104 protein-coding genes, 3 tRNA genes and 1 riboswitch (1 of these 108 running past the window's edge) are annotated in these 115,343 nt (G+C 43.3%); of the genes, 51 read left to right on the forward strand and 56 right to left on the reverse strand.

Features of this window, described 5'->3' with window-relative positions; genetic code table 11:
• Positions 1-45: 45 nt before the first annotated feature.
• Positions 46-2,145: a GNAT family N-acetyltransferase gene (locus ACGHAV_RS06065; RefSeq protein ID WP_390377835.1), complete on the reverse strand. Its 2,100-nt coding sequence runs from the start codon at positions 2,143-2,145 to the stop codon at positions 46-48.
• A 58-nt stretch (positions 2,146-2,203) separates the two neighbouring features.
• On the opposite strand from ACGHAV_RS06065, the gene ACGHAV_RS06070 reads away from it, so the two are divergent.
• The 9 genes from ACGHAV_RS06070 (at position 2,204) to ACGHAV_RS06110 (ending at position 9,268) form a co-directional block, all read left to right on the forward strand.
• Positions 2,204-2,629: a hotdog domain-containing protein gene (locus tag ACGHAV_RS06070; protein WP_334012886.1), complete on the forward strand. Its 426-nt coding sequence runs from the start codon at positions 2,204-2,206 to the stop codon at positions 2,627-2,629.
• Between the two features lie 112 nt (positions 2,630-2,741).
• Positions 2,742-2,844: riboswitch (TPP riboswitch) on the forward strand.
• Positions 2,845-2,898: 54 nt separating this feature from the next.
• On the forward strand, positions 2,899-4,992 hold the full coding sequence (locus ACGHAV_RS06075; RefSeq protein ID WP_390377839.1) for a TonB-dependent receptor: 2,094 nt from the start codon (positions 2,899-2,901) through the stop codon (positions 4,990-4,992).
• 8 nt (positions 4,993-5,000) lie between these two features.
• Positions 5,001-5,261: a hypothetical protein gene (locus ACGHAV_RS06080; protein ID WP_334012888.1), complete on the forward strand. Its 261-nt coding sequence runs from the start codon at positions 5,001-5,003 to the stop codon at positions 5,259-5,261.
• Positions 5,261-5,905 carry a nicotinamide riboside transporter PnuC gene (gene pnuC, locus ACGHAV_RS06085; protein ID WP_390377842.1) on the forward strand — a complete coding sequence of 215 codons (645 nt, stop codon included), beginning with the start codon at positions 5,261-5,263 and terminating at the stop codon, positions 5,903-5,905. Before ACGHAV_RS06080 ends, pnuC begins: the two co-directional genes overlap by 1 nt.
• Positions 5,868-6,668 carry a phosphotransferase gene (locus ACGHAV_RS06090; RefSeq protein ID WP_390377845.1) on the forward strand — a complete coding sequence of 267 codons (801 nt, stop codon included), beginning with the start codon at positions 5,868-5,870 and terminating at the stop codon, positions 6,666-6,668. The genes pnuC and ACGHAV_RS06090 overlap by 38 nt, the downstream gene beginning before the upstream one ends.
• A 102-nt stretch (positions 6,669-6,770) precedes the next feature.
• Positions 6,771-6,847 (forward strand) — tRNA-Trp (locus ACGHAV_RS06095).
• Between the two features lie 206 nt (positions 6,848-7,053).
• The gene (locus ACGHAV_RS06100; protein WP_390377848.1) at positions 7,054-7,641 is read left to right on the forward strand and encodes an alanine acetyltransferase; all 588 of its coding nucleotides are present in this window, start codon (positions 7,054-7,056) and stop codon (positions 7,639-7,641) included.
• A gap of 6 nt (positions 7,642-7,647) precedes the next feature.
• Positions 7,648-8,103 carry a ribosomal protein S18-alanine N-acetyltransferase gene (gene rimI, locus ACGHAV_RS06105; RefSeq protein WP_390377851.1) on the forward strand — a complete coding sequence of 152 codons (456 nt, stop codon included), beginning with the start codon at positions 7,648-7,650 and terminating at the stop codon, positions 8,101-8,103.
• A gap of 241 nt (positions 8,104-8,344) precedes the next feature.
• A complete protein-coding gene (locus ACGHAV_RS06110) occupies positions 8,345-9,268 on the forward strand; it encodes a DMT family transporter (RefSeq protein ID WP_390377854.1) in 924 nt (307 codons plus the stop codon).
• Positions 9,269-9,275: 7 nt separating this feature from the next.
• On the opposite strand, the gene ACGHAV_RS06115 is transcribed toward ACGHAV_RS06110, so the two are convergent.
• Positions 9,276-10,163: a LysR substrate-binding domain-containing protein gene (locus ACGHAV_RS06115; protein WP_390377857.1), complete on the reverse strand. Its 888-nt coding sequence runs from the start codon at positions 10,161-10,163 to the stop codon at positions 9,276-9,278.
• A gap of 159 nt (positions 10,164-10,322) precedes the next feature.
• Here ACGHAV_RS06115 and ACGHAV_RS06120 point away from each other — a divergent pair, with 159 nt between their 5' ends.
• The 10 genes from ACGHAV_RS06120 (at position 10,323) to ACGHAV_RS06165 (ending at position 20,186) form a co-directional block, all read left to right on the forward strand.
• The gene (locus tag ACGHAV_RS06120) at positions 10,323-11,501 is read left to right on the forward strand and encodes an MFS transporter (RefSeq protein ID WP_390377860.1); all 1,179 of its coding nucleotides are present in this window, start codon (positions 10,323-10,325) and stop codon (positions 11,499-11,501) included.
• A gap of 148 nt (positions 11,502-11,649) precedes the next feature.
• The gene (gene dkgB / locus ACGHAV_RS06125) at positions 11,650-12,474 is read left to right on the forward strand and encodes a 2,5-didehydrogluconate reductase DkgB (RefSeq protein WP_390377863.1); all 825 of its coding nucleotides are present in this window, start codon (positions 11,650-11,652) and stop codon (positions 12,472-12,474) included.
• 474 nt (positions 12,475-12,948) lie between these two features.
• On the forward strand, positions 12,949-14,538 hold the full coding sequence (gene prfC, locus ACGHAV_RS06130; protein ID WP_390377866.1) for a peptide chain release factor 3: 1,590 nt from the start codon (positions 12,949-12,951) through the stop codon (positions 14,536-14,538).
• A gap of 77 nt (positions 14,539-14,615) precedes the next feature.
• Positions 14,616-16,346 (forward strand): arginine--tRNA ligase, encoded by a 1,731-nt coding sequence (argS, locus tag ACGHAV_RS06135; protein ID WP_390377869.1) that lies wholly within the window; start codon positions 14,616-14,618, stop codon positions 16,344-16,346.
• 178 nt (positions 16,347-16,524) lie between these two features.
• Complete coding sequence (locus ACGHAV_RS06140) at positions 16,525-17,097, forward strand: NADPH-dependent FMN reductase (RefSeq protein WP_390377872.1); 573 nt, start codon at positions 16,525-16,527, stop codon at positions 17,095-17,097.
• A 232-nt stretch (positions 17,098-17,329) separates the two neighbouring features.
• Positions 17,330-17,500, forward strand: coding sequence for a hypothetical protein (locus ACGHAV_RS06145; protein ID WP_390377875.1), 171 nt, complete (start codon positions 17,330-17,332; stop codon positions 17,498-17,500).
• Positions 17,501-17,508: 8 nt separating this feature from the next.
• Positions 17,509-17,664 (forward strand): hypothetical protein, encoded by a 156-nt coding sequence (locus tag ACGHAV_RS06150; RefSeq protein WP_390377878.1) that lies wholly within the window; start codon positions 17,509-17,511, stop codon positions 17,662-17,664.
• 61 nt (positions 17,665-17,725) lie between these two features.
• A complete protein-coding gene (locus ACGHAV_RS06155; RefSeq protein WP_390377881.1) occupies positions 17,726-17,935 on the forward strand; it encodes a hypothetical protein in 210 nt (69 codons plus the stop codon).
• A gap of 125 nt (positions 17,936-18,060) precedes the next feature.
• Positions 18,061-18,999: a hypothetical protein gene (locus ACGHAV_RS06160; RefSeq protein ID WP_390377884.1), complete on the forward strand. Its 939-nt coding sequence runs from the start codon at positions 18,061-18,063 to the stop codon at positions 18,997-18,999.
• 149 nt (positions 19,000-19,148) lie between these two features.
• Positions 19,149-20,186 (forward strand): DUF2167 domain-containing protein, encoded by a 1,038-nt coding sequence (locus ACGHAV_RS06165; RefSeq protein WP_390377887.1) that lies wholly within the window; start codon positions 19,149-19,151, stop codon positions 20,184-20,186.
• A gap of 113 nt (positions 20,187-20,299) precedes the next feature.
• On the opposite strand, the gene ACGHAV_RS06170 is transcribed toward ACGHAV_RS06165, so the two are convergent.
• On the reverse strand, positions 20,300-21,346 hold the full coding sequence (locus ACGHAV_RS06170; RefSeq protein ID WP_390377890.1) for a PLP-dependent cysteine synthase family protein: 1,047 nt from the start codon (positions 21,344-21,346) through the stop codon (positions 20,300-20,302).
• Positions 21,347-21,751: 405 nt separating this feature from the next.
• On the opposite strand from ACGHAV_RS06170, the gene ACGHAV_RS06175 reads away from it, so the two are divergent.
• Complete coding sequence (locus ACGHAV_RS06175) at positions 21,752-22,933, forward strand: endonuclease/exonuclease/phosphatase family protein (RefSeq protein ID WP_390377893.1); 1,182 nt, start codon at positions 21,752-21,754, stop codon at positions 22,931-22,933.
• Positions 22,934-22,971: 38 nt separating this feature from the next.
• Here ACGHAV_RS06175 and ACGHAV_RS06180 read toward each other — a convergent pair whose 3' ends face one another.
• Positions 22,972-23,826, reverse strand: a complete 855-nt coding sequence (locus tag ACGHAV_RS06180; RefSeq protein ID WP_390377896.1) for a DUF417 family protein — start codon at positions 23,824-23,826, stop codon at positions 22,972-22,974.
• 188 nt (positions 23,827-24,014) lie between these two features.
• Between ACGHAV_RS06180 and ACGHAV_RS06185 the strand changes: the two genes are divergently transcribed.
• Positions 24,015-24,455: a hypothetical protein gene (locus ACGHAV_RS06185; RefSeq protein WP_390377899.1), complete on the forward strand. Its 441-nt coding sequence runs from the start codon at positions 24,015-24,017 to the stop codon at positions 24,453-24,455.
• A 121-nt stretch (positions 24,456-24,576) separates the two neighbouring features.
• The gene (locus ACGHAV_RS06190; RefSeq protein WP_390377902.1) at positions 24,577-25,008 is read left to right on the forward strand and encodes a DUF2177 family protein; all 432 of its coding nucleotides are present in this window, start codon (positions 24,577-24,579) and stop codon (positions 25,006-25,008) included.
• Between the two features lie 88 nt (positions 25,009-25,096).
• Here ACGHAV_RS06190 and ACGHAV_RS06195 read toward each other — a convergent pair whose 3' ends face one another.
• Both ACGHAV_RS06195 and ACGHAV_RS06200 read right to left on the reverse strand, forming a co-directional pair.
• The gene (locus ACGHAV_RS06195; RefSeq protein ID WP_390377905.1) at positions 25,097-26,188 is read right to left on the reverse strand and encodes a fatty acid desaturase family protein; all 1,092 of its coding nucleotides are present in this window, start codon (positions 26,186-26,188) and stop codon (positions 25,097-25,099) included.
• Positions 26,188-27,291: a flavin reductase family protein gene (locus ACGHAV_RS06200; protein ID WP_390377908.1), complete on the reverse strand. Its 1,104-nt coding sequence runs from the start codon at positions 27,289-27,291 to the stop codon at positions 26,188-26,190. Before ACGHAV_RS06200 ends, ACGHAV_RS06195 begins: the two co-directional genes overlap by 1 nt.
• Before the next feature lie 211 nt (positions 27,292-27,502).
• Here ACGHAV_RS06200 and cdd point away from each other — a divergent pair, with 211 nt between their 5' ends.
• The gene (gene cdd, locus ACGHAV_RS06205; RefSeq protein ID WP_390377911.1) at positions 27,503-27,919 is read left to right on the forward strand and encodes a cytidine deaminase; all 417 of its coding nucleotides are present in this window, start codon (positions 27,503-27,505) and stop codon (positions 27,917-27,919) included.
• A gap of 129 nt (positions 27,920-28,048) precedes the next feature.
• Here cdd and ACGHAV_RS06210 read toward each other — a convergent pair whose 3' ends face one another.
• A complete protein-coding gene (locus ACGHAV_RS06210) occupies positions 28,049-28,267 on the reverse strand; it encodes a hypothetical protein (protein WP_390377914.1) in 219 nt (72 codons plus the stop codon).
• Between the two features lie 259 nt (positions 28,268-28,526).
• On the opposite strand from ACGHAV_RS06210, the gene prfB reads away from it, so the two are divergent.
• Both prfB and lysS read left to right on the forward strand, forming a co-directional pair.
• A protein-coding gene (gene prfB, locus ACGHAV_RS06215) for a peptide chain release factor 2 (RefSeq protein ID WP_334012923.1) occupies positions 28,527-29,625 on the forward strand; the annotation gives its coding sequence in 2 pieces (ribosomal slippage) (positions 28,527-28,601 and positions 28,603-29,625; 1,098 coding nt in all).
• A 23-nt stretch (positions 29,626-29,648) separates the two neighbouring features.
• On the forward strand, positions 29,649-31,211 hold the full coding sequence (gene lysS / locus ACGHAV_RS06220; protein WP_390377918.1) for a lysine--tRNA ligase: 1,563 nt from the start codon (positions 29,649-29,651) through the stop codon (positions 31,209-31,211).
• Positions 31,212-31,346: 135 nt separating this feature from the next.
• Here the strand turns inward: lysS and ACGHAV_RS06225 are convergent, their stop codons facing one another.
• From ACGHAV_RS06225 to ACGHAV_RS06235, 3 genes are read right to left on the reverse strand one after another with little or no spacing between them, the layout of a single operon-like run.
• Positions 31,347-32,327: a ketopantoate reductase family protein gene (locus ACGHAV_RS06225; protein WP_390378621.1), complete on the reverse strand. Its 981-nt coding sequence runs from the start codon at positions 32,325-32,327 to the stop codon at positions 31,347-31,349.
• Positions 32,328-32,332: 5 nt separating this feature from the next.
• On the reverse strand, positions 32,333-33,190 hold the full coding sequence (locus tag ACGHAV_RS06230; RefSeq protein WP_390377921.1) for a pseudouridine synthase: 858 nt from the start codon (positions 33,188-33,190) through the stop codon (positions 32,333-32,335).
• 44 nt (positions 33,191-33,234) lie between these two features.
• Positions 33,235-33,801 (reverse strand): Hpt domain-containing protein, encoded by a 567-nt coding sequence (locus tag ACGHAV_RS06235; protein ID WP_390377923.1) that lies wholly within the window; start codon positions 33,799-33,801, stop codon positions 33,235-33,237.
• Between the two features lie 264 nt (positions 33,802-34,065).
• Here ACGHAV_RS06235 and ACGHAV_RS06240 point away from each other — a divergent pair, with 264 nt between their 5' ends.
• From ACGHAV_RS06240 to zapE, 4 genes are all read left to right on the forward strand, one after another.
• Positions 34,066-36,933, forward strand: coding sequence for a M16 family metallopeptidase (locus tag ACGHAV_RS06240; RefSeq protein ID WP_390377926.1), 2,868 nt, complete (start codon positions 34,066-34,068; stop codon positions 36,931-36,933).
• Positions 36,934-37,007: 74 nt separating this feature from the next.
• Positions 37,008-38,621 (forward strand): glutamate--cysteine ligase, encoded by a 1,614-nt coding sequence (gene gshA, locus ACGHAV_RS06245; RefSeq protein WP_390377929.1) that lies wholly within the window; start codon positions 37,008-37,010, stop codon positions 38,619-38,621.
• Between the two features lie 51 nt (positions 38,622-38,672).
• The gene (locus ACGHAV_RS06250) at positions 38,673-39,311 is read left to right on the forward strand and encodes a hypothetical protein (protein WP_334012931.1); all 639 of its coding nucleotides are present in this window, start codon (positions 38,673-38,675) and stop codon (positions 39,309-39,311) included.
• A 368-nt stretch (positions 39,312-39,679) separates the two neighbouring features.
• Positions 39,680-41,110, forward strand: coding sequence for a cell division protein ZapE (gene zapE, locus ACGHAV_RS06255; protein WP_390377932.1), 1,431 nt, complete (start codon positions 39,680-39,682; stop codon positions 41,108-41,110).
• Between the two features lie 100 nt (positions 41,111-41,210).
• On the opposite strand, the gene ACGHAV_RS06260 is transcribed toward zapE, so the two are convergent.
• From ACGHAV_RS06260 to ACGHAV_RS06280, 5 genes are all read right to left on the reverse strand, one after another.
• Positions 41,211-41,825 carry a hypothetical protein gene (locus ACGHAV_RS06260; RefSeq protein ID WP_390377935.1) on the reverse strand — a complete coding sequence of 205 codons (615 nt, stop codon included), beginning with the start codon at positions 41,823-41,825 and terminating at the stop codon, positions 41,211-41,213.
• 63 nt (positions 41,826-41,888) lie between these two features.
• On the reverse strand, positions 41,889-42,218 hold the full coding sequence (locus tag ACGHAV_RS06265) for a hypothetical protein (RefSeq protein WP_390377938.1): 330 nt from the start codon (positions 42,216-42,218) through the stop codon (positions 41,889-41,891).
• A 106-nt stretch (positions 42,219-42,324) separates the two neighbouring features.
• Entirely contained in the window at positions 42,325-42,738 is a 414-nt protein-coding gene (locus ACGHAV_RS06270) for a helix-turn-helix domain-containing protein (protein ID WP_390377940.1), read from the reverse strand.
• Positions 42,739-42,968: 230 nt separating this feature from the next.
• Complete coding sequence (locus ACGHAV_RS06275) at positions 42,969-43,232, reverse strand: Txe/YoeB family addiction module toxin (RefSeq protein WP_390377943.1); 264 nt, start codon at positions 43,230-43,232, stop codon at positions 42,969-42,971.
• The gene (locus ACGHAV_RS06280; protein WP_390377946.1) at positions 43,225-43,479 is read right to left on the reverse strand and encodes a type II toxin-antitoxin system Phd/YefM family antitoxin; all 255 of its coding nucleotides are present in this window, start codon (positions 43,477-43,479) and stop codon (positions 43,225-43,227) included. The genes ACGHAV_RS06275 and ACGHAV_RS06280 overlap by 8 nt, the downstream gene beginning before the upstream one ends.
• A 352-nt stretch (positions 43,480-43,831) precedes the next feature.
• On the opposite strand from ACGHAV_RS06280, the gene ACGHAV_RS06285 reads away from it, so the two are divergent.
• Both ACGHAV_RS06285 and ACGHAV_RS06290 read left to right on the forward strand, forming a co-directional pair.
• Positions 43,832-44,476 carry a chalcone isomerase family protein gene (locus ACGHAV_RS06285; protein WP_390377949.1) on the forward strand — a complete coding sequence of 215 codons (645 nt, stop codon included), beginning with the start codon at positions 43,832-43,834 and terminating at the stop codon, positions 44,474-44,476.
• Between the two features lie 151 nt (positions 44,477-44,627).
• Entirely contained in the window at positions 44,628-45,437 is an 810-nt protein-coding gene (locus ACGHAV_RS06290) for a DUF4198 domain-containing protein (protein ID WP_390377952.1), read from the forward strand.
• Positions 45,438-45,517: 80 nt separating this feature from the next.
• On the opposite strand, the gene ACGHAV_RS06295 is transcribed toward ACGHAV_RS06290, so the two are convergent.
• Together ACGHAV_RS06295 and ACGHAV_RS06300 are read right to left on the reverse strand one after the other, a co-directional pair.
• Positions 45,518-47,200, reverse strand: a complete 1,683-nt coding sequence (locus tag ACGHAV_RS06295) for an alpha-glucosidase (protein WP_390377955.1) — start codon at positions 47,198-47,200, stop codon at positions 45,518-45,520.
• Entirely contained in the window at positions 47,197-48,528 is a 1,332-nt protein-coding gene (locus tag ACGHAV_RS06300; protein WP_390377958.1) for an MFS transporter, read from the reverse strand. The genes ACGHAV_RS06295 and ACGHAV_RS06300 overlap by 4 nt, the downstream gene beginning before the upstream one ends.
• A gap of 314 nt (positions 48,529-48,842) precedes the next feature.
• Here ACGHAV_RS06300 and ACGHAV_RS06305 point away from each other — a divergent pair, with 314 nt between their 5' ends.
• A complete protein-coding gene (locus ACGHAV_RS06305) occupies positions 48,843-48,968 on the forward strand; it encodes a DUF3149 domain-containing protein (RefSeq protein WP_390377961.1) in 126 nt (41 codons plus the stop codon).
• A gap of 104 nt (positions 48,969-49,072) precedes the next feature.
• Here ACGHAV_RS06305 and smrB read toward each other — a convergent pair whose 3' ends face one another.
• Positions 49,073-49,708 carry an endonuclease SmrB gene (gene smrB, locus ACGHAV_RS06310; protein ID WP_390377964.1) on the reverse strand — a complete coding sequence of 212 codons (636 nt, stop codon included), beginning with the start codon at positions 49,706-49,708 and terminating at the stop codon, positions 49,073-49,075.
• A gap of 87 nt (positions 49,709-49,795) precedes the next feature.
• On the opposite strand from smrB, the gene prmB reads away from it, so the two are divergent.
• From prmB to ACGHAV_RS06325, 3 genes are all read left to right on the forward strand, one after another.
• Positions 49,796-50,725, forward strand: a complete 930-nt coding sequence (gene prmB, locus ACGHAV_RS06315; protein WP_390377967.1) for a 50S ribosomal protein L3 N(5)-glutamine methyltransferase — start codon at positions 49,796-49,798, stop codon at positions 50,723-50,725.
• Positions 50,726-50,741: 16 nt separating this feature from the next.
• Positions 50,742-51,839, forward strand: coding sequence for a chorismate synthase (gene aroC, locus ACGHAV_RS06320; protein WP_390377970.1), 1,098 nt, complete (start codon positions 50,742-50,744; stop codon positions 51,837-51,839).
• A gap of 184 nt (positions 51,840-52,023) precedes the next feature.
• The gene (locus ACGHAV_RS06325) at positions 52,024-53,199 is read left to right on the forward strand and encodes an MFS transporter (protein ID WP_390377973.1); all 1,176 of its coding nucleotides are present in this window, start codon (positions 52,024-52,026) and stop codon (positions 53,197-53,199) included.
• A 72-nt stretch (positions 53,200-53,271) separates the two neighbouring features.
• Here ACGHAV_RS06325 and ACGHAV_RS06330 read toward each other — a convergent pair whose 3' ends face one another.
• From ACGHAV_RS06330 to sodB, 4 genes are all read right to left on the reverse strand, one after another.
• A complete protein-coding gene (locus tag ACGHAV_RS06330; RefSeq protein ID WP_390377976.1) occupies positions 53,272-54,810 on the reverse strand; it encodes a SpoVR family protein in 1,539 nt (512 codons plus the stop codon).
• A gap of 3 nt (positions 54,811-54,813) precedes the next feature.
• Entirely contained in the window at positions 54,814-56,100 is a 1,287-nt protein-coding gene (locus ACGHAV_RS06335) for a YeaH/YhbH family protein (protein ID WP_390377979.1), read from the reverse strand.
• 112 nt (positions 56,101-56,212) lie between these two features.
• Positions 56,213-58,135 (reverse strand): PrkA family serine protein kinase, encoded by a 1,923-nt coding sequence (locus ACGHAV_RS06340; protein ID WP_390377982.1) that lies wholly within the window; start codon positions 58,133-58,135, stop codon positions 56,213-56,215.
• A gap of 207 nt (positions 58,136-58,342) precedes the next feature.
• Entirely contained in the window at positions 58,343-58,924 is a 582-nt protein-coding gene (gene sodB, locus ACGHAV_RS06345; protein WP_390377985.1) for a superoxide dismutase [Fe], read from the reverse strand.
• 395 nt (positions 58,925-59,319) lie between these two features.
• Between sodB and ACGHAV_RS06350 the strand changes: the two genes are divergently transcribed.
• The 5 genes from ACGHAV_RS06350 (at position 59,320) to ACGHAV_RS06370 (ending at position 67,554) form a co-directional block, all read left to right on the forward strand.
• Complete coding sequence (locus ACGHAV_RS06350; protein ID WP_390377988.1) at positions 59,320-59,670, forward strand: Grx4 family monothiol glutaredoxin; 351 nt, start codon at positions 59,320-59,322, stop codon at positions 59,668-59,670.
• A 343-nt stretch (positions 59,671-60,013) separates the two neighbouring features.
• Entirely contained in the window at positions 60,014-62,602 is a 2,589-nt protein-coding gene (locus ACGHAV_RS06355; protein WP_390377991.1) for a TonB-dependent receptor plug domain-containing protein, read from the forward strand.
• Between the two features lie 206 nt (positions 62,603-62,808).
• Positions 62,809-63,369 (forward strand): RNA polymerase sigma factor, encoded by a 561-nt coding sequence (locus ACGHAV_RS06360; RefSeq protein WP_390377994.1) that lies wholly within the window; start codon positions 62,809-62,811, stop codon positions 63,367-63,369.
• 1 nt (position 63,370) lies between these two features.
• Positions 63,371-64,426, forward strand: coding sequence for a FecR family protein (locus ACGHAV_RS06365; protein WP_390377997.1), 1,056 nt, complete (start codon positions 63,371-63,373; stop codon positions 64,424-64,426).
• A gap of 239 nt (positions 64,427-64,665) precedes the next feature.
• Positions 64,666-67,554 (forward strand): TonB-dependent receptor domain-containing protein, encoded by a 2,889-nt coding sequence (locus ACGHAV_RS06370; RefSeq protein ID WP_390378624.1) that lies wholly within the window; start codon positions 64,666-64,668, stop codon positions 67,552-67,554.
• Between the two features lie 92 nt (positions 67,555-67,646).
• Here the strand turns inward: ACGHAV_RS06370 and ACGHAV_RS06375 are convergent, their stop codons facing one another.
• Positions 67,647-67,841: a bacterioferritin-associated ferredoxin gene (locus ACGHAV_RS06375; protein WP_334012962.1), complete on the reverse strand. Its 195-nt coding sequence runs from the start codon at positions 67,839-67,841 to the stop codon at positions 67,647-67,649.
• A gap of 337 nt (positions 67,842-68,178) precedes the next feature.
• On the opposite strand from ACGHAV_RS06375, the gene ACGHAV_RS06380 reads away from it, so the two are divergent.
• Positions 68,179-68,784 carry a peroxiredoxin C gene (locus ACGHAV_RS06380; protein ID WP_334012963.1) on the forward strand — a complete coding sequence of 202 codons (606 nt, stop codon included), beginning with the start codon at positions 68,179-68,181 and terminating at the stop codon, positions 68,782-68,784.
• A 128-nt stretch (positions 68,785-68,912) separates the two neighbouring features.
• Here the strand turns inward: ACGHAV_RS06380 and rnt are convergent, their stop codons facing one another.
• Positions 68,913-69,551: a ribonuclease T gene (rnt, locus tag ACGHAV_RS06385; RefSeq protein WP_390378001.1), complete on the reverse strand. Its 639-nt coding sequence runs from the start codon at positions 69,549-69,551 to the stop codon at positions 68,913-68,915.
• 347 nt (positions 69,552-69,898) lie between these two features.
• Here rnt and ACGHAV_RS06390 point away from each other — a divergent pair, with 347 nt between their 5' ends.
• Positions 69,899-70,771 carry an OmpA family protein gene (locus ACGHAV_RS06390; RefSeq protein WP_390378004.1) on the forward strand — a complete coding sequence of 291 codons (873 nt, stop codon included), beginning with the start codon at positions 69,899-69,901 and terminating at the stop codon, positions 70,769-70,771.
• A 15-nt stretch (positions 70,772-70,786) separates the two neighbouring features.
• On the opposite strand, the gene glpQ is transcribed toward ACGHAV_RS06390, so the two are convergent.
• From glpQ to ACGHAV_RS06455, 13 genes are all read right to left on the reverse strand, one after another.
• Entirely contained in the window at positions 70,787-71,920 is a 1,134-nt protein-coding gene (glpQ, locus tag ACGHAV_RS06395) for a glycerophosphodiester phosphodiesterase (RefSeq protein ID WP_390378007.1), read from the reverse strand.
• A gap of 45 nt (positions 71,921-71,965) precedes the next feature.
• Positions 71,966-72,355, reverse strand: coding sequence for a lactoylglutathione lyase (gene gloA / locus ACGHAV_RS06400; protein WP_334012967.1), 390 nt, complete (start codon positions 72,353-72,355; stop codon positions 71,966-71,968).
• A gap of 113 nt (positions 72,356-72,468) precedes the next feature.
• Positions 72,469-73,245 (reverse strand): hypothetical protein, encoded by a 777-nt coding sequence (locus ACGHAV_RS06405; protein ID WP_390378011.1) that lies wholly within the window; start codon positions 73,243-73,245, stop codon positions 72,469-72,471.
• Positions 73,246-73,391: 146 nt separating this feature from the next.
• The gene (locus tag ACGHAV_RS06410; RefSeq protein ID WP_390378014.1) at positions 73,392-74,810 is read right to left on the reverse strand and encodes a M20/M25/M40 family metallo-hydrolase; all 1,419 of its coding nucleotides are present in this window, start codon (positions 74,808-74,810) and stop codon (positions 73,392-73,394) included.
• A gap of 218 nt (positions 74,811-75,028) precedes the next feature.
• Positions 75,029-75,742, reverse strand: a complete 714-nt coding sequence (gene nth, locus ACGHAV_RS06415; RefSeq protein ID WP_390378017.1) for an endonuclease III domain-containing protein — start codon at positions 75,740-75,742, stop codon at positions 75,029-75,031.
• 103 nt (positions 75,743-75,845) lie between these two features.
• Entirely contained in the window at positions 75,846-76,538 is a 693-nt protein-coding gene (locus ACGHAV_RS06420; RefSeq protein WP_334012971.1) for an electron transport complex subunit E, read from the reverse strand.
• Positions 76,531-77,253 carry an electron transport complex subunit RsxG gene (rsxG, locus tag ACGHAV_RS06425; RefSeq protein ID WP_390378020.1) on the reverse strand — a complete coding sequence of 241 codons (723 nt, stop codon included), beginning with the start codon at positions 77,251-77,253 and terminating at the stop codon, positions 76,531-76,533. Before rsxG ends, ACGHAV_RS06420 begins: the two co-directional genes overlap by 8 nt.
• Positions 77,253-78,341: an electron transport complex subunit RsxD gene (gene rsxD / locus ACGHAV_RS06430; RefSeq protein ID WP_390378023.1), complete on the reverse strand. Its 1,089-nt coding sequence runs from the start codon at positions 78,339-78,341 to the stop codon at positions 77,253-77,255. Before rsxD ends, rsxG begins: the two co-directional genes overlap by 1 nt.
• Positions 78,338-80,575: an electron transport complex subunit RsxC gene (rsxC, locus tag ACGHAV_RS06435; protein WP_390378627.1), complete on the reverse strand. Its 2,238-nt coding sequence runs from the start codon at positions 80,573-80,575 to the stop codon at positions 78,338-78,340. The genes rsxD and rsxC overlap by 4 nt, the downstream gene beginning before the upstream one ends.
• 5 nt (positions 80,576-80,580) lie before the next feature.
• Entirely contained in the window at positions 80,581-81,162 is a 582-nt protein-coding gene (rsxB, locus tag ACGHAV_RS06440) for an electron transport complex subunit RsxB (RefSeq protein WP_334012976.1), read from the reverse strand.
• Positions 81,162-81,743, reverse strand: coding sequence for an electron transport complex subunit RsxA (gene rsxA / locus ACGHAV_RS06445; RefSeq protein ID WP_334012977.1), 582 nt, complete (start codon positions 81,741-81,743; stop codon positions 81,162-81,164). The genes rsxB and rsxA overlap by 1 nt, the downstream gene beginning before the upstream one ends.
• Positions 81,744-81,935: 192 nt before the next feature.
• Positions 81,936-82,012, reverse strand: a tRNA-Asn gene (locus ACGHAV_RS06450).
• A 27-nt stretch (positions 82,013-82,039) separates the two neighbouring features.
• A tRNA-Asn gene (locus ACGHAV_RS06455) sits at positions 82,040-82,116 on the reverse strand.
• 1,040 nt (positions 82,117-83,156) lie between these two features.
• Between ACGHAV_RS06455 and ACGHAV_RS06460 the strand changes: the two genes are divergently transcribed.
• The 5 genes from ACGHAV_RS06460 to ACGHAV_RS06480 all read left to right on the forward strand — a co-directional run bounded on the left by ACGHAV_RS06460 (position 83,157) and on the right by ACGHAV_RS06480 (position 88,629).
• Positions 83,157-84,533: an MATE family efflux transporter gene (locus tag ACGHAV_RS06460; protein WP_390378027.1), complete on the forward strand. Its 1,377-nt coding sequence runs from the start codon at positions 83,157-83,159 to the stop codon at positions 84,531-84,533.
• 10 nt (positions 84,534-84,543) lie between these two features.
• Positions 84,544-86,559, forward strand: a complete 2,016-nt coding sequence (gene uvrB, locus ACGHAV_RS06465) for an excinuclease ABC subunit UvrB (protein WP_390378030.1) — start codon at positions 84,544-84,546, stop codon at positions 86,557-86,559.
• Positions 86,560-86,812: 253 nt separating this feature from the next.
• Positions 86,813-87,739: a LysR family transcriptional regulator gene (locus tag ACGHAV_RS06470; RefSeq protein WP_334012979.1), complete on the forward strand. Its 927-nt coding sequence runs from the start codon at positions 86,813-86,815 to the stop codon at positions 87,737-87,739.
• Between the two features lie 131 nt (positions 87,740-87,870).
• Positions 87,871-88,248 carry a hypothetical protein gene (locus ACGHAV_RS06475; RefSeq protein ID WP_390378033.1) on the forward strand — a complete coding sequence of 126 codons (378 nt, stop codon included), beginning with the start codon at positions 87,871-87,873 and terminating at the stop codon, positions 88,246-88,248.
• Positions 88,249-88,629 carry a hypothetical protein gene (locus ACGHAV_RS06480; protein ID WP_390378036.1) on the forward strand — a complete coding sequence of 127 codons (381 nt, stop codon included), beginning with the start codon at positions 88,249-88,251 and terminating at the stop codon, positions 88,627-88,629.
• A gap of 186 nt (positions 88,630-88,815) precedes the next feature.
• On the opposite strand, the gene queC is transcribed toward ACGHAV_RS06480, so the two are convergent.
• Entirely contained in the window at positions 88,816-89,472 is a 657-nt protein-coding gene (gene queC / locus ACGHAV_RS06485; protein WP_390378039.1) for a 7-cyano-7-deazaguanine synthase QueC, read from the reverse strand.
• A 119-nt stretch (positions 89,473-89,591) separates the two neighbouring features.
• On the opposite strand from queC, the gene queE reads away from it, so the two are divergent.
• Together queE and ACGHAV_RS06495 are read left to right on the forward strand one after the other, a co-directional pair.
• Complete coding sequence (gene queE, locus ACGHAV_RS06490; protein WP_334013260.1) at positions 89,592-90,242, forward strand: 7-carboxy-7-deazaguanine synthase QueE; 651 nt, start codon at positions 89,592-89,594, stop codon at positions 90,240-90,242.
• A gap of 49 nt (positions 90,243-90,291) precedes the next feature.
• Positions 90,292-91,167: an amino acid ABC transporter substrate-binding protein gene (locus tag ACGHAV_RS06495; RefSeq protein WP_390378042.1), complete on the forward strand. Its 876-nt coding sequence runs from the start codon at positions 90,292-90,294 to the stop codon at positions 91,165-91,167.
• Positions 91,168-91,232: 65 nt separating this feature from the next.
• Here the strand turns inward: ACGHAV_RS06495 and asnB are convergent, their stop codons facing one another.
• Positions 91,233-92,903 carry an asparagine synthase B gene (gene asnB / locus ACGHAV_RS06500; RefSeq protein WP_390378045.1) on the reverse strand — a complete coding sequence of 557 codons (1,671 nt, stop codon included), beginning with the start codon at positions 92,901-92,903 and terminating at the stop codon, positions 91,233-91,235.
• 330 nt (positions 92,904-93,233) lie between these two features.
• Here asnB and ACGHAV_RS06505 point away from each other — a divergent pair, with 330 nt between their 5' ends.
• Positions 93,234-94,016 (forward strand): RMD1 family protein, encoded by a 783-nt coding sequence (locus ACGHAV_RS06505; RefSeq protein ID WP_390378048.1) that lies wholly within the window; start codon positions 93,234-93,236, stop codon positions 94,014-94,016.
• Between the two features lie 70 nt (positions 94,017-94,086).
• On the opposite strand, the gene ACGHAV_RS06510 is transcribed toward ACGHAV_RS06505, so the two are convergent.
• A complete protein-coding gene (locus ACGHAV_RS06510) occupies positions 94,087-95,754 on the reverse strand; it encodes a M28 family metallopeptidase (RefSeq protein ID WP_390378051.1) in 1,668 nt (555 codons plus the stop codon).
• A 70-nt stretch (positions 95,755-95,824) separates the two neighbouring features.
• On the opposite strand from ACGHAV_RS06510, the gene ACGHAV_RS06515 reads away from it, so the two are divergent.
• The gene (locus tag ACGHAV_RS06515) at positions 95,825-96,745 is read left to right on the forward strand and encodes a DUF3025 domain-containing protein (RefSeq protein WP_390378054.1); all 921 of its coding nucleotides are present in this window, start codon (positions 95,825-95,827) and stop codon (positions 96,743-96,745) included.
• 132 nt (positions 96,746-96,877) lie between these two features.
• Here ACGHAV_RS06515 and ACGHAV_RS06520 read toward each other — a convergent pair whose 3' ends face one another.
• The 16 genes from ACGHAV_RS06520 to ACGHAV_RS06595 all read right to left on the reverse strand — a co-directional run.
• Positions 96,878-97,582: a YIP1 family protein gene (locus ACGHAV_RS06520; RefSeq protein WP_390378057.1), complete on the reverse strand. Its 705-nt coding sequence runs from the start codon at positions 97,580-97,582 to the stop codon at positions 96,878-96,880.
• A gap of 182 nt (positions 97,583-97,764) precedes the next feature.
• Positions 97,765-99,489, reverse strand: a complete 1,725-nt coding sequence (locus ACGHAV_RS06525) for an SLC13 family permease (RefSeq protein WP_390378060.1) — start codon at positions 99,487-99,489, stop codon at positions 97,765-97,767.
• A 16-nt stretch (positions 99,490-99,505) separates the two neighbouring features.
• A complete protein-coding gene (cysN, locus tag ACGHAV_RS06530; RefSeq protein ID WP_390378063.1) occupies positions 99,506-100,921 on the reverse strand; it encodes a sulfate adenylyltransferase subunit CysN in 1,416 nt (471 codons plus the stop codon).
• Between the two features lies 1 nt (position 100,922).
• A complete protein-coding gene (cysQ, locus tag ACGHAV_RS06535) occupies positions 100,923-101,714 on the reverse strand; it encodes a 3'(2'),5'-bisphosphate nucleotidase CysQ (protein ID WP_390378066.1) in 792 nt (263 codons plus the stop codon).
• Positions 101,714-102,310: an adenylyl-sulfate kinase gene (cysC, locus tag ACGHAV_RS06540; RefSeq protein WP_334012995.1), complete on the reverse strand. Its 597-nt coding sequence runs from the start codon at positions 102,308-102,310 to the stop codon at positions 101,714-101,716. The genes cysQ and cysC overlap by 1 nt, the downstream gene beginning before the upstream one ends.
• A complete protein-coding gene (cysD, locus tag ACGHAV_RS06545) occupies positions 102,310-103,224 on the reverse strand; it encodes a sulfate adenylyltransferase subunit CysD (protein ID WP_390378069.1) in 915 nt (304 codons plus the stop codon). The genes cysC and cysD overlap by 1 nt, the downstream gene beginning before the upstream one ends.
• A 242-nt stretch (positions 103,225-103,466) precedes the next feature.
• A complete protein-coding gene (putP, locus tag ACGHAV_RS06550; protein WP_390378072.1) occupies positions 103,467-104,972 on the reverse strand; it encodes a sodium/proline symporter PutP in 1,506 nt (501 codons plus the stop codon).
• 191 nt (positions 104,973-105,163) lie between these two features.
• Complete coding sequence (locus ACGHAV_RS06555) at positions 105,164-106,636, reverse strand: GGDEF domain-containing protein (RefSeq protein ID WP_390378075.1); 1,473 nt, start codon at positions 106,634-106,636, stop codon at positions 105,164-105,166.
• Between the two features lie 344 nt (positions 106,637-106,980).
• Positions 106,981-107,136: a hypothetical protein gene (locus tag ACGHAV_RS06560; RefSeq protein ID WP_390378077.1), complete on the reverse strand. Its 156-nt coding sequence runs from the start codon at positions 107,134-107,136 to the stop codon at positions 106,981-106,983.
• Between the two features lie 91 nt (positions 107,137-107,227).
• Positions 107,228-107,461 (reverse strand): hypothetical protein, encoded by a 234-nt coding sequence (locus ACGHAV_RS06565; protein ID WP_390378080.1) that lies wholly within the window; start codon positions 107,459-107,461, stop codon positions 107,228-107,230.
• Positions 107,462-107,830: 369 nt separating this feature from the next.
• A complete protein-coding gene (locus ACGHAV_RS06570) occupies positions 107,831-108,124 on the reverse strand; it encodes a hypothetical protein (RefSeq protein WP_390378083.1) in 294 nt (97 codons plus the stop codon).
• 287 nt (positions 108,125-108,411) lie between these two features.
• Positions 108,412-109,116, reverse strand: a complete 705-nt coding sequence (locus ACGHAV_RS06575; protein ID WP_390378086.1) for a DUF3379 family protein — start codon at positions 109,114-109,116, stop codon at positions 108,412-108,414.
• Entirely contained in the window at positions 109,109-109,666 is a 558-nt protein-coding gene (locus ACGHAV_RS06580) for a sigma-70 family RNA polymerase sigma factor (protein WP_390378089.1), read from the reverse strand. The genes ACGHAV_RS06575 and ACGHAV_RS06580 overlap by 8 nt, the downstream gene beginning before the upstream one ends.
• 127 nt (positions 109,667-109,793) lie before the next feature.
• Positions 109,794-111,686, reverse strand: coding sequence for a DUF885 domain-containing protein (locus ACGHAV_RS06585; protein ID WP_390378092.1), 1,893 nt, complete (start codon positions 111,684-111,686; stop codon positions 109,794-109,796).
• A gap of 150 nt (positions 111,687-111,836) precedes the next feature.
• The gene (locus ACGHAV_RS06590; RefSeq protein ID WP_390378094.1) at positions 111,837-113,654 is read right to left on the reverse strand and encodes a BatD family protein; all 1,818 of its coding nucleotides are present in this window, start codon (positions 113,652-113,654) and stop codon (positions 111,837-111,839) included.
• Positions 113,655-115,343, reverse strand: partial view of a VWA domain-containing protein gene (locus tag ACGHAV_RS06595; RefSeq protein ID WP_390378097.1) — the 3' portion only. 309 nt of this gene lie beyond the right edge of the window; 1,689 of the gene's 1,998 nt are visible here — the last part of the coding sequence; the start codon falls outside the window, past its right edge; it ends in the stop codon at positions 113,655-113,657.

Genomic DNA, 115,343 nt, shown 5'->3' on the forward strand with positions numbered 1-115,343 from the left:
GCTAATAGAAAGTGCTTTTGACTAAAAAGAGGCTAATTACAGTTCTTACTTTGTCATTAACGAAGCAAGCTTTTCAGAATCTATACTTTTTCTAATTATAGCTTGTAATTCTTTAATGCCGCTTGCACCTAATTGTGCTTGCAGCGCGTGCACAGACTCCATGCCACTAGTTAAAGCGCTTAGAACGTCTTGTGTTATTAGTTTTTCACTAAGACCTGCATTTGCACGTTGATAATGCGCAATAGCAATAAGGTAGGGCTGCGCATCACCAAGCTGTCGATACCCTGAAGCAAAATGAAGCACCTTTTTAACGTATAGCGTTTGCAAACTTTCTGACAAGGAAGAAAATGTCGCACTGGCGTTTATTGCTGTTTGGAGGTTCTGTAACGTTACCGTGAGGGCACGAGCGTTGTGAGTTAAGGGCAAAAGTGCCATTGCGCTTGTTTCGCCACTGGCTTTGTTGGGTTTTCTGCCTGTATCAACAATAGAGAATTTATTAGCCTCCCAGAATGCATGTAACTCCTGTGTTGCACCGTACGACGTAGATACGGCATCCACACCTTCGCTTTGAGCCTCTTTAATAATTTGTTTAAGCATATTACTGCCCAGTCCTAGGCTTTGAAGGTGAGGTATAACTGCAATGCGATTTATTCTCCAGTAATTAAGTAAAGCCGTATCTTTATTAGCGCTCAAAAGTGCTAATCTTTGGGCGCCTAAATGGCCTTTAGGACGACGCTTACCGTCAGCAATATCAGAAGCCAGTGGTGCTAGTTTTTCTCCGCCTTCTTTGTTTACGATACAAGCCGCAACAATTTGATGTTCTATTCTAAGTACTGCTAGCAATGTCTCTGGGCTATCATAAATTCGCATGAAATCGTCAGGAGTCGTCTGATAGTGCGCTGAAGCAAGTAGCTGCATTATGCTACTCACATCCTCTAAAGACAGTCGGTTAATTTCTTCAATTGAAAACACAGCATGTTGTATCTCTAAATCGTCGTCTCTTTTAGGGCTAAGAGATAGTGAGCTGTTGAACAAACAGTGCGACGTAAGGAAACGCTCGAGTAAATCGTTGTCATACCAGCGTATTGGGCTGGTTAGCGTTATATGGGATACCGTATTACTATTACTTTCCAAAGTCGGCATAAGCTTAAGCATAAAGCCGCTACCGCTTCCCTCGTACCCTTGAAGCGTAGTACTTAATAACCAATGATGATGATGGGAAATAAATGACTGCAACGAAGGTAAAGGTATAGAGGCCGCTTCATCAACAATTAAAATATCCCATTGTTCGTCATGGTCGTTAACCAATCTAGGATCGTCCGGCGCTACCCATTGCAAGGTGCCAGAATCTAGCTCTAATCGTGTTTTTCTTGAAGAAATAGTTAAACGTTGGTCATCGTCGTTAAAAGGAAGACGTTGTAGTATATTCGCAATGTTTTCTATGTTGCTGCTGGTAAGCAGAATGTTTTGCCCTTGTTTTAACAAGTGAACAGTAAATAAGCCTAAAAGAGAAGACTTACCTCGCCCTCTAGGCGCGGTAATAGTGGCATTAAGTGCTTTCTTATTGTAAAGGGTAAGTAATTTGGCAAATGCTTTTTGTTGATCGGCCGATTTGAACGGCAACGCAATATTTTGCTTGTCTGTGCTTGCTGCCAGTTCGTTGTTGTCTGGAATAATGGTTTCATTCTCGTTATGAAAACATACCCATGGTTGCAGCTTAAGGTGTGTTACAAAATAGCGCAGATATCGACTGTACTTTTGCTCGTAGCCAAACGATATAAAGTCTAAATTTACATTATTAGGCCACTTTTCTAGGTCAGGACACAATAAGACCAAACAGCCACTTTTCTTCACGGTTCCAGCGACAGCCATCAAAATACTGGGCCTAAATACACTGCGGCAATCTAAAATAGCAATGTCCCATTCGTTTCCCAGTAAATTCTGTCGATTCTTACCCTTTAACTTAGCACTGTCGAAGGTGTTTACAGTTAACTCTGCGGGTAATTGTGCTAATAACGCAGTGGCCTGTTCATCAACAAATGTTTCGTTACCGTTAACAACAAGTAATCGCCTATGCACATGGGCGTTTGACTGTGCGTTTTCATAAGGAAAATGAAGCCAATTACGTAATTCGTTTAGCGCCATAGATCTGATTTTTCGTTATACTTAGCCATATAGTAGCGATTTATAAAGAGGAATTCGAATGCGCTTTCTTTCTCGGCGTTTAGTGATGCCAAACGACCTTAACTATGCCAATTCACTTTTTGGTGGGCGCGCGTTGGAATGGATAGACGAAGAAGCTGCCATTTGGGCAATTTGTCAATTGGAAACCAATTGCCTGGTAACAAAGCACATTGGTGAAATTAGCTTCGAGTCTCCGGCATTACAAGGCGATATTGTAGAATTTGGATTAGAGACAAAAGCAGTAGGTCGTACTTCTATAACGGTAAGTTGCTTGGTAAGAAACAAGGCAACAAAAAAGACAATTTGTTTTGCCGACGATATTGTGTTCGTAAAAGTAGATCCTGAAACTCGCCTTCCAACGTCTCACGGAAAAACTTTAGAAGTTCTTAAGGCACAAACCGACGATGAAGTTCGTAGGCTTAATATGAATATCGAAGAAAGCTAAGCGTATATGTTATTTCTAATATGAAGTTAGCTTAACGCTAACTTCTCTTGACGATGTTTATCTAACTGGTAGACTCCGTCGCAGTTTTTGAGTGCGGCAGCTTAGCCGTACTCACGTTACCAAGGGGTGTCCGTTTTCGGTCTGAGATCCACATTGTGGGAACCCTTACACCTGATCCGGATAATACCGGCGTAGGGATGGTGCACAATTTAGCCTAATCACCTGCCGTTAAAGCCGGGTCTTTTTTCTTAAGAAGAATAAGAGATCCCATGTACAAATCACTTTTCACACTTTCATTAATTGCCAGCTCGGTTTCTAGTTACGCTCAAAACATTAACGAAAATGCTCAAGCAAATAGCGCACTGCCAAAAAACATTGAGCGCGTTGTTGTAACAGGCGATTTTCGCCAAACTACGTTAGACCAGCTGAGTGCTAGTGCTTCAATTGTTGACCAAGAGCGCCTTCGCAGCAGACAGCCTTCTCATATCGACAGTGTGTTAAACAGTATTCCAAATGTTAATTTTGCTGCTGGTGCTTCGCGAGGACGTTTTATTCAAATTCGCGGTATTGGTGAACGCAGTCAATTTGCTGAACCTATTAACCCTTCTGTTAGCTTTATCGTTGATGAATTCGACTTCTCTGGGTTAGCCGCTGCTGGCATTATTTTCGATACTAAACAGCTAGAAGTATACCGAGGCCCTCAAGCCACACTTTATGGAACGGGGGCATTAGCCGGAGCAGTAAAGCTTACAAGTAATGAAGTGGGTGATGCTGCGCCAGATTATGTGGAAGCTCGAATTGGCAATAAAGATAGCTACCGTGTAGAAGCGGCCACGGGCAATGATATAAACAGCGATTGGGGATATCGCGTTGCATTAGTGCATAACCGCAGTGATGGTTTTGTTGAAAATACGTTTTTAGGTAGAGACGACACCAATAATATTGACGAATCGGCACTGCGTTTTGCTTTAGAAGGTAACGTTAGCGAACGCACTAAGCTAGCTTTAACCTATCGTTGGTTCGATATAGATAACGGCTACGACGCATTCTCATTAGATAACGATAACAAAACGCGCTCGGACGAGCCGGGTTTCGACGAGCATCAAACCCATGCAGTGAGCGTACGCTCTACAACGTCTTCAAAAGCGGGCGACTTAATTCTTATCGCAACACATGCGTCTCATAATATTGCGTATGGCTACGATGAAGATTGGACGTTCACCGGCTTCCACCCATTTGGCTATACCTCTTTTGACGCTTATTTCAGAGATGTAGAAACACAAACCGGTGAAATCCGATTTGTTTCATCTGAGAGTGCTGCTTTGTTTGATGGCATGACCGATTGGACACTGGGCGCATTTTATAAAACCACTGAAGAGAATTTGATTCGCCAATACACCTTCGCAGACGGCGACTATGCAAGTACCTACGAGCCAACCACTACGGCGCTTTATTTACAGACAGAAACCGCGCTTCAAGAAAACCTGACATTGGTGGCCGGCCTTCGTTTAGAGAATTATGACTTCGACTTTATCGATAATAACGGTTTAGGCCGTGCATTCGACACCAATATGGTGGGCGGTAAAGTGGCACTGCAATATACAGCCGGTGACCATTTCTACTATGCAAGTATTTCGCGCGGCTTCAAAGGCGCTGGCTTTAACCCAGACAATCGTCTTCAAGACAATCAACGTTTCTTTGATGAAGAGTACAACTGGAATTATGAATTAGGTGTGAAAGGACCGCTGTTTACACCGTCACTAACAGCACGTGCCGCTATTTTCTTCATGGATAGAAAAGACACACAAATAAGTGACTTTGAAGTCATTGAACGTGAGGATGGTAGCTCGGGTTTTGCAGACGTTATTGCCAATGCTGATGTGGGCGAAAACAAGGGAGCTGAACTAGAGCTTTCTTGGATTGCGAGCGATGCGTTTCGTATAGATGCCTCGGTAGGTTACCTAAGCGCGACATTTGAAGGTTACACGCTTGCTGACGGTACTGTTATTGATGAACAACGCCAGGCGCAAGCACCTAAGTGGACCGCTAACGTATTTAGTGAATATGCGTTTACCGACAATCTACTGTGGCGCGTCGATGTAGACTTTAAAAGTGAGTACCGTTTCTCAGATGGCCATGACGTAACGTCACCAAGTTTTGCTTTGGTGAATTCAGAACTGGTGCTATTTAGCGGCGATTGGCAAACTTCATTATGGGTACAAAACGCGTTCGATAGAGAGTATTTCACACGTGGATTCGGCGGCTTTAGTAACGACCCTCGCGATGAGTATGCATTCGATGAGCCGTACTTTCAAATTGGCAACGGTCGTCAGTACGGTGTTACGGTTAAGTACGAGTTCTAGGAGGCGTTATGCACGTTATGGTTGAGTTGTCGCTTTATCCATTGGTGAACGAATACATTCCACCTATCCAAAACTTCATTGATAGGTTAAACGGTTATGACACCATCACTGTCTCGACTAGCTCTACGAGCACGCAAGTGACAGGTGAATACGGTGAGGTAATGGGTATTTTGGGTAAAGAAATGCAGCGTACGCACGAAGAGGTGGGGCAGGCAATATTTGTGGCTAAGTTCCTCAACTTTGACGCGATGCAGGCAAGAAAGTCGTAATGGCCGATTTCCTAACAAGCTTTTCAGAGCAAATTGCTGCCACTTCACTACTAGAGTGGGTGGCAGTAGTGCTTGCCATTGGTTATGTATTATTAGCCGCTTTGCAAAATAGTTGGTGCTGGCTGTGTGCTTTCGTGAGCACGGCTATCTATACCTACTTGTTTTGGCAAGTAACTTTGCCTTTTCAGTCAGCATTAAACTTCTTTTACATGGTAATGGCGGGTTATGGCTATTATCAGTGGTCAAAGGGGGGGAGCGGTTCAGAGAAAAGCGCGATTATCCACTGGCCATGGTGGGTACATAGTTTGTTAGTGCCTACCTTATTGTTGCTTGCTTGGGGCTTGTCGATAATGGCTAGCTCTCAGTTCAATAGTGACTTTTTACTGCTCGATGCAAGTATCAACTTGCTAAGCGTCATAACTACCTTTATGGTAGCCCATAAGATATTGGAGAACTGGGTGTACTGGTTCTTCATCAATATTGCTTCCGCCTTTTTATATTTTCAAGTGGGTTACGCACTGTCTGCCTGCTTGTTTGCAGGCTATGTCGTTTTCTCAATATTTGGTTACTATCAATGGATGATGCAGTACAACAAGCAGAGCAGAAATGTTGAATATCCTCCCGCTTCTGCAGAAGGCGCTTAGGCTTTCCGACAATGCAAAAATCACCAAGCATCCCTCAGGCGCGGTAAATGATGTTTATCGCGTTCAGGATGAAGGAAATGACGATACATCTTCAAGCGCAGACTACGCAGTAAAATGGCTGGGTAACGACACTTTCAGCGGTGTGAATCGTACTCACCAGTTTGTACTTCAACAACAGTTGCATTCGCTTGATATTGCTCCCCGTGCCATTTGGCTAAGTGATGATGAAACACTATGGGTAGAGCAATGGCAACCAAATATAAAAGTTGCGCAGGCAAAACCTGAAACCCTTGCTAATGTACTCGCTCGAATCCACCAACTGCCAATTACTGCAAGGCCATTGAATCTTATTGAACGCTGGCAACACTATATCCATGTCGCTAATTTGGCTCCAGATGATTCGCTGTACCTGCACGCTGTATCGCTTCGTAGTAAAGTGATTAAAAGTGAGCAAGACGACGATGATTTAGTGCTTTGCCATAATGATTTATTAGCCAGTCATGTATTATGCAGAGCAAACGATATTCCCGTTGTTATTGACTGGGAGTATTCAGCAATGGGGAATCGTTACTTCGACTTGGCAAGCTGCTGTTTGATAAATAAGTTATCTATTGAACAGAGCAAAGCGCTTTTACAATGCTATACCACCATACTTGGTATTTCTTTTGACGAAGCTATAGCTAAATTCGAGCTTCATAAAGAAATTGTATCGGTTACAAACGACTTATGGTTTAAGGCCTTAGGTCAAAGTGAAGCAGAATAGGCCGAAAAAACATCGTATTGCATGTTAAATGAGCATGCAGTTGCCGCTGACACGAAAAACGCTTTACCTTTGTTAACGCATCCGTATAATGCACAGCGCGCTAGGGGTGTAGTTCGAATTGGTAGAACAGCGGTCTCCAAAACCGATGGTTGGGGGTTCGAGTCCCTCCACCCCTGCCACTTTCTTCTCCTGTACTTCCTGTACAGAACGATATTCTTACTGATAAATAGAAAAGCAAATTACTTACACAAGTAATGCATAAAAGTACCTGTTTTCCGTGTCTTGTATTTCATATGAAATGTTACGTGTATGGCGTACTGGCAAGGTTTAATATTGTATGAACATCGCGTAAACTACGCGAAGTCAAAGTTATTCTGTGAGCACCATGTCGCTAACCTCATACCAACAAGCTGTTCTTCAAGAAATGGGGATTACCGTTTGGGTAACCAGGAAAGCTTATGAGGAGCAAAAAAGCGATAGCACGGTAGAGCAAGAAGGTAACGGGGCAGCCTTGTCGCAGCCAGCGCAAACGCAAGTTACAGAACGCTCACAAGCCAAGCCGATTACCCAAGAAGAAAAGCAATCTAAGCTTGCGCAGTTACGCGCACAAATGGGGGGCGGAGCCAAATCAGAAACCAAGCCTGATAAATCTGCAGTAAAAACGTCAGTTTCCGCACCTTCAAATGAATCAGTACATAGCAGACCTGCAACGCCGAAAAACGTTCCTTTAACCCCTGAGGGCGTTCCTTTAAGTGCTCAGCAACGCGAGCAAGCGGCATTATGGCTAAGTGATTTACAGCTTGCTTGTGTGCAGCTTGGATTGCCGTCTACACTGGTCGGTAGCGTGATGATAAGCACTGCGTTAAAGGTAGACGAACACGCCATTATTCTCCCTACAGCTCCCCTTTCTTTAGATAAAAAACAAAAGCGAGCGCTTTGGCAGGCATTAATTAGCTTTGCGCAAACTCGATAGTTACTAATGGACCTGCATCTTGTCACTTCTGACACATCGACTGAATGGATAGCGCAGGCCTACGATATTCATGCTAATGCACAGTTTTCACCTTGGAAACTCACCACCTTCGAAGATTGTTTAACGCCACCTTATTACTGTGTTTTTGCAGTAGAAGATGAGATGGTTGTGGGTTATGCCATTATGCTGGAAGTACTAGATGAAGCCACCCTTATGGACATTGCGGTTAAACGTGAATGCCGTGGCCGTGGAATAGGGGATATGTTGCTTAAGCACGTGCTGGCATTATCATTACACAACAGTATGGTAGAAGTGTGGTTAGAGGTGAGAGAGAGCAATGAAAGTGCTATTGCACTGTATGAGAAACACGGCTTTGATCATATCGAAATTCGCAAAAACTATTACCCGCTAGCAAACGGTAAGGAAAATGCTGTCATCATGAAGTGGGAAAAACCACAATAAACACTACCTTGCTTGTGCATTTTTTTATCTGTAATTAATTCTTTCCATACACTGTTTATTTATGTTGACCATGTGGTCAGTTTTCTCTGCTGTTTAACCTCGCAATGGTTTCAATCCTCATTGAATTAACTTATATTTGCGCCCGCAAAAAACCGTACCCTGTTCTAGTATTCACAATACGGTTTTAGATTCTTCTTAATCGCGACAAAGTAACCTCGCTTTATCTTGGACAAGAAAATAAATGTCTACAGCACCGATAATGGAAAAACAGCAGTCTAAAGGCATAAAGATGCTTTTGGTTGCCGTATTGTGTTTAGGGTTAAACTGGCCTGGTATGAAAGTAGGGTTAGAAATAGTTGACCCAGTGTGGATGGTGTGCTTGCGCTTTTTATTAAGCTTACCCGTCCTTGCTATTTTCGTGCTGATCACAAAGAAAAGGCTGCCTATTTTAAACCGCAAAGATCGCGCAGTTGTGCTGGTGGTAGCTTTTTTTCAATTTATTTTATCAATGGGGTTAATTACGCTATCGCTGCAATACATTCCAGCCGGTACTGCAAGCATATTGATCTATACCACACCGCTTTGGATGTTACTTATCGACACGCTGTGGTACAGGCAAAAGCCGCCTTCAAAAAGACTGATATTAACGGGTATTTCTACCATTGGTTGTGCCATGATTTTGTTCGCTAGTGGTGAGCCTGGCGCTTGGTTACCCCTCTTTGGAATGTTACTTGCTTCTGCATTATGGGCGCTTGCAATTAGAAGGGTGTCGTTTCACAAGTGGCAGGGCACGGTGATTGAGGCCGTATTTTGGCAGTTCACTGTTGCAGGCGCGGCGATGCTTGCCCTAGCGCTTGTATTTGAGCCCACACCAGATTTTGTAAACTATGCATGGCAAGACTGGCTGCTTTTAATGTACATCGGCCCTGTAGCTACAGGCTTAGGGTTTGGCTTAATGGTTGCTGCTGGCCCGAAACTTCCCCCTGATAAAATTGTACTTATAAGCACGCTTACGCCTATTGTGGGTTATGTAAGTTCAGTGATCATATTAAACGAAACACTACTGCCTATGGTGGTTGCTGGTGCAGTACTTATGATTGCTGCGTTGATTGTGAATGGCTTGCCGCCGAGCGCCTTGAAAAAGCTACTAGGCAAAGGGCAATAACCTGCGTTTAAAGTGTCAGCCTTGGTTGAATAAAATCAAGAAAAGCAGTGATACGTGAAGAGACAGCACTATTTTTGTAGTAAACCGCTTGCACGGCTTCTCGTCGGTTTGGAGAGACAATATCGTCTTTGAAAATAGGGACCAGCTTACCGTTTTCGATATCGTGATGAATCATAAAATAAGACAACAAAGCGATTCCTTGGCCCGCTAAACACAAGTGCCTAATGGTTTCGCCACTTGATGCCTGCAAATGAAATGAAAGTTTAGGTTCTTGCTTTAACGGCCATTTATTAAGGCTTGCTGAATCGCTAAACCCAATGAGTTTATGTTGGGGTAATGAACTCGCGTCGCCATCGATAGGGTTATCTTTTAAGTATTCAGGGCTTGCAACAAGATAAAGCTTACTTCTACCTAAGTGGCGAGCGTGCAGGTTTGAGTCACCTAAATCACCTATGCGGATAGCAATGTCAGTTTTGTGCTCCAGTAAATCGATAATACTGTCGTGGCTAGTGATATCTAACGAGATATCTGGATACAGCTTATTGAAAGGTTTGACCAAAGGCGCAAGTTGATGAAGTACAAAAGGGCTTGCGGCATCTACACGAAGCTTTCCTGATGGAGCGTGTTTAAGCAGCTTTAGCGCTTCTTCACCTTTTTCTAGCGTGTTTAAGCTGTCTCGGGCGTAGCGTAAAAATAGAGCGCCTTCCTCGGTCAACTCTAGCCTTCGCGTTGTTCTGTTTAACAGCGTGACGTCTAATTGCGTTTCAAGTCGTGTTACAGCTCGGCTAACTTTGGCTACTTGCTGATTTAACAAGCTTGCAGCGCCCGAGAAGCTTCCTGTATCTACCACAGTAAGAAATGCCTCAAGATCTTCGGTTTTAGATTTCACTGCCATAATGCACACTCTTTTACGAAAACAACAAAAGTATTTTGTCATTAGTGCTATTTTTTGCAAATAAAAAACACCTCACACTGTACACACTTTTAAATAACAAAGAACAGAGCGCTTTTTATTACTGCTGCGCTTTGCCTTTTAACAATGTGAGGATTAACAATGCCTATTGCATTATTTGCACTAACGTTAAGTGCGTTTGCTATTGGTACTACAGAATTTGTAATTGTAGGGCTAGTGCCAACAATTGCCGCTGATTTAGGCGTTTCACTACCCAGTGCGGGTTTGTTAGTTAGCTTGTACGCCGTTGGCGTTGCCGTTGGCGCACCAGTATTAACCGCCCTTACCGGAAAATGGAACAGAAAGCATGTTCTATTGAGTTTAATGGCGCTTTTTGTGGGGGGGAACTTACTGGCTTGGCAAGCTCCTAGTTACGAGAGTTTGATAGTGGCTAGAGTGTTAACAGGTCTTGCCCACGGCGTATTTTTCTCTATAGGCTCTACTATTGCTACCGGTTTGGTAGCAAAAGAAAAAGAAGCGAGTGCTATTGCCATTATGTTTACAGGCTTAACGGTAGCGCTTGTTACTGGTGTACCGCTAGGCACTTGGATAGGGCAAAACTTTGGATGGAGAGCTACATTTCTAGTGGTTTCCGCGCTAGGTACTATGGCGCTGATTGGCAGCACATTACTGGTGCCAAATAAATTAAAGCAAAGTAGGCCCGCTACGTTGAGTGAGCAAATGAAAGTACTTGTTCAGCCTAGACTTATTCTGGTCTATCTTATGACCATATTAGGTTATGGCGGTACGTTTACAGCCTTTACCTACTTAGCGCCCATTTTGCAGGAGGAGGCCGGTTTTGCTCCCTCAGCCATAAGCCTAATTATGCTAATTTACGGCGTATCGGTTGCAATAGGGAACATATACGGTGGGAAACTAGCGGATAAAAAAGGCCCAGTTCGCGCACTTACCGTTATCTTTTCTGCACTTGCCATTATTCTTTTTGCATTAACGTTTACAGTGGGAAGCAAAATAGCTGCTGTGATCACGGTACTGTTATGGGGAGCCTTTGCATTTGGTAACGTGCCCGGCCTTCAAGTATACGTAGTGCAATTGGCCGAGAAGTTTACGCCAAATGCCGTAGACGTAGCTTCCGGTCTTAACATTGCCGCGTTTAACATTGGCATTGCAGTGGGCTCTATATTAGGAGGCGTAATTGTAGATGGTATGCAATTGTCTGATACGGCATGGATAGGTGCGCTTATCTCGGTCGCAGCACTTTTACTCACTCGTTTTAGTGGTTACCTAGACAAAACCTCTCTGCAAACGCATAAGTCTTAAATTCTACGAGATTAATCAATCTAGAAATCAATGCCCATTTATTCAAGTTCAATAGCCTGTAGTTAGTGAAGATAAACGATTTGGGGTTGAAACTGGTCTAAATGGGCTTATCAAACACTATAAAGTATTCAACTTAAAAGGAGACGTTATGCAAGTAGCACAGCAATCACCATGGAACATTCCTTCATTAGGCGTAGGTACATTTCGTCTAAAAAATGACGAAGCATACGACAGCGTAACAATGGCGCTAGACGTTGGCTTTAGGCACATTGATACAGCACAAATTTATGGTAACGAAGAGTCTGTAGGTCGTGCTATTAAAGACAGTAGCGTTGAGCGAGAGGATATTTTTGTTACTACTAAAGTGTGGAATGACAAGCTAAACAAGTCACAGTTTGTTGATAGCGTAAAAGAGAGCTTAAACAAGCTGCAGCTATCTTATGTCGACCTTTTGCTTATTCATTGGCCTTCACCTGAAAACGGCGAAAGCATGGAAGAGTATTTGGGTGAACTTCTGCGCGTGAAAGAAATGGGCCTTACCAAAGCAATTGGCGTTTCTAATTTCACCGTTGCGCAAATTGAACAGGCAGTAAGCATCTTGGGTGAAGGCCAAATTGCCACAAATCAGGTTGAGGTTCATCCTTATTTGATAAACGAGAAGGTACGTGAGGCCTGTGCAAAGCATGGTATTACGGTGACTGGCTATATGCCTTTTGCAGTAGGTAAAGTACTGAAAGACGATACCATTATCGCCATAGCAGAAAAGCACAATGTGACAGCCGCTGAAGTGGTAGTTGCATGGGAGTTAGCACACGGCCTAATAACTATACCGTCTTCAACAAAGCGCAAGAATTTGGAAACGAACTTCAAGTCGTTATCACTTAAGCTAGACGCTGAAGACATTGCAAAAATTGACGCTCTTGACTGTGGAGACCGTCAAGCGACGCCCGACTTTGCACCTGAATGGGACTAGTTATACTGCGTAGTAGATGTTTTGTGCAGGTAGTACGTTAATTGTTAACTACCTAGTATTATATTTCGCCCTTTATCCTTCGCGGCATAAAGGGCTTTATCTGCTCGCCTAAACGCATTAACGATATCATCAGAAGCTGTGCAGTTCGACCAACCTATGCTCACACCTACTTTTTAAAGTAACACAATAGTTAAATTTGATTGTTACTGTCTAGTTTTTGATACCCAGATGTAGCAGTAGCATTCTTTGGCATTATTCGTTTCATCAACGACAAAAAACACCCCAAAGTTTCTTGCCAATTCACTCTACTGTTACGTGCCGTAAAATGCTAAAATTCGCGCCAATAAATTCCATGATGTATCAAGCGTTTTATCGCAACGTTAAGTTTGCGCGGAAAAGCAGTGCTTATCCGCTTTGAAACGCATTAGCAAACACGTTGTTTGCAAAGATGATAGTTAACGAAGATAAGTATTAATGTCAGATAAGAAGCTGTTAGAAGAGATTAAAAAGCGACGCACGTTCGCCATCATATCGCACCCCGATGCTGGTAAAACTACCATTACTGAAAAAGTGCTACTGTTCGGACGCGCGTTACAAACTGCCGGTACCGTAAAAGGTAAAAAGTCAGGGCAGCATGCCAAATCTGACTGGATGGAAATGGAAAAAGAGCGTGGTATCTCGGTGACAACGTCTGTCATGCAGTTTCCGTATAGCGACCACTTGGTGAATCTTCTAGATACCCCAGGGCACGAAGACTTTTCTGAAGATACTTATCGTACGCTTACCGCTGTTGATTCATGCCTGATGGTAATTGATGCAGCAAAAGGGGTAGAGGACAGAACACGTAAACTGATGGAAGTTACGCGTCTTCGCGATACACCTATCGTAACCTTTATGAACAAGCTTGACCGCGATATTCGCGATCCTATGGAACTGCTGGATGAAGTAGAAACGGAGCTTGATATTTTGTGCGCGCCAATAACCTGGCCAATTGGTTGCGGTAAAAGCTTCAAAGGCGTGTATCACCTGCATCGCGACGAAACTATTTTGTATCAAACCGGTCAAGGTCACACAATTCAAGACGTGCGTATTATCAAAGGGCTAGATAACCCAGAGCTTGATACTGCGGTAGGTAGCGACCTTGCTGAAACACTGCGTGATGAATTAGAACTTGTGCGCGGTGCGTCTAATGAATTTGAACAAGAGCTTTTCTTAGAAGGTCAATTAACGCCGGTATTTTTCGGTACAGCATTAGGTAACTTTGGTGTAGACCATATGCTTGATGGCCTTGTTGAGTGGGCGCCTGCACCACTTGGCCGTGAAACTGAAGAAGGCACTATCGAGAGTACTGACGGTAAGTTCAGCGGTTTTGTATTTAAGATTCAAGCGAATATGGACCCTAAACACCGCGACCGCATTGCATTTTGTCGAATTGTGTCGGGTAAGTATGAAAAGGGCATGAAAATGCGCAACAGCCGCTTGGGCAAAGACGTGCGTATTTCAGATGCACTAACTTTCCTCGCTGGCGATCGTGCCCTCCTTGAAGAAGCTTATGCTGGTGACATTATAGGTTTGCATAACCACGGCACCATCCGCATTGGTGATACGTTCACATCGGGTGACAATTACCGTTTTACCGGCATTCCTAACTTCGCGCCTGAGCTATTTAAGCGAATTCGATTAAAAGATCCGCTAAAGCAAAAGCAGCTGCTTAAAGGGCTTATTCAGCTTTCAGAAGAAGGTGCGGTTCAGGTTTTCCGTCCTCTTGCAAACAACGACCTTATTGTGGGCGCGGTAGGTGTTCTGCAGTTTGATGTGGTTGTTGCGCGTCTTAAAGCGGAATACAACGTAGATGCCTTATACGAGCACGTTAACGTAGCAACGGCGCGTTGGGTTTACAGTGGTGACGAGAAAAAGCTGGACGAATTCCGACGTAAGGGCGAGCAAAACCTAGCCTTAGATGGTGGTGATAACCTTACGTACATCGCACCGACTATGGTGAATTTACAGCTTGCTCAAGAGCGCTACCCTGATATTCAGTTTACCAACACGCGCGAAAACTAAGCTGATTTGGATAAGCTTATTTAAACGCAAGCTAGCAAAAGCACAGTCAGTAAAAATTTAAAAAGACAAAACACATTATGAATATACATGCACTATTAGTTAACCGTTTCACTGACGCTCTTAAAGAGATGGGCGTAGATAATGCGCCAGTGCCGGTTGCGCGCAGCGCTCGACCTGAATTTGGCGAGTATCAGTTTAACGGTGCTATGGCATTAGCAAAGCAGCTAAAGCAAAAGCCACGTGATATTGCAGAAAAAATTGTTGAAACCGTAAAGCTTGATGACGTTGCAAGCAAACTTGAAGTCGCTGGCCCTGGTTTTATTAACGTGCACTTAAATAACGATTGGTTAGCTAACCAATGCGAAGCGTCGCTTGCCGACTCACGTCTAGGCATCACAAAGTCAGAGCAGCAAAACATTGTTGTAGACTACTCATCGCCAAACTTAGCGAAAGAAATGCACGTAGGCCACCTTCGAACCACCATTATTGGTGACGCCGTTGTTAAGGTACTTGAGTTTTTAGGTCACAATGTAATTCGTCAAAACCATATGGGCGACTGGGGAACGCAGTTCGGTATGCTTTTGGCACACCTTTCTGACAAGCTGCAAGACGAAGTAGCGGAAACAGCGCTTTCTGATCTTGAAGACTTCTATCGTGAAGCAAAAGTGCGTTTTGATGAAGAAGAAGGCTTTGCTGATCGTGCACGTGAATACGTAGTGAAGCTTCAAGGTGGCGATGCCCAGTGCCTAGCGCTGTGGGAAAAGTTCATCGATGTGTCTATTGCACACTCTGAAGAAGTATACGACAAGCTAAATGTAAGCCTAACTCGCAAAGACATTATGGGTGAGTCGGCTTATAACGACGATTTAGCCAATGTAATTAGTGACCTGAAAGCACAAGGTATCGCGGTAGAAGACCAAGGTGCTCAGGTAGTGTTTATTCCTGAGCTTGCTGATAAAGAAGGCAACCCTGCGGTATACATTGTGCAAAAGTCAGGCGGCGGTTATCTTTACGCCACCACCGACCTTGCGGCAATGCGCTATCGCAGTGGTAAACTAAACGCAGATCGTACCCTTATTCTTACCGATGCTCGCCAAGCACTTCATTTCAAGCAAACTGAAATTGTGGGTCGTAAAGCGGGCTTTATGAAAGCGTCGCAAAGCTATGAACACTGCCCATTTGGTATGATGCTTGGTAATGACGGTAAGCCATTCAAAACACGTACGGGTGGCACGGTAAAACTTGTTGAATTGCTTGATGAAGCCGTTGAGCGCGCAGGTAAGCTTATTGCTGAGCGAGACAGCGACTTAACGGAAGCTGAACTTGAAGAAGTAGCGCGTAAAGTAGGTATTGGCGCGGTGAAATATGCCGATTTATCTAAAAACCGCACTACCGACTACATGTTTAACTGGGACTCGATGCTAAGCTTTGAAGGCAACACAGCACCGTACCTTCAATATGCCTATACTCGCGTGAAAAGCTTATTTAGAAAAGCAGGTGTTGATATGGCAGCATTGGCAGCAAGTATCAACATTGCTGAAAAACAAGAGCACGCATTGGCAGTATTGCTTCTTCAATTTGAAGAGGTCATTGGTCTAGTTTCTCGTGAAGCAACGCCTCATGTACTGTGTACTTACCTATACGATGTCGCGTCTGCGTTTATGACATTCTACGAAGCATGCCCAATGCTGAAAGAAGGCATTGAGCCACAGGTTCGCGACAGTCGCTTAGCATTGTCAGCGTTAGTTGCCAAAACCCTTGAACAGGGATTAACCCTTCTGGGTATTGAAACACTGGAAAAAATGTAGCGTTCGAGGTACAACAGGTTTAATAATTTTTAAAAGGCTGGCAATTATTGTCAGCCTTTTTTTATGTTCTCACGTTAGAAGTATTGAAGATAAGTAGTCTGAAGTTTGAATTGCCGCGGAACAGGTAGTTAAACTTAACTTATCGGTTATTAAAAAATATCAACGACAGGAAACTCAAATGACTAAGATCCTTGCTTTTGCAGGCAGTACTCGAAAAGGTTCGTTCAACCAAGCCATCATGAAAGTTGCCGCCGAAGGTGCCCGTGAAGCTGGCGCTGAAGTTACAGTCATCGATTTGGCAGACTATCAAATGCCAATATTTAACGAAGATGAAGAGGCGCAATATGGCACACCTGAAAAAGCGCAAGCGTTTAAAGAGTTACTAATGCGCCACGATGGTTTTCTCATTGCGTCTCCAGAGTACAATTCAAGCTATCCAGCACTGCTTAAAAATGCCATTGATTGGGCGTCGCGCATGGGGGAAGGTGAAAAACCACTGCAGGCCTACCGCGGAAAAGTGGCGGGTATAATGGCGGCTTCTGCTGGTGGTTTAGGTGGAATGCGCGTGCTAGTCGTGCTTCGTATGCTGCTTGAGAACTTAGGCACTATGGTGGTACCAAATCAAAAAGCGATAGCGAAAGTCGACTCGTTAATGAATGATAGTGGTGAAATTTCAGATGAAAAAACCATTAAACAGCTTAAAAACTTAGGCAAGGAAACCGCAGAACTTGCCAGCAAAGTGGCGGGATAAGCCTTTAGGTCAAACGCTTTACACGTTTTTCTATAGTATTAGATATGGTAAGGGTATTGACAACCTACCATATCTACACCTCTTTTATTCTCCATAAAAACTTCAGTTTCTCTTTTTTATTCAATTAGTAATTGTGTGAAACAGGGAATAGGTACAGTCGAAAATTACTCCATCTCTGATTAAATTACTTTCGTGCATGTGCACACAACGCAATGTAAAAGGAATTTAAATAATGCAACTATTGAACAAAGATGAGCTCGCCATTGCATCTGGTGCTGGTTTAGTAGCGGACGCTGTTTATGAAGTCGGCTATGGAGTTGGTTACGCAGGAGGCTACTTTTATAAAAACGTAATGACATCTAATCGCTGGTTAGATGACGTCGCCGATCTTTTATTGCCGTAGGAGGGACTATGACTTACTTGTCTGATGATGAAATTGAAATGTGTAGTGGTGGTTGGCTGAATTACACACTCACTTATCTAACCTTTCTAGATATGGCTCATGAGTTTGGGCGTGGACTAGGTGACGGTTTTTTTGATGGTGTTCAAGAACCTGAAACTCCATAAGCGAACAAAGCAGTAGTCGTTTGTCTACTGCTTTATATTCTACCAAACTGAGATTATCTAAATGAATTTAAAAAAACATGAAATGCTAACTTTTTGGTTTTTAATTGGATTAAACCTGCTCTCGCTTGCAGAGAAAACGATAGTTGAAGCTGGTTTTTCAATATTCGAAAAACCAGAGTTTCAAAACATTTTATTGCTTGCCATTATTTGTCAGCTTAGAAAAAGCGCTACTATTAATGATGATGAGTCAAAAACAGCGAAGCTAAATTAGAGGGTAAGCAGAAGTTTAATCATTGGTTTAATGTATTTTAAAAATGTAAAGTTTGGGGTGTAAAAGTTATTGGGCTACAGTTTTTAAAAGAGAAAACAATCTAGCGGGCTTCTTAAAGCGATGCCATGAAGTCGTCTATTAGGCTAAACCTATATTTCAGTTTTTTAATTTCGCTTTCGTTATCCGTAAGTGTTAAGGGCAATGCTGCTTCATCAGGCATGGATTTTGAAGCGTTTAACTCGCACATCGAACATGTTAGAACCCTGCCAGATAGCGAATACGACTACGACTCTCACGACTATTACACCTCACTGCTAAGGCTTGCACTCTCAAAGACTGAAAGTGAATACGGTAAAGCCAAATTAACTTTCACTAAAGAACGCCTTGTACAAAGTCGTATTGTGAAAGAATTAGCGGGCAAAGGCGGTATTGATGTTTTTTGGACCGTAACATCAAAGGAACGAGAAGCCACCGCTATTCCCGTTAGAGTGCCTCTGTTAAACGGTATCATGGGTTTACGGGTTTCCCTTGTACTTGAAGAAAACCTGAGTAATTTCACAGTCCCCACCCAAGGTAAGTCGCTCACTGAAATGGTGGCAGGGCAGGGGCATGACTGGCCCGATTACGAAATTCTTCACTCAAATGGTTTTTTAGTATTAGGCACAAGTACTTACGACCTGCTTGTTGAGTTGCTTAAAAAAGAGCGCATAGATTACTTTCCCAGAGCATTAAATGAAGCCATTGTTGAGCAAAAAGCGCTTAAAAATAAAGGTATTGTAATAGAGCCTAATCATGTACTCTATTATCCCTCCTACATTTTCTTCTTCGTGTCTAAGGCGAAGCCTGAACTTGCTAGTCGCATAGAGAAAGGTTTAAAAATTGCCGTTGAAGATGGAAGTTTTTCGAAACTCTTTAAGAGTTACGTTGATACAGAGCATCTTAATAACGAACTGGATTTGGCCAACAGAACCATGCTTAGATTGCAGAATCCATTACTCTCGGAAGAAACTAAAGCGCTTTCTACATCTTTTGATGCAATGCGCTATTTGTTGAGTGCCTATTAGAAGCGGTACTACTTTAGTGTCGTTCTTTATCTTTCAAATTGACATTACATCACTACACACTCAATGTAGTGCTCTAGTGCCTGCCTAATTCCCTCTTGGCTAAAGAGCGCACTACGAAAAAACACTTATTATAATTACAAAGGAATAATATGGACGTTAGTAAGAACGCACTACTTATTGCAAGTGCACTATTTATTTCTGCGCCAATTCATGCGCTAACTATTGAAGACGAAAACACGGTTACAGAAGACGCCGTCGCCACCGCTGAAGCGCCGTTAGCCGCAAATAACGAACAATCACCACAGAATGAAGGTGAGGCGCTGTTATCAGAAGAACCCGGCGCGGGTGTAGAGTCTGAGCTTTCTGAAGAAGAACAACAGCAACTGGCTTATTTAAAGTGGGCAGAAGAGTTCGAGGCATCTTTAAACTACCAAACCGGCGCCATTGAATTACCGGGTGGTAAAGCCAGCCTAAATGTACCGGAAAGCTATTATTACCTGTCGCCTCAAGATGCTAAACGCGTATTAGAAGAAGGCTGGGGCAACCCTGAAAGCGAGCTTACGTTAGGTATGTTGTTTCCCCAAAAGTATCGCGTGCTTGATGCCGAGTCGTGGGGCGTAACCATTGAATACGCTAGCGATGGTTATGTATCTGATGAAGACGCCGCAGACATAGACTACGATGATTTGTTGAGCGAAATGAAGGCTGATACTAAAGAGGAATCTTCATGGCGCGAGGAGCAAGGTTATCCTTCAATTGAGCTGATAGGTTGGGCGGAGCAGCCTTACTACGATGAAGCAACACATAAACTCTATTGGGCAAAAGAGCTGAGTTTTGGTGGAAGTGAAGCCAACACCCTTAACTACAACGTAAGGGCGCTAGGACGCCAGGGTTATATAGTGATGAACTTTATTGCCAATATGGAGCAGCTTGAAGAAGTTAGCGCTGCACGAGATGAAGTACTTACTATGGCAAGCTTCAACGATGGTCATAAGTACAGTGAGTTTAATCCTGATATCGACGAGGTAGCGGCATATGGCATTGGTGGGCTAATTGCTGGTAAAGTGCTTGCAAAAACAGGCTTTCTAGCGCTTGCTCTGGTTTTCTTAAAGAAATTCTGGTTTGTATTATTGTTGCCTCTTTATTGGCTTAAAAATAAAATATTCAGTAAAAAAGCCGAGCAGTAAGCACCGTTTTCTAGCGCTAGTGTTTACGTGCATTTTTACGCAAACAGTTACAGGTTAACTACGTAACTATCTGCGAAAATCATTGTTTAAATAACAGTTAAAATAAAGGTGGCCTATGCCACCTTTATTCTGTCTAGAGTGGTATCGAACTCACAGGTTTCCCCAATGTTACTCTCCACCCAGCTGGTATTGTAGTAAGTGTCTTTATACCGTTCTCCGCTGTCACACATAAGAGTAACAATTGACCCGCTTAACCCTTCTTTCCCCATGGCTTGTGCTTCATTTAACGCGCCCCACAAATTAGTACCGGTGGAGGGGCCAGCCTTAATGCCCATTTTTTCATTTAGCCATCGCATTGTGGCAATACTTGCAGCATCGGGAACACGCAACATAGTATCGATAACATCATGCTGAAATGAGGCCTCTACCTGAGGGCGGCCAATACCCTCAATACGACTTCCGCGTTGTGATGTAAGCGTATGGTCTTTTTGATAAAAGCTATCAAAGAAAACGCTGTGCTGTGGATCAACTACCATTAATTTTGTGGTTAATCCTTTATAACGAATATAGCGACCGATAGTAGCTGAAGTGCCGCCGGTGCCTGCACTCATGACAATTGTATGAGGTATGGGATGTGGCTCAGCGCTCATTTGCTCGAAGATACTTTCAGCAATGTTGTTGTTGCCTCTCCAGTCAGTAGCGCGCTCTGCGTATAAAAACTGGTCCATAAAGTAGCCATTTAGTTCATTGGCAACCCGTTTGGCTTCGCTATGCATTTGAGTAGGGCAGTCAACAAAGTGGCATTCACCACCATAGCGTTCAATTAACGCTATTTTACTCTGTGCCGTTGAACGCGGCATTACTGCAACAAATGGAATGCCTATCATTTTGGCAAAGTAGGCTTCAGACACAGCGGTACTGCCCGATGACGCCTCTATCACCGTTGTGTTCTGATTAATTTTGCCATTACAAAGCGCGTATAAAAACAAAGAGCGCGCTAAGCGGTGTTTCAAACTCCCAGTAGGATGTGTGCTTTCGTCCTTTAAGTAGATATCTACTCCTTGAATGGCAAGTTGATCTAGCTTTATAAGATGAGTATCTGCTGAACGTTGAAAGTCAGCATTTATAGTTTGAATTGCTTTTGAGACCCAATGAGACAAGGCACACCTATATGTTGAAACACCACTTTATTTACAGTAGCAGGGCAAACCTAGAATAAATGTTTAAATTTGTGCGCTAGTATTGGCTTCCTTAAAACTATTTTTTAATTTCAGGTCTTATTTTAATATTTTATTTTTATGATTTGCTTTTGCTTGGCTTATTTTGCTTCTAAATGTGCTGAAAGGTATGCGCGCTTAATAAATCATAACGTGTTGGTTATGCTGACGTGTTAGTTATGTGGGGGATGTTAGTTACATGGAGGTAATAGTTACGTAGAGGTGTAAGCTACGTGGAGGTGTATGCTGTGTGGTAAGAACAGCGCGTAACAAGAACTTGCAGCCGCGGTATTGCTTAGCTCTCACGTTCTGGTATGTTTGTGTGATAATGTAACAAAAGCTGCCCTCATGAAACCCATAACTTTTTTCGCGCTGCTAGCGCTTTTACCTTTTTCTATCTTTTCACAGCCCCTTAAGGTTGCCACATTCAATGTAAGTATGGAGGCAACTAATTATCGCCACCTCAACATGCCGCCAAGTGACAAGGTTCTGCAACACGTGCTTAGCACAGGTGACAACGATCAAGTAAAAAACATTGCTGAAATTATACAGCGTGTTAACCCAGACATTATTCTGCTTAACGAATTCGATTACATTCAAAATAAAGAGAGTGGTGTAAACGCTTTTTTAACTCGGTATTTGAACGTTTCTCAACAAGGGCAAGCGCCGCTTGATTATCCTTATACTTATATTGCAACAGTAAATACCGGCCAACCAACTCCATTCGACTTAGACAATAACGGTGAAGCTACGCAATACGGCAATGACGCATACGGTTATGGTTTGTACCCAGGGCAGTACGGCATGGCCCTTTTGTCGAAGTATCCCATTAAGAAAGACGAAGTGCGCACGTTTCAGTATTTTAAGTGGAAAGATATGCCCAACGCACAGCGCCCAATGCTGGCAGATAAAAATCAACCAAGTACTGATAGCGCTTGGTATTCTGATGATGAGTGGAATGCTTTTCGACTAAGCTCAAAATCGCACTGGGATATTCCCGTTTTAGTAGAAGATAAAACAGTACATATACTGGCAATGCACCCAACGCCACCAAACTTTGATGGTGATGAAGATCGAAACGGGAAACGCAATAGCGATGAAATTCGCCTTATGACAGATTATTTATCGCCTAAAAAGGGCGATTATATTTACGATGATAATGGCAAACATGTGACGCTTAGCGAAAGCTCACGATTTGTTCTTGTCGGCGACTTCAATGCAGCGGATATAGGTGACAAGTATCGAAAAGGTGTTATCGAGCAGTTAACAGAACATCCACTGGTAAACAATTCGGTTATACCTAAAAGTGAAGGTGGGGCAAACTCATCGGATTTACCTTACAGCAATCGGTTTACCGCTTATTGGGGAGCAAGAGCCGACTATGTGCTTCCCTCAAAATATGGCATGTCGGTAATCGACGCTGGCGTATTCTGGCCAGAAAAGCAAAGTGCTCTGCATCGTTTAGTAAAAGACAGAGCTGCAAGCTCAGACCATCGATTAGTTTGGGTAAGCTTGCAGTTAGAAGAGTAATTTCAGTATTACTGAAATTACTCCAGTAGGACAATAAATTAAAGCTTGGCTTGGTGCTCACTATCATTGCTTAATGTGTAGTGCGCAACAATGATGAGGTTAGCAATAAACCATAAATCTTTGATAACAAAGTGCCCCAAGCCGTTAATCAGCGTGTCGCCATTAAAGGTGCCAGGTACTGAAAACATAAACGTTTGCGTCATTACGAATACAGACAAGCACGCCAGGCCGCTTATCACAAGAAGCGGCTTGTTGCGTATGAAAATACCAATACCAAGCAGTATGGCAAAAAGGATATCAAAGCCACCAATTACGTTTGACGCTTGCTGTACGGTAAAGACATCGTAAAGCCAAGACATAAATGGAGATGTTTCGACAAGCCCTATAATGCCGTTTGCTTCGAATTCATAGAACTTCATACCGCCAATCCAAAAAAGCACCACAGCAACCGAGGCGTAATTCATGAACGTATGTTGTTTCGCCGTAAATTTGTCTTTAAAAAATAGGAATGCAACAAGCGGTAATACTGCAAAGTACTTTATTATGCCTTGGCCGCTGCCAATGATAGGAAACCCGCCTAAATCGGCCATCCAGCGAGTGGGTGATAGCAAAGTAAGGAGCGGAACTACTACTGTGATAAGCGTAATTGATACTGGAACAATAACGGGCAATACGCCTATTCTTGCAGCTAATGTTGTTATGGTAACGCTTAACATGCCAATGCCCGTCAGCACGCTGAGTGTTGACGCACTCAACATATCGGTAAGTTCGTAGAAGCCGAATGTTGCTGTTAACGCCCCAGGATTAGCGCCTAGTAAAAACGTAATACCTAAAACGGCAAAGCTAAATGTTAGTAATAAGGTTACGCTGTTTTTTGTTTGGGGGTATGGCATGAAAAGTCCAATTCGTTAATTAGTGCAAACAGTAGGCACACATAGACCTAGTAAATTTAAATAAAATTTCATCTATTTATTTTTTTGAACGGCGCAAGCAATCTGTTTGCGTAATAAGGCTTTATAATTTATTGAAACTTATTCAAAAAAACAGGTCAGACGTAAAGAATATAGAAGGAATTGCTATTATGCGCTATTCATTTACTGGCATTAATGTCACTGGTACTTTTCTTATTCTGGCATTCGTTTGTTTGACAGGATGCGGTGCAAAACCTCCAGAGAAGATACCTACGCTCAAAGAAATTGCACAACTAGAGGCGACGGTTGATACATCGCTACCGCTTGTACAGCAGGCGTATTCTATCGCTTCTGAAAAGGTGTGCGAAAAACATTCGGGGCAGTGGAAACGCATTGGTAAACAACAAAAGGAAAGCTGTGTTTTACCAGCAAGCGATGCCGGTAAGTCTTGTCAAAGCAGTAGCGACTGTGAAGTAGCTTGTGTTGCGCTTAACGAACCCGTTGCACCGGGTACGGCCACTGCCGGAGTTTGCTTAGAGTCTACAAATTTATTTGGCTGCCGAACGTATGTGTCGGGCGGCACAGCTGAGCCTACGCTTTGTGTAGATTAATTCGACAAAATCGGATAACCGTGAATACAAAATAATGCATAGTAAATGCTGTGCTGTTCTTGCTGCGTAAACCGTGACACACTATTGATAATTAAAGGAACTTTTATAAGGAATAGGTAACATGCTTGCGAACATCGTACGCTACGCCAAGCCAATTGTAACATCGCTAGCTGCTATTTTTATCTGCTTTGGTGTGCTTGATTTCATATGGTTAGGTGTAGTGGCAGATAGCTGGTATCAAACTGAAATGGCACCTTTGTTACGAAGCGAGTTTATAACCTGGCCTTGGCTAGTATTTTACGCAATGTATGGATGCGTTGTTTTTGTGCTTGCGGTAGTAGCTAATCGCGATAAATCACTGCTTTATGCAGGCATCGATGGCGCTTTGTTAGGGCTGGCAAGCTACGGCGCTTATAACCTTACTGCCTACAGTATTATAGATGGCTTCACACTTTTTATTATGAGCATCGACTGGGTATGGGGAACGTGTTTAACGGGCGCAAGCGCAGTGTCGGGCTGGCTAGGGTTTCAACTGGCGCGAGATGATAAATAGCACCGAGGTTTAATGTTTCTCAGTGCTATTTTATTTATCACAGTTAACTGCACGCTTGTTGACGTACATCACGTGCTGATGATTGTGTTTATGGTAATGAATATCGTAATATGCGTTTGAGTACGCTTGAATATTGCTTAACAAAGCTACCGGTGTTGTAGTGCATGCCATGTTCTTCAAACACGGCTTTAACTTTGGGCGCCATTTCTCGATACCTGCGAGCAGGAATATCGGGAAATAAGTGGTGCTCTATTTGAAAGCTAAGGTGCCCAGTAAGCACATGAAAAACATTCCCCCCAGTTATGTTTGAAGAACCAAGGGCTTGGCGATAATACCACTGTCCTTGTGTTTCGTTCTTACAATCTTCTTCTTTGAAGGTTTCTACGTCGCCTGTAAAGTGGCCGCAAAAAATGATGGTAGACGTCCATAAGTTTCGCAACAAATTGGCCAATACATTTCCTGCAAACACCCACAGGAAAAGAGGTCCTGCGAGTAAAGGGAATAACACGTAGTCTTTTACAAGCTGTCTGGCCCCCTTGCTGAAAAAGCGCTTTTTCAATTGAGTGTGAGTAACTGTGTTTTTTCTATTGTCTTTTTTCTTACCAAAGAATACACGCTCTGCAGCCATTTCGTGGTACGCCACTCCCCATTGAAAGAAAACGCTTAGCAAAAGGTAAGTAATAAATTGCCAAAGATTTTTAACACGCCAGCGAAAGTCGCTTGAAAGCCTGAGTAAGCCATAACCAAAGTCACGATCTTTGCCTATGATGTTGGTATACGTATGATGCTCGTAGTTGTGCACTCTGTTCCAACTAGCACCATCACAGGCAATGTCCCATTCGTATGCTTTAGAGTTTATATGTTTGTCGTTCATCCAATCGTACTGCCCGTGCATTACGTTGTGACCAATCTCCATATTGTCGAGAATTTTGGCAGTAGCCAAACTAAGCACACCAACAGCCCACAGCATCGGCTGTAAAAAGCCCAGCATAAGCAATATTCTTCCCGTCCACTCACAGACACGCTGTAAAACAATCACGCGTTTAATATATTGAGCATCTTCATTACCAACGCGTGCACGAATGTCAGTTTTAATTGCGTTTAGCTGCTCGGCTAGCCTTTCATAATCCGGCTTATTGGATCTATTGGGTGTTATTGTCGAAGTTCGTTTACTCGTCATTATGATTGAAGCTCCAAATTAGTAATGGCTTGAGATACACATAGCTGAATGAGTTCCTCGGCGTTATCTGACAACTCGCCGGTACGCATATCCCGCACAATTCCCTGTTTCTTTACACACTGGCATTGATGGCAAATGCCCATGCCACACCCATAATTTACTGACACATTAGCTTGCTGTAGCTGAGTTAGAAGCGATTGCTGGTTGTTAACATGAAGCACTTTGTCGTCATGCTGAATAAGGAAAGTTTGCTCTTCTTCTGAACTATCAAATACAGTGGGTAAAAGTGCAGTAAAATGTTCGCTTTCAAGTGAAATATTATTTGCCAAAGCGTTTTTTGATACTGGCCCATACAGTGATAGAGGGCCGCACACCATCCACTCATACGAATTAAATTCAGGTAAATAGCGTTCAACATCACCGTCATTCGCTTTAGTGAGTAAACGAAACGCAAAATTGGGTAGCTTTGATGAAATGTTTGATAGCTCGTCAATAAGCAAGTGTTCGCCTTGCTTGGCATAGTAAAGCAAGTGAATGTTTGGCTTCATAGAAGCCTGGCTGCTGTGGTGCTCATTACAGTCATTAGAGCTATGTTTGGCTGCATGCTTCGATGTGTAGTCTTCTAACATTGCGATGAAGGGGGTGATGCCAGAGCCGCCTGCAATCATCAATATATCTTTATCTTCCCGCAGTGCAAAACGCCCCATGGGTGGTGAAATGTTTACCCACTGTCCAGGTGAAAGTGTTGGTAGGTGAGGGGTTAACGCCCCTTGCTCTTTAATACGGATGATCAGGCGTAATTCATTTTCTAGTGCGCGAGTACTGGCTCCCGATGCAATAGTAAACACACGAGTTGTAAGTCTGCCGTTGATCTCAAGGGTAAGTGACACATGCTGCCCTGCCAGGTGTACTGGCCACTTTTTTTCTGGCGATAATAAAATTTGAAGTGTATTTGGGTTTAAGTAGGTTGCACTTGTTATTTGTGCGCGAAATAGGCCATCTCGCCACGCAGGTTTAAACCGTTGAACAAGTGGCTCCCAATAACCTTTCCATGTTAAGTGATGGAAAAGAGAATGACTGATTTTCGAAAGAAGCGATTTCACTAAGTGCTTTGACCTTACAAGAGTTAAAACGACAGTTAATAATTTGAGCGTACACTTGTACTCTATTTTGGCGTACGAGTGTACGCTCAAATAAAAAAAGATCAAGTATCATGTTTTTGGCTACAACTTGTCCAAATGGTCAGTTTTCTATTGCACTACGTAGTAATACTCATTAATCTTCATGCCCCCTTTTGAAAAGTGGAACAGAACATTGCTTGAAAATTTACGTCAGGATGTTGTGGATGCGTACAAAAACGCATTAGCGGCACGAGAAAACTCTTATTCTCCGTATTCTCATTTTAAAGTTGGTGCAGCAGTAAAATTCAAAGGTGTTGAGCAGGTTTTTTATGGCTGTAATGTTGAAAACGCTAGCTATGGTGCAACTATTTGTGCCGAGCGAAATGCAATATGGAGTGGCGTTGCAGCGGTAGGCAAACAGGATATGGAATACCTTATTGTGGTTGCAGATCAGGAAGACCCGGTGCCGCCATGTGCTTTGTGCTTACAGGTTATATCTGAATTTTACGATGCCGAAATGCCAATCTATTTGGGTAATTTGCAGGGCCTAAAAAAGGTATATAAGTTAAAAGAAATACTGCCTGTGCCGTTTAATAGTTTCGTTGCATAAAAACGACTACTACGAACAAAGCCGTATCCTTCCAGTATTCGAGAAATCGTTGTAATAACGACTTCTCGATATGAATTAGTGCTGCTCGGTAGTATCAAGTGCTATTCAGTAATGATTAGCGTTTTGGAGTTAACGCTCTCGATTCTTGTAAAGCCAATTTCCTATGCCGATGGCCGCAACAATCAGCGATAGCACTGGCCACATGAATGATACTGGTGCGCCGTCGGGGCACTGTAGTGTCATGGTTGAACCCGCTAAATCGCTACAATCTACTATTGGGCCCATGGCTAGAATAAATAAGCTCAAAAGTATGCCAATGATGGCTGAAGATAAATTATTTAGTGACATTTTGTTCCAAATTGGTGCATATAAGAAGTAAGTCGGCACAGAAAACGTGAAATTAAAAACGCCGCCAAATCAATAAGTATGGACATGTTTTGCTTTAACAAGCTGTGTTGAAAGTCATTTGTCGGCCAATTCCTATCGTTCAACGAAAACGCTTCTAATACAAACCAAAAGAAGATGGCAATATTTGCGCCAACCCCTATCAAAATTACCTTAAATTCGGTACTATCCGCGGTCTTGAATTTTACGAAATAAGCGGTCTATGTTTGAAATAAACCCCGTTACCAATGCGATAAAAGATATCCGCGAGCGCACCGATGCGCTTAGGGGGTATCTTTGACTTTGATGCAAAGTCAGAGCGTTTAGAAGAAGTAAGCCGAGAGTTAGAAAGTCCTGACGTTTGGAACGAGCCAGACAGAGCACAGGCGCTTGGCAAAGAGAAAGTTGCACTAGAGCAAATTGTTGAAACTATTCACAAGCTAGAGCAAGGTGTAGAAGACGTAGAAGGGCTGGTGGAACTGGCCGTTGAAGCGGAAGACGAAGACACATTTAATGAAGCCGAAGCTGAACTGCAGGGGCTTATTGAGCAGTTAGAAACGTTAGAGTTTCGACGCATGTTTTCAGGTCCAAACGACACCAACGATTGCTACATTGATATTCAGTCTGGTTCAGGTGGTACTGAAGCACAAGACTGGGCAAACATGCTTTTACGCATGTACTTGCGATGGGGCGAGGCTCACGGCTTTAAAACAGAACTTATTGAAGTGTCTGAAGGTGAAGTAGCTGGCATTAAGAGTGCAACACTGCGTCTAGAAGGCGAGTATGCGTTCGGATGGCTTCGCACTGAAACCGGCGTACACCGTTTAGTTCGAAAATCACCTTTCGATTCTGGAAACCGCCGACATACGTCGTTTTCATCAGCTTTCGTGTATCCTGAAATTGATGACGATATTGATATCGAAATTAACCCTTCTGATTTACGTATCGACACTTATCGCGCATCAGGTGCAGGTGGTCAGCACGTTAACAGAACAGACTCAGCGGTACGTATAACGCATGAACCCACAGGTATTGTGGTGCAGTGTCAGAACGACCGCTCGCAGCATAAAAACAAAGATCAGGCGATGAAGCAGCTGAAAGCCAAGCTTTATGAGTTTGAGCTGCAAAAACAAAACGCTGAGAAACAAGCGATGGAAGACAGTAAGTCGGATATAGGCTGGGGTAGTCAAATACGTTCTTATGTATTAGACGACTCTCGCATTAAAGACTTACGTACCGGCGTGGAAACACGTAATACTCAAGCCGTACTTGATGGCGACTTGGACAAATTTATTGAAGCCAGCCTAAAATCTGGGCTGTAAACCGAACAACGAAGTGAAAGGTTATGACTGACCAACAAACAGACGATAACAAATTGATTGCAGAGCGCCGTGCAAAGCTAAGCGCTATTCGCGAGCAGTGCCGTGCAAACGGTTTCCCAAACAGCTTCCGTCGTGAAAACTACGCTGATGAACTTCAAGCTAAGTTCGGTGAATTCGACAAGGAAACCTTACAAGAGCAAGACAACAAAGTAAGCATTGCTGGCCGTATTATGGCTAAGCGTGGACCTTTCTTGTTACTACAAGACATGACTGGCCGTATTCAAGCTTATGCAGACAAAGACACGCAGAAAGCGCTTAAAGCACAATATGGTGCGTTGGATATTGGCGACATTATCGGCGTAGCAGGTGCCCTTCACAAGTCAGGTAAAGGCGACCTTTACGTGAACATGGAGCAATATGAACTGCTAACTAAAGCGCTTCGTCCGCTTCCTGAAAAGTTTCACGGCCTTAGCGACCAAGAAACTAAATATCGCCAGCGTTATGTTGACCTGATCACCAGTGAGCAAACGCGTAAAACCTTTATGATCAGAAGTAAGATTGTAAACGGTATTCGTAAGTACCTTACCGAGCGCGACTATTTAGAAGTAGAAACGCCAATGCTACAGGTTATTCCAGGCGGCGCCACGGCGAAGCCGTTCGTTACTCACCACAATGCGCTAGATATCGATATGTACCTGCGTATTGCGCCAGAGCTTTACCTAAAGCGTTTGGTTGTAGGTGGCTTTGAGCGAGTATTCGAAATTAACCGTAACTTTCGTAACGAAGGCTTATCAACGCGTCATAACCCTGAGTTTACTATGCTTGAGTTCTACCAAGCATACGCAGACTACAATGACCTGATGAACCTTACGGAAGATATGCTACGCACGCTAGCACAAGATATTCTTGGTACCACTAAAATTACCAACACCACGAAAGATGCAGATGGCAACGTAACAAGCGAAGTAGAATATGACTTCGGTAAGCCGTTTGAGCGTTTAAGTATGGGTGAGGCTATTTTGAAGTATTGGCCAGAAGCCAATGAAGCCGCTATTCGCGACCCAGAAGCAAACCTAGATGCGCTTAAAGCAATGGCAAAACAGCTTCATATTAAAGAGCCTGAAGTAGACGGTATTTGGGGTGCAGGTAAGTACCTTTGCGAAATCTTCGAAGCCACTGCTGAAGAGCAGCTTATGCAGCCTACGTTTATTACTGAATATCCGTGGGAAGTATCGCCGCTTGCACGCAGAAACGACAATAATCCATTCATTACTGACCGTTTCGAGTTCTTTGTTGGTGGACGTGAACTTGCTAACGGGTTTAGCGAGCTAAATGACCCTGAAGATCAAGCTGAGCGTTTTGCGAAGCAGGTTCAAGAAAAAGACGCTGGCGATGATGAAGCAATGCACTTCGACGATGACTACATTCGCGCGCTTGAGTATGGCTTACCGCCAACAGCGGGTGAGGGTATTGGTATCGACCGTTTGGCGATGTTGTTTACCGACAGCTCAACCATTAAAGACGTGATTTTGTTCCCGCACATGAAACCACAAGCGACCAAAGAAGCGTCTGAGTCTGAAGAGTAAGGTAACGCTTACTTAGCAAAACCGTAGTAAGCGCTGCGTATTAATGCTGAACAAGTGCTAGACCAAAAATGAAAAAGGCGAGATTGAATCTCGCCTTTTCTGATCTCGTTTTCCGGAAATTCTACAGCCTTTAACTCACATACTAATGTTTGTATTAAACTGCGCTTCAATCTCTTTTATTTGCTGAGTAAGCAGCGTATTGATAGGCGTTGCGATGCCTTTTTGCTTGGCTCTTTCTATAAGATAACCGTTAATCGCACCTATTTCGCTAGGCCTTTTATTAACGATATCTTGATGCATGCTTGAATAATTCTCGCCTGTCGCTTTTGCCACTGCCATTACACGCTCATGCACCTGCTTCTCACAAAATGAAAAACCATATGCATTGGCGGTTGCAGTAAATTCCGAACAAATAGCTTGCCGTTGTTTATCAAATTGCGAGTCTAAAATGTGTTTGTTTTGAATATTATTTATTGCCGTAAGCGGGTTGATAACGGCGTTTACAGCAAGCTTGCTCCAAAGCGCTTTTTGAATGTCGTCACAGTAATGGGTAGGGGGTAACGCTGCGCTTAAAAGTGATATGGCACTGCTAAGCTTAGACGGAAGTTTAGAACAGAGCTTAGAAGTCAGTATCGAAGAGGTCTTATTAGAGCATCCAAAAGCTTGAACGTCTAACGCACCCATTTGCGTCTCGCCCTTCCCCGTATACTCAACGATAACACTGCCATTTTCGGTTTCTTTTTTAAGCGCACCATGACTTGTGGTTGCTAGCAATAATGGGTAATCGGGGCCAAGTATATCATTCGCTATTTCTGCGCCGCCCATTCCATTATGTAGCAATACCACAGTAGGTTGGTTTACTAAGTAGGGTAGCCAAAAATGAAGTGCTTGTGACAGTTGATAGACTTTCAAAGGCAATACGACTACATCATCAGCTTGTAATACTGAAGGCATAGAGCACGCTGGTTGTAAGGTAACGATTTCGCCGTTAAGCCATACAGCAGAAGACGGGCAATGTTTAACATTTCGAGGGTATTGTTGATAGGGCACGCCATGCTTTTGCGCCCCTGCAGCCACTAGCGAACCAATAGCGCCGCCACCAACGATATACAGCATTGCCACTAATTAGACTCCTTTGGTGCAAGTTCATTCACAGAGGCTTCTTCTAATACCTTTCCCTTTAATGGGCTCAAACCTTTAGGTAAGTTTGGCCACGGTAGAGTTTCGGGAGGCTGAAGCTGTGAAAACCATTCTTGTACTTGCGGGTCGGCAAAGCCATCTTCGTATTGCTTGAAGATAAAGGCGTTTTTCTCAAAAAACGCAAGGTGAGTCTCAATATTTGCGCTTACGCTAACCAGCCCAGTTTTTAGTGGCAGCATTAAGCGCCATGCGTGAAGATTGAGTCGTTCTGCATTATTGCCGCCGTAAAGTGTATCTCCATTAATAGGAGCGCCGATACTTTTAAGCGCAACGCGAATTTGATGCGTTTTTCCGGTAAAGGGTTTTACGATAAAACCGCGCACGCCGGGCTTGGCAGATTGGCTGAAAAACTGCGTAATAGCCGGTCTTTCAGTTGTCTTTAACAAAATCCTTTGACCGCCTCGTCGGTTTTTCATGTCGCCAATTATTGCGCCTTGTTTCTTTTTAGGCTTGCTATCGCTTAAGGCTACGTAGTATTTTCTTACAGTTCTTGCTTTGAATAACTCGCCTATTTCAGCGGCAGCCCGTTCATTTTTAGCTAAACAAAGGCAGCCCGATGTGCCGGTATCAAGGCGATGGCATAAATGCAGCTGCGACAAGTTTAGCTGCTTTTTAAGCAACGTTACAATACCTGGAATAGTGAGTGTTTCTTGAGTACTAGGTTCAGACGAAGCCAATTGCTGCGAAATAAATTCTTGCGAAGTAATTTGCTTAGAAGTAGGTGAAGGGGTTTGAATAGCTTGGGTATCGTGCATGCCGATACCCGAAGGTTTATTCACAACAACAAGTTCATCGCTGTTGTATAAGATACACAGGTCTTGCACTAGCTATTTTCTAATTCAGCTATAGCGGCTTCGTAGTCTAGTTCGTCAACAGCATCAACAATTGCAGCTTGTTTATCGTTGGGAAGAGAAAGGCTGGCAAGCCATGAATCAAGGCGTTCTTGTGAAATAAATTCACTGGCCTTAAGTGCCGCTAAAAGCTGTGTTTTCGCTTGTTCAGCCGCAGCGTTATTTACAGGTGCGTTTTCGGCACTGTTTGTGTCAGGCTCTGCTGTTAGTGCATCTACCGCTGCCATAGTTTCATCTAAACAAGCGATGAACGCTGGGTAATCGTCTGAAATACGCTGATCGTTTCGCAAGCTGCTTTCAATAGGCTTACTAGCATGATGCAGGGCAAACAATCCTAAGTTACCAGTAACACCTTTTAAGGTATGTACAAGAGAATAAGCTTCTGTGAACTCGCCTTTTTCTACATGTGTTTGAATATCTGCGTCAATCGAACGATATTCTTCGGTAAACTTTCCTAGAAGGGTAAACAACAGCGTTTTGTTACCGCTAAGCTGAGACATTCCAAAGTCAATATCGAGTACTGTTGTCGACTGATCCATTAAACGTTCCTTTTAACCTCATTATTGCTTACGGTTCAAACTCGGCCTTTTTATCTGCCAATGACTACCAATAAGCGCAATCAACTGGAATAACCAATGAGTAGTGTAGATGATTATTCATTAGTGTATTTCAGAATTACATAAATTAATACAATCATAGCAAAGTCAGACGAAGTAAACCGTTTAAAAGTCTGGTAATCTTCTGAAAATTAGTATGGTTATTGCCACACTTATCTAGGTGTGTTGAATAGGAAAGGAATAGTCATGTCAGGAAAACTGACCCTCAGTTCGCTGGTAATTTCGCTCGGTATTTTAGCGGTTTCAGGTTGCCAGCGTGCGCATGTTGAAACGCCAAAAGCTGCCAACACCGTATCAATAGATTATGAAAAGTACACATTAGAAAATGGCTTAACCGTCATTCTTCATGAAGACCATTCAGACCCACTTGTCCACGTTGACGTAACGTATCACGTTGGTTCGGCGCGCGAAGAAGTGGGGAAATCAGGTTTCGCTCACTTCTTTGAGCACATGATGTTTCAGGGGTCTAAACACGTTGCTGATGAACAGCACTTCAAAGTTATCACTGAGTCGGGTGGCAATTTAAACGGCACTACAAATACCGATAGAACCAATTATTTTGAAACTGTTCCTGCTAATCAGTTGGAAAAAGTGCTGTGGCTTGAATCAGACAGAATGGGCTACTTACTTGAGGCCGTCGATCAAGAAAAGTTCGAGAACCAGCGCGAAACCGTGAAGAACGAGCGAGCACAGCGTGTCGACAATCAGCCCTACGGTTTGCGTTTTGAGCTAAACGGTGAAGCGCTGTATCCAGAAGGGCACCCTTATTCTTGGCTAACCATTGGTTATGTAGAAGACTTAGATCGCGTAAATGTTAACGATTTAAAAGCGTTCTTTAAACGTTGGTACGGACCAAACAATGCGGTGTTAACCATTGGCGGCGACATTGATGTTGCAAAAACAAAGGAATGGGTTAAGAAATACTTCGGCAACATTCCTGCAGGCCCTGAAGTTGAAGAACCAGAGCCAGAACTGGTTACATTGCCTGAAACGCGCTACATGACGCTGGAAGATAAAGTGCATCTGCCGCTGTTACAAATTACCTTCCCAACGGTATATGCAAGGCATGAAGACGAAGCGCCGTTAGATGTATTATCTGATATTTTAGGTGGTGGTAAGACATCTTTATTTTACAAGAACCTGGTAAAAGAAGGTTTAGCCGTTCAAGCCGTCGTTTCACACCCTTGTAGAGAACTGGCTTGCGAGTTCCAGCTATTGGCATTAGGTAATCCAGCAAAAATGCAGTCGCTTGCTACTCTTGAAGAAGTGATGGCCGATACGTTAAACGAATTTGAAGCTCGAGGAGTGATGCCAGATGACCTAGCGCGTACAAAAGGACAAATTGAAGCGCGTACGGTATTCGGCTTACAAAGTGTCTCGGGTAAAGTATCTGCGCTAGCAGCAGGTGAAACTTTTCATCAGACTCCCGACCTAATAGCCGATGATATAGCACGTTATAACGCGGTAACTGCACAGGATGTAATGCGTGTGTACAAGAAGTATATTAAAGATGCCAACAGCGTTGTGCTTAGTGTTGTACCTAAAGGTCAGCCTCAGCTTGCTGCCGCAGAGCCTACTTTCGAACGCCCAGTACGCAATATTCCTGAGTCGCTAAGCGATGACAAAGAATTAGCCAATAATGCGCTTTCTGACGAGACGTTCGTAAGCGCACCTTCTAGCTTTGATAGAAGCAAGATCCCTAACGCAGGGCCAGCACCAGTGGTAACCGTGCCCGATTTTTGGGAAGCGAAGCTTGGTAATGGTATTGAAGTGCTTGGTGTTACCAGTAATGAAACGCCTACTATTACGATGACAATCGGTCTAGATGGCGGCATGTTGCTGGATACCAGTGAGAAAGCAGGCACCGCTTACCTTACTGCACTTTTAATGAATGAAACCACGGCGAATTATTCTAACGAAGCACTTGCTAATCAGCTTGCCAAGTTAGGTAGTTCAATAAGCTTCAGCACCGGCGGTCGCTATTCTCAAATTTACGTTTCTACGTTAACTAAACACTTAGATGCAACGCTTGAACTTTTGAAAGAGAAGCTGTTTAACCCTGCTTTTACTCAAGTCGATTTCGATAGAATGAAAGAGCGTGTGCTGCAAGGGCTGCAGCAGCAAGCTAAAACACCATCAAGTATCGCTAAGCGTGCTCGCGACTTAGTGTTGTTTGGCGCTGAAAACCGAGTAAGTCTGCCCGATGAAGGCACTATTGATACAGTAAACGCCATTACGCTTGATGATATTAAACGCTATTACCAGCAATACTATTCTCCGTCGAAAGCAAGCATTGTGGTGGTGGGCAACTTGCCTCAAGAAGCTGTGCTAAGCAATCTAGACTTTTTAGCTAAATGGCAGGGCAATGATTACGAGTTTAACGAGTACAGTGCTTTTCCTGAGTACCAAGAAAATACTATTTACTTGGTAGACAGCCCTGAAGCGGTTCAGTCTGTTGTGTACATTGTTGACCGCAGCCTGCCTTTCGATGCCACTGGCGACCATTTTAAAACACGTTTGATGAACTTCCCTCTAGGTGGTGCTTTTAACAGCCGCATTAATTTAAATCTGCGAGAGGATAAGGGCATCACCTATGGTGCAAATAGCGGCTTTATTGGCGGTAAAACGTTAGGTTGGTTTGAAGTAAGCACCGATTTAACGGCCAACAATACCGCAGAAGGTATTGCTGAAATTCTACGAGAGATTCAGTTGTATAGAACGGAAGGGGTTACAGAAGAAGAAATTCAATTCATGCGTAACGCTTACACGTTAAGCGATGCATTAGAATTTGAAACACCAACCAGTAAGGCGCGCTTCCTTCGCCAGATGCTAAGTTACGATTTAGAAAAAGGGTATCGCGCTGAGCAGCTCGACATTATCAACAACATTGATAAAGACACCATTGATGCGCTTGCCAAGCAATATTTGAATATAGAACAGATGCAAATTATTGTAGTGGGCGATAAAGCGAAAATTTTGCCTCAATTAAACGCGTTATCAATGCCAATTATCGAGTTATCAGTAGAGAGCAATACGCGAGAAGCGTTAAACTGATAGATTGATTTTTGTTGAATTTACACTATTGCCCCCCATAACTGGGGGCAATAATGACATAACGGACCATCATTTTGACTGCAAACTCAACCCGTTTTGAGGCGCGTATTGAAGCGCTTCAGTCTTCAGAGTTTTTATCTTCGCTTAAAGATATCAAGCGTGGTGTTGAACGAGAAGCACTGCGAATTAACCCCAATGGTACGCTGGCGCAAACTCCGCACCCTCAGCCTTTAGGCTCAGCACTTACACATGAATCGATAACGACAGACTTTTCAGAGTCACTGTTAGAGTTTATTACGCCTCCTGAAAGCAGTGCAGCAACAACAACTGCGCAACTTAAAGACATTCATAAGTACGTAATTGATAACATTGGTGAAGAGCAAATTTGGCCGTTAAGTATGCCTTGTTTCATCGATGATGAAGCGCACATTCCCATTGCTTATTTTGGCGAATCGAATGTGGGTAAAATGAAGCGCGTATACCGTATTGGTCTAAAGAACCGTTACGGCAGCATGATGCAGGCCATTGCAGGCGTACACTTTAACTTCTCATTACCAGACAGTTTCTGGGCGCAATGGGCATCGTTAAACGGTAAAGCGCATTCACAAGAGCAAACGTCTGCCGACTACTTTGGCCTTATTCGTAATTATCGACGTTTCTGCTGGCTAATCCCATTCCTATACGGTGCGTCTCCAGCACTTTGCGGTTCATTTTTAAAAGGTAAGCAACATGCATTACCCTTTGAGAAAGTAGGAAAAGGCACTGTTTATATGCCATATGCCACGTCACTTAGAATGAGTGATTTAGGTTATACCAGTGCAGAACAATCGTCGCTGAAGATTTGTTATAACGAACTAGATAATTACGTACATTTATTAAGAAGCGCAATGACAACACCGTCTACACGCTTTAGTAGCTTTGCTGCAGGCGAAGAGGGCAATTATCAGCAGCTTAGCCGTAATATTATTCAAATTGAAAATGAGCTGTATTCACCTATTCGTCCGAAACAGCCTACTAAGTCAATGGAAAAGCCTACCGACGCCCTTGTTCGCCGCGGTATCAATTACATTGAAGTACGTGCCTTAGATGTAAACCCATTCTCGTCGATAGGCATAACGCAAACCCAGTTTGATTTCCTAGATGTGTTCTTATTATCTTGCTTGCTAATTCCAAGTGCCGAGCTTGATGAAGCGCAGCTTAATGAAGCCAAAGAGAACATGAATAAAGTGGTGCTTGAGGGTAGAAACCCTGAACTTATGTTGTCGAATAATGGCGCGGAAATTTCACTGCCACAATGGTGTGACACGTTGTTTGGCTACTTTAAACAGGCTGCAACCCTCCTAGATAAGGCTAACGACACCGACCGTTACTCACGTGCAGTAGCCTCTGAATTTGAAAAAGTGGGTAACCCTGATTTAACGCCGTCGGGTCAATTACTTAAGATGTTACTTGAAAATGATAAAGACAACGGTGTGTTAGGGTTAGAGCTTGCCCAACAATATCAGCAGGAAATGAAACACTTCAGCTATACCTTTACCGATGAAAAAGGGTTTGCGGAACAGGCTGAAGTGTCGTTTAAGGCGCAGAAAGAGATTGAAGCGGCTGATAATAAAGACTTCGATACGTTTATACGCGACTATTTCGCTGAAGCACCGGCAAAAAAAATGCCTGACAAGGGTCAGGCATAGAAGGGTTCCAGGGAAACACACATTTTACTAGAACATTAATTAAGACAAGCTATGAACCAAAAGTTCAAAAAACTGGTTATTTTTTTATCAACTTTCATCGTTCTTTTTCCGCTACTTATCGCGGGCTGTGCAACTACGCCTCCTAAAGATATAAGTAATTTATGCGAAATTTTCTACGAAAAGGACGATTGGTATGATGCAGCTGCTGATGCTAGAGATAAATGGGGAGTACCCATTCACGTGCCAATGGCCATGATGTATCAAGAAAGTTCGTTTAGACATGATGCGCTTCCCCCCCGCGATTATGTGTTTTTTGGGCTAATTCCATGGGGCCGCGTAAGTTCTGCCTATGGTTATTCTCAAGCAAAAACACCTACATGGGCCGACTATATTCGCGAGTCAGGTAACAGTGGGGCAGATCGTGACGATTTCGAAGATGCCATCGACTTCATGGGTTGGTTTATCTACAAGTCTCAGAAAGTGAATGGCGTGTCTAAATGGGATGCTTACGCACAATACTTAAACTACCACGAAGGCTGGGGCGGTTATAAAAGACGCAGCTATGATAAGAAGCCTTGGTTAAAGAAAGTTGCGTCTAAGGTTAAAGCCCGTTCGCTGCGTTATGCAACACAGCTTAAAACCTGCGAAGAAGATCTTCAGAAAGGTTGGTTTATGAAGCTATTTACGTAAATGTTTGCGATGACTAAGTCAAACATCTCACGACTTAATTATCTATAAAAGCATAGATAAGATACTAGTACTAAAAAAAGAGGGATAGACGGGCGTCTATCCCTCAGCGACGCTAAGCCAAGACCGTTTTTTACCCAACGTCGAACAGGCATTTACAAGATAGTGCAAATGAGAATTATTTTCAATAAGTAATTTGGATAATTTTCTCCTTTTACAGGAGTGGTTTACTCTTTCTGTCTTGTGCCTTTTTTACGTTGAACGTCGAAACTCAAGTCTTTGATACAAATTCATTTGATACCTATACAGAAATTTAGCGTAACAAGTCATCGTGTTACTAAAATCATTAGGTTGATAAACTCATCAGGTTCATGATGAAAACGGTGATGAATAATATAGCAGTACAACATCGTGTCGAGCGGCAGTCTAACCCCACAGGCATAGTAACAGCGGCATATGAACGCAAGGTACATGCGGGCGAGGTTCGACAAGATAACGCACAATTTGCTCTAGCGGCAAAACTCGATGCTCTGCATGAGTCTCTTACCGCACTCCCACCAGTACCAGTGCGCACCGACAAATCGACAGACAGCGGCTCTATAAGCCGCAGTTCGCTGTTACTTCGACCCAAGCAAGCTTTGGCATCTGCCCAGTCCTTTTTTCAAAAGAAGTTTTATTTGTGGTCTTTTGGTCCGCCACCGCGAGGTATGTATATTCATGGCTCGGTTGGGGTGGGCAAGAGCTTTTTAATGGACCTTTTCTATGCGCTGGTTAATGTGCCTCAAATAACCAAACGCCGCGTTCACTTTCATGAATTCATGTTAGAGGTTCATCATCGAATCTTTGTCTACAAACAAAAGCATCCAAGAGATGATGCGCTCCCTATTATTGCGCAACAACTTGCACAAGAAGCCCAGCTGCTTTGTTTCGATGAATTTCAAGTAACGGACGTTGCCGATGCCATGATTTTGAAACGATTGTTTTCACTATTATCCAGTTTGAATGTTGTAGTGGTGGCCACCTCGAATCGCTCCCCCGATACGTTGTATGAAGGAGGTATAAACCGCTCACTTTTTTTGCCATTCATCGATATGTTGAAAGACACGTTAGACATTGTTTCCATGGAGGGTTCGCAAACAGATTATCGACGCGAAACGAAAGCGAGTGGTCAATCCTATTTTTGGTCAAACAATGATGGCGACACAAAAAACAGTATACAGGCGCAGCTAGAGGACATATTTGGTGGCACTGAATCTGGAGCGCAGGCCGAGGTTATATCTGTCCACTTTGGTCGCACTGTCCAAGTGAGTAGATTGAATGATAGGTGCGCGTGGTTCAACTTTTCCGAGTTGTGCTACCAACCGCTTGGGGCGGCCGACTATATTTCCCTTTGCCACCGGTTTCCGATGCTCATTGTTGACCATGTACCTCAACTAAACGTCAACCACCTTAACGAAGCCCGACGATTCGTAACCCTTATTGATGCGTGTTATGAAGCTCGCACTCGCTTAGTGTTGGCGGCACAGGTCCCGCTCAACGAGTTGTTTGTCTACTTTGAAGCGCATGTCGAGAGCGATGATGGCGATGGAGAATTAATTGTTAACGACAAAGGGGGGAATTCGAGTTCCTTTGCGACGACCATGATCCGAACCAAAGACGGGAAATATTACGAGTGGTCGGCAACAGGTCGAGTTGGCGTATCACTAGCACAATTTTCATCCGCCAATGATCTTGCTTTTTCCTTTCGAAGGGCTGCATCTCGGCTGGTAGAAATGGGTGGTAAAGAATGGGGGCGGCAGTGATGGAAGTTATTTATCTTGCAAATTATTGCACTTAATTCGGAGCTGGCGCTCACAATAGGTTTCTTTCCCGTTAGGCGGGCTAGAGAAAAGCGCTACAATGTTACGAGTCTGACTGATTTAACTTATTAAGCCTCTCTTCGTATTGGTTAAGCTTTTCTAAAAATAGCATGATGAAACGACCATCTTTATTTTCATCAGCAATAGATAATGCAAATTTAGCTTCTTTTCTTATCTCTTTACATTGTTCTGCTGTCGCACTATCCATTCCATACAAAATACCAGCAGGCCATTCATGCTCGCAATGTGATAGCCAATTTAAAATGCTCCCTAAAAGTAGAGCTCTACCTTCAGGGTTTAAAGAATCAATTTCGTAGCATTTACGGTAGAAATCCATATCAACCAAGGAACCTAGTTCTTCAAAAACTCCTTTGGTTTGATATACATTTTGAATTAGCTTACCAAGCCATAAAGTAGAGTTGTAGTCGTCAACTTCAAACCCTTCCTTGAGTGTCGGGTATACCAAATGAATAAATATCTCATGTCTGATACAGTTATGGCGGTTCTTTTCAAGGTTTGGTAAATATGACCAGACCCAGTTTGTAACCTCATCATGATTTCTAAATGAATCAACGAACTTTTTAACAGAAACTGCCGCTTGCTTTTTTAAACCTGCTTTTAGTTCTTTCTCAAAGATTTCGTAATACTCGATATTCATGATTGGCTAAACGTGACGACGAGGGAGCATAAGCAAAGTGTTTTGCGCCCATTTAAACTCTTGTTAACTTTCGTATAGCTTATCTTTGTAGCGCCAAAGGAAAGCTTCATAAAGCTTATCTTGTTCCCAATGATATTTTTCGATAAATCCATTTTCGGAAAATTTACCCCAACCCCAGCCTTCCTCGATAAAATTAAAGTAAAGACAATTCTGATTTAACAAGACTACAACCCAAAACTTATCATCAAACTCATACTGTTCATGTTGCCATTGAACAGGTTCAATTTTGTACTTTAACCAAGTCTTGAGCGTGTAAAAATCTGAATCACTAACTATTGAATCAGCTTCTACTATCTCTTTAATTACTTCATTGCGTGATAAGTTAAATTGCATACTGTCCTTAAAAGCTAACACTCAGCAAAGGGGCGCATACAAAGCGCTATAATGGAGTAAGCTTCGCCACGTGTGCGTCCCTTGAGCGTTCTATTATATCCAATGTTCACCAATACTTTTTCGTATCGATATAGTGCTTCATATTTGAAAAAATGTAGGCTAAAAGGAAGAAAGCTGAGGTTGCAAATATATCTGGTTTAATAACCCACGTGGCGAAACCAAGCAGTACTGCCGTTATTTCTAACATGATAATTTGTTTTCTTGCCTTTACTCCCCAAAAGGCAAATTTAACCAGAATAGGTTCTTTGTTCCATGCTGCTGATGTTTTGTCTATCACAATAATTTCCTCTTGCAGTTTAGAAATATCAATTTCAAACACAGAGGCAAGTGCTTTAAGTGATTCGAGACTGGCTTTATTACCACTTTCAATACGCTGAATGGTGCGAGTACTTAACCCGCTAATTGTGGCGAGCTGTTCCTGTGACCAATTTCGTTTTTCTCTTAACCGTCTTACGATCATTTATGTCTCCTTACCTGAGTGCAACTACACTTTTCCATTTTTACACTATTGTCGGTTACGAAATATACCTGACAGTAGCGCGACAGTGGGTGTTTTCTGCGACACAACTTTAAACTGAGGGCAGTGTACGTGCTGCTAAAATTGCAAAGCTACCGCGCGTTTGCGTCTAAGTGTGGCACGCAGTCACACTCATGCAAAGTTCTTGTTAGCGGCTATTACATGCATGATGTTTAGTAGTGGTAGCGGCATGAAATGATTGTTAAAGCGTTATCGTCAACGGCATAAACTAGACGATGAGTTTCATCTATTCTCCGTGACCAGAAACCACTCAAATTTTCTTTGAGTGCTTCAGGTTTACCTATTCCTTCGAATGGTGAACGCTTCGTATCTACAATTAACTTATTTATCCGTTTAAGAGTTTTCTTATCTTGAGTTTGCCAATATACATAATCACTCCACGCTGCATCGGTCCATGAAAGTAAGCGTTCAGTCATCTAAGAGTTCTCGCGTTTTGGATTGACCTTGCTTGTATTGAGAAATTGAGCGGTTTAAATGTTCAGCATTGGCTGGTGAGCGCATAAGATGAACGGTCTCCATAAGACTGTTGTAGTAGTCTAATGACATAACAACTGCATCTTCGGAATCACGTCTGGTAATTACAGTAGTATCCGCATCATTAACTACGCTATCCAGAACACGCTTAAGACCATTTCTCGCTTCAGTAAATGATACGACTTTCATAAATCACCTATATGTACAGTATATTGGACAAGTATAGTTGAGTATTTAGAGTTGTACAATAAGTTGTGCAATGGCCGGGTAGCAGCCAACAACTTATTGCTGCTACTTCATACTAACACCCGTTTCTACTAAAAAACGATATTCTGTGTTTTCGTGGAAACGAAAATTAGGTGTGCGCTTAACGCCCATGTAAGACGATAAGAAAACCTCCAATATCACGAATTACACGAACCAATAATCAACGTTAAGGTAATTTCATACACGCCGTGTAAGCAAAGACGCTATGCTTACTACATTGTATTTCCAAAAAATCGCAGCTTATGATCACTACAACCATACAACGAACATTTTAATGGCGTACTCATATAGGTCTGTCTTCAATTTATTGGTTGCAGCAGCGCTTGCGTACGTGGGGTGCTCCATTTTTTTCGCCAATGCTTCGTTTGCGAATATTGCCGTTAATGATGAACAAGCAATAACGGCTTCCAATACGTTTGATAAGCCAAATATTAACAACTGCCCACTTGTATTAAGCGGAAGCACCACACGAAGAATGTTCTTTTTTAAAGTGTATAGAATTAGTCACTTTATGAAAGCCACTGAAGGCCTGCCCACACAGAGAAATGCGTTAGTCTCACACATACTAAATGGAAGAGCACCGCAGCGCGTAGAGCTTGAATTTTTGCGAGATGCAACACCAAAGCAAGTAGAAAAAGCGTTGATAGACGGAATAGAGCGTAATAACGAAAATACGGACCTAACGCATATTAATAAGGAAATTGCGCGTTTGTCTTATGGCTTCGACGATGAAATAAAAAAGCACTCGTTGTTACGCCTTGAAAGGCATGGAAGTAGCTCACTCTCTGTCTTTTTTAATAACGAATTTATTGTTAAAACCAACAATACTGAGCTTATTCATGCGCTGTGGTCAATTTGGTTCGGTCACGATCCCATTGTAGAAACCGACGAATTGATATCACAATTACTTAGTCAGTGATGCCTAGCCAGTGCTATCTATTTTGCACGGTCTTTCATGAAGCGTTTACTTATCTTGATATGAAGTCTGCTTGTAGAATTTCTATTTGCCTCGCTTTTTACCTACTATCAATGCTATACCTAGTACAACTTATGACCAAAGAAGAATATTTATGAAAATGAAAAAGCTGTTTTTGAGTGCTGCACTATTATTGACGTCAAGCGCTGCCACTGCCCATGATTTCTGGTTGGCGCCTTCGGGCTTTACTGCTAGCAAGCCAATGGCTTTTGGATTTCAGTTTAAGGTAGGTCATAAAGACGATATCAATCACTGGAGTTTAACGTGGGATAAAATTGTGGCGCTGCGCGCATATTCATCATCGGGCGTGTTAGACATGGCCAGTAGCATTGTACCGCGCACGTCGCTGGTTCCAGGTCTTGCCAAAACACCGCTGTTAAATGATGGCACCTACGTTATTGGGTTTGAAAGTTATCACTCAGTAAGTGTTTTAGGTGCAGAGAAGTTTAATGATTACGCCAGTAAAGAAGGCCTTACTGCAATACTCAACCATCGAAAAGAAAGAGGGCAAGAGCAAGTCGCTGGTTCAGAGTTATATTCGCGAAAGGCTAAGTCGATTGTACAAGTAGGTAAATTACTTTCCGATAATGCCACAAAGCCTATTGGTCATACGCTTGAAATTGTGCCTTTATCGCACCCTTACTCATTAGAGGAGAATACCCTTACGGTAAAGGTTTTATATAAAGGCCGCCCGCTGAAAGGTGCGAAAATTGATGCCATAGCGCTAGGTGATAGCGCTGAAACAGAGCAAGCATCAAAAACTAATGACAATGGCGAAGCTACGTTTGCATTCTCAAAGGCCGGCGCGGTAAAAATTAACGTTGTGTGGGGCGAGCCCCTAGTGAACAATGAAAAGGCAGACTTCGAAACCTACTTTTCAAGCTTAACCTTTGAAGTGCTGTAAGCATTAAAAAACGCGCCTTAATTAAGGCGCGTTTTGCTTACTTTGTGCACTAAGGCACCCGTTTTAAATTGTTACTACTGCTACTTTATTTTTAGCACCACAGCCTGCCATGGCAGAAGGCTAAAGCCAGCATCTACTTTTTCTAGCGTGTCGAAGTTATTTATAAGTACATCGCCATTGTGAAGTACGTTAGGTATTTCAGCGACATGTGATGAGCTCGAATAGTTCAGTAGTACCAGTATCACCTCATCGTCTAACGTTCTTGTATAAGCGTAAATGTTCTCATCCTCAGCCAGCAACAGCGCATACGCACCATAAATTAACGCTAAGTTATCTTTGCGTAGCTGCGTTAACTCACGAAAATAATTTAACGGTGAATCAGGCCTATTTTCTTGCTCTGCTGCGTTTATTTCTTTGAAGTTGTCGGTAACTTTTAACCAAGGTTTGGCTGATGAAAAGCCAGCGTTCTCTGATGTGTCCCATTGAAACGGAGTACGAGCGTTATCTCTGCCGCTTAACTTATGCGATTCAAGAAGCTTTTGCGCATCCCCGCCTTCTGCCATGGTGAGGTTGTACCAATTGATGGTCATTAGGTCATCGTAATCATCAATACTGTCGAACTTCGCGTTCGTCATCCCAATTTCATCACCCATGTAGTAATAGGGTGTACCGCGCATGGTTAACAAAAACGTACTAAGTAGCTTTGATGATTGCTCTCGGTGTTCAGCTGTGTCGTCTCCAAACCATGAAACCTGACGAGGAAAGTCGTGATTGGTATGCCACTGAGTTCCCCAGCCCTTTTGGTCAAAGGCCGTTGCCCAGTCGCTCATTATCTTCTTAAATTTAACCAGATTACGATGGTCGCTATTTACAATTTTGCGAGCGTCTAGGCCAAGTTCTACATGCTCAAAATGATAATTCATATTAAGCTCTTGACGATCTTCATCTACTAGATCGTGAATGTTGGATAAGTTTGTACCAGGGCCTTCTGCAACCGTCATAATGTCGTAGTGTTGAAGTACTTCACGGTTCATTTCATGTAAATATTGGTGCAAGCGCGGGCCACTGGCATAAACGTCTATCATTTTATCGCCATGTACGCCTTCAAACGTTGGGTAGCCATCGTGTTTTGATATGAACGTAATCACATCCATTCGGAAACCGTCGATGCCTTTTTTGAACCAAAAATGCATCATATCGAAAATTTCTTCTCGTACTTTCGGGTTTTCCCAATTCAAATCGGGCTGCGTTTTATCAAAATAATGTAGATAGTAGGCATTAGTTTTTTCATCAAACGCCCATGCGCTGCCTTCCTCATCAAAGAAAGACCAACGTTCAGGCGGCGTGCCGTTCTCTGCTGGCCACCAGTGATAATAGTCTCGGTATGGATTATCACGAGACGAACGCGATTCTTTAAACCATTTGTGCTCGCTACTAGAGTGGTTTACCACCAAATCCATAACTACTTTAATGCCACGTTTATGAAAGCCTTCCAGCATTTCATCAAAGTCTTCCATGCTACCAAAGTCATCCATAATGTTTTGGTAGTCTGAAATATCGTAACCGTTGTCGTGATTTGGCGACTGATAAACCGGGTTCAGCCATACAATATCAATACCCAATGAGGCAATGTAATCTAAGCGTTGAATAATGCCTCTAAGATCGCCAATACCGTCGCCGTTAGAGTCTTGAAAGCTTCTAGGATAAATTTGATAAACAACACCTTCTTTCCACCATTCGCGTTTTATTGTGCTGATTTTCATTGAGAAACCTCCTGATTAATGAGGTGATCTGGCTTTGACTTAATGCGAAGTGCTAAGGCCGCTCCTACAACAAAAAGAAGACCCGACAGTGCAAGCGCGTTTCGAGGGTCGCTGCCTAGTAATGAGTCGTAGAAAAAACCAATCGTAACCATTTCAAAAATTTGAGGAAGGCAGATCATGGCGTTAAGTAACCCCATGTATACGCCAACTCGAGCTGCAGGTGTCACGTCGGCTGTAATGATAAACGGCACAGTTATAACCGCTGACCATGCAACTCCAACGAGAGCCATACATACGAATGTCATCATTAGGTCAGTGGTAAGCTGCATTGAAAGGAAACCGACTCCGCCGATTAATAAGAACAATGCATATGTTTTTGCATCTCCAAGATATTTGACAAAACGCACTATCACCAGTGCCATTACAATGGTGGTTACATTCATCACTGTAAACGCCATCCCCACTTGCGCCGTTCCTTCTACAAAACCAGGGCTTTCGGGAGTTGGGGCGTCGTAAACATGCCTGGCGATAGAGAGCGCGAGGTACTGCCACATCATAGGTAGTGCAAACCAAGTTGCTAGCTTCACCCACCAAATGGCTTTGAGCGACTTTGGCATTTCCAACAGCGCAGTCCAAAGCTCGCTTAACACGTGCTTTATACTGGTATGCTTTTGGTTGGCTTTAAATGCTTCCATATCTTCTGGAGGTATTTCATCTGTTTTGTAAAATGACCAAACAGAGGATGAAAGAATCACTACTACTCCTACGATAAATGAATATTTGACTATCTCAGGGATTTCCTTTCCATCTGTTTCTACCGAAACACCGAAAGCAATCATAATAAGAGGCATCAATCCGGCTAGAACTTGACCTGCTGCAACCATGAAAGATTGAAGTGCATAAGCGAGAGGTCTTTGTTCGTGATTCACTTTATCACCGACCAGTGCACGGTAGGGTTCCATCGCTGTGTTCATAGCAGCGTCAAGGATCCAAAACAGACCAACCACCATCCAAAGTTCTGGCACATAAGGCATAAACATTACGGCGATTGAGCCAACCAGTGCACCCATAAAAAAGAAAGGCTTACGTCGGCCAAATCGGGTCCATGTACCGTCACTTATTACGCCAATTAACGGCTGTATTAACAAGCCCGTTACAGGGCCCGCTAGCCAAAGGATAGGCAATTCATGCTCGGCGGCACCGTGGTAGCGAAAGATAGGGCTTAGGTTTGCTTGCTGTAATCCGAATCCGTACTGAATACCGAAAAAGCCAAAGCACATGTTCCATATTTGCCAAAAGTGCATTTTGGGCTTAAGTGAATCTTTCATAGTTAAAACTCGTTGTATTGATGTTTTGATAACATTCTATTTTCAAAACTTAATCGTTTAAGCTTGGTCTGTCAATGAATTTAACCTCACAATCAAAAAAGCCACCGTGTAACAGCCATAATGCTGGCTAACGTAATACAAAAGAATAATAAAAGTAGGCTAAAGCTTTGTATCAAGGCTAGGTGTTTTTTAAGTTTGATGTAGATCAAAAATAGGAAGTGATTTGGTTTTTTGATGATATGAGCCTTGATCTAGATCACGATGTTACAGATGCGTCTCCTCTACTATTAACGCAGTTGAAGAGGAGAAACATTATGTTCTGGACAATGATTAAAGACCCGGTGGTATGGGGCTCGCTTTTAGGCATTGGTATTATTGTGGGAATGATGGCGTACTACACTTATTTGTTTATGCATAATAGTGCAGACGCAACTAAATAATAGCTATGTAAATGCTAAGTAATTATTAAAAAGTGATTCGCGACAAGTAATGATCAATAAACGAGTACCAACAAGTTATTAGCCTAAGTTAACGCTTATTGTTACTAGCGTTTGTTGTTTTGAAGCGGCACGTCTAGTAGTACTAATAGCGCTGCTTGACCACCATATTCAAGCGGTGCTTGATGAAACGCTCTAACGTGTGGATGCTGAACTAAATAATGAGGCAGGGCGGCTTTTAGTACGCCTTGCCCATAACCATGCATTACACAAACACAGTCTATGGTGTCTTTTCTCGCTGCGTGTATTAAAGCGGCAAGTTCTTCTTTCGCCAACTCTCTCGTAAGACCATGCAAATCTAGCATCATTTCGGGTGAATAATCGCCACGTCGTAATTGCTTTACAATGTGGGTAGACTCGCCTTCACGGCAATAACGCATAGGGCCTTCTTGTGGAAGCGCTGCCTGATACATGTCTGAAAAGCTAAATGAGGCTGCTAGCTGTTTGCTATTTTTTAAACGCGTTGGCGAGGCCTGTTGGCGTTTATTAAACAGTTCTATCTGTTTGTCGGGCTCTACCTTGTCTTGCTGCAGCGGCTTAACCCCTTTCATTGCATCGGCAAATGAAAACCTTTCTTCCTCGACGCTATCGGCATCAACCTTACTCGTGTCGCCCGCTTTATTGACATTTTGTGCCGACAAATTTTTCTTTAAGGCTTTTAGTTCTTTTTTAAACGCTTTCATTATGAATCAATATGCAATTTAACATGGGCGAACACTGTAAATGTTAGTATGATACCAGCTTTGCAATTTCTGATGTACCCAAACACCATGACCGATAAGTTTTACCTTGAAGAAGCCATTGAAGATCTACACACCCTGTTAGATATGACGCGATGGGCAACCAGTCGCTTTAACGACGCGGCGCTGTATTTTGGTCATGGCACCGACAACGCATGGGACGAAGCAACAAGCCTTGTTTTGCAAGCATTGCATTTACCACATCCTATTTTAGAGCAGGTAGGTGAAAGCGTGTTGTCGTCTCGTTTAACCAAAAGTGAACGTGAGAAAATTGCCGAGCTGGTACTTAAGCGCGTGCAAACACGTATGCCGTTGCCTTACATCACTAACGAGGCATGGTTTTGTGGTATGCCATTTTATGTTGACGAGCGAGTGCTTATTCCACGCTCGCCTTTTGCAGAGCTTATACAAAACGAATTTGCCCCCTTTGTAGAGAATACACCAAGCAGTATTCTTGATATGTGTACGGGGGGAGCATGTATTGCCATTGCACTTGCACACGCGTATCCAGAAGCACAAGTAGATGCAGTTGATATCAGCACAGATGCGTTAGAAGTTGCCGATATCAATATTCAGGAACACGGCTTAAGTCACCGTGTTTATCCCATTCAATCAGACTTGTTTTCTAGTTTAGAAGGTCAAAAGTATGACCTTATTGTGTCTAACCCACCTTATGTTGACGCTGAAGACATGGCCGACCTTCCTGAAGAATATCACCACGAGCCAGAGCTTGCGCTTGCTGCCGGTGATGACGGTCTTGAGCTTGTCGATATTATGCTTCGCGAGGCGCCAACCTACCTAAATGATGGCGGTTGGTTATTTGTTGAAGTCGGTAACAGCGAAGTGCATATGAGCACGCGTTTTCCAGGTCTAGAAGTGATTTGGTTAGAGTTTGAAAACGGCGGGTCAGGTATTTTTGCAGTGCGTAAAGAGACACTGGTAGAACATTTTCAGCAGTAAGGAATAATAATAAATTATGTCAGGTAACAGCTTCGGAAAACTTTTCACTGTAACCACCTTTGGCGAAAGCCACGGTATAGCTATTGGCGGCGTGGTAGATGGTTGCCCTCCAGGTTTAAGCATTACTGAAGAAGATCTTCAGGTAGATTTAGATAGACGAAAACCAGGTACATCACGCTATACAACGGCACGACGTGAAGATGACGAAGTTCAAATTTTATCTGGCGTATTTGAAGGTAAAACCACTGGCACAAGTATTGGCCTTCTTATTAAAAACAAAGATCAGCGCAGCCAAGACTATGGCAATATAAAAGACCGATTCCGTCCTGGACATGCAGACTACACATACGACCAGAAATATGGCAGCCGTGATTACCGCGGTGGTGGTCGTTCATCAGCCCGCGAAACGGCTATTCGTGTAGCAGCTGGTGGCATTGCTAAAAAATACCTTAAAGAGGTTCATAGCATTGAGGTGTTAGGTTATTTGTCAGAGCTAGGCCCTATTGCTGTTGATAAGGTTGACCACAGCGTTACCAACACCAACCCATTTTTCTGTCCTGATGAAACTAAGCTAGAAGCACTCGACGAATATATGCGTAACCTTAAGAAGTCAGGTGACAGTATTGGTGCAAAAGTGTCAGTTGTTGCGAAAAATGTACCTGTTGGTTTAGGTGAGCCTGTATTCGACCGTTTAGATGCCGAAATTGCCCACGCTATGATGGGGATAAACGCGGTGAAAGGCGTTGAAATTGGTGATGGCTTTGACGTTATCAATCAATTAGGCAGTGAACACCGCGACACACTTACGCCAGATGGGTTTACATCTAATCACTCGGGCGGCGTGCTAGGCGGTATTTCAACTGGCCAAGACATTGAAGTACACATGGCACTGAAGCCAACATCAAGCATATCTGTACCGGGTAAAACCATTAACAAAGACAATGAAGAAATAGACATTGTTACCAAAGGTCGACACGACCCTTGTGTTGGTATTCGTGCGGTACCTATCGCCGAAGCGATGCTTGCACTGGTATTGATGGACCACCTTCTGCGCCACCGTGCGCAAAATGCGGGTATTGTTTCATCTACTAAGCCTATTGCTGGTCAGGCTTAATTGGTAAGTAAATACTTGCTATACAACGCTCGCTGGTTACTTTTTTAATTGCTATTAAGCGTAACAAACTAAAAAAGTAGACCTGCGCGGAACACCAGCTCAGAAACATAGCTCATCGAATTTTGCGCCATTACCTAAAGCAATAGCTAAGGGCTAATGGCGTTTTTGCATATGGAGATCACCGTTGACACTTCGTGGTAACTCATCGCTAATCGTTTTAGCAATCACTTACTGGCTTTACTTCGGCCAGCTTGGTGTACTCGTGCCTTATTTGGGTATTTTTCTTGATGGGCGAGGCTTTTCTTCTGCTGATATCGGTGAGTTATTTGCGGTTATTACCCTAGCGCGAATTTTAGGGCCCGGCTTATGGGCAGGCGTGGCGGATAAAACAGGTAATGCCATTGGCATAATGCGTCTTGGGTGCTTGCTAACGGTAGTCACTTTTTCGTCCGTGTTTTATTTCTCTAGTTTCTGGGGGCTAACGCTATCGTTTGGTTTAATGATGATGTTCTGGACTGCCGTATTGCCGCAGTTAGAGGTTATTACCATGAATACGGTGGCCAAAACCTCAGCAACTTATGGCCAAATTCGCTTGTGGGGCAGCGTTGGCTTTATCTGCCTTACGGTGATGGTAGGTAAAGCGCTGGATCTGTTTTCCACAGAGTCACCGGTTTATGTAAGTGTTGGCGTTTTAGCTATGTTATTTGTTAGCACATTATTCATAAACGCACCTGCTGAAAACGCATCACAAGAAAATGCGGTTGGAAGTATTTGGAAATTTGCTAAGCAACGTCCTTTTGCCGTGTTTATTTTCGCCTCGGCCTGTTTGCAAATAAGCTTTGGCGCTTTTTATGGTTTCTTTGCGTTGTACATGCGTGACCTGGGGTATAGCGGTCAGCAAACGGGTGTATTTATCGCGTTAGGCGTACTGGCAGAAGTGGGTATTTTTCTTATCGCCCGCCAGCTAATCGACAAATTCGGCGTATGGAATTTGCTTTTTGCTAGCTTGCTTTTAACATCTATGCGCTGGTACCTGATGGCGGCATTTGCCGACTACTTTGTTGTGATAATAATAAGCCAGCTTATTCATGCACTTAGCTTTGGGCTTACTCATGCTGTGTCTGTCCACTTTATTCACCAATATCTACCCAAGGCTTATCAAAGCCGTGGGCAGGCGGTATACATTAGCATTGCCTTTGGGTTAGGTGGTGCATTTGGGAATTATATGGCGGGCCAACAGTGGTCTCAGGGCACCAATGCCTATATAACTTTCGTTACTGCCGCTGTGTTTGCAGCAGCGGGCGCATTGTCGTTACTGCTTTGCAGTAAACGGTCGATGAACAGCGCCCCCCAGCATTAAATGTAATACAAGCAGGTAGTCATTCTACCTGCTTGTATAACTTACTCTAATTACCTGCTTGTATAACTTACTCTAATTACCTGCTTCTGCTGTGCGCTTGCACTCACTTATTAGCTCTATGTTGCCATCGCCGTTGTCTTGTTCAAGACGCACATCAAATTTCCACAATCTGTGGAGGTGTTTCATAACTTCGTCTTTCGAATTACCTAATGGAATACCTCGCTGAGGAACGTAACGAAGAGTAAGTGAGCGGTCACCTCTAACGTTTACATTATGCACCTGAATATTGGGTTCTAGGTTGCTTAAGTTGTATTGTGCAGAAAGCTTTTCTTTAATGGTTTGATAGCCTATTTCATCGTGAATAGCGCTGACGCGAATAAACGATTTTGCGGTGTCATCCTCTAATGAAAACAATTTGAAATCACGTATTACTTTGGGCGACAGGAACTGACTAATGAAGCTTTCATCTTTAAAGTTTTCCATTGCAAAATGCACAGTCTCTAACCAGTCTTTGCCGGCTATGCTGGGCAAATATTTATAGTCTTCCTCTGTGGGGTCTTGGCACACCCGCTTTATGTCCATAAACATGGCAAAACCAAGTGCATAAGGGTTAATACCTGAATAGTAAGGGCTGTTGTATTCTGGCTGCATAACAACACTTGAGTGGCTATGTAAAAACTCCATCATAAAACGGTCGCTAACTAGGCCTTCATCGTACATTTCGTTCAAAATGTGATAGTGCCAAAAACAGGCCCAGCCCTCGTTCATAACTTGGGTCTGCTTTTGCGGGTAAAAATACTGCGATACTTTTCTTACTATACGTACTATTTCACGCTGCCATGGCTCTAACAACGGCGCGTTTTTTTCTATAAAGTAAAGCAGGTTTTCTTGAGGCTCTTGCGGAAATCGTGGCGCTTCTTTATGCGCGTGATGCTGGCTGTCTGGCAGCGTTCGCCACAGTTCGTTAACTTGAGATTGTAAGTAAGCCTCGCGTTCTTCTTGTCTATTCCTTTCTTCTTGCAGTGATATTTTCTGAGGGCGTTTGTAGCGGTCTACGCCGTAATTCATTAATGCATGGCATGAATCGAGAATGTTCTCTACTTCCTCATAACCGTGCTTTTCCTCACACTTGGCAATATAGTTTTTAGCAAACACCAAATAGTCGATAATTGAGCTCGCATCAGTCCATGTTTTAAATAAGTAATTGCCTTTAAAAAATGAGTTGTGCCCATAACACGCATGAGCCATCACCAGCGCTTGCATGGTAATGGTGTTTTCTTCCATTAAATAAGCAATGCATGGGTCTGAGTTAATCACTATCTCATAAGCGAGCCCCATTTGTCCTCTGCGGTATTGCTGTTCAGTTTGAATAAACTTTTTACCAAAAGACCAGTGCGTATAATTCAAAGGCATACCAATACTGGCATAGGCATCCATCATTTGCTCTGCGGTAATCAATTCAATTTGGTTGGGGTAAGTATCTAACTTGAACTTCTTAGCAATACGGTCGATATGGTGCTCGTATTCTTCAATAAGAGGGAATGTCCAATCAGGTCCGTCACTTAATAAATGACGCTTCGTTTCTTTTTCGTTAAGTTGTGCTTCGTTCATCACTTACGCTCCCTGCTTTGCATCTTGCTCTGAGCGTTTAAAAAGCTCTCTAAACACGGGGTAGATATCTGCTTGCGTCTGAATATGCTTACAAACAAAGTTATCGTGGGTGTCCGCCACTTTTTCATATTCACGCCAAAGGCTTTGATGCTGTCGCTCGGTAATTTCGATATAGGCGTAATAACGGGTAGCCGGCAACAGTTTTTGAGTCAGCAAATCGCGGCATTGCGGCGAGTCATCTGCCCAATTATCGCCGTCTGAGGCTTGAGCAGCATAAATGTTCCAGTTGCTATCGCTATAGCGTTCCCTTATTACTTCATCCATAAGTTTTAACGCGCTTGAAACAATGGTGCCACCGGTCTCTTGTGAATAGAAAAACTCTTGTTCATCAACTTCTTTGGCTTGGGTGTGATGACGAATGTAAACCACCTCTACGTTTTCGTAGGTCCGCGTAAGAAAGAGATACAGTAGAATATAAAAGCGCTTTGCCATGTCTTTGGTGGCTTGATCCATAGAGCCCGATACGTCCATTAAACAAAACATCACCGCTTTACTAGAGGGGAGGGGCCGCTTATCGTAGTTTTTAAAACGTAGATCAAAGGTATCGATAAAGGGTACGCGCGCAATCTTTGTCTTTAGCGTCGCTATTTCTTCCTCAAGAGCTAACACCTGCATGGTGTTGTCGTGCTTGTCATTTAACAAGCGGTCTAGCTCTTCCTCGCATTCTTTGAGCTTGCGTTTATCACTGGCACTTAAAGCAATACGTCTTGCCACCGAGCCCTTAAGAGAACGCACAATATCTAAATTACTTGGCACGCCATCGGTTTGATAGCCCGCCCTATAAGTCTCGTATTGGGTCACTTTATCGAACTGATTTTTCTTTAAATTTGGTAGTGCCAAATCTTCAAACAGTAAATCAAGGTACTCATCTTTAGAGATTGAAAAAACAAACTCGTCTTGGCCTTCTCCTTCATTACTAGCATCGCCTTCACCAGACCCTCTACCAGCGCCGCCGGGAGGGCGCTCGATAGTGTCGCCAGCCGTAAATTGGTCGTTGCCGGGGTGTACTATGTCCCTGCTACCGCCTCGCCCAGTGTGAAAGATAGGTTCAGAAATGTCTTTTGCGGGAATACTGATCTGTTCGCCAGAGTCTACATCGGTAACAGAGCGTTTGCCCACGGCATCAGACACCGCTCGTTTTATTTGCTGTTTATATCGCTTAATAAAACGTTGACGGTTTACTGTGCTTTTGCCCTTGCTGTTAAGCCTTCGGTCAATAAAATGCGCCATATAAACCTGCTCTTTGTTTCGTGAATTTGTTGAACAGGCAGTGACAGCGTATGTTGTGCACTGTCACACCTGTTTGTTCGTTATTACAACAACGCTTCAAGTGTTAATAAGCTTAAGACGCTTTACGAACACGCAAATACCACTCACATAGCAATCTAACTTGTTTTTGCGTATAGCCTTTCTCTGTCATACGATTAACAAAATCATCATGCTTTTTCTGTTCTTCAGCTGAGCCTTTTGTATTGAATGAAATGACGGGCAGTAAGTCTTCGGTGTTCGAGAACATCTTTTTCTCAATGACCGTGCGTAATTTCTCGTAGCTCGTCCATGCTGGATTTTTGCCTGAATTGTTTGCGCGAGCTCGCAGTACAAAATTCACAATTTCATTTCTGAAGTCTTTGGGGTTGCTAATGCCGGCGGGTTTCTCGGTTTTTTCTAATTCCGCATTCAATGAAGCACGGTCGAAAAGCTGGCCCGTTTCTGGATCTCTATACTCTTGGTCTTGGATCCAGAAATCGGCGTACGTTACATAGCGGTCGAACAAGTTCTGCCCGTATTCTGAGTAGGACTCTAAATAAGCCGTTTGAATTTCTTTGCCAATAAACTCCACGTAGCGAGGAATAAGATAACCTTTCAAAAATTCAAGGTATCTATCAGCGGTGTCTTGTGGAAATTGCTCTCGTTCTATTTGCCTTTCTAACACATAGAATAAGTGAACCGGATTGGCCGCCACTTCTTGATGGTCGAAGTTAAATACCCTCGACAATATCTTAAATGCAAAGCGGGTCGACAAGCCCTCCATCCCCTCATCTACGCCGGCATAGTCGCGATATTCTTGGTAAGACTTCGCTTTTGGATCGGTGTCTTTCAAGCTTTCGCCGTCGTAAACTCGCATCTTCGAGAATAAACTCGAGTTTTCTGGCGCTTTAAGTCTTGAGAGCACGGTAAATTGCGCTAAGCACTCCAGTGTATCTGGCGCACATGGCGCACCGTGCAGTTCGCTGGTATCTAACAGCTTTTTGTATATCTTTATCTCTTCGCTTACGCGCAAACAATAAGGCACTTTCACAATGTAAACACGATCTAGAAATGCTTCATTGTTCTTATTGTTTCGAAAAGACTGCCATTCAGATTCGTTGGAATGCGCTAGAATAAGGCCGTCGAAGGGCAGGGCAGAAAAGCCTTCAGTGGGGTTATAGTTTCCTTCTTGCGTTGCCGTTAACAAAGGATGCAGCACTTTAATAGGTGCTTTAAACATTTCGACAAATTCCATTAGCCCTTGGTTAGCTTTACACAGCGAGCCGGAATAACTGTATGCATCGGGGTCGTTTTGGGCAAATTGTTCAAGGCGGCGTATATCTACTTTACCCACCAGTGAAGAAATATCTTGATTATTTTCATCTCCGGGCTCTGTTTTAGCGATACCCGTTTGGTCGAGAACACTTGGGTACACGCGAACCACTTTAAACTGGGTTATGTCGCCGTTGAATTCGTGCAGTCGCTTACGTGCCCAAGGCGACATAATGGTTTTCAAATACCGCTTTGGTATGCCATATTCTTGCTCAAGAATGTCGCCGTCTTCTTTTACGTCAAACAAGCAAAACGGGTGGTCGTTAACCGGCGAGCCTTTAAGCATATAAATAGGTACATTTTGCATTAGCTCTTTCAGGCGCTCTGCTAATGACGACTTACCGCCACCGACGGGCCCTAACAAATAAAGAATTTGTTTCTTCTCTTCTAGCCCCTGTGCAGCATGTTTTAAATAAGAAACAATTTGTTCGATGGCTTCTTCCATTCCGTAAAATTCAGAAAATGCAGGATAACGAGATATAACTCGGTTTGAGAAGATTCGACTTAGCGCCGGTTCGTTGGCAGTGTCGATGAGTTCAGGTTCGCCAATTGACTTTAACAAACGTTCGGCTGCATTGGCGTAGGCGAGTTGGTCCTCTTTGCAGATATCGAGAAACTCTCCAATGGTGAACTCTTCTTGTTTTCGCTCCTCATAGCGATTTTGATAGTGTTCGAAGATACCCATGAATACCCCTTAGAAAAACGGTTAGCCCGTATTAAGATCTTAGTAGGTATTTGAGAAAACGTTAGTAATTAATACTAATGGACTACGCTTGTGCGGTGAATGACATCGCTAGAAAGTAAGGGTAGAGCCCAACAAAAAAGCCCCGTTAACGCGAGGCTTTTAATTCTTTAATTTTGTGTAACCGTTAAAAATACGGTTAATACAGGCTTATGCGAAGTTGCTGTTAGCAAATTCCCAGTTAGCTAGTGCCCAGAAGTTTTCTAGGTACTTAGGACGTGCGTTGCGGTAATCGATGTAGTAAGCGTGTTCCCAAAGGTCAACAGTAAGTAGTGGCGTTAGTTCGTCACCTGAAATTGGGGTTTCAGCATTGCTAGTGTTTACGATGTCTAGGCCGCCATCTGCAGTTTTTACTAACCATGTCCAGCTAGAACCAAAGTTGTTAACTGCTTTATCGTTGAATGCAGCTTGGAAGTCAGCAAATGAGCCCCACTTTGCATTGATAGCGTCAGCAAGTGCACCTGTAGGTTCGCCACCGCCATTTGGGCTTAGGCTGTGCCAGTAGAACGTGTGGTTCCAGATTTGTGCAGCGTTGTTGAAAACACCACCTTCAGAAGACTTAATGATGTCTTCTAGGCTTTTGTTTTCCATGTCAGTACCTTCAACTAGGCCATTTAGCTTAGTTACATAAGTAGCGTGGTGCTTGCCGTAGTGGTACTCAAGCGTTTCAGCAGAAATATGTGGTTCTAGTGCATTTTGTTCGTATGGTAATGCTGGTAATTCAAAAGCCATGACGGTCTCCATGTTGGTTTAGTGTTTTTTAACTAGATGAACACATCTCTAATGCCTGTTCGCGAGATGCGCACTGGGCTGTGGCCCGAATTAAAACTTTATACCTTTAAGCATAATGCAGATGTGGGGATAAAGTTATATAACTCAATGACAAATGTGTGAATTTTTCACACTTACTTATGTATTGTTATTATTTGATAGGGTAAATAGATCAAATTGTGGCGAACAGATCACCGTACCAACAGTTATATTTGCCGTTTTACTTGTAATCCACACTTAATAAAACGAAGTAAAGAACACACCGTTTAAACACAATTTTGTGTTAATCTGCTCTTGAAAAGTAGAGTTGGCACTCCCACTTTATAGAAAAACTTATTTTCCGCTGAGAGGATACGATGGACAACACTGAAAACCAATCAACGCTAGATAGAATTAAACAGCAAATCGAAGAGAACCCAATCCTTCTTTACATGAAGGGCTCTCCTAAACTACCTAGCTGTGGTTTTTCATCGCAAGCATCACAAGCACTAATGTCTTGTGGTGAACCGTTTGCTTACGTAGATATTTTGCAAAACCCTGATATCCGAGCTGAGCTGCCTAAATACGCAAACTGGCCTACATTTCCACAGCTTTGGGTTGAAGGCGAGTTGATTGGTGGATGCGATATTATTATCGAGATGTTCCAACAGAATGAACTGCAACCGCTTATCAAAGAAACAGCTGCAAAGTTCAAAGAAGCTGAATAAAACCTCTTTTCGTTAATTAATCAAAAAGCCGGCTTTAAGTCGGCTTTTTCTATTAAAAGCCCCCCAAAATACTTCGCACAAATTCCCGCAAAACCTATATAGACAGGCCAGAAAACAAAATCCTCTACGGCTTGAAAAAATATATTTTTTTTGTCGAAAAAGATTTGTTTTTTAGTGTCTTGCGTTCTATAAAAAGTTCAACTGATGGCGTCATTACGTATGTTTTCACTACGACATGCCGCAAAGAAGTTCAGTGTTGAAGGTATAAAATAACAACCACTCGGTCCACGTAAGTTGCGTTCAAACTCAACACCGTGATCACGAGACAATCCGGGAAACCACCATGAATACAAACCTGTCTTTATTGACCAAAAACGTTCGCGGCGTGCTAGCAGCATCAGCGGCGTTTTCAGTAATAGCTACAGCGCCTGTTTTTGCACAAGAAGCAGAAGAGGGTGCTAAAGCAGAAGATTATGAGCAAATCGCGGTTGTAGGGTCACGTGCTGCGCCTCGTTCAGTAGCAGACTCAGCGGTACCAATCGATATTATCTCTAGTGAAGAATTTAAGCAGCAGGGTGCTACCGACATGGTGTCGATGATGCAAACTGTTGTTCCATCGTTTAACGTAAACGACCAGCCCATTAACGATGCGTCGACGCTTGTTCGTCCTGCCAACCTTCGTGGTATGGCGTCAGACCATACACTTGTGTTGGTAAATGGTAAGCGTCGTCACCGTTCGGCGGTAATTACATTCCTTGGTGGCGGTCTATCTGACGGTGCGCAAGGTCCAGATATCTCTGTAATTCCAGCTGCTGCGCTTAAACAGGTAGAAGTACTTCGTGACGGTGCTGCGGCACAGTACGGTTCTGATGCTATCGCTGGTGTAATTAACTTCGTACTGAACGACGCCTCTGAAGGTGGTTTGTTCGAGGCGCGCTACGGTTCGTTCTACGAGGGTGACGGCGACATGATTCAGCTGTCTGGTAACGTGGGTATGCCGCTAACAGACAAAGGCTTTATTAACCTTTCAGCTGAATATCGCACAGCTGATGACACTTCGCGCAGCATTCAGCGCGCTGATGCTGCAGGTTTAGTGGCTGCGGGTAATACGTTTGTTGCAGATCCGGCGCAAATCTGGGGCTCGCCTGAGATTAAGCACGACATCAAATTATTCGCTAATTTAGGTTTAGAGCTATCTGATTCAGCAGAAGCTTATATGTTCGGTAACTTTGCTGAGCGTGAAGTGGAAGGCGGTTTTTACTTCCGTAATCCTCATAACCGTGGTGGTGTAAATGACGGTGGCACGAACGATGACGGCGAACAGTTGTTACTTGTTGGTGACCTAACGGGTGATATGTCAGGTAACTGTCCAACCGATATCGTTGTTGGCGCAAACGTTCTTGAGAATCCGCGCTATATTAATGAAGTGGCAAACAACCCTGACTGTTTTGCTTTCAATGAAATTCTTCCAGGCGGTTTCACTCCGCGTTTTGGTGGTACCGTAACTGATATGTCTTTGGTATTTGGTACGAAAGGCGAGCTAGACAACGACGTTACTTATGACATCAGTTTAAACCTAGGCCAAAACGAAGTCGATTTTGCGATTAGCAACACTATCAACCCATCGCTAGGCCCTGATACACCGTTCGAATTTAGCCCAGGTCGTTACACGCAATCTGAGCAAACGCTTGATATCGATTTCACAAAACCATTCGATGCCGGTTTATATGAGCCTCTATTCGTAGCAGCAGGCTTCCAATATCGTAACGAAAGCTATGAAAGCTTTGCCGGTGATACTGCATCTTATGAAATAGGTCCGTTGGCGACACAAGGTTTTGGCATTGGCTCAAATGGTTTCCCTGGCTTAGCGGCCAACAGCCAAGGCCGTGTGTCGCGTAACAACATTGCTTTATACGTAGACGCTGAAGCGTATATTACTGAAAACTTCATGCTAGCGGGTGCACTTCGCTACGAAGATTTCTCTGATTTCGGCGACACTACTAAGGGCAAGATTGCGTTCCGCTGGCAAGCACTTGAGAACATTGCCTTCCGTGGTGCGTTCTCTACTGGCTTTAAAGCTCCAACACTTGGTCAAAGTAATGTGCGTAACGTAACCACTGCGTTTGGTACTGGTGGTCAGCTTATCGACCGCGCAACATTACCACCAACAGACCCTGTATCTCAGCTTAAAGGTGGCGAGCAGTTAACGCCTGAAGAGTCAGAGAGCATCACGTTTGGTGTAGTTGCTGACTTTGATAATGGTCTATTTATCACTGCCGACTACTACAACATCGAACTAACTGACCGTATTAGTACTGCATCTGGTATTGCATTAACCGAAGAAGATATTGCTACTTTGCTTGCGCAGGGTATCAGCGATGCATCTAGCTTCTCTGAAATTAGCTTCTTCACCAATGACTTCGATACAACTACTGAAGGTTTAGACGTTGTTGCGAACTATGCTATGGATATGATGGGCGGTGAAACTAAGTTCTCACTTGCTTACAACTGGACATCAACAGAAGTTGACCGCGCGTCAGACAATATCTCTGATTTCCGTATCCGTATGCTAGAAGACAATCTACCAGCGGTCCGTTACAGTGCGACGGCGAATCACACCAATGGCGACTGGCGCTTCCTTGCTCGCATGAATTACTTTGGTAGCATTTTTGAAGACCACTTAGACTCAGCGTTACCTATCGATAAGGTAAGCTCTGAGATTACGTTCGATTTCGAAGTGGCTTACAACGTGAGCGAGCAGCTGACGGTTACCCTTGGTGCTAGAAACGCATTCGATGAGTACCCAGACGAAAACAATACTGATGCTGGCGGCATTACTTACGCGCAAATCGCGGGTTCGCAATACCCTACAACATCACCTATTGGTATCAACGGTGGTTTCTACTATCTAAGAGGCGTGTACTCTTTCTAAGTTAGCAACAAATAAAAGGGGGCGCTGCCCCCTTTCGTTTTTGTTGTTTTTATCACTGTGTTTTATACCGTGCGCATGCGCTTCACAGTTAAGAGCACTTTTGCGAATCTTCTACTAAAGCACAGTGATAAAAGCGTGAAAAATTGTAAAAACAAGGGCATGATGTTGGCCTTGTAAGAAATTCGAAACACACTGAATTAGGAATTATGACGAGAAAGTCGACAGTAGCCGAAACCTTTTTAAAATACCGCTCTAAGCTAACGCGTGTGGTAGGGTCTATTGTTGGTGCCGACGACATTGAAGATATCGTGCAAGAAGCTTTCATAAAAAGCTACGAAGCCGAATTAAAACAAGAGATACAGTACGAGCGTACTTATATGCTCAAAACAGCGCGTAACTTGGCGCTGAACCATGTCGCCAAAGCTGAAAATAAAAACAAACAGCCTCTGGAAGACATGGATATTTTGCCTTACGAGCTAGTAGGGCACAGCTTAGAAAAAAATGTAGAAAGCAAAGAGCGTTTTATTCACTTTTGCCGAGCCACTGATACTTTATCAGCGGACGTGAAGCGCGTGTTTTTGCTCAAGAAAGTGTATGGCATGCGACAAAAAGAGATTGCTGAGCTTGTGGGGCTAAGTGAAAGCACAGTTGAAAAGCATGTCGCCAAAGGTTTGATGATGTGCTCAAGATATCTTGCAGAGCTGTCAAAAGACGGTGCTACCCCAAGAGATACCGTTACTGCAACTCAGGACATAAGCCGTAGTTAACATGAACAATATTCGCCAGTTTGCTAGTAAAGAAGATATTCAGGAGCACGCGTGCTTGTGGGTGAGCCGTCTTGATCGTGGTCTTCGTGACGATGAAAAAACAGAGCTTGAATTATGGTTGAGCGAAAGCAACGCTCACAGGCAAGCCCTACTTGACGCCGCAAGTCTGTGGGACGATATGTCGGTGCTTAACGAATTAAGCGGCCTTTTCCCTCTACCACAAACCGGAAAGCGTCGTTCGCCAAATTTTAAAAGCAAACCGGTTGTATGGAGCATAGCAGCTTCATTTTTTGTAGCAGCGGTTGCTTTGAGTGTTTTGGTACAGCGCACCTGGTTTGAATCGGCACCTCAGTTTGCGGCGGTCAGTCAAAAAGTACAAACTGGTGTAGGCGAGCAAAAAAATGTCACGCTCGCCGATGGGTCTAAGCTTCACCTTAATACGAATTCTATTGTTACCGTCGACTTTTCATCGAAAACAAGAAACATTGTGCTGCTTAAAGGTGAGGCGCACTTCGATGTTGCTCACGATAAAACTCGCCCATTTTCAGTTACCGCTGGTAATAATACTGTTACTGCAGTAGGAACCGCATTTAATATGCAGTACGTGAATGATGACGCTTTCGAACTTGTTGTAACAGAGGGCAAAGTACTAGTAAAAGACCGCTTCAAAGACACTGGCTCTAACGATCTGCTTTTTGGTAGGAAGCCAATTACGGAAGAAGGGCTATTAATGTTTGCCGGAGAAAAGGCAACAGTTGAAGGAAAGGTTGAAGCAAAAGAAAACCTATCGCAAAACGATATTGATGATGACTTAGCGTGGCAGCAAGGTATGATTGTCTTTAAAGGCGAGCCTTTAGAAGCGGTGTTATTGGAAATCGGGCGATACACGCCAGTAAGATTCAACATATCTGATGATAAACTGAGAAAGCGTCGTGTGGCTGGCTACTTTAAAGTAGGTGACATTGACGGTCTATTATCTGCGCTGAAAAGTAGCTTTGACGTTGACCATGAGCGCGTAACCGAAAATAGCATTCAGCTGTACGCATCAAAAAGCTAAATCAGCCCTAACGCATGCATTGTGCGTTAGCCGTTGGCATCACATTATATAATGTGACACTATGATAAAAATAATAAGCACATCGATACATCATTTTGCAACAAGGCGCTCTGGCAAATAACAAGTTAATAACGACACGCTATAACAAGTTTCGTGCGTGTATACGTGCGCGAATTTTATCGCTTTCATCCGACGCAGCCTTATCGCTATCTTCCCTACCGGGCTCTTCTTTACCGTTGATTGCATCTGCTTTATTTCTTTACGCGTGCTTGACTACACATGCTCTTGCGCAAACACAAAAAAGTACCTCTTCCTCAGCATTTACTTTTTCTATTCCTGCACAGGATGCAAATGAAGCACTAACAGAGTTAGCAAAGCAGGCGAACACGACACTTCTATTTCCATTCGATTTAGCGAAGCGCATAAAAACTAACGCACTTGAAGGTGAGTTCACGTTAAATCAAGCCCTTCAACAACTGCTAGAAGGTACCGAGCTTGCTGTTGTAACTGATGAAAGTGGCAAAGTAAGTATTCGCTCCAGAGCGTCATTAATAGCAGATAAGACACCGGAAAAGAAACAAACCAGAACCAATGAAGATAAGAGCTTTGGTTTGGAAAAAATAGCGGTGGTTGGTACACGCAGTTCACCACGAAGCGTAGTTGATTCGCCGGTGCCGCTTGACATAATCGACAGTGAATCTCTTGGCTCACAGGGAAATACTGACGTGCTGTCTATGCTTAGCACTATGGTTCCATCGCTAAATGTCAACGATCAGCCTATAAACGATGCCAGTAGTTTGGTGCGTCCTGCAAATCTTCGCGGTATGTCATCAGATCACACACTGTTGCTATTAAATGGAAAACGTCGCCATCGCTCTGCCGTCATTACGTTCTTAGGTGGAGGATTATCTGACGGCGCTCAAGGGCCAGACATCTCAGTAATTCCTGCCTATGCACTGAAGCAAGTTGAGGTGTTGCGTGATGGCGCGTCTGCGCAATATGGATCAGACGCAATAGCAGGCGTCATTAACTTCGTGCTCAAAGACAGCGCAGAAGGCGGCAGTGTTGCGTTAAAAGCTGGTGGTTTCTCAGAAGGTGACGGTGAGCTATTGCAAATTCAAGCCAATAAAGGTTTCGCATTAGGTGAAAATGGTTTCTTAAACGCTACCGCTGAATATCGACAGCAGCAGGGGACATCGCGTTCTGTGCAGCGTGATGACGCCATTTCACTGACGGCTGCTGGTAATACTTTTATTCAGAGCCCTTCGCAAATTTGGGGCGCATTGGATGTTGATGAAGACATAAAAATGGCGCTTAACGCTGGGTATGCGCTTTCCCCGTCTATAAAACTCTATAGTTTTGCTACCGCTGCTCAACGCGATTTAACGGGGGGCTTTTATTTTAGAAATCCTCAAACTAGGGAAGGGGTTTTTAGTAGAACAAACAATAAGACAGGCGAGCGTAGGCTAATTGTTGCCGATTTAGATGGGTTGGACAACGGTATAGCATGTCCTTCAATTTTGTTATCTGAAGGTAATGTTTTGAACGATCCAAATTACGCGCTGATTGCAGATAACCAAACTGCTTTGGGCAATAACTGTTTTGCTTTTAATGAATGGTTTCCTGGTGGTTTCACGCCACGCTTTGGCGGAACAATTACCGATGGTTCGATAGCCGTTGGCGTAAAGCGAGAGCTACCTCAAGGCTGGGCAATGGATGCAAGTGCTACAGTAGGGTACAGCGACATTGAGTACCGTATTTCACAAACAGTTAACCCGTCTCTTGGGCCTCTTTCACCTACCACCTTTTCTCCCGGTGGCGTGTCTCAAGTAGAGCGGACCTTTAATTTAGACTTCACCAAGCTTATTCAAACCGTGTTTGAAGACCCAGTTAGTATTGCCGTTGGCGCTGAGTGGCGAAAAGAAACGTATTTTCAAAAAGCGGGCGATGAAGCGTCGTATATTGCTGGGCCTTATGCCTTGGAGCCCCCGTTAGGGTTAACACAAGGCTTTTCAATTGGATCTAATGGTTTCCCTGGCTATCAGCCGCAGTCTGCAGGGCATTGGAGTCGCAATAACTGGGCGTTGTATGCAGACTTAGAGTTCTATTTAAACGAGGCTTTACAATTAGGTGTGGCAACGCGGGTCGAGCATTTTAGCGATTTTGGCTCAACATTCGATGGAAAGCTAAGTGCGCGTTACAAAATAGATGAAACATTTGCATTTCGAGGGTCTATCAATACCGGTTTTAAAGCGCCAACGGTAGGGCAGAGCAATGTTATTAACGTCACTACGGCTTATGGTCTGAATGGCCTTGAGGATCAAGCAACGCTGCCGCCTACCGACCTTATTTCTGTGCAGCTGGGCGCCACACCGCTTACACCAGAAGAGTCGGTGAATTTTAGCCTTGGTGCTGTTATGCAAATGAGTGAGCAGTTCTTCGCTACCATTGACTACTTCAATATTCGTTTATCAGACCGTATTAGCACTACATCAGCAATTCCCCTTACTGAAAATGATGTTGCAATATTAGTGTCTCAAGGTCGTGCAGACGCCGCAAACTACAATGCAGCAAAATATTTCACTAACGATTTTGATACTAAAACTCAAGGTATTGACGTCGTTCTGAACTATGGTTTTTTGTTGGGCGATTGGAACAACACACTACTACTAGCATACAACTGGACTGATACACAGGTTGAACGGGTAACGCTATATCCGGCGCTGGTGAATAATGAAATACAGTTATTGCCGAATTTGACGAGTGCTCGAATTCGTATGTTAGAAGATAATTTGCCGGCACATAGAGGAAGCCTTACACTTGAACAACGCCGCGATAACTGGTCAATGACTTGGCGATTAAATTACTTCGGTTCTTTTTATGAAGACCATCTCGATGCGTCGGCAGGGATGGATATATTTGGAAGTGCAATAACGACCTTCGATACCCAAATTGCCTGGCAATTTACGCCGACAACACGCTTTACCATTGGTGGTCAAAACCTGTTTAACACGTTGCCAGACGTAAACCCATTTCAAGGCGAAGTAGGTGCATTGTATCCACCAACATCTCCAAGTGGCATTAACGGAGCATTTTACTATTTAGGGCTAGAACACAGTTTCGAGTAGGCAATTAGGTGCTACGGCACTTTTCTATTTGATGAGAATCGAAGACTAGTAATAGAGGGATATGATGCTGCGCAGAGGCCGCGAGTGTTAAACTAGCCTACGTTTTTAAAGAGTGATTCGTCAACAATGGTTTGGTCAATGATTTGTTGAGCCATTTGAATGCATTTCCCGCACTGTGAACCCAGCTCAAGATGCTGACGTAACTCACGCATATTACCCACACCGTTTGTTTCCACAGCGGCGCGAATAGTTTTGTCTGTTACCCCGTAACACATACACACAAACATTAAACGTACTCCAAATGAATCTGTAAATGATAATAATTGTTATTCATATAAATGGCAAGTTTCTTTTCAATGAAAATTGAATGGAAATTATACTTTCAGCAAAACCTACCGTAGATGGATGTAGCAAATAATGTGTTTTTTTCATTAAAATCAAAGCTAGTTTTAATAGGTGTTGTTCAATATTGGTACGATCAGTAAAAAAAGGCATTTTTTGTTGTTGTTATTTTTTATTTAGTACCTATTTCATCACCCAGCATTATTCTAAAAGCATGCTTTAGTGCATTCGTGCGAAACAAGTATGCAAATTATTACAATCCAAAAATAAACGGAGAGACTCATGAGTGTATTAGTAGGCCGTCCAGCGCCAGATTTTACTGCTGCAGCAGTACTAGGTAGTGGTGAGATCGTTGACTCATTCACGCTTAGCGAAGCAATCAAAGGCAAAAAAGCGGTTGTTTTCTTTTATCCACTAGACTTCACTTTTGTATGTCCTTCTGAGCTAATCGCGTTTGATAAGCGCTTTGAAGAGTTCCAGAAGCGTGGCGTTGAAGTTATCGGTGTATCAATTGACTCTCAATTCTCGCACAACGCCTGGAGAAACACGCCAGTAAATCAAGGTGGTATTGGTCCAGTTAAGTACACACTAGTTGCTGACGTTAAACATGAAATCTGCCAGGCGTACGACGTTGAGCACCCAGAAGATGGCGTAGCGTTCCGTGGTTCATTCCTAATTGATGAAGACGGCCTTGTTCGTCACCAAGTTGTTAACGACCTGCCTCTAGGCCGTAACGTTGACGAAATGCTTCGCATGGTTGACGCGCTAGCGTTTAACCAAGAGCACGGTGAAGTTTGCCCTGCAGGTTGGACTGAAGGTAAAGCTGGTATGGATGCGTCACCAGAAGGTGTTGCTAAGTACTTGTCTGAAGAAGCTGACAAACTGTAAGTCACTTTCTAAAAAGATAAAAAACAGCGCCTTTCGGCGCTGTTTTTGTTTGTAGGTTCTGTATGTAAGATGCGTTTTTAACGTGTCTCTGCCATTTAATATGCTAGCTAATAACTCATTATAAAAGTTTAGCTTTCTTCTTCGGCCAGCGGCCAACCACCAAGCGCTTTGTAGCGATTCACCATGTAACAGAATAATTCAGTTGTTTTCTGCGCATCGTACAACGCACTGTGGGCTTCACTTTGGTCAAAGGCAATACCTGCAGCGCGACAGGCTTTTACAAGCACTGTTTGGCCTAACGCGAGTCCTGCTAAGCTTGTAGTGTCAAATGACACGAATGGGTGAAATGGTGTTCGCTTAATGTTGCATCTATCAATAGCAGCATTGACAAAGCTTTGGTCGAACGTGGCGTTATGAGCAACAATAACCGAGCGTTGACAGTCAGCGTCCTTTTGCGCTTTTCTAATGCCTTTACACAAGGCTTTCATAGCTTCACTTTCTGCAATTGCACCTCGAAGCGCGCAGTGTGGATCTATTCCGTTAAATTCCAATGCCGCCGGCTCTAAATTTGCGCCTTTAAAAGGATCAATGTGATAGTGAAAAGTCTGATCGGGATGTAAATCACCTTGTTCATCCATTTTCACGGTAACCGCAGCAAGCTCTAACAGCGCATCAGTTCCCGCGTTGAAACCAGCGGTTTCTACATCTATAACTACCGGAAAATAGCCTCGAAATCGTTGTGATAAAAGCGGTGGGTTTGAAGACATAAACACTCTTATAAATTTGGTCTGTACGGCGAAGGTGACTATCGAATACGAAGCCAGTAAGATGAATCTCTAATTATCGCAAGTATGGTGGTGAGATACTAGTTTGAATTTGAACATCCTACTTCAACCCATTAAGAATGTTTTAACGCCGGCGTTTGTTAAAGTTAATATGAAGTAATGGTATTAAACGCTAAACTTTTCTACAGTTCGGGCGATAGAATTACTAGAGCGTGTTGACCTTTGCGGTACACTTTGCTGCAAAAACGTACCGAAAAGGTCAACATGCTCTAATCTAGTGGTTTTCACGCCGGTAGTTTGTTTTCCGTTATCAATGTGAGTTTCTGGTTATGGTGTCGAAGTTAAAATACATTGCGCTTTTAAGTTTAGTGGGGTCGTTATCGTCCAACGCCGCCATGCGTCAATACTCGGCTACTATTGAAACCTCTAATTGGATGGTTACAGACAACTCGCGCCTTCAGTGTACCTTAAATCACCCCGTACCTGGTTACGGTGATGCCATGTTTACCAGTGTTGCATCGAAAAAGCTGAACATGGAATTCGAGCTTGATATGCAATTACTTCCCAACAAGTTCGATGTTGCCGCAGTGTACTCAGTTCCTCCTTCATGGATGCCAGGCGTTGCGCCTAAAACCATTGCCGATATGTCTTTGCGTAAGCAATACAACGGCGACCTTGGTCAAGACGCCGCATGGACAATGCTTTCGGAATTAGAAAAAGGTTTTTGGCCAACGATTTATTATCAAGACTGGTATAACAAATACGACAAAGTGAGCGTGGCGCTTAATGCAAGCAACTTCACGAGTGTTTATCGAGAATTTGTTCAATGTGTGTCGAATTTACTGCCTTTTAGTTTTGATGACATCTCGTATACCGTTCTTTCTTATCAGAACAACAGTACTGAGCTGTCAAAGTACTCGCAAAAACGATTAACGATGATTGGTGAGTACTTGAAAGAGGACGCTGAACTTGAGCTTGTCTTGCTGGATGGCTATACCGACAGCTATGGTGGCCGCTACAATAATGAACAGCTTTCTATAAGACGAGCCAACGAGGTGAAAAATTACTTAACAACACTTGGTGTTCCTCAAGACCGCATTAAGCTTACAGGGCATGGCGAAAAGCGTCATATTGCGCCTAATGACACTCGTAAAAGCAGGGCACAAAACAGACGCGTTGTTGTGCGTTTGTCTAAGTCTTAGAATTTCATCTCAACACTATTGCTGGGCATTTCTCCATATAACAATGGCTGGTGTGTGATCGGTAAACACGCCGTCCACTTTTATCACGTGTTTTAGCGTATCTAAAAGCTGTTCTGGTGTCATACTACCTGGAAGTGCGTCTTGACGGAATGTATATGGGTGGATCGTTAGTGCATTAGCATGGGCGTGTTCTAGCCAGGATGCCGCTTTAACATTGCCTGTATCTAAAGCGGTTTTATCGAATAACTGACCAAGCCAAGGGCCAATGCCATCGGCATATTCAGCAACAGTGTCCATTCCTGTTTTCGATCGGATCCAATTGTAGTCAGTGTCACTCTCGCCCCATTCATTTTCACCAATTAGCATCACTAATTTTCCCTTATACGCCAATTGGTTACGAATTCGTTTCACTTCGTTAAAATCGAAACACTGCAAAAAGCTATTGCCATCGGGGCTGCTAAAACCATATTCATTAAGCGTATCGATAACTATTGCAGACGCATCAACCCCTTCGTCTAAATGGAATTTTGGCGATTTAACTTCCGGATAAACACCGATATTTTTATCTAACTCGCGGTTCAGTTCACGAATAAGCTCAAAATGCTCCTCTAGCGTCGCAATGGTGAAATGTGCAACTTGGCCTTGATAGCGCTTTGCGAAGACTTGTTTTCCGCTTGAATCTGTTCGCTCGTGTACGCGTAATTGCTTTAACTCATTTAGCGTAAAGTCTCTTGCATAAAAGCGGCCGTCATCTCTGTGACGTGTTGGAAAAACATGCTCAACATTGGTAACGGTCTCAAGGTGGATATCGTGCAGCACTACAGGCGTATTGTCTTTTGTGATTACAACATCTTGTTCTATAAAGTCAGGCCCTTGAGCGAAAGCAAGGGCTGTGGATGCAAGAGTATGCTCGGGAAGATATCCGGAAGCACCACGGTGGGCGATAATAGCAAAGTGATTTTGCAAAGCGGTGCTTGCTGGCGAATTATTTTCCTGCGTTGATGAAACTTCGCCTTTAACAGCAGTTGCGTTTACGTTAGTCTCTGCGCCAGCGTTCGTGCTTACGGCAGTTAACGATATAAATCCGCATAACAATGAAGTCGATACTATCGTGCGAAAAGCGAGTCTGCTATTTCTAACTAAGTTCATCAAGCGTATCCTTACTTTGAAAAAATAAAAGGCGGCAATATTGGCCTAGAGCGATTTATTTTGAATGAGTTCAATAGCGTAACCGTCTGGATCTCTAACAAATGCGATGACTGTAGAGCCACCCTTAACCGGCCCCGGCTTACGATATACGTCTGCACCACTTTGCTCTAACTTTTCACAAAAGGTGTAGATATCGTCTACCTCAATGGCGATATGACCGTATGCTGTGCCTTTGTCGTAAGTATTCTCGCCCCAGTTATACGTAAGCTCTAACACGGTACTGTCAGCCTCATCGCCGTAACCTACAAACGCTAGCGTATATTCGTACTCTTTATTGTCTGATTGGCGAAGCAAACGCATGCCCATTAGCTCAGTATAAAAGTGTAACGACGCGTCCAAATTTTCGACGCGTAACATAGTGTGTAACATTCTCATTGCAAACTCTCCCTCATTACAAGCCCTCTCTCAATGCGAGCCCTTAGAAATAGATAAAAGTGTGCTAGATGATACGCTCAGTGTATGAATATTTCGAGTCAGGGCAGGGGAAATTAATTGCTGTATTCGCAAGCAGGATGGTTTGCAACAGCATATGAAGCCATTTGGCCGAGAAACATTTGTTGTGATTCAGAAATATCGAAAGAGGTGTCTGGTACAGTGAGTTCAGCCGCATGGCCCGTAATAGTTTCGTAAATAACTAAAGCGGTAAGGAAACTTCCTGCTAATACCGCATGGTTTCCATCGTTAGCGTGCAGCGTTATCTCTGGGTTTATTGTTAAAGCGTGCTCCCATGCGTAGCCAATCGGTGCCACGCAAGCACCAGTTTGTAGAGCAATATTCTCGTGAATATTGTGGATATAGTCTGTTTCTTGAGGTGCGTTTATCTGCGCCCATTCAGGAAACATAATGGGCAATGCTTTGGCATTCTGCGCGGCCTCGATTAACGTAAGCGCGCCTGTAATCGGGTATTCAATTTGAAAGCTTTGGGAGTATTTTTGCCCTTGAAGCACTGCATGAGTCCATTTGCCCGAAGCAACATTATTCAGTGTGCTACTCGAATCTGCATGGTCTATTAAGAAACCACTTGCCGGAATTCGCTCTACCACTATTGATTGGGTTGGCTGATTATTGCGAAGTAAAGTTTCTAATAATGCTGGTAGGCCATTTGCCGCAGTGTGGCTGTTTCCCATCATCAGCACGGCAATGTCAGCTTCAGGTGAAGGAGATGTTGATTCACCTTCGTTAATTGACGACGAAGATTGCCCTGAGCCGCATGAAGATAGTGCCAACACAGAAACCAATAAAGCAGGCAGTAAATAGAGTCGCATAGATGTCCCTTTCTTTTCTTCCACTGTAAACAGCATGCTGCACTATTGCAAATAAGCGCTAGTGCAAACACAGTGACGTAATCACAACAAATAAAAAAGGCTAAGATTATCAATTTAATCTTAGCCTGTAGCGTTGCTAACTTTGATTATTTACTTGGCTTAAGTGACACATCACTGTCAGCTAGCAAGTATATACTCGCAGCGTATGCAGCAATATTTTGCGCAAGTTCGTCAGGGTCTATTTTGTCTAGCGTATCATCTGGCGTGTGGTGCAAATCAAAATAGTCATGGCCATTTTGATTCAGCCTGATAGTAGGTACACCTTTCGCTGCCAGCGGAATAATGTCAGGGCCGCCACCAACCACGTCAGAGCCACCACGCACTATACCAAGTGGAGATAGAATCTTTGCTATGTCATCTACCAGCATTGTTGCTTGCGGATTAACGTTAGATACGATTTGCCAGATGGTTTGTGCACCGAAATCTGACTCAGTAGCTAACACGTGGTTTTCAAGATTGTTTTCATGTTGCTTGGCATAGGCAAAAGCACCAAGCAAGCCAACTTCTTCAGCACCAAACATAACAACACGGATGGTGCGTTTTGGGCGCTCTGGTAGCGATGCAATAAGTGCCGCTGCCGCAGTGGTAATGGCAATGCCCGCGCCGTCATCTACAGCACCTGTACCTAGGTCCCAACTGTCTAAATGGCCGCCAATCAACACTATTTCTTCAGGTTTCTCGCTGCCTACCAAGTCAAGGATCACGTTACCGCTGTTTACCTCGCCTTTCCACTTCGACTCTGAATGCAGTGACAATGAAATAGGTTTATCTAAATTATGTAAACGACGTAAATGATCGGCATCTGGGTTTGAGATGGCAATAACAGGGATTTCAGCCCATTTGTCATCATTTGAACTCATCATGCCCGAGTGAGGGAAGCGGTGTGAGTCAGAGCCTACAGAGCGTACAACAAGTGCTTCAGAACCACCACGCTCGGCATGCTGCCAGCCTATTCGACGGCGCATGTTTGCTTGACTATAGCCAGCGCCTGTCTGGCTCTTTACCATGGCGTCGCCATCAACAAACGCCACTTTACCTTTTAGCGCGCCGTCTTTTACTTCTTTAAGTGCGTGAATATCGCGAAAATAAACAATGTCTGCATTAATTTCTTTTTCTGAAGGTGCTGCGCCGCCTAATGCTGTGCCATAAAGCGGTTGCACGTAGGGTGATGTCATTGTTATATGAAGGTGACCTCGGTCCCAAAACGGCATTGAAAACTCTTCAATACTCGCGTTGTCGAAGCCTAGTTTTTTACCTAATGAGACGCCCCAATCACGTGCACGTTTCTCGGCCTCTGAACCACCTAGCCTTGGACCTACTTCGGTCGTAAGTGACTCAACAATGCTGTAGCCCAAGTCGCTATCTAACGCTTTTTCAATAAGCATTTCGGCGTTTTGTCGTTGCTTGTCTGTAATCAGTGATGTTTTTGCAAAAACGCCAAAACTAGCTGCACTCATTAATGCACCAATCGCTAGGTGTTTAGCGACAGTATTCAATCGAGACATGTGCTCTCCGTGGGTTATGTTTTTAATTTTAGTTGTGAGTATTAGGTTTTACGGGCACATCATAGCCAATTTACTCGGTGCTTTCGAGGTAAACCATATGCTTGAATGGTAGGTTAATCGCAAAAGTAAAGCACGCGCGAAGGGGCGTGCATAAATGGTAGGTACTGAAATTTGTTAGAACGAATGTATTTACTTTTTGCTGATTGTATTGTGAAAAACTACTTTCGCTTTTTCTTTAGTGCAGCTTTTGCTTTTTTCTCTTGCTCTTTAAGTACTTCATTAATGAAGCTTTTACGTCCGTATTCGCGAGTAATTATGCACTTGTTTAAATCAAACCCTCGTGCGGGACAATATTCTCTACCATAAAAAATAATTTGTAGATGAAGGTCGTTCCATTTTTCACGCGGGAATAAACGTTTTGCGTCGCGTTCTGTTTGCTCTACGCTTTTGCCATTCGACAACCCCCAACGATACATCAGCCTATGTATATGCGTATCAACGGGGAATGCAGGTATACCGAAACCTTGAGACATGACTACCGATGCAGTTTTATGACCAACGGCAGGCATAGCTTCTAGCGCTGCAAAGTCTGCAGGCACTTCGCCATTGTGTTGTCTAATAATCATATCTGAAAGGTGCCAAATACCTTTAGATTTCATAGGTGATAACCCACAGGGGCGGATAATGTCTTGAATTTCTTCAATACTCATCTGCACCATGTCGAACGGATTGTCGGCACGAGCAAACAGCTTCGGCGTTATTTGGTTTACCCGTTCATCTGTACATTGTGCTGAAAGCAAAACGGCGATAAGCAGCGTGTATGGATCGGTGTGGTCTAACGGTACTGGCACCTCAGGGTAAAGTGATTCCAATATGTTAATTATCGCCTCTACTTTTTCTTGTTTTGAAATAGGCTTAACAAGGGTAGTCATTAATCACGTTCCGAATTTTTGTTTACTGTTTTAACGATGCTTAATACACAACTTATACGTTGGGTTATCGCTTTGAAATACGTTGCAGAATACATGCTAATGTTTAACTTTCCGCGGTTACTCTCACGCGCTCTGCTTTCACTGTGGTCACTTCTGCTTTTTTGGCAAGCTTCGCATCAATTATATTTTTTATGGCAATCAGTAAGCCCATGCCCAAAAATGCACCGGGCGGAAGAATTGCCAGCAAAAATGGTGCGTCGGTCTCAAATAACGTAATAGTCCAGTTTGTTGCAATATCGCCAAATAACCGGTCTGCACCAGCAAACAATGTGCCTGCGCCTAATATTTCACGCATGCCGCCTAACACCACTAATACTGCGGTAAAACCAAGGCCCATCATAACCCCATCGTAAGCCGCAGCCAGAGGCGCGTTCTTCGATGCGAAAGCTTCGGCACGTCCAATAATGGCGCAGTTAGTAACAATAAGGGGGATGAAAATCCCTAATGCAAGATACAAGTCGTAGGTGTAGGCATTCATTAACAGCTGAACAATGGTTACAAATGATGCAATAATCATTACGAAAACAGGAATGCGTATCTCGTTTCTCACTATATTACGGACCAAAGACACGGTGACGTTACTTCCTACTAATACCAGCAATGTTGCAATACCCAAACCTAGTCCGTTAATAAAGGTAGCAGTAACCGCAAGAAGAGGGCATAGGCCCAACAGTTGAACAAGAGCAGGGTTGTTCTTCCAAAGACCTTGTAAAGATAAGTCTCGAAAATCAGTCATTTTGCTCCCCTTCGTTGGTATTAATGGGTTGCTCGTTTGTATCAATAACATCTGTATCAATTACATTCGCGCCTAGTTCTTCGTCGCCCGATGCACATGCATTAGGTGCGTTGAACATCTGTGCTTGATTATGATTAGTGAAAGCCAGTGCTCGTTTCACTGCGCCCACTACCGCGCGAGGAGTAATGGTGGCACCCGTAAACTGGTCAAACTCACCGCCGTCTTTTTTAACTTGCCACTGCTTCGTATTGTCGCTGCTAAATTTGCGACCAGAGAATGATTTAATCCAGTCACTTATCGCCAATTCTACTTTATCACCAAGACCAGGGGTTTCTTTGTGATCAACTACACGCACGCCAAGCACGGTCATTGACGTATCTACACCAATAACCATATCGATGTTTCCGCTATAGCCATCAGGTGCCGTGGCTTCCAATATTAGCGCGCTGGGTTTACCTTCAAGGCGTGCTCGATATACTTTGTGTGTAGATTGCTCCCCAAGCTCTGATGCGTCTATAAGTGCACAATCAGCGTACAAGGCATTATCGTGATAGCGTTTCGGTACTACCTCATTAAGCACGCTAAGCAGCTTTTGCTTACGCTGCTGTTCTATTTTTTCTTCTGTGCCAAAAAAAGTCAGTGCGATAAGTGCCGTGGTAACAACGGCAAACGCGCCTAGCATGGTACCGTTTTTAACTAAACTTTCTTTCATCATTACGAACGGCCTCTCGCTTTACCTTTAACTGTTTTTCCATAAACGCGCGGGCGAGTGTAATAGTCGATAAGTGGCACAGCCATATTCATTATTATTACGGCAAATGCGACGGCGTCTGGGTAAGCGCCAAATGTACGAATAATAACAATCCAAAAACCAATTGCAGCGCCGAAGATAATACGGCCTTTCGGTGTAGTTGAAGCCGACACAGGATCGGTGGCAATAAAAAACGCACCTACAATAACTGCACCGTTGAATAAATGGAAAAGCGGCGAAGCATAATAGTCTGCATTTATAAGGTGCATGAGAAGTGCGCAAACAAACACGCTTACAATCATGCTACCTGGAATGTGCCAGCTAATAACTCTTGTTTTTACAAGGAACAAGCCGCCTAGCAAATATGCAAAGCTCACCCAACCCCAGCCTGCACCGACAGCGTCAAAGAAACTTCCTTCAAAAATAGGACTGTTTAAAGATTCACTGTATGTAACACCTTGCGTAAGGTCAGTTTTAAGGGTGTCTAATGGTGTTGCCATTGTTACGCCGTCAGCCACTGTTTTAAGTTGTGTTACATCATATCCGCTGGTGGTGAACCCGGTAAAAATCAGTGACAAAGCGTCAAAGAAAGTGGGTACTACCTCTGCATGTGTTGCAGGTGGAAGCCAAAGGCTCATCGCCGCAGGAAAAGAAATAAGCAGCACAACATAGGCAATCATTGCGGGGTTAAAGATGTTAAACCCTAGACCGCCGTATATTTGTTTCGCTACTGCTATTGCAAAGAAAACGCTGGTTACAGTCATCCACCAAGGTAACGTCGGGGGAATACTAATAGCAATTAATAAGCCTGTTAACACGGCGCTGTAGTCGGTAAGTGTTCGCTCGACAGGCTTATTTCGAAGCGCAAGAATAACGCCTTCGAAAATCAGAGCACTTGTTACAGCAATAAGTGATTGTATAAGTACACCCCAGCCAAAAAAGAATGACTGCGCTAGTATGCCGGGAACCATGGCGTAAATAACCAAGCGCATAACTTGGCCAGTATCGCGCTTAACCCGCTGATGAGGTGAACTAGACAGGCTTAATTTCATTCGGGTTTATTCTCTCTTTCTAACTCTGCTTTTGCTGCTTTTTTCGCTTTAGCTTTGGCGACGGCAGCTGCAATGCGTGCTTTCTTGGCATCATCAGCATCGGGCTTCACAGCACTTTCGTCCTTAGGCTCGTTGCTAAGAGAAGCTGTAGCACTTTTTATGGCGTTGGTATTGTCGTCGCCAGACGTTTGTTGTTGTGCGGCCTTTTTCGCTTTTGCTTTGGCAACCGCGGCCGCAATGCGTGCTTTTTTCTCGTCATCCGCATTGATGCTTGCAGTACTATCGCCTTCGTTTTTATTATGCTGCGGCTGCGTTTTTTCAGGTGCGTCTGCTTGCTGTGCTGCTTTTTTAGCTTTCGCACGAGCAATAGCTGCGGCAACCTTTGCCTTCTTCTCGTCCTGTTCGCTGACATGCTCAGGTGCTGTTGCAGCGTTCGATATATCTTTCGCATCAGCAGACGAATTATTCGCAGTGGCTTCAGATTGCTCAGACGATTTCTGAGCTTGAGCGGCTTTCTTAGCCTTTGCTCTGGCAATTGCCGCCGCTACCTGTGCTTTTTTATCATCAGCTGGTGTATTGCTTGTGTCATGCGCGTTACTTGGTTCTGCGTTTTTGGCTTCCCCAGCATTTGCTTGCATCGATGCTTTTTTCGCTTTAGCACGTGCAAGTGCGGCAGCTACTTTATCTTTTGCATCACTCGGTGCTGGACTTGTCTGTTTTTCGCTTGTCGCGACTTGTTCTTTGGCTTTATTCGCCGCTAGTCGTGCTTCTTTTGCTTTTCTATGTTTCTCTTCACGCTCAAGCTTCTCGCGCTCTAGTCTTGCGTTGCGTGCTTCAAACCGTTGTTTCGCTTTTTCGGCTTTATTTTTCTCGTCACGCTGTAAACGAATTTCTGATTTTGCCTGGCGATAATAATGAACAAGTGGAATTTCGCTTGGGCACACATAGGCGCAGGCGCCACACTCAATACAGTCGAACAAGTCATATTCTTCTGCTTTGTCATATTCTTTGGCTTTCGCATGCCAGAACATCTGCTGAGGTAACAATGAGGCAGGGCAAGCATCTGCACATGCGCTGCAGCGTATACATGCGCGCTCTGCGTTATCGTCTACAAGCTCTTTCTTAGCAGGCACCAGTAAACAGTTGGTGGTCTTTACCACTGGAATTGTGGCGTCAGACAGCGTAAAGCCCATCATGGGACCACCCATAATAACCTTTGGCGTTTTCTGTTTTTTGGTATTGTATTGCGCTTCTTCAAGCAAATGCGATACAGGTGTACCCAGCATAGTTTTGAAATTACGAGGCTTATCGACTGCTTCACCTGTTACAGTCACTATACGTTCTATCAGAGGCTTACCGTGTAGAATGGCGTCAGCAATTGCGTAGCAAGTGCCTACGTTAAACATCATCACGCCAACGTCTGCAGGCAAACCGTTTCGTGGTACCTCGCGCCCAGTAAGCACTTGAATAAGCTGTTTTTCACCGCCCGCAGGGTATTTTGTTTCAACGCTTACTACGCGATATTCTGCTTTGTCTTGGCACGCTATATTAAGTGCTTGTAGCGCCTCAGGCTTATTATCTTCAACGGCTACGATAATGGCTTTGGGTTCGATGAGGTGCGTTAAGATATCTAGGCCTTGTCGAATTTGCCATGCGTGCTCTCGCATCAACCTATCATCTGATGTGATATAGGGTTCGCATTCAATGCCGTTTAATACTAAAAATTCTACCGGCTTCGACGTCGATGTTTTTATGTGAGTCGGAAAACCTGCGCCGCCCATACCAGAGATACCGGCTTGGCATATTCTTGCTACAAGGTCGCTTTTATCTTGTGCTGTGTAGTTTGTTGTAGGCTCCAGAGCACACCATGTGTCTTTTCCATCTGGCTTGATAGAAATACACATCTCCGTAAGACCGCTAGGGTGGGCAACCACATGCGGCGCAATAGCCACAACTTCGCCGGATGTAGGCGCATGAACTGGCACTGAAAAAGGCGATGAACTTTGCGACAGTATTTGCCCTTTTAAAACATGATCACCCACCTCAACACAACAAACACCATCAGAGCCAATGTGTTGTCGTAATGGAATTACTAATAAAGAAGGAATTGAAGGTGTAGCAATACTCTCTTTATTCGACAGTGATTTTTTATCGTCAGGGTGCACACCGCCAGGGAAGGAATATGTTTTCCCTGCATTTAGGTTCTCAATAATTGAATCAAAACTAGGATACATCACAATTACGACACCATTTTTACGGGAATATCGCCCTTAGGCGAATCTGAGAAGTCCCATTTCCACGTAGACGTAGTTTGGGTAATAGGTACCATATCAATACAGTCGACAGGGCAGGGGTCTACACACAAATCACACCCCGTGCATTCATCAGTAATTACAGTATGCATGTGTTTAGCGGCTCCCAATATAGCGTCAACTGGGCATGCTTGAATGCATTTTGTACAGCCTATACATTCATCTTCGCGAATGAATGCCACTTTCTTAACGTCTTCTTCGCCATGAGCTGCATCGAGCGGCTTTGGTTCTACGCCCATCAGGTCTGCTAACTTTTTAATTGTTGCTTCACCACCAGGGGGGCACTTATTTATATCGTCACCCTCTGCAATAGCTTCTGCATAAGGTTTGCAGCCAGGATAACCACATTGACCACATTGTGTCTGTGGAAGAACTGCATCTATTTGTTCAACAAGAGGGTCGCCTTCTACTTTAAAGCGAATGCTGGCATAGCCAAGCGCAAGCCCAAACGCCAAAGCAAGGGCACCAATGGCAATTACAGCAAATAATATTGCGCTAGAGATCGTCATTAGAATTTCACCAATCCACTAAAACCCATAAATGCCAAAGACATTAAACCGGCAGTAATCATTGCAATGGACGCGCCTTTAAAGGCTACGGGTACATCTGCAGCTGCAAGTCGTTCACGCATTGCTGCAAACAATATGAGGACTAGAGAAAACCCTACCGCAGCACCAAAGCCATATATTAGGCTTTGCATAAAGTTGTGCTGTTCAGTCAGATTCAATAGGGCTACACCCAAAACGGCACAGTTTGTGGTAATAAGAGGTAAAAATATACCTAATAAACGGTAAAGAGTAGGGCTAGTCTTGTGCACTACCATTTCGGTGAACTGCACTACAACCGCGATAACTAATATGAAGGCAAGCGTTCTTAGGTAGCCAATACCTAAAGGTGCAAGTAAATAAGTTTCAACTAGATAACTAGACGCTGAGGCAAGCGTAAGCACAAAGGTTGTCGCCATCGACATACCCATAGCGGTTTCAAGTTTGCTAGAAACGCCCATGAAGGGGCATAAGCCAAGAAACTTAACCAGTACAAAATTATTAACCAGTACTGTGCCTATCAATAGCAGTAAAAATTCAGTCATGAATAACGCAATTCCTTCGAGGAATTTTGACGGACTACGCCCGTATTTAAAAAGAAAAAACCGATGTGGCCTATTATCCCTTTTTAGAACGGGTTTAACAACTTGATTGAATTAGGGTTATTTAATGTCTTTCAATGTGCTTTAGGGATGCAAAAAATAGAGGGTAGGGAGTGAGTGTAGAAGCCAACTAAGTGGCTCCCCCTCCCCGACTCGAACGGGGGACCTGCGGATTAACAGTCCGTCGCTCTAACCAACTGAGCTAAGGGGGAATCGACACCTAAGTTGTTTGCTGAAGTTGGCTCCCCCTCCCCGACTCGAACGGGGGACCTGCGGATTAACAGTCCGTCGCTCTAACCAACTGAGCTAAGGGGGACCTGTGCTTCAACGGAGGCGAATATTAAAGACGTACTAGTAAACTGTCAACAAGATAAATGAAATAATTGTACTGACTGCGCAAAAAATAGCTTTTTACGTGTTTTGTGCTTAATTTGTCGCCAAAAGGCTGAAAGTAATGGTTAATATCTAATCATTATTGCGAAGTGGCGATGTTTATCTACTTATATTAGATGCGCAAAGTATTAAGCTACTGTTTTAAGCGATATATCTCTATATACGTTCAGGCTATAACTAAATAGAATAAAAAAAAGCTTTTATACTGTTGTTATATACAGCCTTTAATATTACTGTAACCTGTACCTCGGCATTGAAAGGTTAGTCACCACTTACCAAAATATTTTGTATGAGGGCACAAAATGCCGCCAAACATGGTCTTGCGTTAGTTATCCACTAAATCTGTGGATAACTATGTTGATAGGTTGGATTAGCTTAAAAGAATCTGTCGATCACATAGAACTTGATCTCGCAACACAAACATAGAATTAAACAAAAAAGTATTTTAAAACAAAAGTTTGGGTTGTTTTTGGTGATCGCCTGAAACGATCGGAATTGATCGGTTGAACAATTTTTAGCTTGTGTGTTAATTCAACGAATGTTTAAAAGCTATTCAAGAAAATCCGCTATTAACGTCAGGGTGTTACAAATGGTTAACATTGTTGCGGGTTTAGCATACGCATCTTGTTGATAGTTTTTATTAGGATTAAACCAGCTATCCGTTAATTAAAACTGTCACTTTACGGAAACGTAACTGTAATGTTTGATTTTTAAACAAAGTTAAAGGTCACAACACAAAAAAAGAGGTTTTAACTCACTTCGAACAGAATTAAGAGAAGTGGGGGCGTTAATACAAATGTATTAATGTTGTAGCGTCAGTGCTCCTATTTACTATTTCGTTTATCGATAAGTCGTAGCCAAGCCATGCTGTCTCTTTTACACTTATGCTCCTTGGTGAAATGTGCACGAGTGGCTTCCGCACTTTTCACGTTACTTATTCTATATCCACACACTGAGGTCTTAGTGACTAAACGCAATGTAACGCAACGTTCTTCCGACTTACTTGAGGGGGACATAAGCTCAACACTCCGAAAAATGACCATCCCAATGATTTTGGGCATGGTTATGATGATGAGTTTCGGGTTAATTGATACGTTTTTTGTCAGTTTATTAGGTACTGACCAGCTTGCTGCCATTAGCTTTACCTTTCCCGTTACGTTTACCGTTATAAGCTTAAATATTGGTTTAGGGATAGGTACATCTGCAATTATAGGAAAGCTACAAGGTAGTAAAGCACTTACAAAGTCGAAGCTATATGCCTCAGGATCACTAATGCTGTCGGTGATTTTGGTTGGTGCATTGGCGCTTATCGGATTATTTACCATCGAGCCTACTTTTACGTTACTTAATGCATCTCAGCAACTTATGCCTTACATTTCGGATTACATGGGGCTTTGGTACTTATCGAGTATTTTTCTTGCCATGCCGATGGTGGGAAATAGTGTGTTAAGAGCCTGCGGTGACACAAGAACACCAAGTATCGTTATGGCCACCGGTGGTGGATTGAATGCACTATTGGACCCTTTATTTATATTTGGTTTTGGACCTATTCCTGCCATGGGTATACAAGGTGCAGCACTTGCAACTTTCATTGCTTGGATAGTTGGCGCGATTTGGATTTTATATATTCTTGCGGTTAGAAAGAAATTAATGCTGCCGAGGCTACTTACAATGGCTGAGCTGCGTGAAAGTAGCCGTGAGATATTAAAGATTGGTTTACCCGCAGCTGGAGCTAACATGTTAACCCCTATAGCCGGCGGTGTGATGACAGCGGTTGTCGCAAGCTACGGAGCAGAAGCTGTCGCAGCATGGGGCGTGGGTAACCGTATGGAATCTATCGCCAGTATTGTTGTGCTGGCACTTTCAATGACTTTGCCGCCTTTTATTAGCCAAAATATGGGCGCGGGTAATATTGAACGCGTAAAGCAGTCATATACGTTAACGCTTAAGTTCGTACTTTTATGGCAGTTCATTATTTTCCTCGTTATGTGGGGATTGTCGTCATGGATTGCAGTGGCGTTTGCTAAAGAGAAAGAGGTAAGCGAACTTATCCAGCTATTTCTGATGATAGTGCCTTTAGGGTATGGCATGCAGGGAATCATCATTCTAACTAACTCTTCACTTAATGCGATGCATCGTCCTATAAGCGCGTTAGTGCTAAGTATCATCCGCTTATTCGTTTTCTTCGTACCAATCAGCATTGCTGGCAGCATGCTTTTTGGTCTGAAAGGGCTGTTCGTCGGTAATGTTATTGCAAATATCGTTATGGCATGCATTTCTTTCATTGTATTTAAGAAAGCCGTTGCGCAGTTCGACTCAAAAGAAGTCAAAAGTTTATAAGGTAGTGTAAATGAGTAGAGGGTTTGAACTTCATTCGAAGTATAAACCGGCTGGTGATCAACCCGCCGCTATCGAAGCATTGGTAGATGGGTTAGACAGCGGTCTTGCAGGGCAGACATTATTAGGTGTTACCGGTTCAGGTAAAACCTTTACGATGGCAAACGTAATTAAGGAAGTTCAGCGCCCAACGCTTATTCTTGCTCACAACAAAACACTGGCGGCTCAGCTTTATGGCGAAATGAAAGAGTTTTTTCCCAATAATGCTGTAGAGTATTTTGTTTCTTACTACGACTATTATCAACCCGAAGCTTATGTTCCAAGTACAGATACCTTTATAGAAAAAGATGCATCTATAAACGACCATATCGAGCAAATGCGTTTATCTGCTACCAAAGCACTAATGGAACGTCGCGATGTTGTGATTGTGGCGAGTGTGTCGGCAATATACGGTCTAGGCGATCCAGAGTCTTACATGAAGATGCTACTTCATTTGCGACAGGGCGACACAATGGATCAGCGGGATATTTTGCGAAGACTTGCTGAGCTTCAATATAAACGAAACGATCTTGCGTTTGAACGGGGTACATTTAGGGTACGCGGCGATGTAATTGACATTTTCCCTGCGGACTCTGAGAAGCAAGCGGTTCGCGTTGAACTGTTCGACGACGAGATTGATAAAATTAGCCTGTTCGACCCACTCACTGGTGCGGTTGATAAATCGGTGATCCGCGCTACGGTTTTCCCTAAAACACACTATGTAACGCCGAGAGAAAAAATTCTTAACGCTATCGAGCATATAAAAGAAGAGCTTGGCGATAGAAAAAAACAACTGCAAGAGGCAAATAAGCTTATCGAAGAGCAGCGAATTTCACAGCGAACCCAATTTGATATTGAGATGATGATGGAGTTGGGATACTGCTCGGGGATCGAAAACTATTCTCGCTATCTGTCTGGTCGTGCTCCAGGTGAGCCGCCTCCGACGTTACTTGATTACTTTCCAGCTGACGGTTTGATGTTCATTGATGAATCTCACGTTACTGTATCGCAGGTTGGTGCTATGTATCGTGGCGATAGGTCGAGAAAAGAAACGCTAGTTGAATTTGGTTTTAGACTGCCATCGGCGCTAGATAACAGACCGCTGAAGTTTGAAGAGTTTGAGCAAATATGCCCGCAAACTATTTATGTGTCGGCAACGCCGGGTGACTACGAACTTAAGAAAACTGACGGAGAAATAGTAGAGCAAGTTGTTCGCCCTACAGGGTTACTAGATCCAGTAATTGAAGTAAGGCCAGTAGCAACGCAGGTTGACGATGTGCTCTCTGAGATCAAAAAGCGTGTTGAGCTTGATGAGCGGGTGCTTATAACAACGCTTACAAAACGCATGGCTGAAGACTTAAGTGAATACTTGAACGAACACGGCGTTAAAGTGCGCTATCTGCATTCTGATATCGACACCGTTGAGCGCATTGAAATAATCCGCGACCTTCGTTTAGGTAAATTTGATGTATTGGTTGGCATCAACTTATTGCGGGAAGGTTTGGACATGCCTGAAGTTTCCCTTGTCGCTATTTTAGACGCTGACAAGGAAGGTTTCTTACGTGCAGAGCGCTCACTCATTCAGACCATTGGTCGTGCGGCGCGTCACGTGAACGGTAAAGCAATTTTGTACGCCGACAGCATTACTAAGTCAATGAAAAAGGCCATGGATGAAACCGAGCGTCGTCGCGAAAAGCAAATGGCGCATAATGAGGCAAACGGTATAACGCCAATGCGTCTTAATAAGCCTATCACAGATATAATGGACTTAGGCGATAGCGCGCATCCTGCTTCAGGTAAAGTGAAGCTGCGCAAAGTAGAAGAGAAGAAGAAACAGCAAAAAGCAGCAAGCGCAACTGAGTTGATGGACCAAATTGCCGAATTAGAAAAACAAATGTTCGAATACGCTCGTGAACTTGAATTTGAAAAAGCGGCATCAATGCGTGACGACATTGAAGCATTACGAAAACAAGTCGTTACGCTATCGTAGTATTAGCTGAAAGATAAAACGTCATTTAATACAATAAAAGCCTCACACTGTACTGCTGTTGATAGCAGTACAGTGTGAGGCTTTTTTGTTGATTTTAGTTTCGTATTCAGCTGAATAACAAAAAAATTCAATTTTCACCGCTTTTCATGGTGCTTTTGAGTCGAAAACCAATAAATTGTCGTTGTAATACAACAGCGAGTTTCATATAGTCTACGATGAGTATCAATAACTATACCTATAAACAGGTGCTAACATGCTAAATCGTCTTCAGGAGTCGGATATAAAGCTACTGCGTGTGTTTTACGCTGTAGCAAGCTGCAATGGATTTACTGCGGCAGAACCCGTGTTGCGCATGCAACGCCCCAATATCAGTGCAGCTATCAAGAAACTCGAAGAACGCCTAGATTTAGTGCTTTGTCATCGCGGCCGAGGCGGTTTTCAGATGACCAAAGAAGGCGAAGTGGTTTTTCAAGAAACTAAACGTATTTTCAACGCCTTCGATAATTTCGTATTTAACTTGAAGTCGCTTCACGATGATTACTCAGGCCATATAACGTTAGTACTTATGGCTGGCCTTCCACTGTCGATGCACCTTGCTGTAAGTAAAGCGGTTAAAAGCACGATGAAAAAGTTTGACGACATTCACGTCAATATTCAAACACGCTTGTACAATGAAGTGGAACATGTTGCGTTGTCTGGTGAATGTCACTTAGTCGTATCGACCTATGATATGGTAAAGCCAGAGTCTGTGACTTTCCATCCTATCGGTATTGAAACCAAAGGCCGCTTGTATTGTGCACCAACGCACCCGCTAGCGAAATACAGAGATAGCGACTTACCTGATGGCGTGAACATTGAAGATTATCCTGCCATCGGTATTTCTGGCCTCTCATCGGCTAATTATATTGAAGACGAGTCGCGACTTTCTATTCAAACGTTTTCTGATTCATTCGATGCTGCAATGTCAGCAATTATGACAGGTGAATATGTAGGTTTGCTGCCAGACTATATGGCTAAAGAGCAGGGGGCGGCGTTGGGTTTAGTACCTATCGCTAAAGGAAGCCTATTCAACTTCGGTCATGAACTGTTTGTGATGAACGGCAAAAACACGCGCCTTAACCCAGTATTACGTCACTGCATTAAAGAGCTAACGTATTTTATTGCTGAAAGTCAGAAGTAATAAATACATACAAACGCACAAACCCGATTGCAGAGTTTAAAGCTCTGTCATCGGGTTTTTCTTTTAACGCTTTTTGCTTTCAACATACTGACAACTATGCGTATATTTCACGCCTTTAAGCTTCGAACACGATGAAAGATATTAGCGTATTTTTCACTGTGAAGTTCATGGCGTTCTCGGTGGGCCAAATAAGTTGTTTTTTGCTTCACCAAACCTTCTCTTTACCTAGTGTGCTGAGCGCGGCTATTATTGGCTTTGCCGGTAGCTTTATTCCAAAGTACCAATTTGTAAATTCCCATCCTCGTGCTGCTGTTTATGCTGGAGCCTTTGCGGGCATGTGTACATCTGAAGTTATCCAAAACGTCAATGAGCTGCTTTTTGTCAGTACTATGGGGGCATTGCTTTACACAGCTATGAGGCAACACCTAAATGGCGTTGGAGGTAAACTAGGCGCAATAGCATTTAGCGCAGTTGCCTTGCTTTTACTGTTAAAAGGTGTGGTGAGTTAAATGTTGGTTTTGCTTTCAGCGGTCTGTGGCGCACTTATTACTTTCCATTTATCAAGTAACAAAAAGTGTGATTCAGTAAGAGCGAGTAGTGGTTCAAGTTTACTGTTTTATATCGCTGTGTGGTGGTGGTGTGGCGCGGTAGAAGCCAATCTTTATGGAGCAGTATTTTTTGGTGGAAGCTTTGTTGGAATGACTTCGCCAGTACGGTTGTCTATTACTGGCGTTGTTGGTGCATCAATACTATTCGCAGGCTTATTTGTTACTGTACTGCCACATCTTGACGGGGTAGGAGGCGCATTAGGTGTGTGTGCTTTTACCTGCGTCTCGATAGTAAGTGGCTTGAGTTACTGTTTGAACTACTTCTTCAAACGTGACAGTTGAAAAGCGTCATGTTGATGCTTCAGATTGATATGCAATTTTGAAACGTAAGAGTGGCAGCAAGAATAACTACGTGATAGCTTTTGCTTTAGCATTCCTGACTGCCTTGAAACGGTGACTGCCTTGAAACGCCTCGTTTTGATGCGCAACTGCATAAACAAGGCATTTCAAAAAAGCATTTAGGCGAGTTTATTCGTATTCAAGCGGGTCAACTGCATTATTGTCTTTAAACGCTTCTAATCGTTCTTCGCATGCACCGCATTTACCGCAGGCTTTTTCTCTACCGTTATAGCAGGTCCACGTTTGCGAGTAATCTAAGCCCATTTTCAAGCCATCTGTTAATATGGCGGTCTTGCTATCATCAATATACGGCACCATAATCTCAACAGGTGTGTAATTAGCTATACCGCAAACATCATTCATTCTATGCACAAACTCAGGCCTGCAGTCGGGGTAAATAGCATGATCACCAGAGTGTGCCCCGTAATAGACTTCCTTTGCTTCAAGGCTAACTGCGTACCCCACGGCCAAAGAAAGTAAAATCATGTTTCTATTGGGCACTACCGTTTGTTTCATACTAGGCTCTTCATAGTGGCCTTCAGGTACTTCTATATCCGACGTAAGTGCTGAACCACCAATTAGGCTGTTAATGGCGCTTATATCGACAATTTTATGAGGTACGTTTAGTGAGTTACAAACCTGTGCGGCATAATCCAACTCTTTCTTGTGACGCTGACCATAATTAAAGCTTAACGCATGCACTTTTTTGCCAGCGCGAAGTGCTTTGTGAAGCACAGTAAAGGAGTCCATGCCTCCTGAATAGATAACAACAACGTTTTCTGACATAGTTTTTTCAAGAATTAATAAATTATGCCCGAATTTTATGTGATCCTTGGTAAAATCCCAACATACATTCGCAAAAGGGGTTTAAATTGTCGCTATTAACTGCGCTAAACATCAATGAGATGTTTGAAACTATTCAAGGTGAGGGTGCTCATACAGGTATACCTTCCATATTTGTTCGCTTGCAGGGTTGTCCCGTGGGTTGCCCTTGGTGCGATACAAAGCACACTTGGGAAATAAAAAGTAATTTAAGCATTCCCGCCAAAGATGTTATTGCAAAAACAGAAGAATCTGAAACCTATTTTGTTACTGACCCTCAAGACTTATTGGCGCTTTTTGCTAAAGAAGGATACGTTGCAAAGCACGTGGTTATTACAGGCGGTGAGCCGTGTATGTACGATCTGCGTTCTCTAACTGCACTGCTGCATGACAATGGTTTTTCTTCTCAGATAGAAACCAGTGGCACATTTGAGATATTTTGCGACAGCAGAACGTACGTGACGGTATCGCCAAAAATTAACATGAAAGGTGGCTTTGAAGTGCTTAAGAGTGCGCTTGAGCGAGCAGACGAAATTAAACACCCCGTTGCTATGCAAAAACACATTGATGAGCTGGATGCTTTGCTTGCAGATGTGCCAAATATAGATAAAAAACAAGTGTGTTTACAACCAATTAGTCAACAGCCTCGGGCAACTGAACTAGCGGTACGTACTTGTATTGCTCGCAACTGGCGGCTATCTTTACAAACACATAAATATATTGGTATTGAGTAATACAGTACTGTTCTAGCGTTGCCATTTGGTTTGTGAGGGATAAATATCAATGATTAAGCGTAAAGTTCTCGCTACATGTTTTGTGGGATTGGCTATCCAATTCAGTGCATACGCTGCAACATGGACAATAACTTACCCTAAGCCACTTGATGACTCAGATGCGCGTGCCCAATATCCCATTGCTTTATTGAAGCTAGCCTTAGGTAAAACTGGGGTAAACTATGAGTTACGTCCTTCCGACCGTATTCTTTTACCGGGTAAGGCCATGCGACAACTTCGGGAAAACCGAGAAGTTAACGTAGTGTGGAGCATGACCGACTCGCAACGTGAAAAAGAGGTTGCGCCCATTCGTATTCCTATTGCAAAAGGCTTAATTGGAATGCGCGTTTTTGTAGTAAACAATGCAAAAAGACAGAAGTTTGAAAGTCTGGAATCGCTTGCTGATATGCGCAAGCTAGTTCCGATTCAAGGCGAGGAGTGGCCCGATACAAAAATACTTCAAGCAAATGGCTTTAATGTGTTTACTGTGCCAGAGTTTCGCGAAGCATACGATTTAATAAAGCAAGGTAAGGCTGACTTTTTCCCCCGTTCGGTAATGGAAGTGAGTGTAGAAATGGCTGAAGAGGGGAGAAGCAGCAACCTATTTATCGAGCCCTCGATGGCATTGTATTACCCCACAGCCATGTATTACTTTGTAAATAGCAATAACGTAACCTTGGCGAATCTCATTGAAACCGGTCTTCAAAGAGCCCTTGAGGATGGGTCTTTTGATGCTTTGTTCTACACAACCTATGCACCAATTATTGCCGAGTTAGACATGAATGGTAGAAACGTATTTACCCTTGAAAATCCGCTTTTACCGGCTGAAACCCCGTTAAATGATGCCCGTCTGTGGTACAAAACAGAAAGCGTTGTCGCACAGTAGAAACCTCTTGCTAGTAGATACAAAAAACGCGGCATAACGCCGCGTTTTTTCATTACAGAATAAGATTAAGACTCACCCGCATGTACGTCTTTCATAGAGCGACCTGAAGGGTCTGCATTGTTCTTGAAGCTCTCATCCCATTCAAGTGCCTCTACGGTACTACATGCAATAGACTTACCGCCTGGAACGCAACGAGCTGCGCTTTCTTGAGGGAAATAGCTTTCAAAGATAGTGCGGTAGTAATAACCTTCTTTCGTATCAGGCGTGTTCACAGGAAAACGGAATTCCGCCGTAGCTAGTTGTTGGTCAGTCACTTCGCTGTCTACAAAATCGCGAATTGAATCAATCCAAGAATAGCCTACACCGTCACCAAACTGTTCTTTTTGACGCCACAGTACTTCTGCAGGAAGAGTTTCGCCGTTGTCGAACGCTTTACGTAAAATCCACTTTTCCATTTTGCCCTCAAGGCACATTTTGTCTTGAGGATTTAGGCGCATTGCAACGTCGATAAAGTTTTTATCTAAGAATGGAACACGCGCCTCCACACCCCATGCAGAGGTTGCTTTGTTCGCGCGCGCACAGTCAAACATGTGTAAGCGATCTAGTTTGCGAACCGTTTCTTCGTGGAATTCTTTGGCATTTGGCGCTTTGTGGAAATATAAGTAACCACCAAATATTTCATCCGAACCTTCGCCCGACAGCACCATTTTAATGCCCATCGCTTTAATTTTACGGGTCATTAAATACATGGGCGTTGCTGCGCGAATGGTTGTGGTGTCATAGGTTTCTAGGTGATAGATAACATCACGAATAGCATCTAGACCTTCTTGGATTGTGAAGTGGATCTCATGGTGAACCGTGCCAATCATATCCGCTACTTTCTTTGCAGCTTTTAAATCTGGTGCACCTTCAAGACCTACAGCAAAGCTGTGCAGGCGAGGCCACCACGCATCGGTTTTGTCTTCGTCTTCTACGCGTTTTGCAACGTATTGTGCAGCCACAGCTGAAACCAACGACGAATCTAGGCCGCCCGAGAGTAGCACGGCATAGGGAACGTCAGACATCATGTGAGACTTAACGGCTTTCTCAAACGCAACACGAAGTTCGTCTAGGTCGCTAGTATTGTCTTTTACGTTGTCGTATTCCATCCAATCGCGTTTGTAATACTTTGTAATTTTGCCTTCTTTGCTCCACAGGTAGTGGCCAGGAGGAAATTCACTGATTGTTTTACACACGCCTGCAAGGGCCTTCATTTCAGAGGATACGTAAAAGTTCCCGTGTTCATCATACCCAGTGTAAAGCGGAATAATACCAATATGGTCGCGAGCGATAAGATAGGCGTCTTGCTCTTCATCATAAAGAATAAAGGCAAACATACCTTCAAGTTCGTCAATGAAGTCGATGCCTTTTTGCTGGAAAAGCGGGAGTATTACTTCGCAGTCTGAGCGTGTTTTGAAAGGATATGGCTCGTCCAAAGCAGCAGCAAGCTGCTTGTGGTTATAAATTTCGCCGTTTACGGCAAGGATATGTTTGTCGTTTTGGCTGATAAGGGGCTGTGCACCGGTGTCTACATCTACAATGGCCAGTCTTTCGTGACAAAGAATGGTATTGTCATTATTCCAGATACCCGACCAGTCAGGGCCACGGTGGCGCAATAGTTTAGATAAATCGAGGGCTTGGGTTCTGAGTTCAGACACATCGGTTTTGATATCAAGGATACCGAAAATACCACACATATTACGGATTCTCTCTGTTCACTTGTTGAAAAAATATTGGGGCTTTTTCTGTCGGGTACTCGCGTACGAGTGAGCGAAGATTTTATTTTTATTGTTTAATCGCGTGCTTTGAATGTGCCAGTCTGACAGGAAATTGCAAGTACAATATGATGAGAAAATGGAAATACTTATTCCAAAGAGCACAAATCAAATTATAGTCATCCTAAATTGATGTATCTTTGAACAAAATTTGTCGTCGTAACCATTAGTTTTTTAACGCATGAAATGTCTGTTGTAGTGCATGAATTAGGCGCATAATCGCGCCGATTTTTAATCTATATGGTTATAGGTATGCAATTCTCTAACGACCGCGTGTCGGCTTTTATTATTCCCGATTTCGCTATTTCACAAGACTTAATGGCAAGTTTAGGTTCGCGTTTCCGCGATGCAGTACAAATTGATGTGTTTGGGGGTGAGGCTTGGCTATTTGAGTACGGCGTAATCGTTTTCTGGGGCGTTGATGAGGACGAAAAGCTAGCGTTACTTAACAGACTTCAAGTGAATGAAGATGTATTAACAGGGCAGCATCAAGAGCACCTTCGCTTTGCTTTTGACGGTGAAACCTTGAAACTTCAACGGGACCTCATTGCCCTGCCTAACCGTGATGAACTACTACGGCTATCTATTAGTCATGGTTTGGCACAGTCGATAAAGTTAAATCAGTATGAAGAAAAGGCGCAAGACACTATAACTCAATACGGTTATTTGCCAAACGCGCTTGCTGAAACGGGCAAAATAAAGTTGGGGCGAACAGCGCTTGCGAAAATTCGCGGTCACTTATTTAGCACCAAAAGCGATATTTTTCTGCATTATGGGTTACTAGATACACCGGAATTTTTCTGGGAATATCCTGAATATGAGTACGCCTACACGTTAACGTCACGCTATCTTGATATAAGACCGCGAGTTGAAGTTTTGTCGAACAAATTAGACGTCATTCATGAGCTTTTCGAGATGTTGGCAGATGATTTAAACCATAAGCATTCATCATTTCTTGAATGGATAATTATTATTCTAATTGCGTTTGAAATTGCGACATTTGGCGCAGAGGAATTAAAAGCTATTTTAATGTAAATACACTTTAAATAGCGCTAAAAAAGCCCCGTAATGGGGCTTTTTTTATTTGAGATTTTAGCTATACATTCTAGTAAGCACGCTGGAACTCACTGGTCTCATTCCATTTTGGCCAAGCTTCTGCGTTTGATACATTAACGCCAACATCAAACAACATTTGCGTGTCTTGAACGATACCGCTCAAGTCCCAATCTTCGCGATACTCGTCGCACACCTGATGATAACAACCTGTTACGATAACGTTCATACGCTTACGATACTTAGCAGTTTCGTCGTCTGCGGGCTCATTGCCACCTTCAGCATATAGCGCAGGCACGCCTTGCTTTGCAAAGCTGAAGTGGTCAGAACGATAGTAGTAGCCTGCTTCAGGTCTGTCTTCTTGTGTAAGCGTACGGCCTTGTTTTGATGCTGCACTTTTCAGGTAATCTTCCATTTCCGATTTACCCATGCCTACTACAGCAACATTCTTTGTTTTACCCAATACATTCATTGCGTCCATATTGATATTGGCAACCGTGTTTTCAATAGGAATTACTGGGTTGCTAGCATAGTATTTGCTGCCAAGAAGGCCTTGCTCTTCAGCAGTTACCACAAGGAAAGATACTGAGCGCTTAGGAGCAGGTGTAAGCTCTCCATACGCCTTTGCCATCGCAAGGATAGCAGCTGTACCAGTGGCATTGTCGTGAGCACCATTGTAAATTTGATCGCCTTCTTTGCTTTCATCTTTACCAAGGTGGTCCCAGTGTGCAGTGTAGATAACGTGCTCGTCAGGCATTTCTGACCCTTCAAGTGTTGCTATTACGTTATTGCTTTCAGACTTTTTAAACGTGTTTTTAACTGTTACCGATGCCGCAATATCCATTGCTTTATTGTAAGGACCTTTCATTGCATTGGCTTTTTCTTCATCAAAGTTCAGGCCTGCATCACTAAACACTTTTTTGGCCGCATCTAATGTAAGCCATCCCTCAACAGCTACACGACTTGCACCTTTGTCTTTGCTAACCAAACCGTACTGAGGGCCGCTCCAGCTATTTGCCACAACAGACCAGCCGTAAGATGCTGGTGCAGTTTCGTGAACAATGATAGCGCCGGCAGCACCCTGACGGCTTGCTTCTTCATACTTATAGCTCCAACGACCATAGTAAGTCATAGTGGTGCCTTGAAACTTACCGCCTTTTGGGTTCTCAAAGCCAGGGTCGTTAATCAGCATTACAACAGTTTTCCCCTCAACATCAAGGCCCTCGTAATCGTTCCAGTTGTACTCTGGAGCATTTACGCCATAGCCTACGAATACTAGTTCGGAGTTTTCCAGTGAAACCGTATTTTGCTCACGTTTCGATGAAGCTACCATGTCTTTTTTATAAGCGAAGGTGTTGTCACCAATTGTCATGGTCATATCTGCGTCAGCAGTAATTTCCATCAACTCCACTTTTTGTAAAAAGCTATCTCCATTGCCAGGCTTAAGCCCCGCTTTTTTAAACTCGCTTACAAGAAAATCGATCGTTTTCTTCTCGCCTTCAGTGGTAGGCAAGCGACCTTCAAATTCATCAGAAGCAAGAACTTTTAGCGGCTCGCGAATATCGGCATCCGAAATGCTGTTGTATACGTCATCAAAGTTTGATGCCGTGGCCATAGATTTGGCTGAGTCGTCATTTGAGGTTGTGGTGTCGTTAGATGGTGTGCAAGCACTTACGCCTAGAAGCGCAGGTACAAGCATTGGCAAAAACATTTTTTTCATTGTTGGTCTCTGTTTGCTCTACAATACGCGCTCAGTATAGTGAAATCCGTTTGGTGAACCAATAGTTGTTATGCAATCTGCACATATTCCGTTCTGTACACGTTATTTGAAAGCGTCCGCAAGTAAGCCAGTTATCGAGTTATTAGATGAAGTAGGGCTGTTAGACAGTAACGTCTTTCCAGATAGCTGCATGTTAAATGCGCTAGCGCAGCGTTTTTATGACAAGTGGAGCGCCCCTGTTTTTAAAGATCAGGGAACATTTGATGCAGACGAAGATCGCTATTACGAAACTATTATTAACGAGGATAATACGGTACCCACGCGAGAAGAGAGCTGGCACGACCTATTTAATGCGTTGGTGTGGTTACAGTTCCCGAAAACGAAGAAATACTTAAATACACTGCACGTTAAAGATATTGTTAGCTATGGTGCGAACCCGAGGACAGAAAGGCGTAATCGTATTACCCACTTTGACGAATGCGGTATTGTACTGGCGGTTGAAATACCAGCCCCCTCGTTTAAAAACGATCAAAAGAACCAAAAGCAAAGTGCTACTTACATCGATAATAAACTAAACGCAGTCGATGTTACGCAATGGTTAAACGCCTTGGCAAACCATCAATGGCACGATGTGTTCATTCAAAGTCGAAGCGTTTGGCACAATCAAGTGACGCCGTTTATTTTTGGGCACGCTAACTTAGAAATGATGTTAAGCCCTTTTATTGGACTTACTGGAAAATGGCTTGCAGTACCTGTTGCACAAGGGTTTAGTGAATTAGATAAGTGGGAACAGCGACAAGTGTTAGATGAGGCTATGCTAGCGCGCCTGAATGAGCTAAATGATTTTAACAGTGCGCCATTATTAAAGCCGCTTCCGCTTCTTGGCGTACCGGGCTGGCACAATGACCAGACACCTGCTTTTTACGCAAATAAAGATTATTTCAGACCGATTAGGGTGAATGCTAAACCTACAATTCAATTGCCGCTCTGAAGTGCGGTTTTATTGAAGTAGACTCAGTGTCGGGCCACAGGAATAAAAAAGGCCTTGGTTTAAACAAGGCCTTTTTCGTTCAAGTAGTTTTGGAACCTATATTTTAAGCTATTTTCTACGCTCAAATTGCTCTTAGAATACGGCGATAAATACTAACCAAATACTATACAAAATCGCATAAGGTGCGGTCGCGATGATAGCGGCTTTTTTACGGTCGAACGAAGTCCACTGTGAAATACCCACTGTCGCGAGGTAGATGCCCCAGAAAAGCTCTAAGCGAATGGCCTGACCAAAAGCAAACCAATCGGAATTCATGGGGATACTTAAAAGGTAGCTTAGTGATGTGGGGGCCATGATAACTGGAGATACTTGATGGTTGTCGCTTAACACCAGTAAAACCACTCCTATCAAGCCTGTAATAACATACGGCATAGACAACCACCAAGAGAAACCATACCAATCAGTAAAGCCAAATACATGGCTATCGTCAGAGCGAGTGGCTAAATTTACGTAAACAGCGTAAATAGCGTTTATCACCGTAATAGCAAAGAAAGCTCCAATCAGCTGCGTCCACATTAGGCTCTCGCGAGTAAAGAAAGCTCGCATTTGGTCTTCTTCTGCTGGGCTCATATCACCTTGTGCAGCAATGTTTAAATTCGCAAACCATTCTATATCAACAAAGTTCACATAGAGGTACTGCATCGCCATAGAAATACCCATGACGAGGATGAAGGGCATCCAGCTCCAGTTGTTGTTTTCACCTACGGCTTTAAAAACACCATTGGGCTTGAAGAAAATATCATTACAAGCTTGAAAAGGATTTGATACCTCGTGCATCCGCTGCTCCTAAAATTGATTTTTATATTTTTTACTTAACTACTAATAGAGTACTGAGCAGCAAATTTTAAGTACAGAGTTTATTGGTGTGCGGTGATTTTTTTTGTAAAAAACTATTTCGAATGAGGGCAGTTAACTCTGTTCTGAAACAAAAGAGGCCCTTTTTTAAGGACCTCTTTCAGTTATAGGTAGGTAATATTTAAAAGGGTAAGCACAATAGTGCTGTAAACCACAGAAATAGGTAAACCCATTTTTATAAAGTGAGAATATCGGTAGTTCGCTGCGTTATAAACTAGCAGATTGGTTTGGTAGCCAAATGGCGATATAAAGCTTGCGCTAGCGGCAAATGCAACAGCCAATGCAAACGGCATAAGCGGAGCACCAAGTATTTGCACTAAACCATATGCAAACGGGAACATAAGCGCGGCCGCGGCGTTATTGGTTACAAACTCGGTTAATATTAAAGTAAGTAAATAAATGACCACAAGCGCCACAAACCAGTCAGCACCTGCTAAAAATGGCATTAGCGTATTGGTCGTTAACGCAATTACCCCGGAAGTCTCAAGTGCCGTTGCTAAGCTCAACGCACCAACAATCACCACAATTAAATTTAACGGTAAGTTGCGCTTCATCTCACCGCTTGAAGCTACTTTTACACCGGTTAACACTGCAGCTAAAAATAACAGCCCAATGGCTAGTGAAATCACATTAGCTGCGGCCAGCAATACTGTAGTTAAAAAGCCACCAAGCGTTATCCACTCCTGCTTGTTGGTAAGCGGGCGAGCAATTTTTTGCTCTGATAAGATAAAAAAGTTCTTATTTAAATTCTGACGTGTTGCAAAATCTGGCCCTGTAGCAAGTAACAAAAAATCACCGGCTTGCAGTTTTATCTCGCCCAATTTACCTGAGAGCTGTTCACCATCGCGTCGAATAGCGACTACAGCAGCGTCGAATAGCGCTCTAAACCCTAGTTTTTTGATAGTTTGCCCGATAACTTGTGCTCGGTTAGCCACAACAACTTCAGTTAAGCTTTCACGCAACACTCCGTCGGTTTCTGCAAACATGCTCAAGCCTTTAATATGACTTAAGTTCTCAAGCTTTTGTACGTTACCCGAAAAGATAAGCTTGTCGTTCTCCAAAATTACAAGGTCAGGGCCAACAGGCGAGATAAGTTTGCCGTTGCGAACTACTTCTACTAAAAACAGTTCGGGCAAATTACGCAAATGGTTTTGCTCAACGCTTTTACCGATGAGTTCCGAACCAGCTTCAACCTCAGCCTCAACCATATATTCTTGATAGTTGTTGCTCTTATTGCCAATTTGGGGCAACCATGGAAGCATAAAGAACATTAATAGGCCACAGCTTAATCCGGCTATAGCGCCATATAGCGTGAAGTCGAAAAAGTTAAAACCCGGGTGCCCGTGTTCTTGCAAAAAGCTATCTACAATTAAATTGGTAGACGTGCCAATAAGGGTAACGGTACCCCCTAATATCGCCGCATAGGATAAAGGAATTAATAACCGTGAGGCGGGGTGATATTGGTTTTGTTTTATCGGGCCAATAAGACTTGCCACTATTGCGGTATTATTCAACAGTGCCGATGACAAAAACGTTAATGAAAATAAGCGCCAGTATGACTGCGTAAAGTTAGCACTTACCAGCTTTCGACCTAGACGTTTTATCAACGCTGTTTTATCAATTGCACTACTTACCAAAAGCAACAAAACAAGGGTTATAAGGCCCTTGTTTGTTAAATTTAGCAATATGTCATCAAGCGATAACTGCTGAGTAACCAGTAGTGCCAACACTGTACCTGAAAATACAGTAGAGGGGCGCTGATTAGTAAAAATCAGCGCTAAAATCGTACTGGCAAAAATTGCCAGTACGATAAACTGGGTCACATCCATAATGCTCCAGTCCTGCTTATAGTTTACTGATGTCCACAGAGTTCCAATGCGGGAAGTGCTTGCGTACTAGCGCATTAAATTCTAGCTCGAACTCAGAGAAATTAGGTGATGCATGCTTAGCGTCACCTGCGATTTCGTCGATGATCATGCCTGCACCAACAGTACCGTTAGTAAGACGATCGATAACGATAAATGAACCAGTGGGGCGGTTGCGCTTGTACGGGTCGCACGCTACAGGTTGTGTGAACTTAACATCTACTACACCAATCTCGTTAAGGTTTAGGTGCATAGCATCCTTTTCTTCTAATGTGTTCACATCAATTTGGTTATCAATATGAGCAACAACCCCAGGCGTTGACTTAGTCGCGAATTTAAACAAGTACTGCTTGTTTGGCATTAGCGGCTCTTCAGACATCCACACTAGGTGGGTTTTAAATTGTGTGTTAAGCAACGGCAAGTTATCTGATTTAACAATCATATCGCCACGAGAGATATCAATTTCATCCTCTAGCGTTAGCGTAACGGCTTGTGGAACATAAGCGCGTTCTTGATCGCCTTCAAAGGTAACTATCTGCTTTACTTTTGATTTCTTACCAGAAGGAAGCGCAGTGATTTCATCACCCGGTGCAACTTGACCTGATACAACAGTACCCGCAAAGCCACGGAAATCTAGGTTAGGGCGGTTAACGTATTGCACTGGGAAGCGGAAGTCATCTAGGTTGTCATCTTCGCCAATTTCAATGTTTTCCAACATTTCCATTAGTGGTGCGCCGTTAAACCATGGCGTTTTTTCGCTCTTACCTACTACGTTGTCACCTTCAAGTGCTGAAAGAGGTACAAACTGAATATCAGGAATATCAAGCTGCTCAGCAAATTTCAGATAGTCTTGCTGAATTTGGTTGTACACCTCTTCTGAATAGTCCATTAAGTCCATTTTGTTGATTGCAACAATAACGTGCTTAATGCCTAGTAGAGACACTAGAAAAGAGTGACGTTTAGTTTGTACCTTAACACCGCCACGAGCATCAACAAGGATAATCGCAAGGTCGCAAGTAGACGCGCCCGTTACCATATTACGGGTGTACTGCTCGTGTCCTGGAGTATCTGCGATAATGAATTTACGCTTGTCAGTTGAGAAGTAGCGATATGCTACGTCAATGGTAATACCTTGTTCACGTTCTGATTGAAGGCCATCAACGAGAAGCGCAAGGTCAACTTTCTCACCTGTAGTACCTACTTTTTTACTGTCTTTGGTAATTGCCGCAAGCTGATCTTCATAAATCATTTTTGAATCGTGAAGCAAGCGACCAATAAGGGTACTTTTACCGTCATCTACGCTACCGCAGGTGAGGAAACGTAGCATGTCTTTCTTTTCGTGTTGCTCTAGGTAAGACAGAATGTCCTGTCTCAATAATTCGTTTTCATTGTTCATGTTATGCGCTCACAAGGAAAAAGGGGTTTAACACAGACTCTTTTTGGTTGTACGTAAGAGCGTCAGCGTTGTCATCTAATGGGCTTTCAGGGTCAAGTACGGTTACGTTTGCGCCAGCTGCTAGTGCGACTGCGTGCGCTGCACCTGTATCCCATTCAGATGTTGGGCCTAATCGAGGGTAAAGATGTGCTTCGCCCTCAGCCACCAAGCAAAGCTTCAGTGAGCTGCCCATCGCCACAAGCTCGGTTTCACCTTCAAGCTGCGCCAATAAATTCTGAATTTCAGGGCTTTGGTGAGAACGACTACCTACCACTTTCCACACTTCTGCACCATCGTGCTTGCGTGCAGAAATAGCCGTAAATTCGCCATTCACTTCGGTCCATGCACCTTCACCAACAATACCTACATAGCTTTTGTTAAGTGCTGGTGCGTAAACCACACCCATGGTCGGGTTGCCGTTTTCGATAAGTGCAATATTTACCGTAAACTCACCGTTTTTCTTAATAAACTCTTTAGTGCCGTCTAGCGGGTCTACCAGCCAGTATGACGACCACGTTTTGCGTTCATCCCATGAAATATCTGCTGACTCTTCAGAAAGAATCGGCAGGTCAGATTCAGCTTCTAGGGCGTTAACAATCACGTTATGTGCGGCAAGGTCAGCTTCTGTTAGCGGGCTGGTATCCTGCTTTTCATAAATGGCGAAGTCTTTCTCGTAAATGGCCATTATCTTATCGCCAGCCTCTTTAGCGATAGTTAGCACTTTTTGTGTCAGTGCATTTAAAGGTTGTGCCATTACACCAATCCCTTTTCTTGAAGCAAAGCATAAAGGCGTTCAGCAGTTTGCTCTGCGGGTTCATCCTGATAGGTTAAGTGAACTTCTGGTGCTTCAGGCGCTTCATACGCTGAATCAATACCCGTGAAGTCTTTTATCTCACCACTGCGCGCTTTCTTGTATAGCCCTTTCGGGTCACGCTTTTCGCACACTTCCAGAGGTGTATCAACAAACACTTCAACAAATTCACCATCACCTAAAAGGCTGCGGCAATAGTCGCGGTCAACCTTAAAAGGTGAAATAAATGCAGTTAACACAATCGTGCCAGCATCAACAAAAAGTTTAGCGACTTCGCTAATGCGACGAATATTCTCAACGCGATCTTTATCGCTAAAACCTAGGTCGCCGCACAAACCGTGACGCACATTGTCGCCATCTAAAAGGTAGGTGTGCTTGTTTTGCTCGTGAAGTTTCTTCTCAAGCAAGTTTGCCAACGTCGACTTACCAGAGCCGCTTAAACCCGTTAGCCAAAATACACGTGGTGTTTGACCAAGCTTTTCAGCGCGGGTGGTCTTGTTTACTTCGTGTTTATGCCAAACAACGTTGTCGGTGGCCATTAGAAGTACCCTTCCATTTTCTTCTTCTCCATAGAGCCTGCGCTGTCATGGTCGATAACTCGGCCTTGACGTTCAGACGTCTTGGTAAGCAGCATTTCTTGAATAACTTCAGGGAGGGTTGCTGCTTCTGACTCTACCGCACCGGTAAGTGGGTAACAGCCAAGGGTACGAAAACGCACAGAACGCATCTCTGGTACTTCACCTTCTTCAAGCGGCATACGGTCGTCATCAACCATAATAAGAATGCCGTCGCGCTCAACGACAGGGCGAGGCTTAGAAAGGTAAAGTTGTGGAATATCGATGTTTTCTAGGTAGATGTATTGCCAGATATCTAGCTCAGTCCAGTTAGACATTGGGAATACACGAATGCTTTCGCCTTTGTTAACCTGAGAGTTATAGATATTCCAAAGCTCTGGACGCTGGTTTTTAGGGTCCCAGCGATGGTTGCTGTCGCGGAATGAATAAACACGCTCTTTCGCACGCGACTTTTCTTCGTCACGTCGAGCACCACCGAACGCAGCATCGAACTTATATTTGTTCAACGCTTGCTTAAGCGCTTGGGTTTTCATGATGTCAGTGTGTTTTGCTGAACCATGCGTAAATGGGCCGACACCAGCTTCTACACCTTCTTCATTAATGTGAACGAGCAAATCGAACCCGTGTTTCTTAGCTTGTTCATCACGGAATTTAATCATTTCACCAAACTTCCACGTGGTGTCTACGTGTAAAAGTGGGAAAGGAATTTTGCCAGGCGCGAAGGCTTTACGGGCAAGGTGAAGCAGTACAGAAGAGTCTTTTCCTACAGAATAAAGCATAACTGGGTTTTCAAACTCAGCAGCTACTTCACGGAAAATCTGAATACTCTCGGCTTCGAGTTGTTTCAGATGCGTAACAGACGGGATACTAGCAGTCATTTTGAAGTCCGAATTTTATGTTATATGCAAAAAAGTTATAGATGGGTAATATTATTGCATAGGACGATAGCATACTTGCATTGAAAAGTAGTATGCGATTTTGCTATTTAAAATAGCTAACTTATTTCAATAAATAAAACTGTCATACAATTGAAGCATAAGCCCTATTTTTTCTGAGCTAGAAAACAAAAAAGGCTCCTCATACAACGCATGTGGAGCCTTTTTAACCGTCTTAAAAAAGTTTATTTTTTATTGAGTTGAGCTTGGAATGCATCAAAAGTTTCGGTAACGCCTTCGCGAGGGCTGCCGGACTTGCTCAATACCATTATGGTCAAGCTAGATAAGATAAACCCGGGCACAATTTCGTACATCCATGCACTTAATCGCTGCCCACCAATTTCAACAGGGAGATAAATCCAAATAAGCACGGTAACAGCACCAACGATCATACCGCCAAGTGCAGCACGGCGAGTCATTTCGCGTTTGAACAAACTAAACAACACAAGTGGCCCAAACGCAGCGCCAAAGCCTGCCCATGCATTGCTTACCAGCGTTAAAATGCTACTGTCTCTGTCGTAAGCCAAAAATATCGCTACAAGCGCCACTGCAATAACGCTTACGCGGCCGGCAATAACAAGTTCACTGTCTGATGCGTCACGTCGTAAAAACGCTTGGTAAAAGTCGCTGGTTAGTGAGCTAGAGGTCACTAATAGCTGCGAAGAAATTGTACTCATGATGGCCGCTAGAATGGCTGCCAGTAAAAAGCCCCCAATTAACGGGTGGAAGAGAATTTGAGACAGATAAATAAAAACAGTTTCTGGATCGATTTGGTTTCCGTTGCCAGTAACATAGGCAAGTCCAAATAACCCCGTCATTAACGCGCCGATAATCGATACAATCATCCAGCTCATACCGATATTTCTTGCTGTTGGAATATCTTTAACTGAACGAATAGCCATAAAGCGCACGATAATATGCGGCTGACCAAAGTAACCTAAGCCCCAAGACATCAAGGATATAATGCCAACTACGGTAAGTGCTTCATTCGTAGATGCGTCCATGAAGGCGTTAAAAAGCGCTGGGTTTATGTTTTCGAGGGCGTCAATTGAGGCGCCAATTCCACCTAGTTCACTAATGACTACTGCTGGTACCATCACCAATGAAACAAACATTATGCAGCCTTGCACAAAATCGGTCATGCTTACTGCCATAAATCCGCCTACAAGTGTGTAAGCAACAACAACGCCCGCTGTTACGTATAAGCCAGTCTCGTAGCTTAACCCAAATGATGTTTCGAATAGTTTGCCGCCTGCAACAACGCCAGAAGAAGTGTAAAGCGTGAAGAAAACGACAATAACCACGGAGGCGATGACGCGAAGTAAGCGAGAATTGTCCGCAAAGCGGTTTTCAAAATAATCGGGTAGGGTAATTGAGTTATTTGCTACTTCGGTAAAAATACGAAGTCTTGGAGCCACTAAAATATAGTTGGCTAGTGCACCTAACACTAAACCAACGGCAATCCATCCCGCAGATAAACCTGAAATGTACATAGCACCAGGAAGCCCCATCAACATCCAGCCACTCATATCCGAAGCACCTGCAGATAGAGCGGTTACCGCCGGCCCTAATTGGCGACCGCCAAGCATATAACCTTCAACGTTGGTATCTGTTTGACGATAGGCGAACAAGCCTATTCCCAACATTACTACAAAGTACAAGCCTAACGAGATAATCGTGCCAGTTGCCATATTATTTCCCTGTGATTTTTTCTTTAATGCTAACACCTTAGCGTTTGAGTCTCTACGGCTGTCATAGAACTCAATCAATACAAGAATGGGAATGTGTAAATTTTGTTTGGCAAATCCATAATGTGGAAATTCAATGGCCTGTCGTAATTAGTAGAGTTGTTTAAAACGCTATTTGCAGTATTTGGCTAATTCTATCTAGCACTGTTTGATTTCGCTTTTTGATTTCCAGCAATGCGTCGCCATATGAGCAATATAGCGGCAATAACTACTATTAACAGGTAGATAGTATTTGTTTTCTGCTCGTTATCTTTAGTTAAGCCCAAGCGCTCAGCACGAAGTTCATTCAACTCTTCTCTTCTAAATCTCGCTAGCTCAATGTCTTTTAAAATACTATTGGCAAAGGGGACATCGCTTATTTTAAATTGCTCACTGTTCTTTTTAACCAGAATAGCATTGTAGTTTTTAAGGTGATGGTAAGCCAAATTGTTATCGCCAAAAACTTCGTAAAGGCGAGAGAGTTCGAGTTCAACCACTAATGCAATTTGTGATTCAAAAGCAGAGTTGTCCTGAGCTTTTTGCAGAGCTAACTTGTAATTTTTTACAGCCAACCCAAAAGCGTTTTCGTCACCGGTCAACGCATGCTTCAATGCATAATAATATGTTACTAGAAGCTCAGCCCTTGTAATGAACTCCTTTTGATTAAGGGCCTCTATTTCGGATTGTATTTTTAAAATTTCTTGTTGGTTTGTTTCGACGCCACTAAACACAAGAACTCTAAGGTGTTGTACCTTTATTAGGAATTTTTTGTGATGTGAATTTACGTCAACTACAAACTCAAGAGCTTTGTCGATTAAACGAAAGGCATCTTGAAATTTATTTTGCAAAATGAGCGCGTCGATAGCGAAAAAATATGCCCAAGCTTTAATTGCTTTGTCCGGACTGTTTAGCAATTCTAAAGAGTGATGGTAGGCTCTACTAGGTACGGAAAGCTCTATATAAGCAACTCTAAGCCATTCGTGAGCCGCGTATTTAGTAAAATAATTTTCAAGTTTTTTGTGGCTCGTCTTTTCAGGTAGGTATGGCAGAGCGTACTCAATCTCAGATATAGCTTGAATAGGACTCGCTACCCCGAGCTCCATTGCTAACCATATACTAGCGATGGCCGTTGCTTCTTCATCCCCTAGGCTTAGTAATTCAGTTTTAAGATCTAACAGCTCAGGAACTGAGTATTTTATTCTCATGCTAGAGTCTTCAAAATTGACCGCATTCTTACTAAAGATGTAATAAGCCTTTGCCGCAGCATATAGTTTAGGAGACTGCGCTTTTAAATGTTGCCAATGCTCTTTGAGAAGAGGGCTTTTAACGAACACCGGAATTTTTGCGCTACCAACGTCGTTTGTTGTAGAGGTTGCTAGTAAGTGGCGAAAAACGATAGCTTCCTTGGACGCGTCTTCTTGTAGGCCAGATTGATCAAGAAGGTTTAGAATATCGTCATTAGATATATCACTTGCAAAATTCCAATGATAAATGGCTGTTGCGACGAGATGGCTATAAACAGATAGCTTATCGTTTCCAGAAGTTGATACACCTTGTTCAGCTTTTGCTGGAAAGGAACAGCCGAAAAATAATATAGCTAAAAAGCTATACCATTTGATACAACGCATTAGTGATACTTGTCCATTAATAACTCAGGAGGGTATTATATCGCAAATGAGACACATATTTTAATTACTATCTTAGTACTTTTGACTATGTATAAATCCAGCGCTTGACAACCTAAAATAGTTTTTCGAATGGCATTGCCCGATAAAGCGGAGTAGATGATTCACTTCGTCTTCTTTCTAGAAAACCACAACCATGAAGACAGTTGTGTAAGAATAACTATGAGTAGTGCCTGAATTGTGGAGCGCAAATTCTCTGTCTTGTTGTATAGCCCTAGTCGTTCTTTTCTTAGCTGTTCAAGTTCTCTTTGTCGCAGTATTTCTAATTCTAATAAGGTGTTTAAGCGTTAACAGCCTCCCAGTTCTGCTTCACGTTTAAAAGATAATTCTTCAATCTTCATTGATACAGCGCTTTCATAAGCTGATTTTGCATCGTCAAATTCATCATCTGAACCAAAATAGGCTTGATGTACGGCAGAAGCATAGTCTGTATATTCTGCCATCAATATGGGAACCTCGTTTATCTTTAATGTTTCTATTATCAGTGATAATTTCTTTTATTCTTTTTGATGGTTCGAAATCAGATAGGTAGTTCTATGTTGTGAGTTCTAATGCATAAATGACTAGCTGCTTAATTGGGTCTTTTTTGGAGTTAACTTTTTTTGCATCTTCAATAAGGCTAAGTGCTAAGTCATGCTTACCTACTAAATTTGCTGCTGTTATTGGATAAGCGTAATTCCATGCTTCTATGGTACCAAGCTTCGTTTTGAGCGCTTTTCCATATTCCAAAGCACGACTTGGTATATTAAGTTCAATGTAGCTATTCATCAGCCAAACATAAGCCGTAACTCTGTCTAACTCTGTTTGAAGAAGCTTGGATGGCGACCTAATTGGAAGGTGCGGCAGTGCATACTTAATTTAATAGATTGAATACAACGACGAAGATTCTGAATATTCCATTGCAAGCCACATACTCACCGTAGCAACAGCATGTTTGTTGCCAGTTTTTAGCATCTCGCGCTTTAATTGTTGCATTGCAGGAATGGTTACCTGGCTTCTATTTTATGTACCTTTGTAGTTGTTCAGCCCTTCGATATATACCGTAGGCTCGAGCGTAAGTATATGTCTCTATTGATAATTCTTTTAACGCGCCCCAGTTTTCTCAAGTAACGGCATTTTTACGAAAACAGGCACTTTCTAATACTGTTCCTCTTCAGCTGTACTCAATGCCATAAGATGACGAAAAACCACACTTAATTCCGACTCATCTTGCTGAATCCCGCTTTCTTCAATACGTTTCTTGATGTCTTCATTCGAAATGGCGGAAGTGAAGTTCCAATCGTAGATAACCGCGTGCAACAGTGCTGAATATTCTGCGAGTTTCTGTGTTTCTTTTGAGCTCCCTATTACAGCCTCTTGTGAAGTAGCATATGTTGAAGGCAGTAAACAAATAAATAGGATTGCCTTCAATAATCGGCAGCAGTGCGTCACTATAATTATTCTCTTTTTATTGAAAGTCTAAAACTGGACGGTAATTGAAACGTTTGTTTTATATTGGAAGCAGTATAACCTTGCTTTGGTTTTAAATCAGCCCGTTTGAAGGAGGATATGAAAAGACTTAAAAAATTAGGGAATGATGTTAGTTGAAGATATTAAAACAAAAAGTCGGCCGTGAAGGCCGATCTTAATATAAAGAAGTACAGTCTCGTAAGCTTATGTACTTAAACGTTAAATGTATTGTGTTAGTACACACAATGTGTTGTTTAGACTTTCATTTTTTAAGCAGAAAACTGAATACGCTTTGCAACGGCTTCTTTCATTTCGCTCAAGTCTGCGTCTTTATCGCCTACAATCATCACGTTAGCACGTTGAAGCTTTAAGCTTTCACCACGATATTGTTTGTCTGCGAACTCGCTAGGCACTGTAACGTCGCCACGCTCAGGTACAACAAATACCGACATTTTGCCTTGTGGTGTATCAACAATAAGGTGAAGACTTCTTACTGTACTTAAATGGCAATAGTTAGCTACTTCAACGCCGTCTAGCATTTCATTAAAGCTTGCGCCAAAACTAGCTAGTTTGGCATTCACCATATTCAAGTCTACCGGCAACAGCGAATGCGCTTGTTCCATATCTGCATATTGCATATGCGCTAGCGCTTGCCCGCCAATGCTAAGTGGCTTGTGATGCCACATCGTCAACGCAATGCCTACAGTAAACGCTACCGATGCCGCCATAGCTAAATACCAACGACTTCTTCGCTTGTAGCGTGTAAATTCATCGGCCGATTGTTGCCAAATCAGTTTATTAGCTAAATCATCTGGCACATCTACTTTCAATGATTGCTTAAGCTGTTTATCTAACAGCTTTTGTTCATTCCAGAAATGGCGTTTATTGTCATCAGCTTTCGCCGCTTCTACAACGTCACTGTCAGTCGTTTCTGGATCGGCGTAAATTCGACGCCTAAATTCTAAATCATCCATTTACACGACCTCTCTGTTCATTTTGCTTCTCTAATGTCTCTTTAAGCTGGTTCCGCGCGCGAAAAAGGCGCGTCATTACCGTGTTTTTGTTAAGCCCCAGTTGGTTGGCAATTTCTTCACCGCTAAAACCAAAAATAAGCTGAAGTATTAACGGCTCTCGGTACTCAACACTCAAACCGCCTAAAAGCCGCTGCAATTCTCTGTCTTTTAAATCACCATCGGCCTGTTGGGTGTCGTCGTGAATACTCACGTCATCAATATCAACGGTATCAAACTGCTTTCGTTCAAAACGCCGAGCGTTCTCTCTACGCAAAATAGTGATAAGCCAAGACTTTGCAGCTTTTTCATCATTCAATGCGTCAAGCGAGCGCCACGCTCGTAGAAACGTTTCTTGCACGATATCTTCAGCCACACTTTGGTCTTTCACTAACCAGTAAGCGTAGCGGTATATGTCTGCGTGAAACGCCTTAACAAGCGCCTCATATCTTTGGTGTTTTGCTTTCATACTCGATAAGACCTGAGTGTTATCGATTTTATTTCGCGAAAACATAAATATTTCCAAAAATAAATTTCTTGTAACTATGACATAAAAAAACGCACATAAAAAACGCGCCTTTTTCATTACCCAAAAGGCGCGTTCGTTAAGCGAACAATTTTATTTTTCGTGAACGGTTTAATTACTGTTGTTTTTGGCTAGAAATCCAGGTTTCTATGTTTTCTTCCAGAATAGACAGGGGGACAGGCCCATATTGAAGAATTTCATCGTGGAAACCTTTCCAATCAAACTTATCACCCAACTCGTTCATCGCTTTTTCTCGAAGTTCCATGATTTTCAATTTGCCAATCATGTAAGCCGTAGCTTGACCAGGCATAGCAATATAACGCTCAATGGCCTTTTGCGCGTCGTATTGTGGGTTTGGTGTATTTTCTACCAAGTAATCAACGGCTTTTTCTCTCGACCATTGCTTTGCATGAATGCCTGTATCAACCACTAAACGGCATGCGCGCCATAGTTCCATTGCTAAGCGGCCGAAATCAGAATAAGGGTCTTGGTAAAAGCCCATATCTTTTGCTAATTCTTCGGTGTACAGGCCCCAACCTTCAGTATATGCCGTAAAGCTCAAGAACTTCTGGAACTGTGGTACGCCTTCTAGCTCTTGCGCAATGGTTCGCTGCATATGGTGGCCAGGAATGCCTTCGTGGTAAGCCAATGCTTCCAACTGATAAGTTGGCATTGCTTTCATATCAAAAAGGTTAGCGTAATAAATACCTGGTCGACTTCCGTCTTGCGCTGGGCTTTGATAAAACGCCTTACCTGCAGACTGTTCTCTAAATGCTTCAACGCGCTTAACTATCATAGGTGCTTGCGGCAAGATACCGAAGTATTCAGGTATTGCTTCACGCATATCGTCAATGGCTTTTTTGGCGTCATCAAGGTATTGCTGTCTGCCTGCATCGGTAGACGGAAGATAGAATTGATCATCTTCACGCATGAAAACAAAAAATTCTTGTAGGGTGCCCTCAAAGCCAACCTTCTGCATGATTTCTCGCATGGCGTTGTGGATACGTTCTACGTTGTCTAGACCAATCTGATGTACTTCTTCAGCGGTCAAATCGGTGGTTGTGAACCAATTAAGACGGTTTTGATACCATTTGTCGCCATCAGGTAATCGCCAAACGCCGTCACCTTCAGGTGTGAGGGTTTGTTGATGAGCTAATGCATCAATGAATTTATTATAGGCTGGTTGAACCGAGTTTATTAATGCTGCTTTTGCATCGTCTAGTAAAGCCTGCTTTTTAGTTTCTTCAATATCTAACGCTGATACTTTGTTCTGAAAGTCTTCCCATAGTGTCGACGCAGTTTCACTATCATCAAACGGCGCACCAGAAACCACATTCTTAGATGCATCAATCATTTGATCGTAAGCCCACGCAGGTGGGAAAACACCTAAGTCTTCGCGAATCTTCATTTGAGCAATAACCTGATCAAAATAGGTAGACACATTATTCAGTCTTCCAATGTAGGCCTTTGCATCGTCTTCGCTCTTAACGCTATGGATATTAATTAGAAAGCTAGGAACTTGCGTATGAGCAGCGCGAAATTGATGAACAATATAGCGGTGGTGGCGAAACTTATCATTTGCTAGATCGCGCTCAATCCCCAGTTTGTATAGGCGCAGGCTAAGTTGCTCTTGCTCGCTTAACTGCGTGCTGTCAAAGGTATCAAGTGTTGCAAGACGTTCTTTAGCAATGGCAACACGCTCATCTGCTTGCTTATCGCTTATGTCATCCCATTTGTCGTAATCCCACTTTTTGCCTAAATAGCTTTGAAAAAGAGGAGAGCGTTTTAAATCTTCTTCGAATGTTCTTTCGAAAAATGCGCTTAGTCGCTGGGATTCAGATTGCTGAGCCACTTGCTCTTGTTTAGGTGTCGACGCTTGGTCTATGGCTGTTTGCGATGCAGGTGTGGTTTGTGAGGCTGGTGAACACGCCGCTAGGCCCGAAATAGCTGCTATGGCTAATGCCACAGGCGTAAGTTTAGTCGCTAAATGCTTAAATTGTGTTTTCATAAAGTTTCCCTGTGCTTTTCATTTGCTCTTATTTGTCAAAGACGCCTGCCTTCTAAAAAGCTTTGCGCCGTGTGACGTTGCAAAATTTTATTATTCGATTTCTCACTTACCTTTATTCGACTCTTCCTCATTTGACAAGTGCTATGCGGTTTACCCAGCAGGATATAAGGTGGATAACCGTTGCGCTTTTGCTGATTCTTTGTCTAACCACTGTTTTCGTGACGTTTTTATGGCGTCCAACAGACCGACAAATATCTGTTTATTGCTTTGCGACTTAACGTTTGCTTGAGCAGGCGAGAAGCGAAGCGCAACTAACGCGTCAAAGTAAGGCTTGATTGCCTTTGTTTCGGGGATGTTACCTGGTAAAGCACGCTGTTTGTTCTCACTTTCAAGGGCAGCCAGCCATTTTACCAGTGCGCCCTCGGTAGCTTTCACATCTTGCTTTTTCAATGTTTTTAGCAGGAATTTGAACGCGTCGCTCTCTGTATTATTTACTATTTGCTGATTACCTTGCGGCGCGGCTACATAACCACTAGGGCTTTGTATGAACCTTTTTATGCGACGAAGCTTTATACCAGTATAAATCCAGCCTACTAACAATAGCGTGCTTACCAGCAGCGAAACACACGCAATATAAAACCAACTTTTATCTGTAGCCGATGCATCTGATGTGGTTTGCGCTGCTGCATTTGTTTCGTTTTCACGACGCGCAGCAGCAATTTGTCCACTTTCGTTATCGCTATTCTTATCATCAGTTACAGTATTACTTGTCGCAGACGGCGCCAACGGTTGAGCGGCTGTATTTGCGTTTGGCGCCACTACAGTGATAGTCCTTGCAGCAATGGTTGCGTATTCCGTTTTTTCAGTTAGCGTATTAAACCAAGGTATGGTTACCTCGGGCAACACGTAGCTGCCTGTCTGTGTTGGAATAATTGCTAACGATGTTTGACGCTGCGATATTAAGTTTTGGTCACGCTCTACCGTGGTAGTGGTTGACTGATCTGGGTATAACTTAAAGCTAGGAGGGTAAAATTCAGGAATGTCTGGCAGTTGTTCTTCAACCACACCAAGCGCCGTAAGCGTCAATATGCGTGTTACAGGCTCACCGGCGATAAACTGATCACCTTGCGGCCATTCTTCATCAACTCTCACCATTTCAGATGGGAGCCACGGGAAATCAATATCTTGAGGGATTGGCTTTATCGTAATAGTAATATCTGGCCCCACGCGATTAATCTGTTGAGTTCTATTAAAAAAGCCAAAGCGCTGATTGGTATTAGGGGCAAGCACTTCGCCGGTGAAAATAGGGCCGCGCAGTGTGAATTCGCCAGATGCCTGAGGTATAATGGCAAATTGGCGTTCAATAATTTGATAGCGCTTACCGTTAACGATATCACTATACTGCTTGTCTTCACCTAGCTGTTTGATATCCGCATTTTGCATTTCAGGCGCTTGAAGACTGCCGCGCTCAATGTTGCCCGATAAATACAACTTAACGGTATAAAGCAGTTGCTGATTCAGGTAAGCCTCTTTTAAGTCAATGTCGGTCGTCACGTAATAATCGCGTGCAACGCTGCCTTGCCCTTGTTCTTGAACAGGAATGACCTTAACGCGAATAGGCTTTGTTGATTTGCCTTCAACGCTTAATGCTGGAATAGTGAATGTACCTTCTTTTCTGGGAAACAATGTTGTGGTCCAGACCGTGGTACGTTTTGTATCAAAATTAACTATAGAAGTTTGACTGCTTACCGATGTTCGTCCAACAACAAAGTCTTTCAACAGCGGTGAGCTGTCAAAGGCGTCTCTGTCTGCACTTCCATCAGCAGTCACAGTAAGCCGTATCGCCTCATCCAGCATAACTGGGTTTCTGTCTATCGTTGCTTCAACAGAATTTATATCTGCGTTAGCTGAGTACGAAAACGTACATAGAAATATAAAAATAAACGTAGATAGGGAAACTACTTTCATCTACCAATCACTCCGATTTGAAGGCATGCGTTGTCGTTGTCGTTTTTGGGCTTCAAGCTGCATTTTGCGTTTTAACAGGAACGCGGGGTCGTCGGGAACTCGACGCATAAGACTTTCCATACGCTGCATTTCTTCTTTTTCTTCATCCGTTAACTCTGTGTCAGCTACTGGTTGCCCTTTGGCGTCTACTTCAGGTTCGTTTTCACTTTGTTCTGCTTGCTGTTGACGCTGCTGTTCACCTGTTGACTCTTGTTGTTCTGGTTGTCGGTCGTTCTGTGCAACTTCATTGTTATTCGCTTGTGATTCAGGTGAATTGGCATCATTTTGCTGATCACCATTGTCTTGTTCACCGCTCTGCGAGTCTTCATTGCCTGGCTCTTGGTTCTGATTGTCTGAATCACTGTTTGAATCAGAGCTTGAATCATCGTTTTGCTCGCCGTTCTGATTGCCGTTTTGGTCTTGATTATCGCTATCGTCGCCAGCTTGCTGGTTTTCGTCTTGGTTGTTTTCAGGTTGTTGATTCTCTTGCTGTTGCTGTTGTTCCAACAGCTCTTCTACAACCGTTTTATTCGCTTGTGCATCTTCTAAAGATGGGTTTTCTTCAAGTGCCTGTTCGTATTTCTTTAGTGCTTCTTCTAATTGGCCAAGCTTGGCAAGCGCATTGCCTTGGTTGTAAAGGCTATCAGCGCCAGGTATCTTTTTATAAGCATCAAGGGCAGCTTCATAGTCACCTGATTTGTACAACGATGAAGCTTTCCACTCATCATTTTCAAACACTTTAGCCGCGTCTTTGAAACGCTCTTGTTTAAACGCGGAATGTCCTTCTTGATCTGCATTTAGGAAGGGTTTTTGCCACCACGACAATGGTTGTCTATTTTGTGATTGTGTCGATGATGCTGATGTGTTTGAAGCTTCTTGCGCCAAAGACGGCGGGGCAGAGAGAGGTAGCAGTAAACATGTTGCGAGTGCAAAAATCACCCCTCGCTTGAATGCAAAGGCGGCAAAGGGAACAAGTAAAAGAAGGATATATGGTCCCATCTCTTTAAACTGGTCACCTTGAATATTACTCTTTTCACCTTCATCGTCTGCATTCCGGCGATCCATTAATGACAATGACGCAAGGGTATTCACGTCATCATCGTTGGCGGTAAATGAGGCGAAGGTTCCACCATTTGCATTTATCACACCTTTTACCGAGCTTTTATTTAGTTTAGGGATAACAATGCTGCCTGTTGCATCCTTCAATAGCTCGCCAGTCAATTGACGAATAGGTGCACCTTGGGGCGTTCCAACGGTAAGCGCGTTTACCTTGAAGGGAAGGGTAGATACGTATTCTTGCAGTTCCGACTGTTGTTGGAAGTCAATGCCGTCGGTGATCCAGTAAATCATACCATCGTTGTAACCTGCATTGGTTAGCAGTTCTACCGCGCTTTCTATACCAAGCAAAGGGTCGCTTCCTGGAACTGGCATAATTTCAGGCGATAAGCTTGGAAGTAAGGCCGTAATGTTAGCAGCATCTTCAGTCAATGGACTTATAACGAACGCGTCACCCGCGTAGGCTACCAGCCCCATTTCGCCTTCACTTATCGCACTAACTAAGTCAATAGCCTTGTATTTTGCGCGGGTCAATCGGTCAGGCGTCATATCAGTAGCACGCATAGATAGCGACATATCCAGTACAATCACGTG

The sequence above is a fragment of the Alteromonas sp. MTD1 genome (assembly GCF_042848195.1).
In the GTDB taxonomy this organism is placed as follows: domain Bacteria; phylum Pseudomonadota; class Gammaproteobacteria; order Enterobacterales; family Alteromonadaceae; genus Alteromonas.

Coding starts and splice junctions, on each gene's coding strand:
- gloA (WP_334012967.1), bottom strand. CDS start 72,355: ATGAGAATGTTACACACTATGTTACGCGTCGAAAATTTGGACGCGTCG.
- ACGHAV_RS06275 (WP_390377943.1), bottom strand. CDS start 43,232: ATGACTGAACGCTTACTTTCATGGACCGATGCAGCGTGGAGTGATTAT.
- sodB (WP_390377985.1), bottom strand. CDS start 58,924: ATGGCTTTTGAATTACCAGCATTACCATACGAACAAAATGCACTAGAA.
- ACGHAV_RS06575 (WP_390378086.1), bottom strand. CDS start 109,116: ATGGATGATTTAGAATTTAGGCGTCGAATTTACGCCGATCCAGAAACG.
- ACGHAV_RS06075 (WP_390377839.1), top strand. CDS start 2,899: ATGTACAAATCACTTTTCACACTTTCATTAATTGCCAGCTCGGTTTCT.
- ACGHAV_RS06515 (WP_390378054.1), top strand. CDS start 95,825: ATGCAATCTGCACATATTCCGTTCTGTACACGTTATTTGAAAGCGTCC.
- prmB (WP_390377967.1), top strand. CDS start 49,796: ATGACCGATAAGTTTTACCTTGAAGAAGCCATTGAAGATCTACACACC.
- rimI (WP_390377851.1), top strand. CDS start 7,648: ATGGACCTGCATCTTGTCACTTCTGACACATCGACTGAATGGATAGCG.
- rsxC (WP_390378627.1), bottom strand. CDS start 80,575: ATGTATCCTAGTTTTGATTCAATTATTGAGAACCTAAATGCAGGGAAA.
- ACGHAV_RS06365 (WP_390377997.1), top strand. CDS start 63,371: ATGAACAATATTCGCCAGTTTGCTAGTAAAGAAGATATTCAGGAGCAC.
- prfC (WP_390377866.1), top strand. CDS start 12,949: ATGTCAGATAAGAAGCTGTTAGAAGAGATTAAAAAGCGACGCACGTTC.
- ACGHAV_RS06560 (WP_390378077.1), bottom strand. CDS start 107,136: ATGGCAGAATATACAGACTATGCTTCTGCCGTACATCAAGCCTATTTT.
- ACGHAV_RS06590 (WP_390378094.1), bottom strand. CDS start 113,654: ATGAAAGTAGTTTCCCTATCTACGTTTATTTTTATATTTCTATGTACG.
- ACGHAV_RS06555 (WP_390378075.1), bottom strand. CDS start 106,636: ATGCGTTGTATCAAATGGTATAGCTTTTTAGCTATATTATTTTTCGGC.
- ACGHAV_RS06300 (WP_390377958.1), bottom strand. CDS start 48,528: ATGAAAGATTCACTTAAGCCCAAAATGCACTTTTGGCAAATATGGAAC.
- ACGHAV_RS06190 (WP_390377902.1), top strand. CDS start 24,577: ATGCTTGCGAACATCGTACGCTACGCCAAGCCAATTGTAACATCGCTA.
- ACGHAV_RS06305 (WP_390377961.1), top strand. CDS start 48,843: ATGTTCTGGACAATGATTAAAGACCCGGTGGTATGGGGCTCGCTTTTA.
- ACGHAV_RS06240 (WP_390377926.1), top strand. CDS start 34,066: ATGTCAGGAAAACTGACCCTCAGTTCGCTGGTAATTTCGCTCGGTATT.
- rsxB (WP_334012976.1), bottom strand. CDS start 81,162: ATGACGATCTCTAGCGCAATATTATTTGCTGTAATTGCCATTGGTGCC.
- ACGHAV_RS06410 (WP_390378014.1), bottom strand. CDS start 74,810: ATGTCTCGATTGAATACTGTCGCTAAACACCTAGCGATTGGTGCATTA.
- argS (WP_390377869.1), top strand. CDS start 14,616: ATGAATATACATGCACTATTAGTTAACCGTTTCACTGACGCTCTTAAA.
- ACGHAV_RS06290 (WP_390377952.1), top strand. CDS start 44,628: ATGAAAATGAAAAAGCTGTTTTTGAGTGCTGCACTATTATTGACGTCA.
- ACGHAV_RS06145 (WP_390377875.1), top strand. CDS start 17,330: ATGCAACTATTGAACAAAGATGAGCTCGCCATTGCATCTGGTGCTGGT.
- ACGHAV_RS06355 (WP_390377991.1), top strand. CDS start 60,014: ATGAATACAAACCTGTCTTTATTGACCAAAAACGTTCGCGGCGTGCTA.
- ACGHAV_RS06510 (WP_390378051.1), bottom strand. CDS start 95,754: ATGAAAAAAATGTTTTTGCCAATGCTTGTACCTGCGCTTCTAGGCGTA.
- ACGHAV_RS06280 (WP_390377946.1), bottom strand. CDS start 43,479: ATGAAAGTCGTATCATTTACTGAAGCGAGAAATGGTCTTAAGCGTGTT.
- rsxD (WP_390378023.1), bottom strand. CDS start 78,341: ATGAAATTAAGCCTGTCTAGTTCACCTCATCAGCGGGTTAAGCGCGAT.
- queC (WP_390378039.1), bottom strand. CDS start 89,472: ATGTCAGAAAACGTTGTTGTTATCTATTCAGGAGGCATGGACTCCTTT.
- ACGHAV_RS06480 (WP_390378036.1), top strand. CDS start 88,249: ATGTTGGTTTTGCTTTCAGCGGTCTGTGGCGCACTTATTACTTTCCAT.
- smrB (WP_390377964.1), bottom strand. CDS start 49,708: ATGAAAGCGTTTAAAAAAGAACTAAAAGCCTTAAAGAAAAATTTGTCG.
- ACGHAV_RS06265 (WP_390377938.1), bottom strand. CDS start 42,218: ATGCAATTTAACTTATCACGCAATGAAGTAATTAAAGAGATAGTAGAA.
- ACGHAV_RS06405 (WP_390378011.1), bottom strand. CDS start 73,245: ATGCGACTCTATTTACTGCCTGCTTTATTGGTTTCTGTGTTGGCACTA.
- ACGHAV_RS06270 (WP_390377940.1), bottom strand. CDS start 42,738: ATGATCGTAAGACGGTTAAGAGAAAAACGAAATTGGTCACAGGAACAG.
- uvrB (WP_390378030.1), top strand. CDS start 84,544: ATGAGTAGAGGGTTTGAACTTCATTCGAAGTATAAACCGGCTGGTGAT.
- rnt (WP_390378001.1), bottom strand. CDS start 69,551: ATGTCTTCAAACCCACCGCTTTTATCACAACGATTTCGAGGCTATTTT.
- ACGHAV_RS06155 (WP_390377881.1), top strand. CDS start 17,726: ATGAATTTAAAAAAACATGAAATGCTAACTTTTTGGTTTTTAATTGGA.
- ACGHAV_RS06285 (WP_390377949.1), top strand. CDS start 43,832: ATGGCGTACTCATATAGGTCTGTCTTCAATTTATTGGTTGCAGCAGCG.
- ACGHAV_RS06065 (WP_390377835.1), bottom strand. CDS start 2,145: ATGGCGCTAAACGAATTACGTAATTGGCTTCATTTTCCTTATGAAAAC.
- ACGHAV_RS06525 (WP_390378060.1), bottom strand. CDS start 99,489: ATGGATGTGACCCAGTTTATCGTACTGGCAATTTTTGCCAGTACGATT.
- ACGHAV_RS06150 (WP_390377878.1), top strand. CDS start 17,509: ATGACTTACTTGTCTGATGATGAAATTGAAATGTGTAGTGGTGGTTGG.
- queE (WP_334013260.1), top strand. CDS start 89,592: ATGTTTGAAACTATTCAAGGTGAGGGTGCTCATACAGGTATACCTTCC.
- asnB (WP_390378045.1), bottom strand. CDS start 92,903: ATGTGTGGTATTTTCGGTATCCTTGATATCAAAACCGATGTGTCTGAA.
- ACGHAV_RS06100 (WP_390377848.1), top strand. CDS start 7,054: ATGTCGCTAACCTCATACCAACAAGCTGTTCTTCAAGAAATGGGGATT.
- dkgB (WP_390377863.1), top strand. CDS start 11,650: ATGCAAGTAGCACAGCAATCACCATGGAACATTCCTTCATTAGGCGTA.
- ACGHAV_RS06165 (WP_390377887.1), top strand. CDS start 19,149: ATGGACGTTAGTAAGAACGCACTACTTATTGCAAGTGCACTATTTATT.
- ACGHAV_RS06330 (WP_390377976.1), bottom strand. CDS start 54,810: ATGAACGAAGCACAACTTAACGAAAAAGAAACGAAGCGTCATTTATTA.
- ACGHAV_RS06420 (WP_334012971.1), bottom strand. CDS start 76,538: ATGACTGATTTTCGAGACTTATCTTTACAAGGTCTTTGGAAGAACAAC.
- ACGHAV_RS06350 (WP_390377988.1), top strand. CDS start 59,320: ATGGACAACACTGAAAACCAATCAACGCTAGATAGAATTAAACAGCAA.
- ACGHAV_RS06140 (WP_390377872.1), top strand. CDS start 16,525: ATGACTAAGATCCTTGCTTTTGCAGGCAGTACTCGAAAAGGTTCGTTC.
- ACGHAV_RS06505 (WP_390378048.1), top strand. CDS start 93,234: ATGCAATTCTCTAACGACCGCGTGTCGGCTTTTATTATTCCCGATTTC.
- ACGHAV_RS06295 (WP_390377955.1), bottom strand. CDS start 47,200: ATGAAAATCAGCACAATAAAACGCGAATGGTGGAAAGAAGGTGTTGTT.
- cysN (WP_390378063.1), bottom strand. CDS start 100,921: ATGAACAATGAAAACGAATTATTGAGACAGGACATTCTGTCTTACCTA.
- ACGHAV_RS06185 (WP_390377899.1), top strand. CDS start 24,015: ATGCGCTATTCATTTACTGGCATTAATGTCACTGGTACTTTTCTTATT.
- rsxA (WP_334012977.1), bottom strand. CDS start 81,743: ATGACTGAATTTTTACTGCTATTGATAGGCACAGTACTGGTTAATAAT.
- ACGHAV_RS06520 (WP_390378057.1), bottom strand. CDS start 97,582: ATGCACGAGGTATCAAATCCTTTTCAAGCTTGTAATGATATTTTCTTC.
- ACGHAV_RS06380 (WP_334012963.1), top strand. CDS start 68,179: ATGAGTGTATTAGTAGGCCGTCCAGCGCCAGATTTTACTGCTGCAGCA.
- ACGHAV_RS06390 (WP_390378004.1), top strand. CDS start 69,899: ATGGTGTCGAAGTTAAAATACATTGCGCTTTTAAGTTTAGTGGGGTCG.
- ACGHAV_RS06195 (WP_390377905.1), bottom strand. CDS start 26,188: ATGACGAGTAAACGAACTTCGACAATAACACCCAATAGATCCAATAAG.
- ACGHAV_RS06160 (WP_390377884.1), top strand. CDS start 18,061: ATGAAGTCGTCTATTAGGCTAAACCTATATTTCAGTTTTTTAATTTCG.
- ACGHAV_RS06235 (WP_390377923.1), bottom strand. CDS start 33,801: ATGGATCAGTCGACAACAGTACTCGATATTGACTTTGGAATGTCTCAG.
- ACGHAV_RS06070 (WP_334012886.1), top strand. CDS start 2,204: ATGCGCTTTCTTTCTCGGCGTTTAGTGATGCCAAACGACCTTAACTAT.
- ACGHAV_RS06110 (WP_390377854.1), top strand. CDS start 8,345: ATGTCTACAGCACCGATAATGGAAAAACAGCAGTCTAAAGGCATAAAG.
- ACGHAV_RS06565 (WP_390378080.1), bottom strand. CDS start 107,461: ATGAATAGCTACATTGAACTTAATATACCAAGTCGTGCTTTGGAATAT.
- cysC (WP_334012995.1), bottom strand. CDS start 102,310: ATGGCCACCGACAACGTTGTTTGGCATAAACACGAAGTAAACAAGACC.
- glpQ (WP_390378007.1), bottom strand. CDS start 71,920: ATGAACTTAGTTAGAAATAGCAGACTCGCTTTTCGCACGATAGTATCG.
- ACGHAV_RS06360 (WP_390377994.1), top strand. CDS start 62,809: ATGACGAGAAAGTCGACAGTAGCCGAAACCTTTTTAAAATACCGCTCT.
- ACGHAV_RS06340 (WP_390377982.1), bottom strand. CDS start 58,135: ATGGGTATCTTCGAACACTATCAAAATCGCTATGAGGAGCGAAAACAA.
- ACGHAV_RS06580 (WP_390378089.1), bottom strand. CDS start 109,666: ATGTTTTCGCGAAATAAAATCGATAACACTCAGGTCTTATCGAGTATG.
- ACGHAV_RS06250 (WP_334012931.1), top strand. CDS start 38,673: ATGAACCAAAAGTTCAAAAAACTGGTTATTTTTTTATCAACTTTCATC.
- ACGHAV_RS06475 (WP_390378033.1), top strand. CDS start 87,871: ATGAAAGATATTAGCGTATTTTTCACTGTGAAGTTCATGGCGTTCTCG.
- ACGHAV_RS06115 (WP_390377857.1), bottom strand. CDS start 10,163: ATGGCAGTGAAATCTAAAACCGAAGATCTTGAGGCATTTCTTACTGTG.
- lysS (WP_390377918.1), top strand. CDS start 29,649: ATGACTGACCAACAAACAGACGATAACAAATTGATTGCAGAGCGCCGT.
- ACGHAV_RS06335 (WP_390377979.1), bottom strand. CDS start 56,100: ATGGCGCATTTTATTGACCGAAGGCTTAACAGCAAGGGCAAAAGCACA.
- ACGHAV_RS06120 (WP_390377860.1), top strand. CDS start 10,323: ATGCCTATTGCATTATTTGCACTAACGTTAAGTGCGTTTGCTATTGGT.
- cysD (WP_390378069.1), bottom strand. CDS start 103,224: ATGACTGCTAGTATCCCGTCTGTTACGCATCTGAAACAACTCGAAGCC.
- ACGHAV_RS06375 (WP_334012962.1), bottom strand. CDS start 67,841: ATGTTTGTGTGTATGTGTTACGGGGTAACAGACAAAACTATTCGCGCC.
- ACGHAV_RS06225 (WP_390378621.1), bottom strand. CDS start 32,327: ATGCTGTATATCGTTGGTGGCGGCGCTATTGGTTCGCTAGTGGCTGCA.
- ACGHAV_RS06470 (WP_334012979.1), top strand. CDS start 86,813: ATGCTAAATCGTCTTCAGGAGTCGGATATAAAGCTACTGCGTGTGTTT.
- ACGHAV_RS06175 (WP_390377893.1), top strand. CDS start 21,752: ATGAAACCCATAACTTTTTTCGCGCTGCTAGCGCTTTTACCTTTTTCT.
- ACGHAV_RS06495 (WP_390378042.1), top strand. CDS start 90,292: ATGATTAAGCGTAAAGTTCTCGCTACATGTTTTGTGGGATTGGCTATC.
- zapE (WP_390377932.1), top strand. CDS start 39,680: ATGATGAAAACGGTGATGAATAATATAGCAGTACAACATCGTGTCGAG.
- aroC (WP_390377970.1), top strand. CDS start 50,742: ATGTCAGGTAACAGCTTCGGAAAACTTTTCACTGTAACCACCTTTGGC.
- ACGHAV_RS06180 (WP_390377896.1), bottom strand. CDS start 23,826: ATGCCATACCCCCAAACAAAAAACAGCGTAACCTTATTACTAACATTT.
- ACGHAV_RS06090 (WP_390377845.1), top strand. CDS start 5,868: ATGTTGAATATCCTCCCGCTTCTGCAGAAGGCGCTTAGGCTTTCCGAC.
- ACGHAV_RS06585 (WP_390378092.1), bottom strand. CDS start 111,686: ATGAAAACACAATTTAAGCATTTAGCGACTAAACTTACGCCTGTGGCA.
- nth (WP_390378017.1), bottom strand. CDS start 75,742: ATGACTACCCTTGTTAAGCCTATTTCAAAACAAGAAAAAGTAGAGGCG.
- ACGHAV_RS06260 (WP_390377935.1), bottom strand. CDS start 41,825: ATGAATATCGAGTATTACGAAATCTTTGAGAAAGAACTAAAAGCAGGT.
- putP (WP_390378072.1), bottom strand. CDS start 104,972: ATGGCAACTGGCACGATTATCTCGTTAGGCTTGTACTTTGTAGTAATG.
- rsxG (WP_390378020.1), bottom strand. CDS start 77,253: ATGATGAAAGAAAGTTTAGTTAAAAACGGTACCATGCTAGGCGCGTTT.
- cysQ (WP_390378066.1), bottom strand. CDS start 101,714: ATGGCACAACCTTTAAATGCACTGACACAAAAAGTGCTAACTATCGCT.
- ACGHAV_RS06210 (WP_390377914.1), bottom strand. CDS start 28,267: ATGTCACTAAATAATTTATCTTCAGCCATCATTGGCATACTTTTGAGC.
- pnuC (WP_390377842.1), top strand. CDS start 5,261: ATGGCCGATTTCCTAACAAGCTTTTCAGAGCAAATTGCTGCCACTTCA.
- ACGHAV_RS06080 (WP_334012888.1), top strand. CDS start 5,001: ATGCACGTTATGGTTGAGTTGTCGCTTTATCCATTGGTGAACGAATAC.